This is a genomic window from Streptomyces sp. NPDC008125, assembly GCF_042957125.1.
Classification (GTDB): Bacteria; Actinomycetota; Actinomycetes; order Streptomycetales; family Streptomycetaceae; genus Streptomyces.
Genome location: NZ_JBIBHR010000023.1, coordinates 1 through 111,319, shown reverse-complemented (window position 1 = coordinate 111,319; position 111,319 = coordinate 1). Strand labels below are relative to the sequence as shown.

Genomic DNA, 111,319 nt, shown 5'->3' with positions numbered 1-111,319 from the left:
AACGTCACCCGCAGCCGCCTCGGACGCCTCACCCGCCAAGGCTTCCTCACCCAACCCCGACGAGGCCGCTACCAGAAGCGGACTTAACGCCCTCTTAGGCAGGGCATGAAGTCATCCGCAGCACGCACTGCGGAAGACCTACAATCCAGCCTGGGACCTTGTTTGTCGTCATCTGAGCCACTGCCGGTGGCCAGCCGGTGGCCGGACGCCTTCGGACGGGGCAGCACAAGGGATCACCGGCCAACCAGCCGCACATGCTCTGATCAGGCAGAACGTCACTCGGCAGCACAGCGCGGCACCACGCAGCACGAACGCTCACGGTCTTGTAATGCGTAGGTCGTTTGGTTCGATGCGGCAGGGGATTCCTGGGAAACCTCAAGTCACGCATCCTGTACCTGGGCTCCTTTGGCGGCTTGCTCCGAGCCGATCAGCTTGAGGTTGCCCCTAAACGATCTTCGCCGCAGGGGTGTCTGGGCGACTTCCACCACGACCCGGAGTTCCGGCTCCGCACTGCGCTGGAGCTGCGATCCTCGGCCGCCCCGGAGGGCGACCGCCACCGACCGGGTCCGCGCTGGCCTCCACCGGGCCCGCATGTTGCGATCCTCGGCCGCCCCGGAGGGCGACCGCCACCCGCCCCTGGGCCAAGCACCCCGGCTGGCGCATCTGGTTGCGATCCTCGGCCGCCCCGGAGGGCGCCCGCCACCCGGGAGTGCGAGTACGTTCTCTGGGGCACCCGCGGGGTTGCGATCCTCGGCCGCCCCGGAGGGCGACTGCCACAGGAAAACGGGCACAGCCTCGACGTCACCACGGAGTTGCGATCCTCGGCCGCCCCGGAGGGCGACCGCCACGACGCCGCAGCTTTCGCGAGGAACATGACAGACATGTTGCGATCCCCGGCCGCCCCGGAGGGCGACCGCCACGCCGCAACCCACTCACCGAGGATGAACCGGCGGTAGTTGCGATCCTCGGCCGCCCCGGAGGGCGACCGCCACCCTGACTGACCAGGGGTACAAGTTTGATTCGTGCGGGCGTATTTGGCGAACGTCAAGGCAAATGGGAGAATTTGGACATTCTCCTTGGGTGTGACCTGTGTGTCACGTGTGTGCTTGGGGCCCCGAACCTGCTGACGGCCTTCACGTCGTCCGGGCGTGGAATGGGTGAGTACCGATGATGCAGCATCAGCGGGCCCTATACCTGCATGTGTGACTTTTTCCTTTGGCTGTCAGTGGGCTCGTGTAGTTTCTGCCTACTGGCCGAATCGGGGAGGTTCGTGCTGGCTATGGGGGTTCTGTGTCTTCTGGGAAGTTATACGCGCATAGTCGTAGTTCGGTCTCGGGTGCGCGACATGAACTGACGGACCACCTGCGTGGATCGGCGGCCCTCGCGCGTAGGTTCGGAGACGTCTTCGGGGCGGGGGACCTAGCGGAGTACCTCGCTCTGGTGCATGACGTCGGCAAGGGCTGCTGCTCCTGGCAGGACGGCTTGCTGCAGCGGGCGGAGCCGGAGGGAAAGCCGGTGGGGGTCCCGCACAAGGAGGCCGGCACCCGTCTGGTCGCCGAGTATGCGGGCCTGCCGTTCGCCGCCGCGGTGCAGGGGCATCACGGTGGTCTGCCGGACCAGCAGAAGATCAAGGACGTGCTGACCGCGTTCCGGGGCAGCGGGCCGGACGCTGCGGCTGCGCGTGAGGCGACTCGGCAAGTTGCCGAGCTTGTTCCGGAGATCGTCCGCACGGGTCCGGTGGCGTTGCCGCCGTGGGTGGCGGCCCTACGGGGGGCGGTTGCCCGGACGGAGGTGGACCTGCTGGTGCGCATGGTCTTCAGCTGCCTGGTGGACGCCGACTTCCTCGACACCAGCGCGCACTTCGACGGCCGTGCGGCGCCACGGCTCGCCCCGGCGAGGGACATGGGCCTCTTGTCCCAGAGGTTCCAGGAGAGGCGCGCCGCGTTCCTGGCGGAGAGGCCGGAGTCCCCCGTGGACGAGATCCGCAGACGGGTTTTCGCCGAGGCGGTGGCCGCTGCCGCGCGCGAGCCCGGGATGTATGTCCTGCATGCGCCGACCGGAGGGGCGAAGACGATTGCCGCGGGGGGCTTCGCTCTTCGCCATGCCGCCAGGCACGGCATGCGGCGGGTCGTGTTCGCCGTCCCCTTCATCAGCATCACGCAGCAGAACGCGGCGGTGTACCGGTCGCTCCTCGATCCTCTGGAGGAGGACGCGGATCGTGAATCGGTGGTTCTGGAGCACCACAGTTCCGTCAGTCTGGATGAAGGCAGTGACGAGGGTGCTTGGGCGCGTCTGGCCGCCGAGAACTGGGACGCTCCGGTCGTTGTGACGACCATGGTTCAGCTTTTCCAGTCGCTGTTCTCCGCGAAGCCGTCCGCCATGCGCAAGCTGCACCGGTTGGCGGGATCGGTCATCGTGCTGGACGAGGTACAGGCGCTTCCCGACCGGCTGCTGAACCCGATCCTGAGCGTGCTGAGGGGGCTGGTCGAGCGTTACGGGGCGACGGTCGTCCTGGCCTCGGCGACGCAGCCGGACTTCTGGTCGCTGTCGAAGCTGGACGGGGTGCCGCGCCACGGCATGCTGGAGGACGTGCCTGGCTTGTTCGACGAGCTGAGGCGTGTGACGTACGAGTGGCAGCTCGGCGACGACGTGACCTGGCAGAGCGTGGCCGAGGACATCGAGGAGCGTGCAGGCGACCAGGTCCTCGCGGTGGTCAACACCACCCGGGACGGGGCGCGCCTTCACCGCCTTCTCACCGAGGATTCGTCGGCGCCCGGTCCGGTCCTGCACTTGTCGACGCGGATGACCGCGGAGCACCGCCGTGAGGTGATTGACCAGGTCCGTACCCGCCTCAAGAAGGGTCTTGCGGTACGGGTCGTGTCGACCTCCCTGATCGAGGCTGGTGTCGATGTCGACTTCCCGTCGGTGTACCGCGCGTGGGCGCCGGCGGAGTCGTTGCAGCAGGCGGCGGGGCGATGCAACCGCGACTCCCGGATGGAAGAGCCGGGCACGGTGGTCGTGTTCCGGCCTTCTGACGGCGGGACTCCGAAAGATCTGTCCTACCTCGCCGCCCTCGAAGCCGCCGCCGAGTTCTTCGGCCCGTATCCGCTGGCCGATCCCGACGACCTGGAGGCTCTGGCTGGTTACTACGCCAAGCGCTACGCGCTCCAGGGCGAGGATCACGCCATGGGCGAGCGTATCGAGGAACTGCGCCGGGCCTGGGACTTTCCCCAGGTCGCTCGTGAGTTCCGCATGATCGACGACGTCTACGGCCAGTCCGTCGTGGTAGTCCGATCCCAGAAGACGGTCGAGGAGCAGGACGCGATCTGGGCGGACATCCACCGGCTGCGCGCCCCCTACCCCAGCGGGCCCGAGTGCCTGCGCCGCCTGCAGCCGCACATCGCGACCCTGCCGCGCCATGAGGTCGCCGAGGCGCTGCGATTGGGGCTGGCGGAGCCCGTCGTGGGGGACCTCGTCGTATGGCGCGGCTACTACGACGAGGCCAGAGGGCTCGATCCCGAGCACCGTGAGGACAGCTCCGCTTTCCTCGTCTGACACCGCATCCCTGTTCGCCCCTCTCTCTGTCATGCCAGCGTTCCCGGTCGGCTGATAGGGCGATCTTGCCGTCGCCGGCACCTTCTTCCGGTACAGCACCCCCTCGTTCTCTTCGGCCCGGAGCCGACAGCACACCGAAGGAGCTCTTCCCTTGAGCACCGTGACCACCAGCCCACGCCGAGAAGCGCGCGGCAACGACGGATGGGCCTTCCCTGATCTCGTCGTCGAGACATGGGGCGACCTCGCCTGCTTCACCCGGCCCGAGCTGAAGGCAGAACGGGTCAGCTATCAGGTGATGACGCCGTCTGCGGCGAACGGCCTGCTCCAAGCCATCTTCTGGAAGCCGCAGTTCCAGTACGTGATCCGCCGCATCGAGGTACTGGCACCGATCCGTTGGACACGGCTGCGGCGCAACGAGGTCGGCTCCGTGATCACCGGACCCGACTACCGCAACCTCCGCCAAGGAAAGGGCCGTCGGTACGACGTCGAGGAGGACCGTGACCAGCGCAGCACCATGTGCCTGCGCGACGTGCGCTACCGCATCCACGCCCAGATCGTGGTCGCCGCCCCCGCCCTCAAGGGCTCGGCCGCTCATCCGCCGGCCTCCGAGGAGAAGTTCCGCGAACAGCTGCGCCGACGGGTGGAGCGGGGCGCCTGCTTCTCCCAGCCGTTCTTCGGGTGCCGGGAGTTCACCGCCTTCTTCGGCCCCGCCAACCCGGACCACGACCATCTACGGCTCGATCACACCGAAGAGCTCGGGGTGATGCTCCACTCCATCGCCTACACGGAGGCGGGCGAACGCTACCGCTGGTTCAGGGCCAGCCTTCTCGACGGAGTTCTCGACGTGCCCCTGCGGCCCCTGGGCGAGGAGTCCGTCGACATGCCCCGGAGCCCGTGGCGCGCGGACACGAAGGAGAACTGACCGTGCTGCTGCAACGGCTTACCGAGTACGCCGACCGGCTCGGCGGTGCCTTGCCGGCCGAGTACTACCGCACCAAACAGATCCACTGGGTCCTCGACCTCGACACGGACGGCACCGCCACGCTCAGGGACCTGAGGGTCTCGGCGAAGAACCGCGACCAAGCCCGCACCATGCCGGTGCCCTACGTACAGCGGTCCGGCACCAAAGTGCCCCCCTACCTGCTCGTCGACACCGCCGAGTTCGTCCTGGGCGTTCCCAAGACCGACAAGACGAACCCGCCCACGGACAAAGCACGGGAGGAAGCCAGCCGCCGACACGCTGCCTACCGCGACCTGGCCCTGCTCTGGGCCCAGAACGCAAAGGACGATCCCGGAGCCACGGCTCTGCGTTCGTACTTCACGGGCGGAGGTCCGGCCGGCCTGGACATCCCTGAGGAGGTACAGGCCAAGGACACCGTCGCGGTGATGGTCGCCACGCGCTGGCTGCACGAGGAACCCACCGCCAAGTCCACCTGGGCGCCCGTCGTACGCGAACGCAAGGGCGGCGCCGACGACAAGCCCGGCCTGTGCCTCGTCTGCGGCAACACCGCCCCCCTGCTGGCCACCATCCCGGAACCGGTGAAGAAGGGCGCTGTACCCACCAGCGGCGGCAGCAACGAAGGGCAGCTCGTCAGCATCAACAAGCCCGCCCAGGGACGGGACGGCAAGACCCAGCTGGTGAACACCCCCATCTGCCACCGCTGCGGCGGCCGGGCCATGGCCGTCCTCAACCACCTTCTCGCCACGGACACCCACAGCCGACGCTTCCGTGACGACGGCGTCATGGTGTGGTGGACCCGCCACGCAGGCGACGACTCCGCGATGGCACTCCTCTTCGGCAACGCCCCCGACCCGGCCGACATCGCCCACCTCATCGACTCCCTCGACAACACCCCCACGCCCCACACCGCGCAACGGGTCGACGACGACGAGTTCCACGCACTGACCCTCGGCCTCAACAACGCCCGCCTCGTGGTCCGTGACTGGATCGACATCCCCCTCACCGACCTCAAGGCCACCGTCGCCGCCTGGTACACGGACCACGGCGTCTACGACGGATGGAAAGGCACCACCCGCTACGTCCCCCTCTGGCTCCTGGCCCTGTGCTGCGGACGCGCCCAGGACGGCCGCTACGCCAAAGACAGCGCCCCCCACGGCCTGGAAGCCGAACTCGTCCACAGCGCCCTGCGCCGCACCCCGCCACCCGCCCGGACACTGCCGCTGCTCCTGCAGCGCATCCACGCCGACCAGCACCTCGACCCTGCGCGGATCGCGCTGCTGCGCCTCATCCTCAACCGCTCCAGCGACCCCAAGGACCACGTCACCATGACCCTGGACGCCGACTGCCGCGACGCCTCCTACCTGTGCGGACGTCTCTTCGCCGTCCTCGAGGACATCCAGACCACCGCGCTGCCCAACCTCAACACCACCCTGCGCGACAAGTACTTCCGCACCGCGGCCACCGCCCCAGGCACCACCCTCACCAACCTCCGAGTCGGTGCCAACGCCCATCTCAAGCGCCTGCGCCGGGACAAGAAGGGGGCTGCCGCATCGCTGGAACGCCAGCTCGGCGAACTCTTCGGCCTGTTCAACGACGACATGCCCCGCCACCTCACCCCCCTCCAGCAGGGCCGCTTCGTCATGGGATACGAGCACGAACGAGCCGCCAAATGGGACCGGATCCGGCGCGCGAAGGAAAAAGGCGAGGCCAGCCCGGAGGAGTGATCCTCCGCAGTCCACCACCCGCCCCACAACCCCCGACTGAACCCGCAGCTCAAGGAGTAGCGAGAACATGACCGCACCGCACCTGGACCCAGCCCGCAAGCACGACTTCGTCTTCTTGATCGAAGCCACCGACTCCAACCCCAACGGCGATCCCGACAACGGCGGCCTGCCCCGCACCGACCCCGTGACCGGCCAGGGCCTGATCACCGACGTCGCCCTCAAGCGGAAGATCCGCAACACGGTCTCGCTGATCAACGAAATCGACAAGAAGCCCGGCTACGAGATCTACGTCGCGGCCGGCGTCGCTCTCAACGCCCAGCACGAACGCGCCTACGCCGACGGAGACCAGGGTGGCAACGCCACCAACCAGGCCACCGCGCAAAAGTGGATGTGCCAGAACTTCTTCGACGTCCGCATGTTCGGCGCCGTCATGTCCACCGGCAAGGCCGACCGCAAGGCCGGCCGGGTCCAGGGGCCGGTCCAGATCGGATTCGCCCGCTCCATCGACCCCGTCACCCCCTTCGACATCGGCATCACCCGCGTCACCCCGACCCGGCAAGAAGACGTCGAGGCGTGGAAAAACCCCGAGGAAGGCAAAAGCAAGGGCAAGGAAACCGAGATGGGCTCCAAGCACATCGTCCCCTACGGCCTCTACAAAGGCGCCGGCCACTTCAGCGCCCCCCTCGCCTCCCGCACCGGCGTCACCACGAACGACCTCGCCGTCCTCTGGCGCGCCTTCACCCACATGTTCGAGCACGATCGCGCAGCAGCCCGCGCCGGCCTCGCCCTGCGCGGCCTCTACGTCTTCACCCACGCGGATGCCTTCGGCAGCACCCCCGCACACGAACTCATCGACCGCATCACGGTGAAACCCCTCGGCGAGGCCACCGCCCGCACCTTCGCCGACTACGGAAGCATCGACGTGCGCGACGCCGACCTGCCCGACGGCGTCAGCATCACGAGGCTCGTCGGGTGACCACGCCGCACCAGCCCACGACAGGAGAGGGAGACTTCACCCAGGTCTCCCTCTCCTCTCTGGAGCACTACGCCTACTGCCCCCGCCAGGCCGGCCTCATCCTCCTCGAACAGACGTGGACCGACGACGCCGCCACCATCCGCGGCACCCTTCTCCACCAGGTGGCGGTCGCCCTTCGGGGCGACCGAGGATCGCAACAGGTAGTCGCTCAGCGCTGTTCGGATCGCGTCCTGGGTGGCGGTCGCCCTTCGGGGCGACCGAGGATCGCAACGACTTCACCGGGCTGGACCGGCAGAGCCCTGCGATCGTGGCGGTCGCCCTTCGGGGCGACCGAGGATCGCAACTCCCGGACCATCCGTACGACCCGAACCCGCTCCAGGGTGGCGGTCGCCCTTCGGGGCGACCGAGGATCGCAACTTGTTCAGCGGCTCCACGATGAACGACGCCCGGTAGAGGTGGCGGTCGCCCTTCGGGGCGACCGAGGATCGCAACGTTTTGGTGCGGCGCAGGGTCACCGTCAGCGCGTCCCAGGTGGCGGTCGCCTTTCGGGGCGACCGAGGATCGCAACACGCCGAGGTCGGTGACGCCGTCGACCTGGGCGCTGCGGTGGCGGTCGCCCTTCGGGGCGACCGAGGATCGCAACAACACCAGCGTGAACATCTCCGCCCCGGCACGGCTGGTGGCGGTCGCCCTTTGGGGCGACCGAGGATCGCAACGCCTACTCCGGGGTCATGGCCGCCCGCGCCGCCGCACGTGGCGGTCGCCCTTCGGGGCGACCGAGGATCGCAACATCGCGTACGTCGTCTACGGCCCCCCAGGTTCTTCCGGGTGGCGGTCGCCCTTCGGGGCGACCGAGGATCGCAACATGATGTTGCCGACCGTGCCGAGGAGGTCGCCGAGGTGGCGGTCGCTCTTCGGGGCGACCGAGGATCGCAACCTCGACGCCGCCAAGTCGGCGATGGAGTACTCCCAGGGTGTAGGTGACCTTGAGTTTCGGGGGGGGTGTGGCGGTCGCCCTTCGGGGCGACCGAGGATTGCAACTGTTTCACCTTGCAGACCAGCCGCGACCAGGGCGCCAGTGGCGGTCGCCCTTTGGGGCGACCGAGGATCGCAACGGTCTGGTCCCGCCCGCCGCGCTCGCGGCCGGCTGGCGGTCGCCCTGCGGGGCAGTGACCGCGGGTCGCAACTACCAGGCCGAGCGGCGACGCGCGGTGGCCGCCGGGGTGGCGGTCCCCTCCGGGGCGACTGAAGACCGCAACTCCATCGCGCGCCAAGATCGGTAGCACGGCTAAGGACCACGCCGCACGAACGCTCACGGGCTCGTCGTGGCAGGTCTCGAGCTCGATCCGCCAGGGACTTTTCAGGGACTTTCAGCTCTGTCGGAGGGACATCCGAGGGAGTTTTCGCAGTACAAGCACGGAAGGCTACGACAGCGCTGAAAGGCCCACGGCTTCGGGCTCGACCCTCCGCGCCGTCGCTCCACTGCGCTCCGGCACGGCGGTGGGCAGGGTAGTAGCAGGCGAGACCCTTCGGGGCCGCACACGGTCCTGACCGCGGAAAACGCGCCCCGGCAGGTCCGGCGGTGACACCGCCGGACCTACTGGCAGGGCGTCAGGCGTACGGGTAGAACCCCGCGCCCGACTTCCGGCCCAGCCGGCCCGCGTCCACCATGCGCTGGAGCAGCGGGGGAGCGGCGTACAGGGGCTCCTTGTACTCCGCGTACATCGAGTCGGCGACCGAGGCCACCGTGTCCAGGCCGATCAGGTCCGCCAGCTTCAGCGGCCCCATCGGGTGGGCGCAGCCCATCTCCATGCCGTTGTCGATGTCCTCACGGCTGGCGATGCCCGACTCGAACATCCGGATCGCGGAGAGCAGGTACGGGATCACCAGGGCGTTCACCACGAACCCGGACCGGTCCTGCGCCCGGATCGGGTGCTTGTCCAGCACCTCGCGCACGAGCGCCTCGGCCCGCAGCACGGTCTGCTCGGACGTCGTCAGGGCGGGAATCAGTTCGACGAGTTTCTGCACCGGCGCCGGGTTGAAGAAGTGGATCCCGATGACCTGGTCCGGCCGGGAGGTGGCCACGGCCAGCTTCACCAGCGGAATGGACGAGGTGTTGGAGGCCAGGATCGCGTCCGCCCGGGTGACCACCTGGTCGAGCACCCGGAAGATCTCCGTCTTGACCTGCTCGTTCTCCACGACGGCCTCGATGACCAGGTCGCGGTCGGCGAACTCGCCGAGGTCGGTGGTGAAGCTGAGCCGGCCCAGGGCCTCGTCCCGCTCCTCCTCGGTGATCTTGCCGCGCTCGGCAGCCTTCGACAGGGAGTTGTGCAGCCGGGTACGCCCTATCTCCAGGGCCTCACCGGTGGTCTCCGCGACCATCACGTCCAGACCGCTGCGCGCGCAGACCTCCGCGATACCTGCGCCCATCTGGCCACAGCCGACCACTCCGACGCGTGCAATGTCGGCCATAGAGTCCGTCACCTCGTGCCTCTCCCTGATCTCCGTATCGCGGGACCCGTGGGTGGCGGTACCCGCTTCGACCTCCAGACGGTACCCGGCGACGCGGCCCAAGTTACCTGCGGGTCAGCGACGGTCCGAGAAGGCATGATCTGCGTCACGCAGCCGACCGGAGCGGTACGGCGGAGCGCGAGAGGAAGGCGGAGAGCATGCGGCGCATGGGCCGGAGGGCATTCGTACGGGGCGCGGCCGGAGTGGTGGCCGCCCTGGCGGCACCGGGTCCGGCGGGGGCGGCGGGACGCGTGCCTCGTGACCGACGTCACCGGGCGGTGACCGGTCTGCGCGGGATGTGGATCGCCACGGTCGCCAACGTCGACTGGCCGTCGGCCACCGGGCTGACGGCGGCCACCCAGCGCAGCGAGCTCCTCGCCCACCTCGACCGGGCCGTCCGGTTCGGCCTCAACGCGGTGATCTTCCAGGTGAGGCCCAGCGCCGACGCCCTCTGGCCTTCGCCCCACGAGCCCTGGTCGCAGTACCTGACCGGCGTCCAGGGCAAGGACCCCGGCTGGGACCCGCTCGGCACGGCGGTGACCGAGGCGCACGCCCGCGGCCTGGAACTGCACGCCTGGTTCAACCCGTACCGCGTCTCCAACCAGACCGACCCGAAGAAGCTCGTCGTCACCCATCCCGCCCGGGTCCACCCGGACTGGGTCGTCCCGTACGGCGGGAAGCTGTACTACGACCCCGGGCTGCCGGAGGTCCGCGCCTTCGTCCAGGACGCCATGCTGGACGCGGTCAGCCGGTACGACATCGACGCGGTCCACTGGGACGACTACTTCTATCCGTACCCCGTCTCCGGCCAGACCTTCGACGACGCCGACACCTACGCCGAACACGGCGCCGGCTTCAGCAGCAAGGCGGCCTGGCGCCGGGACAACATCGACCGGCTGGTGAAGGAGACCGCCGACCGGATCAAGGCGGTCAAGCCGCACGTCCGCTTCGGCATCAGCCCCTTCGGCGTCTGGCGCAACGAGACGACCGACCCGCTCGGCTCGCCGACCGCCGCCGGGGTGCAGACGTACGACGACCTGCACGCGGACACCCGCAAGTGGATCAAGCAGGGGTGGATCGACTACATCTGCCCCCAGCTGTACTGGAGCATCGGCCAGTCGGGCGCCGACTACGCCGACCTCGTCCCCTGGTGGGCCGAGGTGGTGGACGGGACGGACGTGGACCTCTACATCGGCGAGGCGCTCTACAAGGCGGGCGACCCCGCCCAGAACTCCGCCTGGCAGAACTCCGCCGAACTCTCCCGCCACCTCACCCTCACCGAGGACTACCCGGCCGTCGGGGGACACGCCTTCTTCTCCGCGAACAGCGTGAAGACGGACCGGATCGGTGCCATGGCCCGAGTGGCGGCGGACCACTACGGGGTGGGGTGAGTTTCTTCGACGGGGTGGGGTGAGGCGCTTCCTTGGGGCCGGGCACCTCCCCCAGGGGGTCGGTGCGGTGAGCGAGCGCGCGAAGGGCAGAAGCGGTGCCGTACGGGGTGCTGTCTGCTGGACCGTCGGGATCCTGGCGTTGCTGGTGGGCATGGTGCCTGCGGCGAGCGGGCGACTGCCCGACAGAATGGCGACGCACTGGAACGGGGCAGGGCGGCCCGACGGCTCCATGCCTCTGTGGGCGGCCTCGCTCGTACCGGCGCTGATGTGGGTGGTGGCGGCCGTCGTGATCGGGCTCGCCGGGTGGCGCGGAAACGCCGTGCCGGGTGGCGCGGCGCGAGAGTGGGCGGCCACCGCCCTGCTCACGACGGGGGTCTTCCTGGTCGGCTGCCAGGCATCGGTCGTACGGGCGAACCTGGACCGGGCCGACTGGCATCAGGCGCGCTCGGTGATCGGCTGGATGGTCGGAACTCTCCTGGTGGCGGCGGCGGTGGGGATGACCACGCGGTGGGTGAACCGCCGGCGGGCCACCGCCCCGGGACGGGCGGAGGACGGTCCGCGCATGGATCTGCCCGCCGGGCAGAAGGTCATGTGGTTCTCCCGGGCGTCCAACCCCTGGCTCCACGTGTCAGCGGCCCTCGCCGGAATCGTGGCCCTGGGCGCCGTCATGGTCGCGGTCGTGGGGGTGACGGCCCCGCACTGGACGCTGATCGCGATGTCCGTGCTCACCTCGGTCCTGTTTCTGGCCTGCGCCTCCGTGCGGGCCACCGTCAGCGAGAAGGGGCTGACGGTGTCGTTCGGACCGCTCGGCTGGCCGGCGCGGCGCTGGGCCCTCCAGGACATCGACCTGGCCCGGGCAGAGAACCGCACACCGAGTCAGGCCGGCGGCTGGGGCTACCGACTGAACGGGCTCGGGACCACCGTGATGCTTCGCGGCGGAGAGTGCCTCGTCATAAGCGCCAAGGGCAAGGACTTCGCCGTGAGTGTGGACGACGCCGAACGGGGCGCCGCGCTGCTGAACTCCCTGGGCCGGCGGCGGTCGGGATGAGGTGTGCCCGGTGGTGCCCATGGGCGCGCCGCTGACGGTGGCGGGTCTCCGGGCTCCGCGAGGGGCCGGAAGACCCGTCCGCCGCCGCACATCAACGGGGGCAGCCTGGCCCCGTTCGCCGTCAGCTGCCCGCGTCGCTCACCAGGGTGAAGCTGGCCGTGCTGTAGTCAGGGCGGCCCCCTGTCCGTCCCGGACCAGCGCCACGGCCTCGACCCGGGAAGCGGGCTCGGCGGGGGCCGGTGAGGAGGGAGCATCGGGTCAAGGCGATGGCGTCCCTCGCTGGGCGCCGGTAACCGTGAGGAGTATCGGGCGTCGCGTCCTTGTGGTCACGGGCGTTCCCCGGCCACTCGCCCAGCGTCCCTGCCGTGCCGCCCGGTTTCCCGGTGCTTCCCGACCCAGGCCCGGAGCAGGCGCCGGGTGATGTCGGCCGCCTCCCGCATGTGGGCGAAGGCGCTGAAGCACGGCGTCTCCCGCGTCGGGGCCTTCGCCGCCAGCAGGACGTACGCCTTGCCGATCAGTTCCCGTACGGCCGGGTCGTGGTCGGCGTCCAGGTCTTCGCGGACGAGCAGGTTGAGGAACCCGTGGACCGCTCCGGCGTGCGCGAGGATGTCCTCGCGGGTCGCCGTGGTGAGGTGCAGGCCCAGCACCTGGCCCGTGATCTCCGAGATGGTCTCCACATCCACGGGCGCGGTGTCGTGGGTCGTCGGCGCAGCTCCGTCGGTTCGGCTCGTCGGCACGGCTTTCTCCTTCTGTTGGTCTCTCACGCCTACGTAACCGCGCGGTCACGCGCAGCGGTACCGTGAAGAGGGCGCGAGAACTTGAAGGTGGTTGACTGTGTCTCGGAAGAAGTCGAACGAGGGACTGGCTCGCCTTCTGCGTGAGACCGGCTGGACCTACAGCAGCTTCGCCATGGCGGTGAACAGAGCGGGTACGGAGATCGGGCGCCCTACCCGCTACGACGAATCCGCGGTGAAGCACTGGCTCGACGGCACCATGCCGCGCAAGGAGGCCAGGGGCCTGATCCTCGAAGTCCTCTCCCGCAGGCTGTCCCGCCCGGTCACGCATGAGGAGACGGGCTTTCCCCGGCTTCAGGGAGAGGAAACCCCACTCGACACGGTGGAAGGACTTGTCGATCTGGGGAGGCAGGACATGGACCCTTCACGTCGTTCCGTACTGGGTGCGGCGCTGTTCTCCGTGGCGCTCACCATTCCGGACTGGCCGGATGTGGTGGGTCGCGCCGAAGCGTTCGCGGCGGGTCAGGTGACCCGTATCGGGCGCGGAGAAGTCGAGATGGTCACGCAGATGACCGAGCGGGTCTCCGAGTTGGACGACCAGTTCGGAGGCCGGCATGCCAGACCGATGGCGGCGGCGTTTCTGGTGAACACGGTCGCCGGGTACCTGCACGCACAAGCTCCGGACCCGGTACGGAAGGAGATGATGTCCGCCGCTGCGGACCTCTGCTACCTCACCGGCTACATGGCGGTGGACGAGGGACTTCACGGGCTGGCCCAGCGCTATTACCTGAAGGCTCTGGAACTGGCTGGTGCTGCCGATGACCACCTGACCTACTGCACGACGCTGCGGGGCATGTCCGTCCAGGCCGTGGATCTCGGGCACGGGCGGCATGCGCTGCGTCTGGCTGACGCTGCCGCAGCTGCCTCACCGCACGCCGGCCCTCGAATGCGGGCCTTCCTCGCGGGCCAGCAGGCGCACGCCGCTGCGCAGCTCGGTGAGCGCGACAGCGCCCTTCTTCGTATGAAGGAAGCAGAAAAGGCGATGGACGTAGCCGAATCGCAGGCGAAAGCGTTCGGTTCCTACGATCCGTCCTCGCTGATGTACCACGTGGCCCAGGTGCGGCATGAACTCGGCGATGCCGTCGGGGCAGTTGAGTCCATGCAAGAGTCGAACAGGCTTCGCCACGGTCTCTACAGACGAGCCAAGGTGCGGCATCTCGGTCTGACCGCAGAGCGTCAGCTCGCCATGGGCCATCTCGAAGCGGCTGTGAGCACCTGGCACGAGGCCATGGACGACTACCCGATGGTGCAGTCCGGCCGGTGCGACGATCGCATGCGCCTGATGGTGTCCGTGCTCTCCCCCTACTCTTCGAATCGGCAGGCGAGCGCACTTCTTGAACGCGCGACCGCTGTCGGCGTCACGGTAGCTGCCTGATGGGGCAGGCGCCGCTCGGCGTCTCGCGCCGAGCCTGCGACTGCGCTTTGCAGGCTCGGGAGGGGCCGGTGGGCGGTCATCTCTTGTCATGGAGGGCCGACTGCCGCCGGCGGTACCTGAGCCTCTCGGCCCGGCTCACCGCCGCTCGGATTCCTCTTGGCCGGTCCTGTCGGCGCCCGTGTGCTGCACCACGCTGTCCGGCCCCGGGTACGCCAGCGACTCGTGGCCGTCGGCGTAGCGCAGCCGGTACGGCGGAGTGCCGCGCGGGCCCCGTACCTCGATGATCTCCGCGACCTGGTCGGGTTGGCCGACGGTTCTGCCGTGGGTCAGCAACCGGTCGCCGTTGTGGGCCTCCATCGGGAACGACCTCCTCCTGGGTGGCGGTCCCTATGTCGACAAGTCTATGGCCGCGGGGCGCGGGGTTCGCGCGGGCGACGGGTGCCCGCCCGTTGGGTCACCGCGATGCAGACGAGCACACCCACCGCCGCGAGCGGAGCCGCTGCCGAGAGCCCCTCGCCGAGCAGAAGGAACGACCAGACCAGCGTCAGCAGCGGCTGGGCCAGTTGCAGCTGGCTGGCGCGTGGGATGCCGATCTCCGCCATGCCCCGGTACCAGACGTACAGCCCGATGAACGTGGACCCGGCCGCCAGCCAGACCAGGCCGACGATCCCGTGCCCGGTCAACGTGACGGGCTCGTACGAGAGCGCGACCGCGCTGCCCGCCACCGTGACCGGGAGCGAGAGGACCAGTGCCCAGCCGATCACCTGCCAGCCGGGCATCGACCGCGCCAGCCTGCCGCCCTCCGCGTACCCGGCCGCGCACACCAGGAGCGAACCGAACAGGTACAGGTCACCGGCCGAGACCGCGCCGCCGCTCTGGGCGACCGTGAACGCGAGCACCACGGCGGCCCCCGCGAGCGCCGCGATCCAGAACGCGCGGGGCGGGCGGGCTCCCGTGCGCAGGGACGAGAACACCGCTGTGGTCAGCGGCAGCAGCCCCACCACCACGGCCGCGTGCGAGGAGGTCGTCGTCCTCAGCGCGAGCGTGGTCAGCAGCGGGAATCCCGCCACCACCCCGCCCGCCACGACCAGCAGCCCGCCCAGGTGACGGCGGCCCGGCCACGGGATCCGGGCCACCAGCAGGACCGTGCCCGCGATCAAGGCGGCGAGCACGCTGCGCACCGCCACCAGCGACCACGGGCCGAAGCTCTCCAGTCCCCACACGGTGGCGGGGAAGGTCAGGGAGAAGGCGACGACCCCGAGAGAGGCGAGGACGAAGCCCGTCCGCTCGGAGCGTGGGGGCTGGGCCGGGGCCGACGTCGGGGCCGGGGAAGTGGCAGGAGTAGGGGCAGGGGTGGTGGCGAGCGCTATCGTCGCTGTCGGGATAGCGCTATCGTTGTCTCTCATGGAAGAGCGTAGCAGCGTAGGAGAGTTGGCGAAATCCCTGCGTCATGAGCTGAACCGCTACTCACCCGGCGGAAAGCTGCCGTCGAGCCGTGCCCTCGTCGAGCGCTTCCGGGTCAGCCCCGTCACCGTCACCCGGGCCCTCGCGCAACTGGCCGCCGAAGGGCTGGTCGTCACCCGCCCCGGCGCCGGGGCCTTCCGCGCCCAGCCGCGTACGACTGCCCCGGCCCCGGGCGACACGTCCTGGCAGGAGGTCTCGCTCAGCGGTGACGGCGGCCCCGAGGTGGTGCCCCGTACCGTCGACGCCTCGGGAGTCCTCGTCACCCTCGCCGCGCCCCCGTCGGGTGTCATCGAGTTCAACGGTGGCTACCTCCACCCCACCCTCCAGCCGGAACGTGCCCTGGCCGCCGCCCTCGCGCGGGCCGGCCGCCGACCCGGCGCCTGGGGCCGTCCGCCCGTGGACGGGCTGCCCGAACTGCGCGCCTGGTTCGCCCGCGAGATCGGCCCCGGCGTCGGCGCGGCCGACGTCCTGATCACGGCAGGCGGTCAGGGCGCGCTGGCCACCGCGCTGCGCGCGCTCGCCCCGCCCGGGGCTCCCATCCTCGTCGAGTCGCCGACCTACCCCGGGATGCTGGCCGTCGCCCGCGCCGCCGGGCTGCGGCCCGTCCCCGTACCGGTGGACGCGGACGGGGTGCGCCCCGAACTGCTGGAAGCGGCGTTCCGCGCCACCGGGGCCCGGGTCTTCGTCTGCCAGCCGCTTTTCCAGAACCCCACGGGCGCGGTACTCGCCCCCGCGCGGAGGGCCGGGACCCTGCGGATCGCGCGAGCGGCGGGCGCGTTCGTCGTGGAGGACGACTTCGCCCGCCGCCTCGCCCACGAGGACGCGGGCCCGCTGCCGCCGCCGCTGGCAGCCGACGATCCGGACGGGGTCGTCGTACACGTCTGTTCGCTCACCAAGGTCACCTCGCCCAGCCTGCGCGTCGGTGCGCTCGCCGCGCGCGGCCCGGTGCTGGAACGGCTGCGCGCGATCCAGGTCGTGGACAGCTTCTTCGTGCCGAGACCGCTCCAGGAAGCCGCCCTCGAACTGGTCGGATCTCCGGCCTGGAGCACCCATCTGCGCTTCTTGGCGGCCGAGTTGGCGCGGCGTCGCACCCTGCTCGCCGGTGAGCTCCGCCGCACGCTGCCCGAACTCGACCTGCCGTACGTGCCGTCCGGCGGCGGCAGCCTCTGGCTGCGCGCGCCAGGAGGGGGCGGCAGCGGTGCGGACGAGGCCGCGTTCGTCACCGGCGCCCTGCGGGCCGGGGTGGCCGTGGCGCCCGGCCGCCCGTACTTCTGCGCCGAACCGCCCTCCGCACAGGTCCGGATCAGCTACGCGGCGGCCTCCGGTGCGGGCGAGATCGCGGAGGGGGTCAGGCGGCTGCGTGTCGCGTACGACGCCGGGTGAGACGGGCGCCCGGCCGTGCGGCACGGAGGCCGCATGCGCCGGGAAAACGGCTGTGTCCGTCCGAGGAGCCGTTCTAACCTGCGCCCATGACCGAAGCGATCACGCAGGACCACGACATCTCGACCGACCCGGCCCGGCTCGACCCGGCCCGTATCCACCACTGGCTCTCCACCGATGCCTACTGGGCGCTCGGGCGCAGCCGCGCCGAGCAGGACGCGGCCATCGCGGCCTCGCTCAACTTCGGTGTGTACGAACGGAGTTCCGGTGCCCAGGTCGGGTACGCCCGGGTGGTCACCGACCAGGTCTCCTTCGCCTGGCTCTGTGACGTCTACATCGACCCGGCAGCCCGCGGGCAGGGGCTCGGCGTACGCCTGGCCGAAGCGGTCCGCGACCACCTCGCCCCGACCGGTGTCCGCAGGATTCTGCTCGCCACGGGCGACGCCCACGGAGTGTACGAGAAGGTCGGCTTCCGGAGGCTGGAGGAGCCCGGCAAGTGGATGGCTCTGGTCAACCGCTAGATCGTCAACTCCCTTATGTGCGAGCCCTCTTGACCGTAGCGGCTGGCGGCCTCACGATCGCGGCCATGAGTGTTCGGGTTTCCCTCGTGGCGGCGGCGCGGAGCTCGTCCCTGCTCGCCGAGCGCTTCGACGACGACCGTCCGCTCGACCACGCCGGATGGCACGAGGTGCAACTCGTCGCCCATGCGCTGATCCCGCTCGGGGCGGCCGACCTCCGCTACTGTGCGCCGACTCCCCGGTGCCGGGCCACCGGCGACGCCCTCGGGTACGCTCCCATGGCCCAACCCGACTTGCGCGACTGTGACATGGGGCGCTGGCGGGGCATGACCCTGGCGGAGGTCGCCGCCCGCGAGCCCGCCGCCGTCGATGCGTGGCTGGCCGATCCCCGGTCCGCGCCGCACGGCGGCGAGCCGCTGCTCGGCTTCATCGCGCGCATCGGCCACTGGCTCGACACCCGCCCCTTCGACGGCGGTTCCATCGTCGCGGTGGCCGAGCCCGCCGTGGTCCGCGCGATCCTCGTCTACGCGTTGAAGGCCCCGCCCTCGGCCTACTGGAACATCGACGTACGCCCCCTCTCCGCCGTCACCCTCGCGGGAGATCCCGGCCGTTGGAGCCTCTGCCTGGAGCCACCGGTCCACTGACGTGCCTCGTGCCGTGGCCTCGCGTCGCGCCCGGCGAAGGCGTCAGCCGCACGGGAAGGGTGAAACTCCTGCGACGGAGGGTGTACATCGGCCACAATCCCGGACATGCAACGGTTTGCGGAGATGTTCACCGATCCTGGAAGTGACCCACGGGCAGAGGTCCCGACGCAGAGCGACGAGCGGACCATGCTCGCCGCGTCCCTGCGCCGCCAGCGGGAGACCCTGGTCCTGAAGTGCTCCGGACTCGACGCCGAGGCCATGGCCCTGCGGTCCGTGGACTTCTCCGGCCTGTCGCTGCTGGGACTCGTCCGGCACCTCGCCGACGTCGAACACCGTTGGTTCAGGCTGCGGTTGGCCGGTCAGGACGGCCCGGCGCCGTTCTCCACGGTGGACGAGCCGGACAGTGCGTTCGACCGCGCGGTGCCCGACGCCGCCCGTACCGAGGAGGCCTGGCGGGCGTGGCGCGAGGAGGTCGACTTCGCGGAACGGTTCGTCGCCGAAGCCGCTGATCTCGACGTCTTCGCCGTCGACCCCTGGCAGGGACGGGTTTCGCTCCGGTGGGTGATGCTGCACATGGTCGAGGAGTACGCGCGGCACAACGGCCACGCGGACCTGCTGCGCCAAGGGGTCGACGGTGCCGTGGGGTTGTAGTGGGGGAAGTGCGGATGCCGGAAGTCCGGCGGGAGACCGTGAAGTTCGGGTCCCGGTCCGGACGGCGGGTCCCGGTCCGGATGGCCGGGTCCCGGTCCGGATGGCCGGGTCCCGGTCCGGTCGCCCGGGCCGGTCGCCGCGCCACCCCTTCCCGCCGGTCCGGCCCCTCGGTATGTTGCCCGGGGACGCAAGGGACGAGGAGGCCACCGTGACGCAGACCCACGGCCACTGCGACGAACGGTTCGCCGGCGTGCGCACCGCGTTCGAGGAGAACTTCAGCGCCCGGAATGAGCTGGGCGCGGCCGTCACGGTCCTGGTGGACGGTGAGCCGGTCGTCGACCTCTGGGGCGGCTGGGCGGACGGCGCGCGGACCCGTCCCTGGGAACGGGACACCCTCGTCAACGTCTGGTCCACCACCAAGGGTCCCACCGCTCTCTGCGCCCACATCCTCGCCGACCGCGGCCTGCTGGACCTCGACGCCCCGGTGGCCTCGTACTGGCCCGAGTTCGCCGCCGCGGGCAAGGAGGACGTCCACGTACGCGACCTCCTTTCGCACCGGGCCGGTCTCGCCGGACTGCGCGAGCCGCACTCGCTCGCCGACCTCTACGACTGGGAGCTCACCACGTCCCGGCTCGCCGCGACCGAGCCCTGGTGGGAACCGGGCACCCGTTCCGGCTACCACGCGCTGACGTACGGATTCCTGGTCGGCGAGGTCGTCCGGCGGATCAGCGGCGACCTGCCCGGGGAGTTTTTGCGGCGCGAGGTCACCGGCCCCCTCGGCATCGACTTCACCGTGGGGCTGCCGGAGAAGGAGGCGGGCCGGGTCGCCGAACTCGTCTCGACGAAGGTGACGCCCGAGCAGATCGCGTTCTTCACGAGCCTGCCGCCGGTGGCCGTCGCCTCCCTCGCCAACCCCGGTACGGGAGCCACCGCGGCCAACACCGCCGCGTGGCGGGCGGCCGAGATCCCGGCGGCGAACGGCCACGCCACCGCCCGCGCGGTCGCCTCCCTCTACGGAATCCTCGCCGGCCGGGGCACGCTCCACGGCCACCGCGTCCTCTCCGAGGAAGCGGCCGAGCGCGTACGGGAGAGCCAGGGGAGCTGCCGCGATCTGGTGCTGGGCAGCGGGTTCACGCACGAGACGGAGATCGCCCTCGGCGTCTGGCTGAGCGGCCCGAACGCTTCCTACGGCCCCAACCCGCGAGCGGTCGGCCACGACGGGGCGGGCGGCTCCTGCGGGCTCGCCGACCCGGAAGCGGGGGTGGCGCTCGGCTACGTCATGAACCGGATGGGCGTGGGGCTCGCCGACGATCCGCGCAAGATGGCCCTGGTCGACGCCGTGTACGCGTCCCTCTGACCTTCCGGGACCCGGAGAACGACAGACGCGCGGGCCGACGGTCTCCCGCCCGCCCGCGCGTCTTGAAGCCGGAATCCTCGATCGGAGTCCTTGAACGGCGGAGTCCTTAGAGGACGCCGCTCTCCGCGATGGTGATCTTCGCCGAGGTGCGGCCGCTCTGGCTGCCCAGGGACTCGATCTTCTTGACCAGCTTCATGCTGTCCTCGTCCGCGACCTCACCGAAGACGACGTGCTTGCCGTCGAGCCACGGGGTCAGGACGGTGGTGATGAAGAACTGCGAGCCGTTGGTGTTCCGGCCGGCGTTGGCCATCGAGAGCAGGCCCGCCTTGTCGTGCGTGAGCTTGAAGTTCTCGTCCGCGAACTTCTCGCCGTAGATGCTCTTGCCGCCCGTGCCGTCGCCACGGGTGAAGTCGCCGCCCTGGAGCATGAAGTCCGGGATGACGCGGTGGAAGGAGGAGCCCGCGTAGCCGAAGCCCTTCTCCCCGGTGGCGAGGGCGCGGAAGTTCTCCACGGTCTTCGGGACGACGTCCTCGAAGAGGTTGAACGTGATCCGCCCGGCGGGCTCGTCGTTGATGGTGATGTCGAAGTAAGCCTTGATGGTCATACAACCATCCTGACACTCCTCGGCCCATGCCTCGCGCAGAGGGGTCCCCACTGCGGGTCGGCAGGCCCGCAACTCCCTGGACCGTCGGCCTCAGCGCCTGCCCGGACGCCCGCCACGCGGCCGGGCGCGCCCGAGACCTACGGGACCCCGCCACCCCGCCCGGGACCGGGGCCGGGCGGGCCGCCCCGTACGGCCCCCGGGCCCGTACCCCGGCGCCGCGGGGCGTCGGGGTACGGGGACGGCAGCGGGCGCCCGGGGCGGTACGGGCCGTCGCCCAAGGAGCCGGGGCCGCCGGGGCCGCCGCGCGTGTACGGCCGGCTTCACGTACGACCGGCGCCACGCGTGCTCCGGCGTCACGTGCGACGGGCGCCACGCGCGCTCCGGCTACCGGCCGCGCGGCTTTCCGCGCTTGGCTCCCTTGGCCCCGCCGGTGCTCTTCGTACCCTTGCCGCCCGCCCCGCCCCGTGGGTTGCGGGAGGACGGCTTGCCCGTGCCGGCGCCGCGACGGGCACCGGCGGCCGGCCGCTTCTCCTGCTTCGGCTGCGGGGGAGTGGGGGTACGCCCGCGAGAGCTGTTCACCGTGCGGCCCCGGACGATGCCGATGAAGTCCTCGACCCTCTCGGTCGTCTTCTCCTCCGGCCACGAGAGTGCGATGCGCGACTCCGGGACGTCCGTCATCGTCCGGTAGGTGAGGTCCTTGCGGTGGTGGAGCCGGGCGAGCGACTGCGGGACGACCAGCAGGCCGATCCCCGCCGCGACCAGCGCCACGGCGTCCTCCGTCGTCTCCGGCCGCTCGAACGCGGGCAGACCCGGCGGGCGCTCCCAGCCGAGCGGGTCGTCGAGCGGGTGCAGCACGATGTCCTCCGCGAGATCCTCGGCGGACACCTCCTCCGCAGCCGCGAGCAGGTGGTCCTTCGGGATCACCACCACCGAGGTCTCGGTGTACAGGGGGATCGCGCTGAGCTCCTCCCGCCCGACCGGCAGCCGTACGAACCCCGCGTCGGCACCGCCCTCCAGCAGCAGCCCGGGGGCCTCGCCGGACGGCACGGAGACCAGCTCCAGCGGAATGAGGGGGAAGCGCTCTTTCCAGATGCGCACCCACTTGGAAGGCGTCACGCCCGGTACGTAGGCGAGGCGGAACGAGGGGGATGCGTCGGAGCCAGTCACCCCGCCAGGTTACCGGCCCCACCTCCGGTGGGCGTCCGGCGGATCATGGCCGGGAGCCCGTCGCACCGCCCCTCGCGAGCGGTGTGGTCGGCGGCCTCGCACACGCTCGCTACTCTTGACACATGACCTCGCACCAGACACCCCAGACGATGAAGCCCGCCACCGCGGCGAAGAAGCTGGGTGTGTACCTCGAAGCCACCCCCGCCGAGTTCCAGGAGGGTGTGGTCTCGCGCAGCGAGTTCAACGCGCTGCAGGCCGACCCGCCGGCCTGGCTGGAAGAGCTGCGCCGCAACGGCCCGCACCCCCGCCCGGTCGTCGCCGCCAAGCTGGGCGTCTCCATCTCGGGCCTCGCGCGCGGCGGAGTCACCGAGCCGCTCACCACCGAGCAGATCGACGCTCTCAAGAACGAGATGCCGGAATGGCTGAGCGCGGAGCGCGCCACTCAGGCCGACGTCCGCAAGGAGGCCGTCCGCATCAAGGAGCGGAACGCCGCGCGCGCCGCGAAGGCCGACTCCGACTCCTGATCCACGCACCACCACCACCGCCCGGCCGCAGGCACACCTCGCGCGGCCGGGCGGAGCTGTGAACGCACGGCACGCTCCGACCGTTACGGCACGCTCCGACCGTCACGGCACGCTCCGACCGTCACGGCACGCTCCGACCGTTCCGGCACGCGCCGACCGTTCCGGCACGCTCCGACCGTTCCGGCTGCCTTGAGCGGGCACGCGGATCACCCGGTGCCGCTTCCCCTCCGGACCACCGAGGCCTCGCCCGTCGAGATCGCCCCGCCGGCCGCATCGCCCGACCCGGCCACGCGGGCCCTGGTGGCCGAGTGCCACGACCTGCCGGACTCCCGCGTGCGGATCGAGGCGGCCCGCCACCCGGCCCTGCCGCTGCCCGTGCTCGTCGGGCTGCTCGACCACCCGGACCGTGAGTCGGCCGGGGCTGCCGCGGCCTACCCCGCCCCACCGGTGGCCGTGACGGTCCGGCGCCTCCCGCCGTCCGTCCTCCCCGGACCCCGCGGCAGCACGTAACGTGCGGGTGGGGGCGCCGGCGCCTTCCGAGGGCGCCGCCGCTCCACCGTCCGTGTTCCACCTGGCAGAGAGGCCGACACCGACCATGACCGACACACTGACCGTCAGCGTTCTGGGCACCGGGATCATGGGCGCCGCCATGGCCCGCAACCTCGCCCGCGCCGGACACTCCGTACAGGTCTGGAACCGCACCCGGGACAAGGCCGAACCGCTGGCCCGGGACGGCGCGCGGATCGCCGACACCCCCGCCGAGGCGGTCGACGGCGCCGACGTGGTCCTGACGATGCTGTACGACGGGGCGGCGGTGGCGGAGGTCATGCGGCAGGCGGTCCCCGCGCTGCGTTCCGGGACCGCCTGGGTGCAGTCGACCACCGTGGGCGTCGACGCCGTCGAGGCGCTCGCCGCCTTCGCCGACGAGCACGGCCTGGTCTTCTTCGACGCACCGGTGCTCGGCACCCGGCAGCCCGCCGAGGCAGGGCAGCTGCTGGTCCTCGCGGCGGGCCCGGCGCAGCAGCGGGCCGCCGTCGCCCCGGTCCTGGACGCGGTCGGGGCCCGTACGGTCTGGACGGGCGGGAGCGGGGCCGACGGCGGCGCCACCCGCCTCAAGCTCGTCGCCAACAGCTGGGTCATCGCGGCCACCACCGCCACCGGGGAGTCCCTGGCGCTGGCCAAGGCCCTCGGGGTGAACCCGCAGGACTTCTTCGACGCCATCGCCGGCGGCCCGCTGGACATGGGTTATCTGCGCGCCAAGGCCGGCCTCATCCTTGACGACGGCCTCGAACCGGCCAGTTTCGCGGTGACCACGGCCGAGAAGGACGCCCGCCTGATCGTGGAGGCCGGTCAGCGGTACGGCGTCCGCCTCGACGGCGCCGCCGCGAGCGCGGACCGCTTCGCCCGGGCCGCCGCTCAGGGCCACGGCCACGAGGACATGGCCGCCGCCTACTTCGCGAGCTTCGACCCGGACGAGTCGCGCTGACGACTGTCCGCCCACCCCCCGTTCCGGGGGGACGGAGGCTCAGGCGAACCGGGAGCTGCGCACCGGCCCCGACGAGCTGAGCCCGCGCCGGGGGCCTCGCAGCCACGAATCCCGGACGCCCGCGGCGAAGGCTTCGAGCACCTCCGCCGGATCGCCGGGGGAGTCGCCGTCGCCCGGAGCCGGAGTGGGATCAGCGCCGACGACCTCGGCCGCGAGTGCCTCGGCCGGACGGCCGTCGGCCGGACCCCGCTCCACGTCGCCGCCGGCACCCGCACGCAGTTGCTCCGCCCAGGGCGCCACCACGGACTGGTGCAGCAGTGTGACGCTGTCCGCCGCGACCCCCGGGGCATCGGTCCAGCAGCTCGCGTGCTCGTGCAGCACCTGGCCGGGGGCGCGCTCCACCAGACCCAGGAGCGCTTCCCGCCCCCCGTCCTCCTCGGCCACCTCGGCGAGGTCGTACGCGATCACCACGGTCTCCGGCTCACCGGGGCGGAAGGGCCGCGCGGGCAGCCCCAGCACCTCGGCCGCCGCGAGACCGAGGATCCGGCTGCCACGACCCGGCAGGAGGGACACCGAACGCGGCGCCACCTCCGCCGCGGCCAGCAGGGACCTCAGCCGCTGGAGCCCGAGCAGGCACTGGGCGTACGAGTCCTGGAGGAAGGCGTAGCGTCCGGTCATTCCGGCGGTGAAGCCGTACGGGGACAGCGTGCCGAGCAGCGTCCCGCCGATCACGAACTGCCAGCCGCGCAGGTCCGTGCCGTCCAGCGAGGTCGTACCGGCGGCGCTCGCGGCGCGTTCCAGCATCCGGTTCTGCCGGTCCCGGGGCGCCAGCCACTGCGGGTCCGGTGGGGCCGGCAGCAGGGCGTGCTGACGCCGCGCCAGTTCGAGGTCGCCGGACAGGATGGCGTTGTGGACCAGGAGATAGCGTTCCGGCCAGTCGGAGAAGCTCTTCTCGTACCCGGTCAGGAGTTCCACGGCGTCCCGGTGCAGGCCCTGGCTCTCGTACGCCGCGACCAGTTCGTGCACCACCGCGAATGAGCCCGGACTCAGGCGCAGCGCCTCCCGGAGCGGGGGAACGGCCAGGTCGTCCAGTCCGCGCTCGACGCAGGCGTATCCGAAGCGGTACAGGGCCGTCGCGTCCTCGGGGGCGGCGGCCAGGGTCGCCGAGGCGTCCCGGAGGTCGTCGAAACCCGCCGCTGCGGCCGCCCGCCCGATCACCAGGGCCACTTCCTCCCTCGGCTGGTTCTCACCGGCGGCCCGCACCTGGCGCAGAGCGCCGGGTACGTCCCCGGTGTCGAGGCTTCTCCAGGCGTCGAGGAGTGCGGCCGACTTCGGGAGTGCGGCGGACTTCGGGCGGTGGTTCCTGCGGGAGAACATCCGGCGATGTTCTCCGACGGGGAGAACGGCTTCAACCGAATTGCTGGCGGCGGGCGTTGGCCGGTCGCGGCCCGTGTGGGCAGGCCGGCGGCGCGGGTGGCCCGGCCTTCCTCGGCCCCGTTCTCCGCGAAGGGGCACGGCGACCGGCAGGGCCTCACCGGCCGCCCGGAAGAACCCCTCGCCCCACGACTCCTTGCGAATCGGAACGCCGTTCCGTATCGTCCTTCCGGAACGTTGTTCCGTTTTCCGGTCGCCGAGCCGGACGGGGCCGTCCCAGGCGTGCACGCGGGCGCCGTACGTGCGGGACCGTCCGTACAGGACTCGGCACGGGACCGTGTACGCAAACCGCGCATACAAGGAGAACCATGCGATACCGCACGCTGGGCCGGACCGGCATCAAGGTCAGCCCGTACTGCCTGGGCGCCATGATGTTCGGCGCCATGGGAAACCCCGACCACGACGAATCCGTCCGCATCATCCACAAGGCGCTGGACGCGGGCATCAACTTCGTGGACACCGCCGACGCCTACTCGCGCGGCGAGTCCGAGGAGATCGTCGGCAAGGCGCTCAAGGGCCGCCGCGACCACGTCGTGCTGGCCACCAAGGCCCACCTCCCGATGGGCGACGACCCCAACCAGCAGGGAAACTCGCGGCGTTGGCTGGTCCGCGCCCTGGAGGACTCGCTGCGCCGACTGGGCACCGACCACGTCGACCTGTTCCAGATCCACCGTCCGGCGCCGGACACCGACATCGAGGAGACCCTCTCCGCCCTCACCGACCTGGTCCGCGCCGGCAAGGTCCGGGCGATCGGCTCCTCCGCCTTCCCCGCCACCGACATCGTCGAGGCGCAGTGGACCGCCGAACGGCGCGGCCTGCAGCGCTTCCGCACCGAGCAGCCGACGTACTCGATCCTCAACCGGGGCATCGAACGCGAGGTGCTCCCGGCCTGCGAACGGTACGGAATCGGCGCGCTGGTCTGGAGCCCGCTGGCCGGGGGCCTGCTCACCGGCCGCTACCGCAAGGGCCAGGAGCCCACCACGCACCGCGCCGGCTTCGGCTTCAAGCACCTGAAGGACGAACGACGCCTCGACGTCGTCGAACAGCTCATCCCGCTCGCCGAGCAGGCGGGGATGCCGCTGACGCACCTGGCCACGGCCTTCGCCATCGCTCACCCCGGTGTCACCTCGGCGATCATCGGACCGCGGACCATGGCCCACCTCGACGACCTGCTCGCGGGCGCCGAGGCCAGTCTGAGCGACGAGATCCTCGACCGGATCGACGCCGTCGTGCCCCCCGGCACCGACATCGGGAAGCTCGACATGGCGTACGACCCGCCCGCCATCCAGCAGGCCGCGCTGCGCCGCCGCTCCGACGCCGAGCGCGCCGCCGCCTGATCCGGGCGGGGCCGCGGAGGGACCGGCCGGGGTGCCGGGGCGGCTGGGGAGAACCGGGCGCACCGCCGCCGTCCCGTCCCCGGCGGCCCTGCCCGTTTCCCCGCCCTCCCGGCCGTCGTACGGGGGATCGTACGGCCGGGCGGGCCGCCGGACCGCCCGGGCCGCTCCCCGGGCAGACCCTTCAGTTCCTCCCGAGCCGTTCCGTGCTGTCCGGAGTCACTCGACGTATTCGACGAGCTGCATCATCCCCTGGTCCTCGTGCTGGAGCTGATGGCAGTGGACGAGGGCCCGCCCGGTGAAGTCCTCGAAGCGGACGCGCAAGGTCACCGAGCCTCCCCGCCTGATGCCGATGGTGTCCTGCCACACCGGTGTGCCGAGGGCGCGGCCGTCGACGGCGGTCACCAGGAAGTGGTTGGTGTGCAGGTGGAACGGGTGGACGGGGTGGCCGTTCGAGGTGTTGCGCAGGGTCCATTCCTCCGTGTCGCCGAGCCGGAGGGTGTGGTTGACGTGGTCCGGATCGAACCGGCCGTACGTCGGATCCGTCGGATCGGCCGGGTCACGGGTCGGCGGCGTCGCACCGTCGCCGGTGATGCGGAACGCGTGCGGAAAGGGCTGGCCGGGAAAGGCGTTCCTGTCGCTGTGGAAGGTCAGGGAGCGGCGACGGATCACCGTACCCGGGTCGATGTACGGGGTGGGTCCCGGCAGCTCCGTGGGCAGGTCCATCGGCGTGCCGGAGCCGGACCGCACGGTCATCGTCGCCAGCAGGACGTCGCCCGCCATAATCCGGTAGTCGCCCGGGCGCTGTGCCCTGATCATGACGTCGGCCCGGTTGCCCATCGCCAGGGTGACCCCGTCGTGCTCGACGGTCCGGGTGAGGGTGATGCCGTCCATGGCGATCTGGTGCAGGGAGTGACCCTCCACCCGGATCGGCAGGACGGTGAAGGCCGAGGCGTTGATCAGGCGCCAGCGCTGCACCTCGCCCTCGCGCAACTCGATCACCGGCCGGAAGAGACCGTTCACGACATACGTCGACTCGACCGAGTCCAGGTCGCCCTCGGCGTGCAGATCCGGCACCCGCCCGCCGGAGAGCTTGAGTTCGCCGATCGCCATCACGACGTCGCTCGCGGCCGCGATCTCCGGAACCTCGTCGATCGCGCCCTCCACGACGATCGCACCCAGCAGACCGCCGGACAGCTGCACGGCGGTCGACCCGTGCACGTGCGAGTGGTACCAGTACGTCCCGCCCTCGTGGCCGGAGGGGATCTCGATGCGGCTGCGGTAACTCGTGGCGGTCCGGCCGTCGGCCGGATCGTGGGGAGCGAACTCCCGGAAGACGTTGTCCGCCTCCCCGCTCGGCGACACGTGGAGTCCGTGGGTGTGCAGGTTCACCGTGTTGAACCGGTGCGGCACGTTGTGGTCGCTGTGGACGGCCTGATCGGCTTCGGGCGGCAGATCGTTGATGTGCTCGATGTCGAGCAGGTCGCCCGGACGTACGCGGAGCGTCGGCCCGATGGCTTCTCCGTTGTAGAGCCGCAGGTCGACGTCGCCGACCCCGGCGAGCGTGCGCCGGGCGAACGCGACCCGCAGCGTGGTCGACAGGACACCCTCCGCCGACGCGATCACCGGAGGCCGGCTGAACCGCGGCGCCGCCGACGCCGAGGCGCGGGGGGCCTGCAGTACGCCGGAGACCAGGGCGGGAGCTGCCGCCAGTAGCGCACGCCTGCTGATACCGCGTGATGGGTCCATGGAACTCACCCCTACTCGTGAACGGGCAAAGACCGTCCAGCGTGGCGAGCGGGCCACGGGTTCCGTCGGACGACACGTCCCGCGTCGCCCGGCTTCCTCCGATCGGCGCACCGGGTGGGGCCGGGCGGCGGGAGGCCTTTGCCGGTTCCCGGCCCCCGGGGCGGTCCCCTGTCCGGCGGCAGCGGCCTACCGTGCATCAGATCACGCCAATCGTGTTGATCATCACGCTGGGAGACCCCGTGATTGCTATTAGCGTTCGGACGTGACTTCCCATCAGATTCGAGACAACGCCTCCCGCCCGCCGCTCTCGCTCACCACTGACCTCACCCACGCGCTCTACGGTGGTCGCCTCGCCGAGACGCATGACCGCTGGCGGGGTCTGTTCGGCTCAGCCCCCTTCTCGTTCCGTGAAGGGCTGACCCGTGAGGAGCGCATAGCGCTCTCCTACGAGCGCCTTCGGCTGGTTCGTGCAGCTGTCCCCGGTCGAATGGAGCGGTTCGTGGCGGACGCCGCAGAGCTGTCCGCCCTCCACGAGTGGGCCGGGGTCGACCCGGGCATGGCCACCGTGAGCTCGATCCACTTCAACCTCTTTCTCGGGAGCTTGGTCGACCACGGCCGCACCGGCGACGATCTGGCCGAGTTCACCGATCGGATCGGGACGTTTCTGTGTACGGAGCTCGGTCACGGCAATGACGCCGCGAGATGTGAGACCACGGCGACGTTCGACCGGGCGTCGGGCGGGTTCGTCCTGGACACTCCGACGCCCGGGGCCGCGAAATTCATGCCCAACACGTCCTCGGCCGGCGGCGCGAAGGCCGCCGTCGTGGCCGCACGTCTGCTGGTCGACGGTACCGACCACGGGATCTTCCTCTTCCTGACCCCCCTGAGCGACGCCGACGGGGTCCACCTGCGGGGGATCGAGGTACGTGAGCTGCCCGAGACGGCCAGCGCCCCGGTCGATCACTGCGTCACGACGTTCCGCGGTGTGCGCCTGCCCTACGGAGCGATGCTCCAGGGCGACCACGGGCGTCTCACTCGCGAGGGGGTGTTCAGCAGCGCGGTGGGCAGTCCCCGGCGCCGGTATCTGCACTCCATCGGCCGGGTCACGATGGGGAAGCTGTGCATGTCCGGCTACAGCCTCGGCGCGACCCGCCACGCACTGGCCGTGACCATGCGGCTCTCCCACGACCGGGTCACGTCGTCGATGACCACCCGCGCGACGCAGCCCCTGATCGAGCATCGCAGTCACCACGCCCCCCTCCTGGACGCGGTGGCCACCACGTACGCGGCCACCCTGCTCCACCGGTCGGTGGTCACGCGGTGGACCCGTGCCGCGGCGGGTACGGACGAGGACCGCGGGGCGTGCGAGCGGGACATAGCCGTCGCCAAGACGTGGATCACCTGGGAGGCCCGCAGGACGATGACGGCCTGTCGGGAGAGGAGTGGCGCCCGCGGACTGTTCCTCGGCCACGGCATCGCCATGCAGCTCGCGGCCAACGAGGGAACCATCACCGCCGAGGGGGACAACCAGGTCGTCGCCGCCAAGGCCGGCGGGGAGATGGCCCTCGGAAGCATCGCCCTGAAGCCGCCGAGCGAGATCCCTCCCGGGGAGCGTTCGCTGACCGACCCCCAGTTCCAGCTGGACCTCCTGGCCGACGTCGAGCGCATCTGGCACGGCCGGGCGAGCGAAGAACGCCACCAGCCGGCCCCCTCGGCGTCGGCACGGTGGAACAACATCGTGGGCCCGGCTCTCACGCTGGTGGACGCCCACGTCCGACGGCGGGCCGGGGAGGAGATGCTCACGGCGGCCGCCCGGGCCGGCTCCGACCAGGGGCGGAAGCTGCTGCTGGACCTCTTCGGGCTGTTCGCGCTGCGCCAGGTCGCCGCGCACAGCGGGGACCTCCTGGCCGAGGAGAGGGTGACGGCCGATCAGGTCCGGAGCCTGTACAAGCTGACCGGGAAGCTCCTCGACGCCCTCGTGCCGCACTCCCTGTCCCTCGTCGAGGGCTTCGCCGTGCCCGACGCGCTCCTTGAGTCGACGTCCATGCTGAATCCGTAGCAGGGCCGGGGTGCCGGGTGCCGTCTCACGGTCTCCGTGGCGGACGGCACCCCCCGGCCGCCGTGGTGCGGAGCGCCGAGCCCTCCACCACCTTTGCATAAAAGTGCGCACCTGCGTATAGTCATGCCATCGATGAGGAGGATTCCGATGGTGGTACGTGCAGCGGTGGCAGGGGCGAGCGGATACGCCGGCGGTGAGCTGCTGCGCCTGCTGCTGGCCCACCCCGAGATCGAGATCGGCGCCCTGACCGGCCACTCCAACGCGGGGCAGACGCTCGGTGCACTCCAGCCGCACCTGCGGCCCCTCGCCGGCCGGGTGCTGGAACCGACCACCGCGGAGGTGCTCGCCGGGCACGACGTGGTCTTCCTCGCCCTGCCGCACGGGCAGTCCGCCGCCGTCGCCGAGCAGCTCGGGGACGAGGTCCTGGTCGTCGACATGGGGGCCGACTTCCGGCTCAAGGACGCCGGGGACTGGGAGAAATTCTACGGTTCGCCGCACGCCGGCACGTGGCCCTACGGCCTCCCCGAGCTGCCAGGCGCGCGCGCCGCGCTCGCCGGGTCCAAGCGGATCGCCGTCCCCGGCTGCTACCCGACCGCCGTCTCCCTCGCGCTCTTCCCGGCGTACGCCGCCGGGCTCGCCGAACCCGAGGCCGTCGTCGTCGCCGCGTCCGGCACCTCCGGCGCGGGCAAGGCGGCCAAGCCGCACCTCCTCGGCTCCGAGGTGATGGGGAACATGACCCCGTACGGCGTCGGTGGCGGGCACCGGCACACCCCGGAGATCACCCAGAACCTCGACGCCGTCGCCGGGGAACGCGTCTCCGTCTCCTTCACCCCGACCCTCGCCCCCATGCCCCGCGGCATCCTCGCCACCTGCAGCGCCAAGGCGAAGCCGGGCGTGGACGCGGAGGCGCTCCGCGCCGCCTACGAGAAGGCGTACGCGGACGAGCCGTTCGTCGAGCTCCTCCCCGAGGGACAGTGGCCCGCCACCGCGTCCGTGTACGGCTCCAACGCCGTCCAGATCCAGGTGGCGTACGACCCCGCCGCCGGACGGATCATCGTGATCAGCGCCATCGACAACCTCGCCAAGGGCACCGCCGGGGGTGCCCTGCAGAGCACGAACATCGCCCTCGGGCTGCCCGAGGACACCGGTCTGACCACGGTCGGCGTGGCCCCCTGACCGGCGTGCGCCCGGCCGCACCCACCCCGGGCGCCGGGCGTACGGACGCCGGACCCCGGACCACCACGGAAACCGCCCCAGCGCCGCACCGCGCGGGCGGAGAAGCGAACGAGGAGATGCAGTGAGCGTCACGGCAGCACAAGGATTCTCGGCGGCGGGCATCGCCGCCGGGATCAAGGAGAGCGGCAACCCGGACCTGGCCCTCGTGGTCAACCTCGGGCCGCGCCGGGCCGCCGCGGGAGTCTTCACCTCCAACCGCGTCAAGGCCGCACCCGTCCTCTGGTCCCAGCAGGTCCTCAAGGGCGGCGAGGTCTCCGCCGTCGTCCTCAACTCCGGTGGCGCCAACGCCTGTACGGGCCCCAAGGGCTTCCAGGACACGCACGCCACCGCCGAAAAGGCCGCCGAGGTCCTCGAAGGCCACAGCGCCGGCGAGATCGCCGTCTGTTCCACCGGGCTCATCGGCACGCTGCTCCCCATGGAGAAGCTGCTCGACGGCATCGACAAGGCCGCGGCCGCGCTCAGCACGGAAGGCGGCACGGACGCTGCCATCGCCATCAAGACCACCGACACCGTCCACAAGACCGCCGTCGCCGCGGGCGAGGGCTGGACCGTCGGCGGCATGGCCAAGGGCGCGGGCATGCTCGCCCCGGGCCTCGCCACCATGCTCGTGGTCCTCACCACCGACGCCGACGTGGAGGCGCCCGCGCTGGACGCCGCCCTGCGCGACGCCACCCGCACCACCTTCGACCGGGTCGACTCGGACGGCTGCATGTCGACCAACGACACCGTGCTGCTCCTCGCCTCCGGCGCCAGCGGCATCACCCCGGACCAGGACGCGTTCGCCGCGGCCGTTCGGACCGTCTGCGGCGACCTGGCCCGGCAGCTCATCGGCGACGCCGAGGGCGCCTCCAAGGACATCCGGATCGAGGTCGTGGGAGCCGCGACCGAGGACGACGCCGTCGAGGTGGGCCGCTCCATCGCCCGCAACAACCTCCTCAAGTGCGCCATCCACGGCGAGGACCCCAACTGGGGCCGCGTGCTCTCCGCGATCGGCACCACCCGGGCCGCCTTCGACCCCGACCGGCTGAACGTCGCCATCAACGACGTCTGGGTCTGCAGGGACGGCAGCGTCGGCGACGACCGCGACCTTGTCGACATGCGGTACCGCGAGGTCAGGATCACCGCCGACCTCTCCGTCGGCACCGAGTCGGCCGTCATCTGGGCGAACGACCTCACCGCCGAGTACGTCCACGAGAACAGCGCGTACAGCTCATGAGCGACGCGAAGAGCACGAACACCGAGAAGAGCACGGCGCGGAAGCACACCGCCCTCCCGAAAGCGCAGATCCTCATCGAAGCGCTGCCCTGGCTCACCCGTCACAACGGCCGGACCGTCGTCATCAAGTTCGGTGGCAACGCCATGGTCGACGAGGACCTGAAGGCCGCGTTCGCCCAGGACGTCGTCTTCCTGCGGCAGGCCGGTCTCAAGCCCGTCGTCGTGCACGGCGGCGGCCCGCAGATCAACGCCCAGCTCGACAAGCAGGGCCTGGTCAGCGAGTTCAAGGCCGGACTGCGGGTCACCACGCCCGAGGCGATGGACGTCGTGCGGATGGTGCTGGCCGGACAGGTGCAGCGCGAGCTCGTCGGCCTGCTCAACCAGCACGGACCGCTCGCCGTCGGCATGACCGGCGAGGACGCCCGCACCATGACCGCTGTCCAGCACCGCCCGACCATCGACGGCGAGATCATCGACATCGGCCGGGTCGGCGAGATCACCGAGATCGACACCGGGGCCATCGAGGCCCTGCTGGCGGACGGCCGCATCCCGGTCATCTCCTCGATCGCGCGTTCCGCCGACGACAACCACGTCTACAACGTCAACGCCGACACCGCAGCCGCCGCCCTGGCCGCCGCGCTGAACGCCGAGACGCTGATGGTCCTCACCGACGTCGAGGGGCTGTACGAGGACTGGCCGCACAGCGACGACGTGATCAGCCGCATCACCGCGACCGAGCTGGAGAAGCTCCTGCCGGAGCTGTCCAGCGGCATGGTCCCGAAGATGCAGGGCTGCCTGTACGCCGTGCGCAACGGCGTCGAGACCGCCAGGGTCATCGACGGGCGCGTCCAGCACGCGATCCTGCTGGAGATCTTCACGGACGAAGGAGTCGGCACGATGGTCGTGCCCGACACGGAGGGGGAGTCATGACGAACGCGGAACTCGTACAGCGCTGGAACCACGCGCTGACGGACAACTACGGCACCCCGCAGATCCCCCTCGTCCGGGGCGAGGGCGCCCGCGTCTGGGACGCCGACGGCAAGGAGTACCTCGACTTCGTCGGCGGTATCGCGGTGAACGCGCTGGGCCACGCCCACCCCGCGATCGTCGAGGCCGTCTCCACGCAGATCGCGTCCCTCGGGCACGTCTCCAACCTCTTCATCGCCGAACCGCCGGTCGCGCTCGCCGAGCGGCTGATCCACCTCTTCGGCCGGAACGGGCGGGTCTACTTCGCCAACTCCGGCGCCGAAGCCAACGAAGCCGCCTTCAAGATCGGCCGGCTCACCGGCCGGACCGGCATGGTGGCCACCACCGGCGGCTTCCACGGCCGGACCATGGGCGCGCTCGCCCTCACCGGGCAGCCCAAGAAGCGGGACCCGTTCCTGCCGCTGCCCGCCGAGGTCACCCATGTGCCCTACGGCGACGTCGAGGCCCTCCGGGCCGCCGTCACCACCGACACCGCGCTCGTGATCATCGAGCCCGTCCAGGGCGAGAACGGCGTGGTCGTCCCGCCCAAGGGCTACCTCACCGCAGCCCGCGAGATCACCCGGGCCACCGGCACGCTGCTCGTCCTCGACGAGGTACAGACGGGCATCGGCCGGTGCGGCACCTGGTTCGAGTACCAGGCCCACGAGGACGTCGAGCCCGACATCGTCACCCTCGCCAAGGGCATCGGCGGCGGACTGCCGCTCGGCGTGACCGTCGCCTTCGGCGCCGCGGCCGACCTGTTCGAGCCGGGCCACCACGGCACCACCTTCGGCGGCAACCCGATCGCCTGCGCGGCGGGCCTCGCCGTGCTGGACACCCTGGCGGCGGACGGCGCGCTCGACAACGTGAAGCGGCTCGGCGAGCGCATCCGGGACGAGGTCGAGGGGTTCGGACACCCCCTCGTCTCCCACGTCCGCGGCTCCGGCCTGCTGCTGGGTATCGTGCTCACGGGACCCCACGCGCCGCAGGTGCAGCAGGCGGCCCAGGAGGCGGGACTGCTGGTCAACGCCCCCGCACCCGATGTCGTACGGCTGATGCCGCCGCTGATCATCGGCGACGCGGAGGTGGACGCCTTCCTGGCCGTGCTGCGGGGCGCCCTGGACGCGGTGGACCCGGGCGAGGGCGACGGAGAACCCGGAGCATGAGCACCCGGAGAATGAGGCGACGACGATGACCGAGGCGCAGGACACCGACCACGGGGGCCCTGCCGTGCCGCAGACCCGCACGGCACGCCACCGTCGGATCGTGGACATCCTGAACCGGCAGCCGGTGCGCTCGCAGAGCCAGCTGGCCAAGCTGCTCGCCGACGACGGACTGAGCGTCACCCAGGCGACACTCTCCCGCGACCTCGACGAGCTGGGCGCGGTCAAGATCCGCAACACCGGCGGGGAGCTCATCTACGCGGTGCCGAGCGAGGGCGGATTCCGTACCCCGCAGGCACCGCTGGGCGGTTCCGCCAAGGAGGAGCGGATGCGGCGCCTCTCTTCGGAGCTGCTCATCTCCGCGGAGGCCTCGGCCAATCTCGTCGTCCTGCGCACGCCCCCGGGCGCCGCGCAGTTCCTCGCCTCGGCCATCGACCAGGCCGAACTCCACGACGTCCTCGGCACGATCGCCGGGGACGACACGCTGATGCTGATCAGCCGTGACGCGGCCGGAGGCCAGGCGCTCGCCGACCACCTGCTGCGGCTGGCGCAGAACGAACGCTGACGCGCACAGCGCCCCGCGCGCCCGAGCCCGGTCCGTCACTCGCGGACCGGGCTCGTCGGCATCGCGGGGGCGTCAGTAGCCGGTGACCGCCAGCGCCCCGCCGGAGGTGCCGATGGCGACGTGCGGGTGCGCGGCCGGGTCGGCCCACGCCAGGATGCGGTCCATCGCCCCGGCCGGCACCGAGACGCAGCCGGCCGTCGCCCCTTCGCCGTCGACGTGCAGGAAAATGCCCGCGCCCCGGCCCCGTACCGGCTTCGCGTAGTTGAAGCCGATCACCAGCGCCCGCGCGTACTGCGTCGTGTACGTGACCAGGTGCTCCGCCTCCGAGGCCCGGCAGTCCGACGGCAGCGGCTCCACCCACCGGTTGTACTCGCGCGCCTGGTTGTCCTGGCACCACCACGAACCGCCCGTCACCCGGCGGTACGGATACGCCGTACCGGCCGGAGCCGCCCGGACACCGAAGGCGTACGGAAGGTCGTACAGGCCCGTCGGCGTGGTGTTCGAGCCCTGCCGTCGGGTACGCCCCTCGGCCAGGCCCGCCGCCCCGAACCGGGCCGGCGCGGACCCCGCCTCCTTCCATCGCCCCCGCCGCAGCTCCCACCAGGTGACCGTGCCGGTGGTGGATCCCGCCGCCGGGGCCTCGGCGACGATCAGCTGCCGGCCGCCGCCCGTGTCGGCCAGCCGCTCGGGCACCGTCCGGCGGGCAGCGACGGGCGGGCCCGCCGCGACGGACCCCGTCAGGGCCAGCAGGACGGACAGGGTCACCAGGGATCCGCGCATGCTCCGGACCGTACGGGCGGCGGGGGCACGGCTCCACCGGGGTGCTCCGTACGGTCCAGGGAAGCGTCCGGGGGGTAGTCCTGGCGAGCGTCTGTCAGGGTGCGGCCGGGGCGGACATCGGCGGCAGCGGAAGCGGCAGGCCGGGCAGGCCGTCGATGCTGGTCGCGATGCCGGGCTTCTTCTCGACGTACGCGCCGAGGCTCCCGCCGTCCTCGCGGGCGAACCGGACCGCGTGCAGGGGCCGGTCCCCGCCCGTACGCGAGGAACGGCACCGCGAACCCGCAGGTGTCACGGAATGAGGAGTGGCTGCTCCTCGATGGACGCGCGCAGCCGTCCGTCCCTGCGTTCGTAGGTCAATCCCGTGTGCGGATCATCTGCCGTCAGGAGGCTCCAGGGCTGCCCGTCAGAAGGCTCCGAGCCCGCTGCTTTTCGGCCACCGGAGGCCTCCTCCCTCGACTCAGGCGGGCGGCAGCGGCTCGTACCGGGCGCGCTGCGCCTCGTGGGCGACCTCCGGGTCCTCGTCCTCCTCCATCCCCGCCAGCACCCGCTTGCGCAGGCCGAGGCCGTGCGCGCCGAGGAGCCGGAGGCCGGCCCGGCGGACGTGCGCGGGGCGGGCGGGGGCCACCAGTGCGGCCAGCCACTCCTCCGGCACGAACAGGACGTACGGCGTCAGCGCCTTGCGGGCGGTGCGCACCACCGGCGGATGGGGGTCGTCCATGGCGGCCATCAGTTCCTCGGGGGAGACCTCGTCCAGCATGCGCAGCCCGGCCAGCGCCGCCGCGCGCACCCGGCCCTCCGGATGGAGCGTCAGAGGCCGCAGCAGATCGCCGGCGTCCGCCGCCCCGGACTCGGCCAGCCCGAACACCGCGCCCGGCGGCAGGCCGGGCGTGGCCGGATGTGCGCACCGCTCCCGGTAGAACGCCCACGGGTCCGCGCCCTCCAGCCTCAGCACCAGCCGGGCGGCCGAGCGCACCCGGGCCGAAGGATCGGCGAGACGGCCGTACGCCTCCGGCCCGCGGCCCGCCCGGTGCAGCGCGGCCACCGCCGAGGACCGGGTCGCCGCCGACGACGCGGAGAGCAGCGGATCGAGAAGGCGGTCCGGATCGCCGGGGGAGACCCGCGCGAGGAGAGCGTCGGTGCAGAGCCGGCGGACGGCCCGGTCCCCGGCGGTGAGGACCAGCTCGGTGAGCCGGGCGGTCGGCAGGAGGCCTCGGTCCAGGCAGAGCCCGGTGCCGAGCAGCCGGGCCCCCGGGCGGGGGCTCGCCAGCAACCGGCCGGGCAGCGAGGGCGGAAGCGTCCGAGCGGCGGCGAGGACCAGTGCGAGACCGGGTCCACCGTGCGGGCGGAGCGTCAGCCGTACGGCCAGCGGGACCAGTTCCGCCGCCCGACCCGCGGCCCCCGGCCCGTCCAGGGCCGCGCCGAGGGTGCGGCGGGCCCGCTCCCTTACCGGGGCCCGGCCGTCCGCGCACCGGAGGAGCAGCAGCGGGAGCAGGACGGGGCGCCCGGCGGCGAACGGCAGGGCGGCCTCGCGCACCTGCCACCGGTGGTGGCAGAGGGCCAGGGCGGTCTCCGGCTCGGACGGCGGGAAGACCGACCAGGTCACGTCCCGGGCATGCTCGTCCCAGTCGGGGGCGAGGGGGCGGCCCGGGACTCCGGAGCCACCGGTGCCGAGGGGCGCGGAGGAGGCGCCGGGCGGTGCGGCGGCGGAAGGGGCGCCGGGCGTCGTGGTCGCGGAAGGGGCGCCGGGCGGTGTGCTCGCCGGGCGGGCGCCGGGCGGCGCGTTCGCGCCTTCCCGCGCGGTCGTCGCGCGGATCCGCCGGTCGAGATCGGTCCAGGCCTCGGGATCGGCCGTGTCCACGGCGGTGACCAGGGGTTTGCCCAGCAGCAGGCGCTCGTGCGGCGCGAGGCCGCGCGCGGGGGACGGGTGGATCGGCTTCCGCATGGGCGCAGCCTATGGGCAGCCCGGACACGGGCCGCTCGGGCCCCGGGAGGCGTACGGCGGGGCAGCCCCCGGGGCTACGCGTGAGGAGCTCGGCCGGGTCCGGGGCCAGGCCACATCGGCTGACGGACCCGGTCGCGTCGGCTCCGCCCGTCGCGGCCGGTCCCTCCGCGCAATGCACGCAAAGAGCCGGACATCCCACTTGATCAACGCGTGGCCGGATAGCGACGGCGACCACCGGGGCTCTGTTGACGGAGCCTCCTCCGCCCATATCGTTGCCCCGGGCATCTAGTTCCGTGTCCTGGGCATCTTGTGCCGGGCCCGGGCACCAAGTTCCTCGATGGATTCCGTCCGACGTCCTTCTGCCGAGGAGGCAGGCATGACCGAGACCGTGACCACGACGACGCCGACCCCCCACCCCGAATACCCGATGGCCAGGGCGTCCGGCTGCCCGTTCGACCCGCCGCCCGCGCTGCGGGAACAGCGGGGCGGCGAGCCCGTCCAGCGGGTGCGCCTGTGGGACGGCAGCCGGCCCTGGCTGATCACCCGGCACGACCAGGTGCGCGCCCTGCTCGGCGATCCGCGCATCAGTGCCGACCCCACCCGGCCCGGGTATCCCCACCGTGACGCCGGGGCGAAAGCCCGGGCTCATACCCGCCAGACCTTCATCACCATGGACGACCCCGACCACGCCCGCCTGCGCCGGATGGTGACGGCCCCCTTCGCGATCAGGAAGGTGGAGGCGATGCGGCCGGCGATCCAGACGATCGTCGACGACCTGATCGACACCATGCTGGCCGCCCCGGGGCCCGTCGACCTCGTCGAAGCGTTCGCGCTGCCCCTGCCCAGCCTGGTGATCTGCGAACTGCTGGGAGTGCCCTACGAGAAGCACGACTTCTTCCAGAAGCACACCAAGGTCCTGGTCCGCCGCAACGGTGATCCCGAGGAGGTGATCGCCGCCTCGGAGGCCCTCATCGGCTACCTCGAGGACCTGCTGGCCGACAAACTGGCCGAGCCGGGCGACGACATCCTGTCCGACCTGGCCATCAAGCGCGTGGCCACCGGGGAGCTGACGCGGCGCGAGGCCGCCGAGATGGGCTCGCTCCTGCTCGCCGCGGGCCACGAGACCACCGCGAACATGATCGCGCTGGGCACGGTCGCCCTCCTGCAGCACCCGGACCAGCTCGCCCTGCTCCGCGACAGCGACGATCCCAAGCGGGTCGCCGCGGCGGTGGAGGAGCTGCTGCGCTACCTCACCATCGTCCACTTCGGCCGCCTGCGCGTGGCGCTGGAGGACATCGAGATCGGCGGCGTCACCCTCCGCGCCGGAGACGGCGTCATCTGCGCCGCCGACATCGCCAACCGCGATCCCGAACTCTTCCCCGACCCCGACCGGCTCGACATCACCCGCGACGCCCGCCGCCACGTCGCCTTCGGGTTCGGCGTCCACCAGTGCCTCGGCCAGCCGCTGGCCCGCGTGGAACTCCAGGTCGTCTACAGCACCCTCTACCGGCGCATCCCCACCCTGGCCCTGGCCACCGGAGTCGATCAGCTCCGCTTCAAGCACGACGGCGTCATCTACGGCGTCTACGAACTGCCCGTCACTTGGTAGTACCGACCACAGAATCGAGAAGCGCATGCGCGTCAAAGTCGACCAGCCCAGGTGCGTCGCCTCCGGGCAGTGCGTCCTGGCGGCCCCGGACGTCTTCGACCAGGACGACGACGGCATCGTCCAGGTCCTCGTCGAACGGCCCGAGGCCGCGTACCACGAGGACGTGAGGGAGTCCGTGGCCGTCTGCCCGGCCGCCGCGATCCGGCTGGAGGAAGAGGAGTGACGTCGGCGCCACCGCGCCGCATCGTGGTGGTGGGCGCTTCGGCGGCAGGACTGTCGGCCGCCGAAACCCTGCGGCGCGAGGGGTTCGACGGCTCCCTCACGCTCGTGGGCGAGGAAGCCCACCCTCCCTACGACCGGCCGCCGTTGTCGAAGCAGATCCTCACCGGAGCCTGGCAGGCCGACCGCCTGCGGCTGCGCCGGCCCGAGGACCTGGACGCCCTCCGACTCGACCTGCGGCTCGGGGTGCGCGCCGTCGCCCTCTCCCCGGCCGCACGGACGGTGACCCTCGCCGACGGCACCGAGCTCCCCTACGACCACCTGGTCGTCGCCACCGGGGTCCGGCCCCGCCGCCTGCCGGAGTGCGGCACACCGGGCGTCCACGTCCTGCGCGACCTGGGGGACGCCCTGGCGCTCCGTGACCGCCTGAGGTCCGGCGGCCGACTGGTGGTGGTGGGCGCCGGGTTCCTGGGAACGGAAGCGGCCGCCGCCGCCCGTTCCCTCGGCGCCGCCGTCACCCTCGTCGAGCCGGCCGACGTCCCGCTCGCCCCTGTCCTCGGCCGGCGCCTGGGCGCCCACCTTGCCCGGATCCACCGCGACCACGGCGTGGACCTGAGGACCGGCACGAAGGTCACCGGGATCAGGACGGCCGGGGGCCGGGCCACGGGGGTGCGCCTGTCCGACGGGACGGAGGCCGGGGCGGACGACGTACTCGTCGCCATCGGCTCCCGGCCCAACACCGAGTGGCTCGCCGGCAGCGGTCTCGACCTGGCCGACGGGGTGGGATGCGACGAGTACTGCGCCGCCGCGCCCGGCATCCACGCCGCGGGTGACGTGGCCCGGTGGCGCAACCCGCTCTTCGGCACCGCCATGCGGATCGAGCACCGAACGAACGCCGCCGAGCAGGGCATGGCCGCGGCCCGCAACCTGCTGGACCCCGGCCGCTCCCGACCGTTCGCACCCGTCCCCTCCTTCTGGTCCGACCAGTACGGGACGAGGTTCCAGGCCTACGGGCACCTCCGCGGCCACGACGAGGCCCGTGTCGTCGACGGGGACATGGCAGGCGGCCCCTTCGTCGTCGCCTACCGCACCGGCCGCTTCCTGACCGGGGTGGTGGCGGTGGGCACGCCCCCGAAGGTGCTGCGCCCGTGGCGGGCCGCGATCGCGGCCCGTACCCCCTGGCGGGCGTGGGCCGTTGAACCAGCGCCTGCCGCCTGAGGCGTCCCGCACCCCCACCACCGAGGTGAGCACCCGCCACCAGCCGCGTTGACAAAACATACGGAGGATTGCATAGTTATGCCAACGGTGGGCGCACCGCGGAGGATCTCCATCCTTCTCCGCGAAGACCGCCGCCCGGCGTGACCCCGCCCCGACAGCGCGCCACGCCCGCACCACGCGTACGAAACCGGCCTCCCCGATCCTCCGCGGCGGGGAGGCGGTCGCACATCCACCCCCTTGTTCTTCGAGGAGCACGCAGTGAGCAACGCCAACGCCAACAGCGACGTACGCCTCTGGGGCGGCCGTTTCGCCGACGGACCGGCCGAGGCGCTGGCCAAGCTGTCCGCCTCGGTCCACTTCGACTGGCGGCTGGCGCCCTACGACATCGCCGGATCCCGTGCCCACGCGCGCGTCCTGAACAAGGCCGGCCTGCTCACCGACGACGAGCTCACCCGCATGACCGGCGGGCTCGACCAGCTCGAAGCCGACGTCACCGACGGCTCGTTCACCGGCACCGTCGCCGACGAGGACGTCCACACCGCGCTGGAGCGCGGCCTGCTGGAGCGCGTCGGCAAGGACCTCGGCGGCAAGCTCCGCGCCGGCCGGTCCCGCAACGACCAGGTCGCCACGCTCTTCCGGATGTACCTGCGCGACCACGCCCGGATCATCGGCGGACTCATCGCCGAGCTCCAGGACGCACTGGTCGGCCTCGCCGAGGCCCACCCGGACGTCGCCATGCCCGGCCGCACCCACCTCCAGCACGCCCAGCCGGTGCTCTTCGCCCACCACGTCCTCGCCCACGTACAGGCCTTCTCCCGGGACGCCGAGCGGCTGCGCCAGTGGGACGAGCGGACGGCCGTCTCGCCGTACGGCTCCGGCGCGCTGGCCGGTTCATCCCTCGGGCTCGACCCGGAGGCGGTCGCCGCCGACCTCGGCTTCGAGCGCGGCTCCGTCGCCAACTCCATCGACGGCACCGCCTCGCGCGACTTCGTCGCCGAGTTCGCGTTCATCACCGCGATGACCGGGATCAACCTCTCCCGGATCGCCGAGGAGATCATCATCTGGAACACGAAGGAGTTCTCCTTCGTCACCCTGCACGACGCGTTCTCCACCGGCTCCTCGATCATGCCGCAGAAGAAGAACCCGGACATCGCGGAGCTGGCGCGCGGCAAGTCGGGGCGGCTCATCGGCAACCTGACCGGTCTGCTGGCGACCCTCAAGGCCCTCCCGCTCGCGTACAACCGCGACCTGCAGGAGGACAAGGAGCCCGTCTTCGACTCCTGCGACCAGCTGGAGGTCCTGCTCCCCGCCTTCACCGGCATGATGGCCACGCTCACCGTCAACCGGGAGCGCATGGAGGAGCTGGCTCCGGCGGGCTTCTCGCTCGCCACCGACATCGCCGAGTGGCTGGTCAAGCAGGGCGTGCCGTTCCGGGTCGCGCACGAGGTCGCCGGCGCGTGCGTCAAGGAGTGCGAGCACCACGGCATCGAGCTCGACGAGCTGACCGACGAGCAGTTCGCGAAGATCTCCGAGCACCTCACGCCCGAGGTCCGCACCGTCCTCGACGTGCCCGGCGCGCTCGCCTCGCGCAACGGCCGCGGCGGCACGGCCCCGTCCGCCGTCGCGGTCCAGCTCGCCGAGATCAAGCAGGACCTCGCGGTCCAGCACGCCTGGGCGACCGCCCGTAAGTAACCGTCCGCCGTCCGGACCGGGCCCCCCGGTCCGGACGCGTGGTCGCGGGCCGGCCCCGGGTGGCCCGGCGGGTCCCGGGTGAGGCAAGAGGTGTACGAACGACGCCGCGGGCTACGTTGACGGGTACGGGCGAGAACCGCCCCGCAAGCACCGCCTTCGCATAGCACCGCCCCCGGACCACGAGGAGCCCGCGATGCCGTTCGACCGCCTGACCGCGGCCACCGCCTCGACCGCCCACATCGGGCTCGGCCTGGCCGCCGTCGGCAGGCCCGGCTACATCAACCTCCACCGCGACCTCGACCTGCCCGAGGACCGCACCCCCGACGCCCTGCGCGACCGCACCCACGAACTCCTGGACGCGGCCTACGCCCAAGGTGTCCGCTACATCGACGTGGCCCGCTCCTACGGCCGCTCCGAGGCGTTCCTCGCCGAGTGGCTGACCGCCCGCCCCGCCCTCGACGACGTGGTGGTCGGCAGCAAATGGGGTTACACCTACACCGCCGACTGGTCCGTCGAGGCCGAGGCCCACGAGGTCAAGGACCACGGGGTGGCCACCTTCGACCGCCAGCGCGCCGAGACCCGCGCCCTGCTGGGCGACCGGCTCGATCTCTACCAGATCCACTCGGTGACCGCCGACAGCCCGGCCCTCACCGACAAGGAACTCCACGCCCGGCTCGCCGACCTGGCCGCCGAGGGTGTCACGATCGGCCTCTCCACGAGCGGCCCCGGCCAGCGGGACGCCATCCTGGCGGCTCTCGCCGTCACGGTCGACGGCGAACCTCTCTTCCGTACCGTCCAGGCCACCTTCAACGCGCTGGAGACCTCGGCGGGGCCGGCGCTCGCCGAGGCCCACGAAGCCGGACTCGCGGTGATCGTCAAGGAGGGCATGGCGAACGGGCGGCTGGCCGGTACGCAGGCCCCGGCGCTGATCCGCGAGATCGCCCTCGACCGGGAACTCGGCAGCGACGCGGTGGCCCTCGCCCATGTGCTCCACCAGCCCTGGGCCGGGGTCGTCCTCTCCGGCGCGGCCACGGTCGGCCAGCTCTCCGGCAACCTGCACGCCGTCACGCTCGACCTCGACGAGGAGGAGCGCGCCCGGTTCGGCAGCCTGGTGGAGGACCCGGAGGCGTACTGGCGGTACCGGGCTTCCCTCCCCTGGAGCTGACGGCCGCCCTCAGGCCGCCCAGGCGGCCAGCGCGTCGAAGTCCCGGCGCTCCAGGCCGACGGCCGGATCGATCCGCCGCAGCAGCGCCGGGCCGGGGTGGTGGGCCGCCACCCACCCCCGGTCCCGCTCGCCGACCTCGTCGTCGATCCAGGCGAACGGCCGCCCGGCCGCGTACGCCACGACGTACGGCGTCTTCCAGAAGACCCCGTCGCCCGTGGTCCCGCCCACCACCGGCCAGTCGACGAACGGCAGGGGCGGCAGCCCCAGTGGCGGCCCGACCCACACGTTGGCCTCGTCCTTCCAGGTGGTCGCCCAGACCAGTTCGTACCGGGCGGCCAGCGCGAGCAGCTCGCCGCCGTGCGCCGGGTTGATCAGCACCGGCAGACCCTGCCCCGTCTCCCACCCCGTCGGCCGCATCCGCAGACGCCGGTACCCCTCCGGGTTCCGGGGCCTGGACAGCGCCAGGTACGGGTTGAGCGGACCGTCGATGTCGATCAGCAGCAGAGGCTTGGTGACCATGCCCCCATGCTGCCGCCCGGCGGCCCGGAGCGGTGACGAAACACGGCCGTCGGGTCCCGCGGCAGGCTGCCGCCCCCGCCGGTCCGCCGCACGGCCCGGCGGACCGTATCCGGCGCGCACATGCCGTCCGGGGGATCGTCGTATGTCGCCGCGCTCGGCTCTCCGACGTCGTCCTTCTTGCCGGTCACGCCGGGACCGTACCGCCGGGTGGCCCGCCGCGCCCGCACATGTCCGCGGGCGTCCGGGTACGCGAAGGGCCCCGGGGGAGAGAAGCTCCCCCGGGGCCCTTGAAGTCCCTACCGCTACGCGGCCTTCGCCTTCGTCGCGTACATGTCCACGTACTCCTGGCCCGAGAGGCGCATGACCTCGGACATCACCGAGTCCGTCACCGCGCGCAGCACATAGCGGTCGCGGTCCATGCCCTCGTACCGGGAGAACTCCATCGGCTCGCCGAAACGGACCGTCACCTTGCCGGGACGCGGGATCCCTGCGCCGCCCGGCTGGAGCTTGTCGGTGCCGATCATCGCGAACGGGACCACCGGCGCGCCCGTCATCAGGGTGAGGCGCGCGATGCCCGTACGGCCGCGGTAGAGCCGTCCGTCGGGGGAGCGGGTGCCCTCCGGGTAGATGGCGAAGGCGCCGCCCTCGTCCAGCACCCGGCGCCCCGTCATCAGCGCGGCGACGCCGCCCCGGCCACCGTCGCGGTCCACCGGGATCATGCCGCTGCCGGTGAAGAACCAGGCCATCATGCGGCCCTTGATGCCCTTGCCGGTGACGTACTCGTCCTTACCGATGTAGTAGACCGGCCGGTCGCAGCAGATCGGCATGATCAGCGAGTCGATGAAGGTGAGGTGGTTGCCCGCGAGGATCACCGGACCGTCTCCGGGGATGTTCTCGGCCCCCTCGATCTGCGGCCGGAACATCAGGCGCAGGATCGGTCCGAGCACTGCCTTGATGACCGTGAGTCGGGACAACGGTTCCTCCGGTGTCGTGGCCGGGCCGGCCGGGGCGGTGACGCGATGGTCTGTGCAGGTGAGGACGATACTCGCGGCGACCCGCCGACCGCACATCGGGTTCACGCACTGGATACGCAGTGTTGACATGTGTTCGCCGTGCGTTGGCCCGCACGCCGTCCCCGGTACGGCACCGCCGCCTACGCTCGGGGCCGCGCCGGAGCCCGGTGCCGCCGCCGAACATCACCTGCGAGGAGCGTCCATGACAGAGCGTACGCGCAAGAGCCCCGGCCGCCGGGCCCTGCTCGGAGCCGCGGTGCTCGGAACGACCGCTGTCGGCCTGCCGGCCGCCGGTACCGCCACGGCCGCCGACCGCAGCCGTGACGACGACACGCGCCAGGACGCCGGGCGCGCGGGCGAGGGCCACGGCGCCGGACGCTCGCTGCGCGACCTGCCCGTCCCCACCGTCGTCGGCCACCGGGGCGCCAGCGGCTACCGGCCCGAGCACACCCTCGGCTCCTACCGGCTCGCCCTCGACCTCGGCGCGGACATCGTGGAGCAGGACGTCGTCCCGACCAAGGACGGCCACCTCGTCTGCCGCCACGAGAACGACATCAGCGGCACCACCGACGTCGCCTCCCACCCCGAGTTCGCGGGCCGCAGGACCACCAAGACGGTCGACGGGGTCGCGCTGACCGGCTGGTTCACCGAGGACTTCACCCTCGCCGAGCTGAAGACCCTGCGCGCCACCGAGCGCATCCCCGGCAACCGCCAGAAGAACACCCTCTACGACGGCCGCTGGGAGATCCCCACCTTCGAGGAGGTCCTGCGCTGGGCGGAAACCGAGGGCCGCAAGCGCGGCAAGCCGGTCTGGCTCTACACCGAGACCAAGCACCCCTCGTACTTCCGGGGCCTCGGACTCGCCCTGGAGGAGCCGCTCGCGAAACTGCTGCGCAGGTACGGACGCGACCGCGCCGACGCCGCCCTCATCCTCCAGTCCTTCGAGCCCGACTCCGTGCGGCGGCTCTCCCGGCTGGTCTCCACCCCGCGCATCGTGCTGCTCGCCGGCGCGAACTCCCGTCCCTGGGACTTCACCGAGGCGGGCGACCCGCGCACCGTCGCCGACCTCGTCACCCCGGCCGGACTGAAGTGGATCGCCTCCTTCGCCCAGGGCATCGGACCCACCCTCGACCTGGTCGTCCCGAGGGACTCCGCCGGCCGCCTCACCACCCCGACCGCCCTGGTCCGGGACGCCCACGCGCAGGGGCTGATCCTCCACCCGTACACGATGCGCAACGAGAACACGTTCCTGCCCACCGAGTTCCGCCGGGGCACCGACCCCAACGCCTACGGGGACGCCTTCGGGGCCTTCCGCGCGTACTTCGCCACGGGCATCGACGGAATCTTCTCCGACAACGCCGACACCGCGCTCCTCGCGGCGGCCGACGCCCGCCGCGCCTGACGGCCCCCACCGGGCCGGGCTGGTGCCGCCCCACCTGTTTACGGGGCCGCGTCAGCGCAGGGCCCGCCGTGCCCCGGTCGGGTGGGACTTCCCGCGTACGGCAACCAGCCGTGCGCGGAACGCGTTGAGCGGGCGTGACCCCCGCCGGCCACCGTGCCGTTACCCCTGCCGACCACCGTGCCGACCCTTCTGCCGCGGGCGCCGCCGACCGTGCCGACCACGGTCCGGCCGCTCCCACCGCGTACGCCGTCGTCGTGCTGACGGCCCTCCATCCGCTGGTCCGCGCAGAGGTGACGGCCGAGGCCCCGGCGGCCGGAACGGACCCTGCCGACCTCGAACAGACCGTCTGGCTCCGGCTGCTGGAGCGCCTCGCCTCAGGCGCCCCGCTGCCCGACCCCGCCCGCTGGGTGCGCGACACCGTACGCGCCGATGTCCGCCGGGCCCGGCGCGCCGCCCTGCGCGAACACCCGCACGCGGACGACGGACCCGACGCCGGACCGGCCGGCTGCCCCGAGCGCGCGACCCTCGGAGCCGACGAGCGCCGGGCGTTGCGCGCGGCCGTCGCCCGGCTGCCCGGCCGCTGCACCGGCCTGCTGACCGCGCTGCTCGACCCCGGCGACCGCACCTACCGCGAGATCGCGGGGGAGTTGGGTATGTCACAGGGGAGTCTGGGACCGATACGTTCCCGATGTCTGGGATGTCTCCGCATATTGCTCGTGACGGAGGTTGCCGCTCCCCGCGCACGGGGAAGGGTGCGTTAGACAACCGGCCTATCAGGTGAGCGAGAGGCATGCACACATGGGCATGAGCGTGATCATCTCGGCGGCGACCCCGGACGACGCCGAACAGCTCTTCAGGCTCCAGTACCTCTGTTTCCAGAGCGAGGCGGAGCTCTACGGGAACTACCGGATCGACCCGCTCGTCCAGACCCTGGAGTCCGTCCAGACCGAACTCGCCACCGACCTGGTCTTCGTGGCACGGCTCGGTGACGAGGTCGTCGGCGCGGTCCGGGGGTCCACCACGGACGACGGCGCCGGCCGGATCGCCAAACTCTGTGTCCACCCCCGGCTCCAAGGCCACGGCCTCGGCGCCCGGCTGCTGCGCGCCGCCGAGGCCGGTCTCGCGTCCGACCGCGCCGCCACCCGCTTCCGGCTGCACACCGGGCACCGCAGCGAGAGCAACCTGGCTCTCTACCGCCGCGCCGGATACACGCAGGTCGGCGCGGAGACGGGTGAGGACGGCGTACGCCTGATCCTGCTGGAGAAGGAAGCCCCGGCGGCCCGGGAGTACCTGGCGAGCGCGTAGCTTGCCGGCCGTCGACCGCCGAGAACGCGAAGTCCCGCCCGGACGCACGGTGCGGGGCGGGACCGCGCGCTCTCCTCGGGAGGCACGGCCCCGCAACGGAGCCTGTCTCAGGCCCGCTTGGCCCTGCGCAGCCAGAGCAGTCCGGTGATCGGGAGGATCACCGGGATGAAGACGTAGCCCATGCCGAAGTCCGACCAGACGGTGGCGTCGGCGAAGGCGGAGGGCTCCACCATCGTCCACGTACCGACGATCAGAACGCCCGTCAGTTCGGCGGCGCAGCAGACCAGGGCGGCCCGGCGGGCCTTCTCCCCGCCGCGCACCAGGGAGTACGTGATGAACCCGTACACCAGGGCGGCGACGGCCGACAGCGCGTACGCCAGCGGCGCCTTGCCGAAGTCCAGGATGATCTGGACGATCGCCCGGGAGGCGGCGGCGACCGTGAACACCCCGTAGAACCAGACGAGTACGCGTCCGGGGCCGGTCCCCAGGTCGAACGACGGCTTCTGCGCCGTCGCGCCGGCCGACGCCGGGGTCTCGGTGCGATCGGTGTCGGTCACGTCAGTTTCCCCAGATGTCGTAGAGCCGTACTTCGAGCACGGCCAGCACCACCGCGCCGGCGGCCACCGTCGCCGAGCCCCAGCGGGTCCGCTCGGTCAACGAGAGGAAACCGGCGGCGGGCACGGCCGCGAAGCAGCCGACGAGATAACAGATGAAGATCGTCATGCCCTGTTCCGGACGCTCGCCGCGCGCCAGCTGCACGATCCCCACCACCAGCTGGGCGAGCGCCAGCAGCGTGACGACCGCCATACCGATGAAGTGCCAGTCCTTGGTCGGCTGGTCCCGGTATGCGGCGAATCCGCACCAGGCGGCGAGGGCGAGCGCGGCCACGGCGAGCGTGACCGTCAGGGCGTCGAGCATGAGCCGAGGGTATTACGGCCGGCCCCGGTGTCCGCCCCCGGCCCCGGCTCCCCGCGGTCGTATACGAAGGAGGAGAGGCGGGGCCCCCGGCGGCCGGAGCGGCGAGCCCCGCGGCTTCCCCCGGCGGCCGGTGCACGGCCCTGCCGGGGCGGGGCCGTGGCGTCCGCCACAGGCGCCCGGGCCGGGCGAAGGCGCGGCCCCCGGCCGGCCGGGTCCGGTCCGGCCTCTCGTTTGCGCAGGTCAGCGAGGTGCGCGAGGAGGAGGTGGTAGCGGTACGCGGCGGAGCGTGGATCCCGTGCAGGAGCCCAGTATGCGGACGCACTGGTTCCGCCTTCTGTTACGTCTGTTTTACTTGGGGCATGACCACGACGAGCAGCCGCACCCTTGCGACCGAGGCGATCAGCACGCCCGGTGCTCGTTGTATGTGTCGAATGCGCGCCATCTGAGGGCCCCCGCCAGTGTCTCGCGCCCCGAAGCGAGAACCCGCCGACGCCGTCGCCTTCCGGTCGCCCGGGCAGGAACGCGTCGGCCCCGCACGGCCTCGACCGGCACCCCTGTGCCGCGACCGTGCCGAGACCCCGGCCGACGAGGGCCGGTGAGTCTCCCCCGGACGAATGCCCCGTGCCCGGCGCACAACCCCGCCGCGAGCACTCGACAGTGACGGAAACCCTGTGATCACCACTTCGGGCCTCACGAAGGTCTACCAGTCGCGCGACCGCGAGGTCACCGCGCTCGACGGAGTCGATCTGCACGTCCAGGAGGGCGAGGTCTTCGGCGTCATCGGCCAGAGCGGCGCCGGCAAGTCCTCCCTCATCCGCTGCGTCAACCTGCTGGAGCGCCCCACCTCCGGCACCGTGACGGTGGCCGGCCAGGACCTCACCGCCCTCGCCGGCCGGGGCCGCCGGGCGAGCAAGGAGCTGCGCGAGGCGCGCAGCCGTATCGGCATGGTCTTCCAGCACTTCAACCTGCTGGCCTCACGCACCGTCCAGGGCAACGTGGAACTTCCCCTGGAGATCCTCGGCGTGCCCGGCCGCGACCGCTCCCGCAAGGCCCTCGAACTGCTCGACCTGGTCGGCCTCGGCGACAAGGCGAAGGCATACCCCGGACAGCTCTCCGGCGGCCAGAAGCAGCGCGTCGGCATCGCCCGCGCCCTGGCCGGCGACCCGAAGGTGCTTCTCTCGGACGAGGCGACCTCGGCGCTGGACCCCGAGACCACCCGCTCCATCCTTCAGCTGCTGCGCGACCTCAACCAGCAGCTCGGCCTGACCGTGCTGCTCATCACCCACGAGATGGACGTCGTCAAGACGATCTGCGACTCCGCCGCGCTCATGCGCCGGGGCCGCGTGGTCGAGTCCGGCACGGTCGGTGAACTCCTCGCCACCCCCGGCTCCGAGCTGGCCGACGAGCTCTTCCCGGTCGGCGGCGGCACCTCGGGCCCCGGCCGCACGGTCGTCGACGTCACCTTCCACGGCGAGGCCGCCGGCCGTCCGGTGATCTCCCAGCTCTCCCGCACGTACAACATCGACATCTCGATCCTCGGCGCGGCCATGGACACCGTGGGCGGCAAACAGATCGGCCGGATGCGCATCGAGCTGCCCGGCGGCTTCGAGGAGAACGTCGTGCCCATCGGCTTCCTGCGCGAGCAGGGGCTGCGGGCCGAGGTCGTGGACGAGGCGGCCGCCACCGCGATCCCCGTACAGACCACCGCCCCGCTCGCCAAGGAGGCCGCGAAGTGACCTGGTCCGAAATGCAGCCCCTGCTCACCCAGGGCACCGTCGACACCCTCTACATGGTGCTGTGGTCCGCGGTCGTCACCGTCGCCGTCGGCCTGCCCCTCGGTGTGCTGCTGGTCCTCACCGACAGGGGCGGACTGCTCCAGAACACCGTGGTCAACAAGATCGTCGGAGCGGTCGTCAACATCGGCCGCTCGCTGCCCTTCATCATCCTGCTGATCGCGCTGATCCCCTTCACGACCTGGGTCGTCGGCACCTTCATCGGCCCGACCGCGATGATCGTCCCGCTGGCCGTCGGCGCCATCCCCTTCTTCGCGCGCCTGGTGGAGACCGCCGTACGCGAGGTCGACCACGGACTGGTCGAAGCGGTCCAGTCGATGGGCGGCTCCATCCCCACCATCGTGCGGAAGGTCCTGCTGCCGCAGGCACTGCCCTCGCTGATCTCCGGGATCACCACCACCGTGATCGTGCTCATCGGCTACTCCGCGATGGCCGGCGCCGTGGGCGGCGAGGGGCTCGGCTCCAAGGCCGTCACCTATGGATTCCAGCGCTTCGACAACCAGTTCATGATCGTGACCGTCGTGCTGCTCATCGTCATCGTGACCGTCGTGCAGCTCATCGGCGACCTCGTCGGACGCCTGCTGGCCCGCCGGGGCCGCACCGCCTGACGCGCCCTCGGTGGCGCCACCTCCCCGCAGACTTCCGTCCCGCACCCGTAACAGCCCCGCTGTCACGAACGCGCGGCGACGGCCGGGCCCGCACTCCTTGTCCGGGCGCTCCACCCACCCGAAAGAGGCACTTTTCGTGCGCAAGACCATCACGTTCTCCGCGGCAGCCGCCGCCACCGCAGCCCTCGCCCTGGGCCTGAGCGCCTGCGGCACGGACTCCGACCCGTCCGCCGGCGGCACCGGCGCGAGCGCCGACACCTCCAAGGCGCTCGTCGTGGGCGCGTCCCCGACGCCGCACGCCGACATCCTCGACTTCGTGAAGAAGAACCTCGCGGCGAAGGCCGGCCTCAAGCTGGAGGTCAAGGAGTTCACGGACTACGTCCTGCCGAACACCGCCACCGAGAACGGCCAGATCGACGCCAACTTCTTCCAGCACAAGCCCTACCTGGACGACTTCAACAAGAAGAACGGCACCCACCTCGTGCCGGTCGTCAACGTCCACCTGGAGCCGCTCGGCCTCTACTCCAAGAAGGCCACGGCCGTCTCCGACATCAAGTCCGGCCAGACGATCGCGGTGCCCAACGACACCACGAACGAGGGCCGCGCGCTCCTGCTCCTCGCCGACCAGGGCCTGATCACGCTCAAGGCCGGTGTCGGCACCGACGCCGAGCTGAGCGACATCACCGACGCCAAGGGCCTGAAGTTCAAGGAGCTGGAGGCCGCCACCGTGCCCCGCGCCCTGGACGACGTGGACGCCGCCGTCATCAACGGCAACTACGCGATCGAGGCCAAGCTCACGCCGTCGAAGGACGCGCTCGCCATCGAGAAGGCCGAGGGCAACCCCTACGCCAACATCCTGGTCGTCAAGAAGGGCGGCGAGAAGGACCCCCGCGTCGAGAAGCTCGCCAAGCTCCTCAACAGCGACGAGGTCAAGAAGTTCATCGAGGACACCTACAAGGGCTCGGTCATCCCCGCCTTCGGTACCCCGGTCGCCTCCTGACCCCCCGCACGCCCACGGAGCCCCGCACCTCCCGCCGAGGGAGGTGCGGGGCTCCGCCGTACGGACCCGCCCATACACGGCGCGCGCCCGATACTGCATGCTGTGCCTTTACCGGTCTTCGGCATGGAGCTGCGCATGACTACCACGTTTCCGTCGATCTCGATCAGCACGGACCGACTGGTGCTGCGCCCCTACGACATGTCGGACCTCCCCGCGCTGACCGACATGATGAACGACGAGGCCGTCACCGCCTGGACGGACGCCCCGCACCCGTACACGCAGATCGACGCCGAGCGCTGGATCCGGCGGATCGCCCCCGGCGAGCGCACCCAGGGCCACGGCATCGTCTTCGCCGTCCACGAGTTCCTCACCCAGCGGCTCGTGGGCTCCGTACGGCTGCTCAACACCGACTGGCGCACGCGCTCCGCCGAAGTCGTCTACGTCACCGCCCCTTGGGCGCGCGGCGAGGGATACGCCACCGAGTCCGTGCTGGCGCTCGCCGAGTGGCTCTTCCGCGACCAGGCCTTCGAGCGGATCGAGTTGCGCACCCAGGCGGACAACACCGCCTCCCAGCAGGTCGCCCAGAAGCTCGGCTGCATCAGCGAGGGCGTCCTGCGCAACGCGCGGATAGCGCGGACGCAGACGGAGGACGGCGGCTGGGCCGACTTCCGCACCGACCTGATCGTCTGGGGGCTCCTCCCCGAGGACCTCGAAGGCGTCGCCGAGCAGCTCGCGGACGCGGGCGGCTACGGCAGCTACGACGACTGGAACTGACGGGGCCGCCGGCCGCGTCCCGTCCGGTCCGGCGGAGGACCGGTGGGGGACCGCCGCCCGCTCCCCTTCCGGAGACACCCGATAGCCTCTACCCGGTTCACCGCGCGGGGACGTTCCACCGGCGGACACACCCTCACGCACCCCCCCACAGCTCCAGGAGACGGACGACGATGGCCGACCGGGTCACGGTGATCGGCTGGGACGGCTCACCGCTGACCAGAGCGGCCACGGCAGCGCTCTCCGCCGCCACGCTCGTCGCGGGCGCCGCGCACCACCTCGAACTCGCCGAAATCCCCCCGGACGCCGAACGCATCCGCCTCGGCAGCGTGGACCTGGCCGCCCGGCGCATCGCCGGACACCGGGGGAGCGCCGTGGTCCTCGCCGACGGCGACCCCGGCTTCTTCGGAGTCGTACGCACCCTGCGCGCACCCGAACACGGCCTGGAGGTCGAGGTCGTGCCTGCGGTCTCCTCCGTCGCCACCGCCTTCGCCCGCGCCGGGATGCCCTGGGACGACGCCCAGGTCGTCGTCGCGCACCCGAGGACCCTGCGACGGGCCGTCAACGTCTGCCGGGCCCACCACAAGGTCGCCGTCCTCACCTCGCCCGGCGCGGGCCCCGCCGAACTGGCCCTGCTGCTCGACGGCATCCACCGCACCTTCGTGATCTGCGAGGAACTCGGCACCGCCCGCGAGCGCGTCACCGTCCTCACCTCCGACAAGGCCGCCGACCACGCCTGGCGCGACCCCAACGTCGTCATCGTCGTCGGCTCCGGCCCCACCACCGCGTCCGCCGCCTGGATCGGCGGCCGGGACCCCGCCCGCCCCGACGGCGTACGCGGCTGGGCGCTGCCCGAGCACGCCTACCACCGGACCGGCCACGGCGTGGCCGGAGGCGACCGGGGGCGTACGGCGGAGAGCACCGAGGGCGAGTCCGCCGGGATGCGCGCCGCCCAACTGGCCCGGCTCGGCCCGCGCACCGGCGACCTGGTCTGGGACATCGGCTCGGGCACCGGCGCGCTGGCCGTCGAAGCGGCCCGCTTCGGCGCGGCCGTCATCGCCGTCGACCGTGATCCTGCCGCCTGCGCCCGTGCGACGGCCGCCGCCCGCTCCTTCGGCGTGGCCGTCCAGATCGTCCAGGGCCTCGCCCCGCACGTGCTCGAACGGCTTCCCGAACCCGATGTCGTACGCATCGGGGGCGGCGGCGTACCCGTGGCCCTCGCCGTCGCCGACCGGCGCCCGGAGCGGATCGTCACCCACGCCTCCACCCGGGACCAGGCGGAGGCACTCGTCACCACGCTCTCGGGCAGCGGCTACACGGTGGAATGCGCACTTCTCCAGTCCGTGGACCTGGACACCTCTGCCTGGCGTGAACGCGAACGGTCCGTCGCGTTCCTGCTCTGCGCGGTGCGTTCGGACCTTGCCCCGTGACCAGGTCGCTACAGCGCGGAAGGTAGGCTGGCCGATTGTTGTACCGAACCCGGTCGTTCGTCGCTTCGTTCGTCAATGTCCGGATAAGGGAGTTGTTTTGTTTCTCCCTGTGGTACGGCACGACCGGGCACGCGCGAAGTGGCGCAGTCCACAGTGAACCGCGGCGCAACGACCTGTCGCTGCGGCGAACGGCCGCGAGAATATGTAGAGGTCCGCGGGCGTTTCGTGCCGCGCGGCGAGCCCGCTCGTTCTTGATGACGAGCACCGGCCTGCCGTGACGCGGGCGTCCCGGGAGACGGGCCGAAGGAGTACTGACGATGGGCGAGGGGTACGCATGACTGACACCGGCCAGGTCCCGGGCGAGGGACAGCCGGAGAACGCAGGCATGGTGGAGCAGCCGGGCGTCCTCGCCCCGGACGCCTACACCTACCTCGACCCCTCCGAGCAGGCATCCGACGAAGAAGACCTGCTGCTGATGCCCGCCGCCCAGGGCGGCGCGTGGGGCGACCCGCAGCTCGTCCCGCCGCCCGCCGGGGACGCCTACCAGCAGTTCCCCCAGCAGAGCGCCTACCCGGCCCAGGAGCCTCCGGCACAGGGTCCCGCGAGCCACGACTCCGGGGCCTTCGACCTCGGCGGTGTACGGATCCCGGCCCCGACGCCCGCCCCCGCGCACGCCGCGGCCCCCGCCCCCTCGCGCCGTCCGCTGCACCGCGGACCCTCGGTCGACGGCCCGTCCTACGGCGGGCAGAGCGGCCTCGTGCGCTCGCTGGCAGACCGGGGCCCGGCCGGCTCCCCCCAGCCCCAGGCGCCGGTCCGTACCGCCGCTCCGGCCCCCGTCGTGCCCGAGTACCAGGCGCCCGCCGAGGCGCCCGCACTCGCCGAGGCGCCCGCACTCGCCGAGGCGCCCGCACCCGCCGAGGCCCCCGCCGCTCAGGAGCCCGTGCTTCCCGGCCCGCAGCTGGGCGAGATCCCGCTCCCGGGTGCCGCCCCGTGGGGTGCGCCCGGGACGGCCGCCGCCGAGGAGCAGCAGCCGGCCGCGCCCCCGGCCGCCGAGTCCGCGCCGTACGAGGCCGTGGTGGCCGAGGCCGCGCCCCTGGAGGCCGTTCCGGTGGAGTACGCACCGGCCGAGGCGTTCCAGCAGCCCGCACCGGAGTCCGTGCCCGCGCCCGAGGAGGCGCCGGACTTCGAGCCGGTCGCCGCCCAGGACCTCGCGCCGGCACACGCCCCTGCCGAGGAGCCGGCCGGGCTCGCGGTGGAAGCCCCGGCAGAAACGGTCGTCCCCGAGACGGACGCCGAGCCCGCCGCCCACGCGCCGGCCTTCGTGCCGGAGGCCGCCGACGAGACCTATGCGCCCGAGGCGGGCCCGCTGCCCGCCGCCGAGTCCACCGGCACCCGGCTTCCCGAGCAGGTCCAGGACTTCGCGGCGCAGGACCCGGCGGAGCACACGGCCGCCGAGCCGATCGTCGCGGACCCGACCGTCCCGGACCCGAGCGCCACCGGCCTGATCGCCACCGGGCCTCCGGTCCCCGGACGCCTCGTGATCGAGGAACCGGCCGAAGAGCCCGCCCTCGAAGAGCCGACCGCCGAAGAGCCCGTCGCCGAACCGGCCCCGCTCGCCGAGCCCGTCGCCCTCCCGGCCGTCCTGCCGGACCCCGGCCCGGGGGCCGGCAGTGCACCGGAGTCCGCCGCGCCGCAGGCCGCCGGAGCGCCCTGGGCCGTCGAGCCCCCCGCCGCCGAACAGGGCGCCGGGCCGCAGTACACGGAACCGGAACACCAGAACGTGCGACAGGACCAACTCCACCCCGCCGACGCCCCCGACGCCCCCGAGGCCCCGGTCTCAGGGGCCGTCGAGGCCGAGCCCGAGTCGCTCGCCCCTGCCGAGCCCGAGTCGTTCGTCCCCGCCGAGGCCGAGTCGTTCGTCCCCGCCGAGGCCGTCGCGGCACAGCCCGCCGCCGAGGAGCCGGAGGCCGGGTACGCCGACGCCCCCGAGGAGCCGGCGACCGACCCGGCCCCCGGCTACGACGACGCGGAGCGCGAGGCCGTACTGCGCGTCATGCGCGAACGCCGCGACATCCGCAACGGCTTCCGCAGCGACCCGATCCCGCACGAGGTGCTGCTCCGTGTGCTGGAGGCCGCGCACACCGCGCCCAGCGTCGGCCACTCGCAGCCCTGGGACTTCGTCGTCATCCGCTCGGCGGAGACCCGGCGTTCCATGCACGAACTCGCCCAGCGGCAGCGTGACGCCTACGCGAAGTCCCTTCCGAAGGGCCGCGCGAAGCAGTTCCGGGAGATGAAGATCGAGGCCATCCTCGACACCCCCGTGAACATCGTCGTCACCGCCGACCCCACCCGCGGCGGGCGCCACACCCTCGGCCGCCACACCCAGCCGCAGATGGCCCCCTACTCCTCCGCGCTCGCCGTGGAGAACCTGTGGCTCGCCGCCCGGGCCGAGGGCCTCGGCGTCGGCTGGGTCAGCTTCTTCGACGAGCGCGAGATGGTCCGCGCCCTCGGCCTGCCCGAGCACCTCGAAGTCGTCGCGTACCTCTGTGTCGGGTACGTCGACGAGTTCCCCGAGGAGCCCGAGCTGATGCAGGCCGGCTGGTCCAAGCGCCGCCCGCTGTCCTGGGTGGTCCACGAGGAGACGTACGGCCGCCGGGCGCTGCCCGGTGAGGAGCCGCACGACCTGCTCCAGGAGACCATCGCCGGCATCCGCCCGCTGGACGCCAAGGCGCTCGGAGAGGCGTGGGAACGCCAGAAGCGCATGACCACGCCCGCCGGCGCGCTCGGCATGCTGGAGATCATCTCCGCGCAGCTCGCCGGGCTCTCCCGGACGTGCCCGCCGCCGATCCCGGAGCCCGCGGCCGTCGCGATCTTCGCCGGCGACCACGGCGTGCACGCCCAGGGGGTGACCTCCTGGCCCCAGGAGGTCACCGGCCAGATGGTGGCCAACTTCCTGGCCGGCGGCGCGGTCTGCAACGCGTTCGCGAGCCAGGTCGGCGCCGAGGTCTGCGTCGTGGACGTCGGTGTCGCCACCGAACTCCCCGCGACCCCGGGCCTGTTGCCCCGCAAGGTGCGGCCCGGCACGGCGGACTTCACCACCGGTCCCGCGATGAGCCGCGAGGACGTCCTCGCGGCGATCGAGGTCGGGATCGAGACCGCCCGCGACCTCGTCGCCGCAGGCAACAAGGGCCTCCTCATCGGAGAGATGGGCATCGCCAACACCACGGCGTCGGCCGCCCTCATCTGCGTCTACACCGGCGCCGATCCGTCCGAGGTCACCGGCCGGGGCACCGGTATCAACGACGAGATGCACGCCCGCAAGGTCGACGTGGTGCGCCGCGCCCTGGAACTGCACCAGCCCGACCCGTCCGACCCGATCGGCGTGCTCGCGGCCGTCGGCGGCCTGGAGCACGCGGCCATGGCCGGCTACCTCCTGGGCGGTGCCTCGCTGCGCACCCCGGTGATCCTGGACGGCGTGAGCGCCGGTGCCGCCGCCCTGGTCGCCCGCGCCATCGCCCCCGAGGCGCTGGCCGCCTGCATCGCCGGCCACCGCAGCGCCGAGCCCGGCCACGTCGCCGCGCTCAACAAGCTGGGCCTGCGCCCGCTGATCGACCTCGATCTCCGTCTCGGCGAGGGCACGGGCGCCCTGCTCGCGCTCCCGATCGTGCAGAGCGCCGCGCGCGCCATGCACGAGGTGGCGACGTTCGACTCGGCCGGCGTCACGGAGAAGTAGTCCCGGGGCCGTCCCCGGGCGGCCCCCCGGACCTCCCGTCCGGATCATGCCGGGCTCGCGGGGGCCTGTGCCGGCCTGGCCCGGACGGAAGTCCCCGGCCCGCCCGGGCAGGGCCCCGGCCTTCCCGGGGCCCTGCCCTCCGGCGGCCCCACCCCGTATGGTGGTCCCCGCCCCACCCTGCTGAACCCGCACGTCACAGCCGCTCCGGAGCCGCAGCGGCAGCCCCGTCCGCAGCCGCCGCGTCCCGTACGCCGGACCGGACTCCCCGTACGGCGCCCACCGCGCCGTACGCACGTTCCCCGCCGAGGAGCCAGCACCGCCATGGCCGAGCACGTCGATCACCCCGCGTACCCCGTCGGACTGCGCCTGCACGGGCGCCGCGTCGTCGTCGTCGGCGGCGGCCAGGTCGCACAGCGCCGTCTCCCCGCGCTCATCGCGGCCGGGGCCGACATCACCCTCGTCTCGCCGTCCGCCACCCCATCCGTCGAGGCGATGGCCGACGCCGGGGAGATCCGCTGGGAACGCCGCCGGTACACGGACGGCGATCTCGCCGACACCTGGTACGCGCTCGTCGCGAGCAGCGACCCCGCGGCCAACGCCGCCGCCTCCGCCGAGGCCGAACGCACCCGCACCTGGTGCGTCCGCAGCGACGACGCCGAGGCGGCCACCGCCTGGACCCCCGCCACCGGCCGCAGCGAGAACGTCACGGTCGCCGTGCTCACCACCACCTCCAAGGGCCGCGACCCCCGCCACTCCGCCGCCGTGCGTGACGCCATCGTCGACGGACTCCGCGACGGCACCCTCGCCGCCGCGCACCACCGCACCCGCACCCCCGGCGTCTGGCTCGTGGGCGGCGGACCCGGCGACCCCGACCTGATCACCGTGCGGGGCCGCCGCCTGCTCGCCGAGGCCGACGTCGTCATCGCCGACCGGCTCGGCCCCCGCGACCTCCTCGACGAACTGCCCCCGCACGTCGAGGTCATCGACGCGGCGAAGATCCCCTACGGCCGCTTCATGGCCCAGGAGGCGATCAACCGGGCGCTCATAGACCACGCGAAGGCGGGCAAGGCCGTCGTCCGGCTCAAGGGCGGCGACCCGTTCGTCTTCGGCCGTGGCATGGAGGAGGCCCGGGCGCTCGCCGCCGAAGGCATCCCGTGCACCGTCGTCCCCGGCATCTCCAGCTCCATCTCCGTCCCCGGCGCCGCCGGTATCCCGGTCACCCACCGGGGCGTCGCCCACGAGTTCACCGTCGTCAGCGGCCACGTCGCCCCCGAGGACCCCCGCTCGCTCGTCGACTGGGAGGCCCTCGCTCGACTCCGCGGCACCCTCGTCCTCCTCATGGCCGTCGACAAGATCGGCGCCATCGCCAAGGCCCTCGTCGCCCACGGCAAGGACCCGGCCACCCCGGTCGCCCTCGTCCAGGAGGGCACCACCGCCGCGCAGCGCCGCGTCGACGCGACACTCGCCACCGTCGGCGAGCGGGCCGCGGCCGAGGACGTACGCCCGCCTGCCGTCATCGTCATCGGCGAGGTCGTCGGCGTCGGCCCCGACGCCACCGCGTAGCCGACGCCACCGCGAACCGACGCCACCGCGCAACCGGCGGCCCCGCCGTCACCCCCACCCCGGACAAGGCAGCACTCCTGTGGCAGAGATCATCACCGTCGAGGACCCCGACGACCCGCGCCTGCACGACTACACGGGCCTCACCGACGTCGAACTGCGCCGCAGACGCGAACCCGAGGAGGGCCTCTTCATCGCCGAGGGCGAGAAGGTGATCCGCCGCGCCGGCGGGGCCGGGTACGCGATGCGCTCCATGCTCCTCACCCCCAAGTGGACCGAGGTGATGCGCGACGTCATCGAGGCGGCCGAGTCCCCGGTGTACGTGGTCACCCCCGAACTCGCCGAGCGGGTCACCGGCTACCACGTGCACCGCGGCGCGCTCGCCTCCATGCGGCGCGAGCCGCTCCCCGACGCCGCCGGGCTGCTGGCCGGTGCCCGCCGGGTCGCCGTGTTCGAGGACATCGTCGACCACGCCAACATCGGCGCCGCCTTCCGCAACGCGGCCGCGCTCGGCGTCGACACCGTGCTGCTCACCCCGCGCTGTGCCGACCCCTTCTACCGACGGGCGGTCAAGGTCTCCATGGGCGGCGTCTTCCAGGTGCCGTGGACCCGGCTGGAGTCCTGGCCCGCGGACGTCGGGGTGCTGCACTCCGCGGGCTTCACGGTCGCCGCGCTCTGCCTCAGCGAACGGGCGATCACCCTGGACGAGCTCGCCGCGCGGCAGGACGAGCGGCTCGCCCTCGTCTTCGGTACGGAAGGGGCGGGCCTCACCCCGAAGACCCTGGCCGCCGTCGACGACCACGTCCGTATCCCGATGGACGCCGGAGTCGACTCGCTCAACGTGGCCGCCGCCTCCGCCGTCGCGTTCTACGCCACCCGCCCGCGCTCGGCCTGATCCGGCCGCAACCGGTCACGGCGCCGGGCGGACGGGACCGGGGCGACCGGCAGGAGGACCCGCGGCACGGACCGGCCGCGGACCCTACTGCAGGTCGTGCTGCTGCACGTCCTGCTGCCCCGCCGGCGAACCGCCCAGCCCGCGCGCCGGTCCCTGGCAGCCCTGGGCGGCCGCGATGCCGAGCGCCACCAGAAGCGTCACCACCACGAAGACGAAGAGGCGCTGCCGCAACAGGCGGGGGTTCGCCGGACGCCGTCCGGTGCCGGTCGGCCTGGCCCCGGGGCGGGTGCCCGGCCTGCCGTTCGTACCGTTGGTCGGGCTCGGCCGGCGGCCCGGCGGGACCGCACCGCGCGACGGCCGGGGCCGGCCGCCGGCCGGGCGGGGCGCCCCCGAGGCCGGCCGCGAGGCGGACACCGAAGCCGATGATGTGGAGCCGGACGCCCCCGGCTGACCGGACGGGCCGGACGCGGAGGCCGGTGCGGGGCGGCGGGCCTGCGGCGAACGCCCGGTGGACGGGCCTTCGTGCCTGCGGGTCTGCTGCTCGGTGTACGGGCCGTCGAGCCGGCCGGTGGGCCGGTCCGCCTCGTGCGCGGAACGCTGGACGGGCGGACGGCTCTCGTGCAGCCCCTGCGCCTCGCGCGCCGCGATCTCCTTGAGCCGCATCGACAGCTGCAGGGTGCTCGGCCGCTCCTCGGGGTCCTTCGCCAGACAGGCCCGCACCAGCGGAGCGAGCGCGTCGTGCACCTCGGCCAGATGCGGCTCCTCGTGCACCACCCGGTACAGCATCACCTCGGAACTGCCGTGTCCGAAGGGGGAGTCCGCCGTCGCCGCGTACGCGAGGGTGGCGCCCAGCGAGAAGACGTCCGTGGCGGGGGTGACCGCCGCGCCGCGCACCTGCTCCGGCGCGAGGAACCCGGGCGACCCGACCGCCGTACCGACATGGGTGAGGGTGCTCGCCCCGGTCGCCCAGGCGATGCCGAAGTCGATGATCCGGGGGCCCTTGGGGGAGAGGAGGATGTTCGACGGCTTGAGGTCCCGGTGAACCACCCCGGCCTCGTGGACCGCGACCAGTCCCTCGGACAGCGCGGCCCCGATCGCGGCCACCTCCGAGGCGGACAGCGGACCCTCCTCGGCGACCTTGTCGTGCAGCGAGGGGCCCGGTACGTACTGCGTGGCGAACCACGGCCGTTCGGCATCCAGATCGGCGGCCACGAGGCGGGCGGTACAGCCGCCCCGGATGCGCCGTGCCGCGGACACCTCGCGCGCGAACCGGGACCGGAACTCCTGATCCTCCGCCAGGTCGGGGCGGATCACCTTCAGGGCGACCCGCTGCCCCCGCCGGTCCGAACCCAGATAGACGACACCCATCCCGCCGGCTCCGAGCCGCCGGTGCAGCCGGAACGAGCCGACGAGACGCGGGTCCTCGCGCCGGAGCCGCATCATCGCCATCGTCTGCCCATCCCCGCTGCCTGGTCCGCCTGACGAGGCACAGCTTACGTACCCGGCGCCCAGCGCGCTCAGAGGCCGCGCCTTCCCCCGGGATTCGATTGTGCGTACCGAACCGGACGTGTGAAGCACGGTCAGCAGTACGCCGATCCGGGCGATTCCGTATCCCTCCGGTCCCAAAGGGGCATCTGTGGGCGGGTATTGGCGCACCGCCGCCGGGTACCGGCCGGACGGACGCCTCCCGCGGGTCCGCCCGGTGATGCGCCCGGGCAGGTTCGGGCCCGCCTCTCCCAGCACCGGAGGAGCGGCTTCCCCGCCCGATCCGGCGTGAGTGATGTCACCCGTTCCGCCGTTTTCCGGACGAACCCCACCCGGAGACCCGTGGCCCGGCTCCACCCCGGCAAACCCGGTCTCCACCCAGGGGAGTACTCCGGCTACCCACAGCTCATCCTCGCGTAGGCCCGCCGATCGGTACGCGGGCATGACGCCCGCCCCGCACCGCCTCCCTAGGCTGGGAACGAACGGGGGCGGAACCCTCCCGGCCGGGACCGGTCGCCGACGTTCGCACCGTTCAGGAGAGGAACCATGTCGGACACGGCCACGCGGACCATGCTCCGCGCGCAGGGACGCAAGGCGTACAGAGCGTTCGGCGGCCGCCCGTCCGGCACCCGCCACCCGCTGGTGGCGGCGGCCATGGTCCTCCCCCTGGCGGCACTGCTGGTGGTCGTCTTCGGCGGCTGGGAAGCGGTGGTCACACAGGCGTCGTCCGTGGGCGTGATGATGGGGCGCTGAACGGCGCCCCCGGGTCCGGAAGAGCGGTCCGGACCGGGACATCCGGCCAACAGCCCCGTGGGGACGGGGGTACGGCGGACGACAGCGTTTGTCCGGCCGGCTGGAGAGCCGGCCGGACATCGCGCATTCCGGGACCCGGCACCCCCGTAACCTGGGGCTTTGCCACGACTCTCCCCGGGGGACCCTTGAGCAGCGCCGAGGTCGTCACCACTCTGGGCGGCCTGGCCCACACCGCCGCCCACCCGGCCGCCGACAACGGCTGCGGCTGCCCGCCGCCCCGGGTGCTCGCCGACCGCCCGGACGGCACCGTCGTCCGCAGCGGCAAGACGGTCGCGAAGGCCCATGCTCCGGGCACCGGCGGACCGGAGTTCGCCGCCCGCCTCGCCCTCGCCGCAGCGCCCGCGCTCGCCGGGGTCCTGCTGCCGCCCGTTCCCGTACCGCACCCGCTCCCGCGCGCGGAGGGACGCCCCGTCACCCTGTGGCCGTACGGGGAGCCCGTCGACCCCGCCGACCCGGAGGCCGCCCCCTGGGAGGAGGCGGCCGACCTCCTCGCCCGCCTCCACCGCACCGCGCCCCCGGTGCCCCTGCCGCCGATGCGCGGACCCGCCAAGGCGGCCCTCGCCGTCGCCCGGATGCGGGCGGCACACCCCGTCGGCCCCGGCCGCGCCGAGGTCCTCGCCGCCTGGGCGACGCTGCCCGGATGGGCCCGTGACGAAGCGCCGGCTCCGCCCGGCCGCGCGGGGTTCCTCTGCCACGGCGACCTCCACCTGGGCCAGCTCGTCCGCCACCCGGCCCCGCACGGTCGCTGGCTGCTGATCGACATCGACGACACCGGCACGGGTGACCCCGCCTGGGACCTCGCGCGCCCCGCTGCCTGGCACGCCGCCGGACTGCTGCCCGACACCGTCTGGCGGCGATTCCTGGACGCCTACCGGGCGGCCGGCGGCCCGGCCGTCCGGGCCGCCGGCGACCCCTGGCCCGAACTCGACGTCCCCGCCCGGGCCCTCACCGTGCAGACCGCCGCCCTCGCCCTCGCCAAAGCGGCGGAAGAGGGCCGGGAACTCGACGAGGTCGAGCGGCTGATGACCGACGCGTGCGCCCGCATCGCCTCGCTCCCGCCCGAGTTGGCACCACCGCGCACGTCGTAGGGTGAACCGACCGCCATCGGGAAGGAATTCCGGCGGCGGACCACCGAACGGCGAGGAGCCGAGCCGATGATGCAGTGTCCGAAGTGCCACGCGCAGATGCACACGTACAACCGCAATGGCGTCCAGATCGAGCAGTGCAGCGGCTGCCGGGGGATATTCCTGGACTTCGGCGAGCTGGAGGCCCTGACGCGGCTGGAGTCGCAGTGGACGCAGCAGGCACCGCCCGCGCCGCCGGCCCCGCAGGCGTACCCGGCCGCGGGCCCCGCGTGGGGCGCCCCGCAGCACGGCGGCGGTCACTACGACCACCATCACCGCCAGAAGAGCTTCGGCCGGATGCTCTTCTCCTCCTGAGCCGGCGCCGCCGCCCGCCGGTCACGCCGGGCGGCGCTCCCCGGCCCCCGGGCGTCCGGATCTCCCCAGTGCTCCGGCCCTCCAGGCGTCCGGACCTCCCGGGCGTCCGGGGCGCGAACCGACCGCGGGCACAGCGAAAACCCCGGTCGTGGAGACGACCGGGGTTTTCCGTGGTGCGCGATACTGGGATTGAACCAGTGACCTCTTCCGTGTCAGGGAAGCGCTCTCCCGCTGAGCTAATCGCGCGGGGCTGACCTGCGTGTACTGCGTGCGCGATACTGGGATTGAACCAGTGACCTCTTCCGTGTCAGGGAAGCGCTCTCCCGCTGAGCTAATCGCGCGGGAATATCCTTGCGGACGAGTGGACGATACTGGGATTGAACCAGTGACCTCTTCCGTGTCAGGGAAGCGCTCTCCCGCTGAGCTAATCGTCCTTGGAGGTGGAGACGGGATTTGAACCCGTGTAGACGGCTTTGCAGGCCGTTGCCTCGCCTCTCGGCCACTCCACCAGAAGCAGGGGGTTCGGGTAGATCCCCCATTTCCTGCGAGCGGACGACCAGGTTCGAACTGGCGACCTCAACCTTGGCAAGGTTGCGCTCTACCAACTGAGCTACGTCCGCTTGTCTTTCCCGATCCGCTTGCGCGTCCCGGCGACGTGTTGAACTCTAGCGGATTCCTGGGCCAGCACAAAAACGCGTTTGCGCAGCGTGCTGCGCCCCCTCGCTCTGCGCCGGTCCGAGGGCCCGCGGACCTACACTCGATCGCGTGTCCGACATCGCCCCCATGGCCCGCTTCGGCGGCCTCGTCGCCTCCGGTCTGCGGGACGTGACCAGCGATCCCGCCGCTCTGGAGTCCGCGGGCTTCTGGGCCGTATCAGCCGACTTCGAGGGGCGTGTCGTGTGCGCGCGCTTCTCCTCCGTGCGCGAGGAGCCGGTGCCCCCGCCCGTTCCCGGAGCCTGGCGCGGCCCCGGGGAGGGGACGTGGACCTCCTCGCTGGACCGCGAGGCGTACCAGGAGGCCGTACGGCGCGTCCGCGCGCACATCGCGACCGGCGGGGTCTACCAGGCGAACCTCTGCCGGGTGCTCTCCGCGCCGCTGCCCGATCCGGACCGCGCCGACGTGGACGCGCTGACGGCCCTCCTCGCGCGCGGCAACCCGGCTCCCTACGCGGGCACGCTCCGGCTGCCCGGCCACGGAGTCGAGATCGCTACCGCCTCCCCCGAGCTGTTCCTGTCGCGCGACGGGCGCACCGTCGAGTCCGGGCCGATCAAGGGAACCGGGCGCACCGAGGCGGATCTGCTGGAGAAGGACCACGCGGAGAACGTCATGATCGTCGACTTGGTCCGCAACGACCTGGGGCGTGTCTGCGCCACCGGCACCGTGACCGTCCCCGACCTCTGCGTGGTGGAGAAGCACCCCGGGCTCGTCCACCTCGTCTCCACCGTGCGCGGCGAGCTCGCGGAAGGCACGGGCTGGCCGGAACTCTTCGGTGCCGCCTTCCCGCCCGGCTCGGTGAGCGGTGCCCCCAAGTCCAGCGCGCTGAGGATCATCGAGGAACTGGAGACCACGCCGCGCGGCCCCTACTGCGGCGCGGTCGGCTGGGTCGACGCCGACCGGTCGGCCGCGGAGCTCGCGGTCGGCATACGCACCTTCTGGATCGACCGCACCGGCCCCGTGCCGCTCCTCCGCTTCGGCACCGGGGCGGGCATCACCTGGGGCTCCGACCCCGCGCGGGAGTGGGACGAGACCGAACTGAAGGCGTCCCGGCTGCTGGCCGTGGCGTCCGGAGGCGGGTTCTCCCTCCGAACGCCGCCGCCGGAGGGCGTTACCGCTTCCGTGCACAGGGGTGACCGGGAGGCCCCGGGCGGGTAGAACAAGTGCGGTGACCACGACCCTGCGGCCGACCGGGCCGACCCAGCAGAGCGCCGACGGCGCGCGGACCCGTCGTTACGACGTGTGCGACAACGGGCGCCCCGTCGGTACCGTCACCCTCTCCACCGCCCCCTCCTTCGGCCCGGCCACCGGGGTGATCGACGGTCTCCGCGTCGAGGAGCACCGCCGCCGGCGGGGGCGGGCGATCATCGCCTCGCTCGCCGCCGAAGAGGTGCTGCGGGAGTGGGGGTGCGTCGAGGTGTGCGCGCGGATCCCGGCGGGGAACGAACCGGCGCTGCGGCTCGCCGCCGTACTCGGCTACACCGAACGCAGCCGGAACATGGAGCGGCCGACGCCCGCGCACGTCCCCGCGCTGCCGCCCGGCCTGGTGGGGCGGCCGATGACGGCCGAGGAGTTCGTGCCGTGGCTGGCCCGCCTCCACGAGGAGTACGCGCGGGAGTGGGCCGAGCGCGGAGTCCCCCGGGAACAGGCCCGCCTCAAGTCCGAGGGCGACCACGCCCGGCTCCTCCCACAGGGCCTGGCCACCCCGGGTGTGTACATCGACGTCCTGGAGCGCGAGGAGGACGGCCGGGCCCTGGGCCACGTCTGGCTCTCGCGGAGCCCCGCGGAAAGCGGCGCGACGACCGGGTACGTCTTCTACGTCGAGGTCGGCCCCGAGTTCCGGGGGCGGGGATACGGCCGCGCCCTCATGGGGCTCGCCGACGGCATGGCGCGGAGCGCGGGGTTCGACCGGATCGGGCTGCACGTCTTCACGTCGAACGCGCCGGCCCGGAGGCTGTACGAGTCCCTGGGATACGAGCCCACCGCGCACAACCTGGTGAAAGCCTTGTAGGCGGCGGAGAAGGGCCGGGGCCGCATCGGTCAGCCACGAAGGGCCGGGGTCTGACCGCTCAGCCCCGGGCCGCGAGCAACCCGTCGACGAGGGACTCGATCCGCTCGCGCAGCCCGTCCTGGCTCTTCCCGCCGTCCAGGCGCTCGCCGCCGACGACGTACGTCGGGGTGCCGGTCACCCCGATCGCCTTTCCCTCGGCCTGGTCGGCGTCGACGATCAGCGTGTGCCGGCCGTCGATCAGCGCCGTGTCGAACTCCTCGGTGTCAAGGCCGAGTTCACCCGCGACCTCCAGGAGCAGCGGCTCGCCCGCGCGGGACAGCTCGGCCGTGCGTCCGAGGACCGCCTCGACGTACGCCCAGTCCTCGCCCTGGGCCGCGGCCTCCTCGGCGGCCTGGGCCGCCGCGTACGCGTGCTTGTGCTTCTCCAGCGGGAAGTGCCGCAGCCGGATGTCGACGCGGTCGCCGTACCGGGCGCGCAGGGCGTGCACGTCGGCGAGGGCACGGTGGCAGTCCGGGCACTCGAGCTCGCACCAGAGATCGACGACGACGGGGCTTGCGGGGGTGGAATCGCTCATGCGGCCAGTCTTTCAGCAGGTACGCCGACGGCCCAATCGGCGGCGTCCGAGTCCGGTCCGACGGCGTCGCGCCGCCGCCCGATCCGGGTCCGGCCGGTGTCGGGTCCCTCCCGGAGGAGGAGCCGGACCCCGAAAAGACCCTGACGCACGGCCGACGGCATGGCCCCGGTCACCTCGGGCGGTGCACGATGGAAGGGACGCCCGTTCCTGCCGCTGGAGGCTCCGATGATTGCCGAGACCATTTGTTCCGCGGCTTCGGCGGCGGGCCTGGGGATCGCCGCGGTGACGGCGTACCGCAAGCGGTTCCTCACCGCGGCCCGGATCGCCGCGTACGCGCTCGTCCCGATCGGCCTCGTCCTGACGGGGGTCGTGGAATGGGTGGCCGGCATCGCGTTCGACCCGAGCGTGTGGATCGGCTTCCTGCTGCTCGGCGCCGCCTGGCTGCTCTTCGTCACCACGCGGGCGGTGGAGCGCCGCCGCGGCCCGGCCCGCGAGGAGCGCAAGGCCGCCCGCCGGGGCGGTGACGACGGACGGATCGCCCCGGCGGCCTCCGCGCCCTCCCTCCGGCAGGCACCCACCGGACAGCGCGCCGGCCGCCCCGGCGAGAAGCCCGGCGGCACGGGCAGGACGGAGCCGGGGGACGACTTCAGTGACATCGAGGCCATTCTGAAGAAGCACGGCCTCTGATCCCGCCCCCGGCCACGCGAGCCCGTCCGGCCCTGAATTGATTCAGGCAGGGCTCCGGAAGCCCACGGGCCGCGGCCGATTGAATCAATTCATGAGCCCGGCCCGGGTCCCGCTCCGGCGCGGGTCCTCCGTACGATGAGCGGATCCGTCGACCGGCACGGCGGCCGGGGGCGGCAGTCGGCATCAGTGGGGCAGGACAAGTGGCGCGTGTGGCAGGGATCAAGGATGTGGCCCGGCGGGCCGGCGTCTCGGTGGGCACGGTCTCCAACGTCATCAACCGGCCGGAGTCGGTGCTGCCGGAGACGCGCGCCCGTGTGCTCGCCGCCATAGAGGAGCTGGGCTACGTACGGAGTGAGTCCGCACGCCAGCTCAGGGCCGGGCGCAGCCGCATCATGGCGCTGCTCGTCCTCGACATGGGCAACCCGTTCTTCGTGGACGTGGCCCGGGGCGCCGAGCGCGCCGCGCGGAAGGCCGGCCTGGGGGTCATGGTCTGCAACAGCGACCAGAACCCGGCCGAGGAGGCCGAATACCTCGGTCTCTTCGCCGAGCAGCGGGTCTGCGGGGTGCTGGTCACGCCGGCGGACGCGAGCGGACGGAACCTGGAGTCGTTCGGCCGCCACCAAATTCCGTTCGTGCTGGTCGACCGGGTCGCGTCCGGTCCGGACTCCTGCTCCGTCTCCGTGGACGACGTGCGCGGCGGCGCGCTGGCGGTGGGCCACCTCGTCCAGGCCGGCCACCGGAGCGTCGCCTACGTCAGCGGTCTCGGCGACCTCCACCAGATCAGGGACCGCAGAGTCGGTGCCCTCGCGGCCCTCGCCGAGGCGGGCCTGCCCCCCGAGGCGCTCGTCGAGATCGCCTCCGACCGGCTCGACGTCGCCGCCGGCCGTGACGCCGGGGCCCGGCTGCTCGGTCTGGTGCCCCGCCCCACCGCCGTCTTCTGCGCCAACGACCTGCTCGCCCTCGGCGTCCTGCAGGCGCTCTACGCGGCGGGGGTGCGGGTGCCCGGGGACGTCGCCATCGTGGGTTACGACGACATCGAGTTCGCCGCCGCCGCTGCCGTACCGCTCACCTCCGTCCGGCAGCCCGCCGTCCGGATGGGGCAGCTCGCGGCGGAGCTGCTGCTCGAGGAATCGGACGACGACTCCGGCACCCACGAGCACCGGGGCGTGCTGCTCCAGCCCGAACTCGTCGTCCGCGCGTCCAGCGCCTCCGCCCGCTGACGGCAGGCCGCCTCGCGGCGGGGCCGGCCCGCCGGCCTTCGGACGCCTGCGGGAGGCTCGTACAGCCAACCGATTTCGACGTTTCTTCGAGGTGAACTCCCCGACCCAAAAACGGGGTTGATCTCCGAGGTGGTCCCGTTTGGGTCATGATCGCTACGAAATGTTGGACACATCCCGGGGCGAAGCCCCCGCACAGACCGCCGAAGAGCCTCGTGGCTGCCTCTTCGCCCTCTCCCAGCCTCCACTGATGATCTTCCTCACCGTGGTCGGCACCCTGCTGCTCATGGCCGCACTGCACGATCTCTTCCTGCTGTGAGCCGGGGACGACCCGTGAGCCGGGGGCGGCCCACGCGCGGGGGAAGCCCCGTGCGCCCGGGGCGGCCGGAGAGCGGACGAGGGCGGACGCGCGGACGCCCGTCCTTCTCTCTCGCCGCCCTCGCTCGGCCCCCGGCGCCGAAGCGCCGCGCGGCCTTCCCCGGGCCGCGGTCAGCCGGTCGCTTCCTTGCGCCGGGCCCGGTACGCCGCGACATGGAGGCGGTTGCCACAGGTGCGGCTGGAGCAGTAACGGCGGGAGCGGTTGCGCGAGAGGTCGACGAACGCCCGGCCGCAGTCCGGGGCCTCGCAGCGCCGCAGCCGATCCTGCTCGCCCATGACCACGATGAAGGCCAGGGCCATGCCGCAGTCGGCCGCGAGATGGTCGGCGATCGAGGCGCCCGGCGCGAAGTAGTGGATGTGCCAGTCGTACCCGTCGTGATCGGTCAGCTGCGGAGTGGTGCCCGCCGCGGCGACCAGCTGGTTGACCAGATCGGCCGCGGCCCGGGCGTCGGTGGCCGCGAAGACCGCCGCGAACTTCGCCCGCACCTCCCACAGTGCCCGCAGGTCCTTCTCGCCGAGCCGGCCGACACCGCTGACGCGGTGGTGCGCCGCGAAGGCGTACAGCTCCGTGGTGCCGGCGATCCGGTCCGTGGGCCCGCCGTCGGGCGATCCGCTCTCCGGGGCGGTGTTCACCAGATCGACCACCGTGTCGAGGGCGATGCGGGTGTCGTGTGGGATCAGCACGCTTTGCTCCCTGGCCTCCGGCGGGCGCCGTGCCCGCAGATGCGGGCAGACTCTACTGGCTCGCAGCGCCCGCGCGGGGGCCGGGACCGCCGGACGGTACGCCGACCGTACGCGCGGACACGCGCCGGCGCCGCCACCGCGGTGGGTTCCGCGGTGACGGCGCCGGTTCCTGCCCTATGAGGTTGTCCGCGCGACGCCGTCTCCCCGAGTCGGACGGCGTCCCGCAGCTCGTCGCCTGGCTCAGCTTTCGGCCAGGATGTGTGAGAGCTCGGTGTCGAGGTCGAAGTGACGATGCTCGGTGCCCGGCGGAACCGCGGCGTCGGTCCTCTTCAGGAACGACTCCAGGGCCCGCGCCGGGGCTTCGAGCAGGGCCTCTCCCTCCGGAGAGCTCAGTGCGATACAGACGACGCCTTGGCCGTGACTACGAGATGGCCAGACGCGGACGTCTCCGGTGCCGGTGGGCCGGTGCAGCCCCTCGGCAAGAAGGTCACGGGCGAAAACCCACTCGACCGTCTCCTCCGCTCCGGTGTGGAAGGTGGCGTGCACGGCATAGGGATCGGCCGTGTCATACCGCAGGCCCGCGGGTACAGGCAGTGAGGACTCGCTCGACACAACGAGGCGCAGGTGCAGCTCGCAGCTGACCGTGGTGTTCATAAGCGCCAGGGCCTTTCGCTCAGTGTGCGCTCGGGGATTCGCACGTCGGCGAAATCGACATGCCACCTACGGTGGCGTTGTAAACCCCTCTGACCGTTTTGTGCTGCTTCGGGTCCCCCGTACAGCGGTGAGTAACTTTCCGTCATGCACCCATTCCAGTGACGGAGAGCGGTCGGGTAGGTTGAGCCCCATGAATGCGCAGAGTGACGAACGGGGCGGAACCGTGCCGGTCGCGGAGCCGGATTCCGTGGCGGGGGACGTGACGGAACCGGAGCGTGAGCTGGGCTCCCGGGCGCCGGCCTTCATCAAGGCGTCGAGGCCGCTCCACCTGAGCTGGCAGGTGGGCGTTTTCGCCGTGGGCCTCGCCGTCGTGGCGGCCGGCGTGGCGATGCTGGTGCTGCCCGGGCCGGGGTGGCTGGTGATCTTCGGCGGCATGGCGATCTGGGCGACCGAGTTCGTCTGGGCGCAGCTCGTGCTGCGCTGGACCCGGCGGAAGGTCACCGAGGCCGCGCAGAAGGCGCTCGACCCCAAGGTGCGGCGCCGCAACATCGTTCTCACGGTGGCCGGGCTGGTGATCGTCGCGGCGCTGGTGGGGGTCTACCTCTGGAAGTTCGGCCTCAGCCTGCCGTGGAACATAAGCGAGTGACCGCTGGGTGGTCCAGGGGCACCGCTGACATGCGGTAATGTTTGCCGTGCGCCCGGGCGATTAGCTCAGTGGGAGAGCGCTTCGTTCACACCGAAGAGGTCACTGGTTCGAACCCAGTATCGCCCACCCGGACGGAAGGCCCGAGAAACCGCAAGGTTTCCCGGGCCTTCCGCGTATGCGGCGCACCGCACCGCGGCCGTCACCGCATCCGGCCCAGGGCCTCCTTGACCCGCCGGGCGTCCCGCAGTCGCTTCTCGTACGTCGCGCCCACCGCGAGAAGCAGCACCCCGGCCGCCGCGGGCACCAGCCACCTCGGCAGCGCTCCCACCACCTGCACCACGTACGGGGCGAGCTCGTGCAGGCCGAGCAGGGCCAGTACCCCGCCGCCGAGGAGCAGCGGGGCCTGAAGGCGGGTCCGGGCTCCGGCGAGCGTGACCGTGAGGGCCGCGAGTCCCAGCAGCAGCGGACGCGTCCACCCCGGGTCGCCCCAGGCCGCCAGCAGGCTCGGCACCAGCGTGACCGCGAGTCCCGCGCCGTACGCCGTCCAGGACGAGACCCCGTCGTCGGGAGCGGTCCGGCGGCGGCGAAGCATCCCCACCACCAGGGCCGGGACCGTCACCGGCAGGGTGTACGCCTCCGTGGCGGTGACCTCCGACGCCGCCAGCCGCACCCAGGACGCCAGCACGAAGAGCACCAGCGCCAGGGCGCCCGCCACCTTCCGCCGCTCCGGCCGAACCGCCGTCCCCGCGGCCAGCACCCCGGACAGCCCGAGCACCAGGGCGAGCCACGCCGGGTCCGTGACCGCCAGGCCCACCGCCACCAGTGCGCCGAAGGCGCCGGTCAGCTCCATCGCGACCGGCACCGGGCGGCGCCGGAGCACCCCGCCGAGCAGCGCCGTGACCGCCGGGCCGGCCAGCAGCAGCGGCGCCCCGCGCGGGGCGGAGAGCCCCAGCGACCCGACGGCGGCGGCGGTGAGCGCGATCGCGCCGAGGACGGCGGCGCAGGCGGCCACCGAGCGCACCGGGCTCTCCGGCAGCCGGAGGGCCGTCGCGGCGAACAGCATCGTCAGCGCCGTCACCACCGCGTAGGTCGTCGCCTGGGAGGACAGTGCCAGGGCGGCCACGCTCACCGTCACCGCCAGCGCGCAGCCGAGCGCGGCCCGCCCGGCGGCGGACCGGGCCCGGCCCCGGGAGACGCGCACCAGAAGCTCCAGCGCCCCCGCGACCAGCAGGGTCTCCAGCACCGCCCCGGCGGCGTACGGGATGTTCGCGACCGCCGCCGCGACCAGCACCGCGCCGGCCGCCAGAGCCGGTACCGCCACCGGGGCCGCGCCCCGCCACCACGTCCACGACGCCCCCGGCCGCGCGGCGGCGAGGCCCTCGGCGGCGGGCCGCGCGGTCCACCGGTGGGCCGTCGCCCCCAGGGCGGCCACCACCGCCAGGACCACCGGCGCGGCCATCGACCACGACGGGAGGACCGGCCCGCCGAGCGCGTCCCGCAACCCCTCCGGAGCGCCGGCCCAGACCCGCGTACCCGCCGACAGGGGGCCCATCAGGACCGCGGCCACCCAGGGCACCGCCCAGAGCAGCGTCCCCGCGACCACGGCCGCCACCGCCGCGTCCACACCCCGTCCGGCCGCCGACACCGGGAGCACCCGGCCCACCGGCAACGCCCGGGCCACCGCCAGGAGCGCGATACCCGCGAACAGATACGCCACGACCGCCCACTGCGCCGGCAGCGCCGCCCGCACCACCCCACCGGTGCCCGCCATCCCGGCGAGACCGCCGACGAGTCCGCAGGCCGTCGCCAGGCGGGACGGAGCCCAGCGCACGGCAAGCAGCGCGGCGGCCCCCGCGAGCACCAGCAGCGCCCCCGGGGCGATCGCCGCGACCGGGCCCCCGGCCATCAGCGAGCGGGCCAGAGCCGTCAGCAGCGCGCCCGCCCCGGCGGCCGCGAGGCAGACCAGAGCGGTGATCCGCACCGCGGACCCCACCGCCCGGACCACGAGCACACCGTCCAGCACCGCCGTGACCAGCAGCGCCCACCCGAAGGCGAGGGCCGGGGCGCCGGCGGCCACGCACGCCAGCACCAGCGGCAACTGACCCGCCACCACCGCCGCCGGAGCCGGCAGCACCGGCCGGCCCGGCACCCGGCCGTACCCCGCCCAGAGCGCCGCGAGTGCGGCCGAGGCCACCGCGGCGAACGCCGCGCCGCCGGTGCCGGGAAGGGCCACCGCGTGCAGGGCGTAGGCGTCGAGGAGCGTCAGCACGAGCCCGAAGGCGCCCAGCGCCTCGGCCGTGGCGCGCAGCCCGCGCCGCCGCAGCGGGACCGGGACGACGAGGGCGGCGGCCGTCACGATGGCCAGGACGGCCGAACGGCCGCCGATGCCCATCGAGCCCCAGCTGAACAATGTGAAGGCGATGGCGGCGACCGCGAGCAGCAGGCCGCCGAGGGCGAGCAGCACGTTCTGCGCGCCGCGCCCGGACGGGGTCCGCGCCGGGACGGGCGGGCCCCACGCGGGCGGCGGGGAAGCGAAGGCCGTGTGCGTGCGGGCGGAGCCGGAGCCGGCCGAGGCGCGCACGGCTTCGACCAGCCAGGCACGGCGCTGGAGCAACTGCGCCCGGCGGGCGTCCAGATGGGCCAGTTCGCGGTCGAGGAGCGCCAATTCCTCGGCGGGCGGCGGGACATGTTCCATGCCCGGAGTGTCGGGCCCGGACCGGGGTGCGTACATGTGTTCAGGTACTCACTTCTGGGAGTGAGTAGGTGGGGCGGTCGCTCCCGGAGCGCGCCAGACTGGCCCCATGAATCCGAACCACTACCGGTTCACGAGCCTGTGGGACCTCCCGGCGCCGCCCGCCGCCGTCCTCGCGGTGCTGGAGCGGGGCGAGGAGTATCCGCACTGGTGGCCGCAGATCCGCGAGGTGGCCCAGGTGGACGCGACCACGGGACGGGCGCGCTTCCGCTCCGTCCTGCCCTACGACCTGGTCGTCACGCTGGAGGAGGGCCGCGGCGACAGGGCGGCCGGAATCCTCGAAGTGTCGATGCGGGGTGATCTGGAGGGCTGGGCCCGCTGGACCGTCACGGGCAGGGGCGACGGCAGCCGGGTGCGGTACGACCAGGAAGTCGAGGTCCGCAAGCGGCTGATGCGGCTGCTGGCGCCCGTCGCCCGACCGGTCTTCCGGGCCAACCACGCCCTGATGATGCGTGCGGCGAGACGCGGGCTGACCGCCCGGCTCGACGGCGCCTGACCACCCCGCGCGGGGTGGTCAGGCCGCCTTTCGCGACGCGGTTTGAACGAAGCCCGCCGGGCCCTGTATTGTTCAACCCGTTCCCGGGCGATTAGCTCAGTGGGAGAGCGCTTCGTTCACACCGAAGAGGTCACTGGTTCGAACCCAGTATCGCCCACCGGGAAAAGCCGGTCCGTCAGCTCCGACGGGCCGGCTTTCGCGCGTTCCGGCCCGCACGGGGCGGCAGCGGCCAGGCCGTTCACGCCGCGGCGGCCACCTCCGGGCGCGGACGCAGCGGCCACGCGGGGTCGACCCGCTCCGGGGTGCCGCTCCGGGCGAACCACGCCTCCAGCCCCCGCGCCTGCGCCGCGTGCCAGGCCACCTGGAGCGTGTGCAGCTCCGCCGGGCTCAGCCGCTCCAGCCGCGAGGTGAACCGCCGGCCCACGGCGCGTACCAGCTCCATCGAGGCCGCGGCGTCGGCCGCCGCGTCGTGGGCGCCGTCCAGCGCCACCCCGTACAGCTCGCAGAGGTCGGTCAGGGTGCGACGGCCCTTGCGGTAGCGGTCCAGGTGCTTGTCGAGCACCCGCGGATCGACCACGCACAGCGGCACGTGCTCCAGATAGTGCGTGAGCGAGGACGCCCGGTGCCGCTTCAGTTCGCGGTCCAGCAGCGTCAGGTCGAAGGGTGCGTTCATCACGACCAGCGGGCGGCCGGTCGCGCACTGCTCGGCGAGCGACCGCGCGATCTCCTCCACCACCGGAGCCGGCCACCGGCCGTTGCGCTGCAGGTGGTCGTCGGTCAGGCCGTGGATCTCGGTGGCCCCGGGCGGCACCGGTATCCCGGGATTGATCAGCCAGCGGGTCACCCGGGCCCGTCCGCCGGCGGTGTCCTGGACGACCAGGGCGGCCGAGACTATCCGGTCCTCCTCGACGTCGACCCCCGTCGTCTCCGTGTCGAATGCGGCCAACGGCCCCTCGAACCAGTGCATCATCCCCGAACTCCTCGCACCCGCACGGCAGATGGCGTGATACCCCTGCCCGATATCGGTGATACCCGCAGTGTTTGCCTGATACGCCGTTTGCGGGCCGTCTCCTTCGGTGACAACACTTCTGACGGGAAAGGGAGTTGACCGGTGTCCGTTCGCGGTGCCGGTCGTGGCGCCGGTCCCCGTCGGAGTTGAAGCACGCCCACGACCGGAGAACTGCACAGCCCGGAAGGCATACGGAGCCATGGCGCTCGCGCAGCCCGACCCGGGGAGCACCGCCCGTGCCGCGGACCGCGAGAGAGGTCTGCCGGCCGGGCGGACCGCGCCCCTGCGGGGCACCCTCGCCACCACCGCCTGCATGGAGACCCTTCAGGTGGGGTATCTCCACGCCGTGGCGGCAGCGGCCGGCTGCTCCCTCTCGCAGCCGTTTCCCGACAACGGCGTCGACTGGCACCTCAGCCACGGCGCCCCGGCCCACACCGTCGACGACGAAGTGACCGTCAAGGTGCAGCTCAAGTGCACCTACCAGCTCCCGCCGCACCCGCAGGGCGGGACCTTCCCGTTCACCCTCGACAACGCCCACCTCGTGAAACTCGCCCGGACCCCCGTGTCCGTGCACCGGATCCTGGTCGTGATGATCGTGCCGCGCGCCCAGGACGACTGGCTGCGCGCCGGACACGACCGGCTCGACCTGCGGCACTGCTGCTACTGGATCAACCTGGCCGGCCACCCGGTGACCGGCCGGCTCAGGACGACCGTGCGCATCCCGGCCTCGCGGATCTTCGACGACCGGGCGGTCTGCGAGATCATGGCCCGGGTCGGGGCGGGAGGGAGACCCTGATGCACCGGTCGATGGACGAACCCGTCGGCGGCGGAGCGGAGCCGGACACCCGGGCCCATCCGGCCGAGATCCCGGAGGTGCCGGTGCTCCGGGAAGCGGGGGAGACGCGGGAGGCGCCGGACCGGCGGGCGTCCGGTGCCCTGCCGGACCCGTCGGCCGTGGACCCCGCCGTCCTCGGGGCGCTCCTCGCCCGCCACGGCTGGTGCCTGCGCGGCGGGGCCGTCGGGCGCTACACCCGGTGGACCCCGCCCGGCCCGGCCGGCGGGCCCGCCAGCCTGCTGGTACCCGCCACAGCCGGGTTCCCCGACAGCGAGGAGCTGCTGGCGGAGGCGGTCGCGGCCCTCGCCCGCAGCGCCGAACCCTCCGCCCGGGACGTCCTCGTCGCCCTCGCCGTACCCAGCGACGAGGTCCGCTGGCGGCGCGAGGTCCCCGAGGGGGCGCCGGCCGCCGCCGGGGCCGCCGGAGCGGCGGGCTGGGGCGAGGCGGAGGCACTGCGCTCGGCGGCCCTGCGCGTCCTGCTGGCCGGCTCGCTCGCCGTACGCGGCCCAGCGGGCCACCACGGGGCCCGCCACCGCAGACGGGCCCGGGCGGCGCTGGACGACGTGCTGATCGGTCCGGTCCCGGGCGGACGCCGGCTCACCGCTTTCCTCCCCGTCGCCTCGGGCCGCGCCGTCGCCGGCCGGCTCTACCGGGCACTGCACGCCGCCCGCGAGGCCGTCGACTACCAGCGGGCCACCGGCCGCATGGAGGCCTTCGACGCCGCCGTCCCGGCCGGCGTCAGCCGCGAGCTGACCGAGGCCCTGGTCGCCCTGGTCCGCGGCTCGGAAGGGGCGCGGATCACCGTCGACTGGGCGCCCGCCCGCGGTGCGCCCGACGACTGCCCGGCCCGTCCCGAACCCGTCGACTTCTCCCCGGGCGACCTCCCCGCGCTCCGGCTGGCCGGTACCCGCTACCGCCAGGAGGAGCCCTCCTTCCCGGTCCGGATCACCGGAGCCGTCGTACGGATGCGCCGCTCCGGGCCGCGTGGCCCCGGGACCGTAGGGCTGCGCGTCCTCGCGGGCGCCGAGGTGGCGCACGTGCGGGTCGAGCTGGACGAGGAGGCGTACCGCATCGCCGGTCACGCCCATCTCGTCGGGCTGCCCCTGCGGGTGGAGGGGGTGCTCGAGAGCCGGGGCGGTTTCCGGCGCCTCACCGGCGCCACCCAGGTCGCACCGGTCCAGGTCGACGAGGCGGAGCGCGACCGCCTGGTGAAGGCGCTCCAGGAGAATCTGGACTGGTTCGAGGAGGCGTGCGCGGGCGACGGGGGGTAGCTCACCGCTCCGGCCCGCGAGCCGCCGTCGTCCGCGGGAGAAGAACGCAATGTGAATTAGCCTGCCCGGCTCGGTACGATCCCTGGAGCACGCGCAAGCAATGCGGTGCGCCCCCTGAGTCAGGAGAGACCGGTGTCAGACGTCCGTGTGATCATCCATCGCGATTCCGAGCGGGAAGAGCACGTGGTGACGACGGGCACGACGGCCGCGGAGCTCTTCCCCGGACAGCGCTCGGTCGTCGCCGCCCGTGTCGACGGCGAGCTGCGCGACCTCAGTCACGTCCTCCAGGACGGCGAGACCGTCGAGCCCGTGGAGATCTCCTCCGAGGACGGCCTCAACATCCTGCGCCACTCCACCGCGCACGTGATGGCCCAGGCCGTGCAGGAGCTCTTCCCCGAGGCCAAGCTCGGCATCGGCCCGCCGGTCAAGGACGGTTTCTACTACGACTTCGACGTCGAGAAGCCGTTCACGCCCGAGGATCTCAAGGCCATCGAGAAGAAGATGCAGGAGATCCAGAAGCGTGGCCAGCGGTTCTCCCGCCGCGTCGTCACCGACGAGGCAGCCCGCGAGGAGCTGGCCGCGGAGCCGTACAAGCTGGAGCTCATCGGCATCAAGGGCTCGGCCTCGTCCGACGACGGCGCCGACGTCGAGGTGGGCGGCGGCGAGCTGACCATCTACGACAACCTGGACGCCAAGACCGGCGACCTGTGCTGGAAGGACCTCTGCCGCGGTCCGCACCTGCCGACCACCCGGTTCATCCCGGCGTTCAAGCTGATGCGCAACGCCGCCGCGTACTGGCGCGGCAGCGAGAAGAACCCGATGCTCCAGCGCATCTACGGCACCGCGTGGCCCACCAAGGAAGAGCTCAAGGCGCACCTGGAATTCCTGGAGGAGGCCGCCAAGCGCGACCACCGCAAGCTCGGCAACGAGCTGGACCTCTTCTCCTTCCCCGACGAGATCGGCCCCGGTCTCGCCGTCTTCCACCCCAAGGGCGGCATCATCCGCCGGGCCATGGAGGACTACTCGCGGCGCCGCCACGAGGAGGAGGGCTACGAGTTCGTCTACAGCCCGCACGCCACCAAGGGCAAGCTCTTCGAGAAGTCCGGCCACCTGGACTGGTACGCCGACGGCATGTACCCCCCCATGCAGCTCGACGACGGGGTGGACTACTACCTCAAGCCGATGAACTGCCCGATGCACAACCTGATCTTCGACGCGCGCGGCCGTTCCTACCGTGAACTCCCGCTCCGTCTCTTCGAGTTCGGCACGGTCTACCGCTACGAGAAGTCCGGCGTGGTGCACGGCCTGACCCGCTCGCGCGGCTTCACCCAGGACGACGCGCACATCTACTGCACCAAGGAGCAGATGGCCGAGGAGCTGGACCGCACGCTCACCTTCGTGCTGAACCTGCTCCGCGACTACGGCCTGACCGACTTCTACCTGGAGCTCTCCACCAAGGACCCGGAGAAGTTCGTCGGCTCGGACGAGATCTGGGAAGAGGCCACCGAGACGCTGCGCCAGGTCGCCGAGAAGCAGGGTCTGCCCCTGGTCCCGGACCCGGGTGGCGCCGCCTTCTACGGCCCGAAGATCTCCGTGCAGTGCAAGGACGCCATCGGCCGCACCTGGCAGATGTCGACCGTCCAGCTCGACTTCAACCTGCCGGAGCGCTTCGACCTGGAGTACACCGGCCCGGACGGCACCAAGCAGCGCCCGGTCATGATCCACCGCGCCCTGTTCGGTTCCATCGAGCGCTTCTTCGCGGTGCTCCTGGAGCACTACGCGGGCGCCTTCCCGGTCTGGCTCGCGCCCGTCCAGGCGGTCGGCATCCCGATCGGCGACGCCCACATCCCGTACCTCCAGGAGTTCGCCGCCACGGCGCGCAAGCAGGGGCTGCGGGTCGAGGTCGACGCCTCCTCCGACCGCATGCAGAAGAAGATCCGCAACCAGCAGAAGGCCAAGGTGCCCTTCATGATCATCGCGGGCGACGAGGACATGGCCAACGGCGCCGTCTCCTTCCGCTACCGCGACGGGTCGCAGGAGAACGGCATCCCCGTCGACGAGGCCATCGCCAAGATCGCCAAGGCCGTCGAGGACCGCGTCCAGGTCTGAGCCCCGGTACGACACGAGTACGGCCCCCGGCGCGGCGTCAGCCCGCCGGGGGCCGTTCCTCGTCCTCCCGCCGGAACACCTGGAGCAGCCACGACGAGAAGGAGCCCGTCACCGCACCCAGCAGTGCCAGCCCGCAGACCATCAGCCCGGCCGCGACGATCCTGCCCTCCGGGGTGACCGGCACCGCGTCGCCGTACCCCACCGTCGTCAGGGTCGCGCACGCCCACCAGGCCGCGTCGCCGAACGTGACGATGCTGGCGCCCGGCGCGGTGTGCTCCACGTGGTAGACGGTGAGCGCGGCGGAGAGGCCGAGCAGGAGCGCGGAGAGCCCGGCGTACGACATCACGCGGGCGTACAGGTTCAGCCGCGGCTCCGCGCGGCGCTGCTGGACCGCCGTGTACACCTTCACCACGCGCAACGGCCGCAGCAGCGGCATCACCAGCACCAGGGTGTCCAGCCAGTGCGTCCGCACGAAGCGGTGGCCCTGGCCGCTCAGCCCCAGGCGTACGGCGTAGTCCGCGACGAAGAGCGCCCAGGTCCCGTAGACCAGCGCCAGCCCCACGTCCGGCCACGGGGCGCGGTCCCGGCCGGCCAGGACGTGGATCGCGTACCCCCCGAGGAAGACCAGCGAGGCGACGGCCATGGGTACTTCCGTGCGCTCCTCCCACCGGCCGAGGCGGGTCGGCCGGTGGGAGGCGGTGGAGCGGTCGCCCGTGGGGGCGGGGCGGTCGCTACGGGGATCGGGGCGGTCGCTCATGGCCGCAAGCATCCCGCCGCCGCCCGGGGCCGGGCCCCGGCGACACGCACGCCAGGGGTGACGCCATATGCTGAACCGCATGACGAGTGAGCCCGAGCAGCAGATCGGAGTGGGGACGCCCGACGCGTTCCAGCGCCTGTGGACCCCCCACCGGATGGCCTACATCCAGGGTGAGAACAAGCCGAGCGGTCCCGGCGCGGAGGATGGTTGTCCGTTCTGTACGATCCCGTCCAAATCGGACGCGGACGGGCTCATCGTGGCACGCGGCGAACACGTCTACGCGGTGCTCAACCTCTACCCGTACACCGGCGGCCACCTCATGGTCGTGCCGTACCGGCACGTCGCCGACTACACCGGGCTCGACGGCCCGGAGACGCTCGAACTCGCCGAGTTCACCAAGAAGGCGATGACCGCGCTCCGCACGGCGTCCGGGGCGCACGGCTTCAACATCGGCATGAACCAGGGAGCCGTCGCCGGCGCCGGCATCGCCGCGCACCTGCACCAGCACCTCGTCCCGCGCTGGGGCGGCGACACCAACTTCATGCCCGTGGTGGGTCACACCAAGGTGCTCCCGCAGCTCCTCGGCGACACCCGCGCGCTGCTGGCCGACGCCTGGCCGGCCGCCTGACCGACCGCGCACGAGGACGAGGAGGGGCGCCCCCGGCCGGGAGCGCCCCTCCTCTGTCGCGTACACAGGGCTCAGGCGTCGTAGGAGTCGGCCTTCTTCGGCGCCGCGTCCTGGACCGCGCCGCTCAGCGACATCGAGCGGCTGCTGAAGCGCTCCGTGTCCACGCCGTTCTCCTTCAGCACCCGCAGCGCCGCCGAGTGGACCACCCGCAGCACCGGGGCGGCGGCGCGCAGCGCGTCGTCCGCCATGAAGCGGTGGTTCCACGGCTGAGAGGCCCAGGCGTGCCGCATCCCGAACGGCTCCGGCAGGCTGATCTTGCCGCCGAGGTAGTCGAGAAGCGGGGGGTACCAGGTCAGCGGGGCGCGCAGCGCGAGGCGGACCACCTCCTCCGGCTCGACCAGCGGCAGGTTGACCTTGCGGGTCTCCCAGAAGCGGACCGTCTTGTTGACCGTCTTCGTCTTCGCCGCAGGCTTCGAGAAGAAGAGCGAGTGGACCGGACCCAGCGCGTGCCCCGTGACCTCGATGCGCAGCGTCTCGTGCAGCACCGTCACCGTGATCATCATCGTCAGCACCAACTGGCCGTCCCAGAGCGTGAACTGCACGCCCAGGTAGTGCCGGGCGCCGCTGCCGAACTGCTGGTGGTTGCAGATGCGCTGTATCTCGTGCGGCTTGACCTGGAAGGTCGCCACGTCCTCACCGGCGGGCCGGGAGACCGAGTCCGCGTTCTCGCCCACCGGGGAGACGATCCAGTGCTTCACCGAAGGCTTCGGGAAACCACCGCTGTTCAGCGGGCCGCGCTCCAGCATCTGCAGCTGGTCGTGGATCGCCCGGATCACGTCCCAGCTGCGGAACTGGTGGAATTCCTTGGTGGGATCGGCCGAGACCAGCTCCTCCGCCAACTGCCAGCTGCCCCAGCGGGTCCCCATGCCGAGAATGCCCTTGGGGCCCGCGTAGAAGACCGAGTTCGACTGCTGCTCCGCAGCGAGCTTCTCCAGCGACTGGCGGAGCGCCTCACGGGCGGTCTCGTTCGGGTTCTTCGGCACCGCGTCCGGGATCTTGGCGCTGATCCCGCCGCCCGAGAGCAACCCCTCCCAGCGGACCCGCATGTCCTTCGCCGACGTCTCCGCGATCCGCTTCGCGATCAGCCAGCCGACCACCGGGGCGACGATGGCCCCGCGCAGATACAGCCCCAGGAGGCCGCCGACCGGCAGCGCGATCAGCGCCACCACCGCCAGACCGCCGATGACGACCAGCACGACCGTGCCCAGCGCCTTGAACGCCGTGTCCTTGGACTTGTCGAGGGCGTCCCGCAGCCGGAAGGCGATGATCCACAGCAGCAGTCCGGGCAGGAACAGGACCCCGCACACCAGCGTCACCAGGGTCAGCCGGGTGTCGCGCTCCTTGCGCAGCCGGGACGCCGACAGGCAGTGCTCCACGACGGTCTGCGGGTCCATCCCGAAGGACTGGATCAGCGCGCCGCGCGCCCCGCCCAGCGTGCGCTCCTGGACCGCGCGCGAGAAGGCCTCGCCCAGGTTGGGCTTGAAGTAGTCGGCCTTGAAGAACTTCGAGGAACCCTGCGACACCGAGGACTTGTGCCACTCGTTGTCCGCCTTGAGGATCTCCTCCACCGGGCTGTCCCGGTACGCCGCAGAGGCCAGGGCGTTCGTCGCCACCGCCCCGGCGCTCGCGCCCTGGATCGGGATCTGCGCTCCGGGAGAAAAGTCGAATCCGTCGCTGGCCACTTGTTCGCCCCCACTCGCCGCATGGTCTGCTCCTGCGGGTGTGCCCAACTTCCTTACGCGGCATACCTTCTGAGCTGCGCCCACAGCGTAGCGTCCGAACGCCCTCCACCGCCCGTCACCGGAGCGGCGCCGAGGGCGATTGCGACAACGCGCCGTCCGAGCGCCCCCTGGACCGTGTCCGGCCCTTCCCGCCGGTCCGACGCGCGTGGCCGGGCACGGCCCGGCGACGCGCAGAGGGCATCGGACGGGTGCCCGTCCGATGGAGCGGGCGCGTGGTGACTACGATGGGCCAGCCGGTGGCCGAAGGGGCCGCACGGCCCACCGACCCCTCAGGGAAGGCCATGCTGAACAAGTACGCGCGTGCGTTTTTCACGCGTGTCCTCACGCCGTTCGCCGCTCTGCTGCTCCGTCTCGGGGTGAGTCCCGACGCGGTCACCCTGATCGGCACGGCCGGAGTGATGGCCGGTGCGCTCGTCTTCTTCCCCATGGGGGAGTTCTTCTGGGGCACCATCGTCATCACCGTCTTCGTCTTCTCGGACCTGGTCGACGGGAACATGGCACGGCAGGCCGGGATCTCCAGCCGCTGGGGCGCGTTCCTCGACTCGACACTCGACCGGGTCGCCGACGGCGCCATCTTCGGTGGCTTCGCCCTCTGGTACGCGGGCAACGGCGACAACAACATCCTGTGCGCCGTGGCGATCTTCTGCCTCGCCAGCGGCCAGGTCGTCTCGTACACCAAGGCACGCGGTGAGTCGATCGGTCTGCCCGTCGCCGTCAACGGCCTCGTGGAGCGCGCCGAACGCCTGGTGATCTCGCTGGTCGCCGCCGGCCTCGCCGGGCTGCACGGCTTCGGCGTCCCGGGCATCCAGATCCTGCTCCCGATCGCGCTGTGGATCGTCGCGGCGGGCAGCCTGGTGACCCTCGTCCAGCGCGTGGTCACCGTACGGCGCGAGTCCGCCGAGGCGGACGCGGTGGCGGCGGCGGAGGCGGGCCCGGCGGGTCGGGGGACCGAGGACGGCCGGTGAGCGCACCCGGCACCGACCTCAGGGACCGCCTGACCGACGGGCTCTACGGGCTCGGCTGGGGTGCGGTGAAGAAGCTGCCCGAGCCGCTCGCCCGCGCCCTCTTCCGTACCCTCGCCGACCAGGTGTGGAAGCGGCGGGGCAAGAGCGTGCTGCGGCTGGAGTCGAACCTCGCCCGCGTCGTCCCCGACGCCTCCGAGGCCCGTCTCGCCGAACTCTCCCGCGCCGGCATGCGCTCGTACATGCGCTACTGGATGGAGTCCTTCCGGCTGCCTGCCTGGAGCCCGGAGCAGATCAAGGAACGCATCGACGTCACCGACGCCCACCTCCTCACCGAGGGCCTGGACGCCGGACGCGGAGTCGTCCTCGCCCTGCCGCACCTCGGGAACTGGGACCTGGCCGGAGCCTGGGTCACCACCGACCTCAAGGTCCCCTTCACCACGGTCGCCGAACGCCTCAAGCCCGAGACCCTCTACGACCGCTTCGTCGCCTACCGCGAGAGCCTCGGCATGGAGGTGCTGCCGCACAGCGGCGGTGCCGCCTTCGGCACGCTGGCCCGCCGGCTGCGCGCGGGCGGCCTGGTCTGCCTGGTCGCCGACCGGGACCTGTCCGCCTCCGGCGTGGAGGTCGACTTCTTCGGCGCCCGCGCCCGGATGCCCGCAGGCCCCGCCCTGCTCGCGCAGCAGACCGGGGCGCTGCTGCTCCCCGTCACTCTCGGCTTCGACGGGACGCCCGTCATGCGGGCCCGGGTCCACCCGCCCGTCGCGGTGCCCGAGGAGGGCACCCGGGCCGAGCGGACCGCCGCCATGACCCAGGCCCTCGCCGACGCCTTCGCCGAAGGCATCGCCGCCCACCCGGAGGACTGGCACATGCTGCAACGGCTCTGGCTCGACGACCTCGACACCGCGGGCGGTACGGCCGAGGGGAAGGCCCCGTGAAGATCGGCATCGTCTGCCCGTACTCCTGGGACGTCCCGGGCGGTGTCCAGTTCCACATCAGGGACCTCGCCGACCACCTGATCCGGCTCGGCCACGAGGTCTCCGTACTCGCCCCGGCCGACGACGACACCCCCCTGCCGCCGTTCGTCGTCTCGGCCGGCCGTGCCGTGCCGGTCCCGTACAACGGCTCGGTGGCCCGCCTCAACTTCGGCTTCCTGTCGGCGGCCCGGGTGCGCCGCTGGCTGCACGACGGCACCTTCGACGTCATCCACATCCACGAGCCGGCCTCGCCCTCGCTGGGGCTGCTCGCCTGCTGGGCGGCGCAGGGGCCTATCGTCGCCACCTTCCACACCTCCAACCCGCGCTCCCGCGCCATGATCGCCGCGTACCCGATCCTCCAGCCCGCGCTGGAGAAGATCAGCGCCCGCATCGCGGTCAGCGAGTACGCGCGCCGGACCCTGGTCGAGCACCTCGGCGGCGACGCCGTGGTCATCCCCAACGGCGTCGACGTCGGCTTCTTCGCCGACGCCGAGCCGAAGCCCGAGTGGCAGGGCGGCACCCTCGGGTTCGTCGGCCGCATCGACGAGCCGCGCAAGGGCCTGCCGGTCCTCATGAAAGCGCTGCCCGCGATCCTCGCCGCCCGCCCCGACACCCGGCTGCTGGTGGCCGGCCGGGGCGACGAGGAGGAGGCGGTCGCCCCGCTCCCCGAGGAGTTGCGCTCCCGGGTCGAGTTCCTCGGCATGGTCAGCGACGAGGACAAGGCGCGGCTGCTGGCCAGCGTCGACGTGTACGTCGCCCCGAACACCGGCGGCGAGAGCTTCGGGATCATCCTCGTGGAGGCGCTGTCGGCGGGCGCCGCGGTGCTCGCCAGCGACCTCGACGCCTTCGCGCAGGTACTGGACCACGGTGCGGCCGGCGACCTCTTCGCCAACGAGGACGCGGAAGCGCTGGCCGCGGCGGCGATCCGGCTGCTGGGCGACCCGGAGCGGCGGGCGGGACTCAGTGAGCGGGGGAGCGCGCACGTACGCCGCTTCGACTGGTCGACCGTCGGCGCCGACATCCTCGCGGTGTACGAGACGGTGGCCGACGGCGCCGCGTCCGTGGCGGCCGACGAGCGCGCGACCGGGCTGCGGGCCCGCTTCGGGCTCGTCCGGGACCGGGACGCCTCCCAGCCCAGGGACCGCGACGTCTCCCAGCCGTTCGGACCGGCGGGGGACTGATGAGCGCCCGGACCGGCGAGGCCCCGGCCGGTTCCCGGCGGGGGCCTCGGCCGGTCGGGCCGGATGCCCGGCGACGGTAGCCTTTGCGCCCGTGACCGCAACCTTGATCTGGACCGTCGTCGCACTCGTCGCGATCGGCCTGTACCTCAGCTGGACCGCCGGACGCCTGGACCGGCTGCACGCGCGCATCGACGCCGCCCGGGCCGCCCTGGACGCGCAGTTGCTGCGCCGCGCCTCGGTCACCCAGGAAGTGGCCACCTCCGGCCTCCTCGACCCCGCCGCCTCCCTCGTCCTGTACGAGGCCGCGCACGCCTCCCGCCAGGCCGAGGAGGACCACCGCGAGGTCGCCGAGAGCGAGCTGAGCACCGCCCTGCGCGCGGTCTTCGGCGAGAGCGCCCAGGTGGAGTCCGTACGGGAGGCCCCGGGCGGCGAGGAGGCGGCGGACGAGCTGGCCGCCGCCGTACGACGGGTCCCCATGGCGCGGCGGTTCCACAACGACGCGGTGCGCGCCGCACGGGCCCTGCGCTCGCACCGCACGGTGCGCTGGTTCCGGCTGGCCGGACACGCGCCCTTCCCGCTCGCCTTCGAGATGGACGACACGCCGCCCGCGGCGCTGGCCGACCGCCCGGGCACCTGAGACGGGGGACGCCGGGGCTTCCGGGGTGACCCGCGGGGGGCGAGGGGCCGGGCAGGCGGTCCCGGGTGACCCGCGGGGGCGGCGAGGGGCCCGGCAGGCGGTCTCGGCAGGCGGTCTCGGCAGGCGGTCCAAAATGATCCACCGCCTCCCCATTGGCCCTTGCTGTGGACTGGTTCCGGGGCGTTTGCTCGGCGGTGCAGGAAACCAGTAGTCCTTTTCACCGAGTGAGGTCCCGTGTCCACGCTTCCCAGCACCCCGCAGTCCGCCGTGTCCGCCGGTTCTCCCGCGACCGGCACCGCCCGCGTCAAGCGCGGCATGGCCGAGCAGCTCAAGGGCGGCGTGATCATGGACGTCGTCGACGCCGAACAGGCGAAGATCGCCGAGGACGCGGGCGCGGTGGCCGTGATGGCCCTGGAGCGCGTGCCGGCCGACATCCGCAAGGACGGCGGCGTGGCCCGGATGTCCGACCCCAACATGATCGAGGAGATCATCGGGGCCGTCTCGATCCCCGTCATGGCCAAGTCCCGCATCGGCCACTTCGTGGAGGCCCAGGTCCTCCAGTCCCTCGGCGTCGACTACATCGACGAGTCCGAGGTCCTCACCCCGGCCGACGAGGTCAACCACAGCGACAAGTTCGCCTTCACCACCCCGTTCGTCTGCGGCGCCACCAACCTGGGCGAGGCCCTGCGCCGTATCGCCGAGGGCGCCGCGATGATCCGCTCCAAGGGCGAGGCCGGTACCGGCAACGTCGTGGAGGCCGTCCGCCACCTGCGCCAGATCAAGAACGAGATCGCCCGGCTGCGCGGCTACGACAACAACGAGCTGTACGCCGCCGCCAAGGACCTGCGCGCCCCGTACGAGCTGGTCAAGGAGGTCGCCGAGCTCGGCAAGCTCCCCGTGGTGCTCTTCTCCGCCGGCGGTGTCGCCACCCCCGCCGACGCCGCGCTGATGCGCCAGCTCGGCGCCGAGGGCGTCTTCGTCGGCTCCGGCATCTTCAAGTCGGGCGACCCGGCCAAGCGCGCCGCCGCCATCGTGAAGGCCACCACCTTCTACGACGACCCGAAGGTCATCGCGGACGCCTCCCGCAACCTGGGCGAGGCCATGGTCGGCATCAACTGCGACACCCTGCCCGAGACCGAGCGCTACGCCAACCGCGGCTGGTAACCCCCGATGAGCGACACACCCGTGATCGGGGTCCTGGCCCTCCAGGGCGACGTACGCGAACACCTGATCGCCCTGGCCTCGGCGGACGCCCTGGCCAGGCCGGTCCGGCGCCCCGAGGAACTCGCCGGGGTCGACGGTCTCGTCATCCCCGGCGGTGAATCCACCACCATGTCCAAGCTCGCCGTGCTCTTCGGCATGATGGAGCCGCTGCGCGAGCGGGTCCGGGCGGGCATGCCGGTCTACGGCACCTGCGCCGGCATGATCATGCTCGCCGACAAGATCCTTGACCCGCGCGCCGGCCAGGAGACCGTCGGCGGGATCGACATGATCGTGCGCCGCAACGCCTTCGGCCGTCAGAACGAGTCCTTCGAAGCCTCCGTCACCGTCCGGGGCATCGAGGAGGACACGCAAGGACCGGTGGAAGGCGTCTTCATCCGGGCCCCCTGGGTGGAATCCGTCGGCGCCTCGGTGCAGGTGCTCGCCGAACACCGCGGTCACATGGTGGCGGTACGCCAGAAAAACGCCCTGGCGACTTCGTTCCACCCGGAATTGACCGGCGACCACCGGGTCCACGCGCTCTTCGTCGAGATGGTGCGCGCGGTGCTCTGACCGATCCCGGTAGGATCTCTCGGGTTCGGATCGATTTTGGTGACGCGAAGGAGAAGGCAGATGTCCGGCCACTCTAAATGGGCTACGACGAAGCACAAGAAGGCCGTGGTTGACGCCAAGCGCGGCAAGCTCTTCGCGAAGCTGATCAAGAACATCGAGGTCGCGGCCCGCTCCGGCGGCGTCGACCCCGACGGCAACCCGACGCTCGTCGACGCCATCCAGAAGGCGAAGAAGAGCTCGGTCCCGAACAAGAACATCGACTCCGCGGTCAAGCGCGGCGGCGGTCTCGAAGCCGGCGGCGCCGACTACGAGACGATCATGTACGAGGGCTACGGCCCCAACGGTGTCGCGGTGCTCATCGAGTGCCTCACCGACAACCGCAACCGCGCCGCCTCGGACGTGCGCGTGGCGATGACCCGCAACGGCGGCTCCATGGCCGACCCGGGCTCCGTCTCGTACCTGTTCAACCGCAAGGGCGTCGTCAACCTGCCCAAGGGCGAACTGACCGAGGACGACGTGCTGGGCGCCGTGCTCGACGCGGGTGCCGAAGAGGTCAACGACCTCGGCGACACCTTCGAGGTCGTCAGCGAGGCCACCGACATGGTCGCGGTCCGCACCGCGCTCCAGGAGGCCGGTATCGACTACGACTCCGCCGAGGCCAGCTTCCTGCCCACCATGCAGGTCGAGCTCGACGAAGAGGGCGCGCGCAAGATCTTCAAGCTCATCGACGCGCTGGAGGACAGCGACGACGTGCAGAACGTCTTCGCCAACTTCGACGTCTCGGACGAGGTCATGGAGAAGGTCGACGCCGCCTGATCCGGGCGACCCGGAAGCGGTACGCGGCACGGGCCGACGGGGACACGCCCCCGTCGGCCCGTCGCGTTGTCGGAGCCGCCCGATAGCCTGCCAGAACAGTTGACCGAGCGGTGAGGACAGGGGGGCGTTCCGTGCGCGTACTCGGCGTGGACCCGGGGCTGACCCGTTGCGGTGTCGGCGTCGTCGAAGGCGTCCCCGGCCGCCCGCTGACCATGATCGGCGTCGGCGTGGTGCGCACCCCGCCCGAAGCCGAGCTCGGCGACCGCCTGGTGGCGATCGAGCGCGGCATCGAGCAGTGGCTCGACGAACACCGCCCCGAATTCGTCGCCGTCGAGCGCGTGTTCAGCCAGCACAACGTCCGTACGGTCATGGGCACCGCCCAGGCCAGCGCGGTCGCCACGCTCTGCGCCGCCCGCCGCGGCATCCCCGTCGCCCTGCACACCCCCAGCGAGGTCAAGGCCGCCGTCACCGGCTCCGGACGCGCCGACAAGGCGCAGGTCGGCGCCATGGTCACCCGGCTGCTCCGGCTCGACGCCCCGCCCAAGCCCGCCGACGCCGCCGACGCCCTCGCGCTCGCGATCTGCCACATCTGGCGGGCCCCCGCGCAGAACCGGCTCCAGCAGGCCGTCGCCGCTCATCGCACGCTGAAAGGCCGCACCGCATGATCGCCTTCCTCTCCGGCCCGGTGGCCGCCCTCTCCCCGGCCACGGCCGTCATCGAGGTCGGCGGCGTCGGCATGGCCGTCCAGTGCGCCCCGCGCACCCTGGCCGATCTCCGGATCGGCCAGCAGGCCAGGCTCGCCACCTCCCTCGTCGTGCGCGAGGACTCCCTCACGCTCTACGGCTTCGCCGACGACGACGAACGCCAGGTCTTCGAACTGCTCCAGACCGCCAGCGGGGTCGGCCCCCGGCTCGCCCAGGCCATGCTCGCCACTCACAGCCCCGACGCTCTGCGCCAAGCCGTCTCCACCGGCGACGAGAAGGCCCTGATGGCCGTCTCCGGCATCGGCAAGAAGGGCGCCCAGAAACTCCTCCTGGAGCTCAAGGACCGGCTCGGCGCCCCCCGCGGGGCCCACATCGGCCAGCAGGCACCCGCCGCCGTCGCCGACTGGCGCGAACAGCTCCAGGCCGCCCTGATCGGCCTCGGCTACGCCGCCCGGGAGGCCGACGACGCGGTCTCCGCCGTCGCCCCGCAGGCCGAGGCGGCTCTCGCGGACGGCGTCCGGCCCCCCGTGCCGCAGCTGCTGCGCGCCGCCCTCCAGACCCTCAACCGCACCCGCTGACCCGGCGCCGACCCCCGAGGCAGGACTGACCCGATGAACTGGGACGAGACCGGACCCGACACCGACGAGCGGGCGGCCGACGCGGCGGCGGCGTACGACGACCGGCTGGTCACCGGCGTCGCCGACGGCGAGGACACCGCCGTCGAAGCCGCCCTGCGCCCCAAGGACCTCGACGAGTTCGTGGGCCAGGAGAAGGTCCGCGAACAGCTCGACCTCGTCCTCAAGGCCGCCCGCGCCCGGGGCGCCACCGCCGACCACGTGCTGCTCTCCGGGGCACCCGGTCTCGGCAAGACCACTCTTTCGATGATCATCGCCGCGGAGATGAACGCACCCATCCGGATTACCTCCGGGCCCGCCATCCAGCACGCCGGCGACCTCGCCGCGATCCTCTCGTCCCTCCAGGAGGGCGAGGTGCTCTTCCTGGACGAGATCCACCGCATGTCCCGGCCCGCCGAGGAGATGCTCTACATGGCGATGGAGGACTTCCGCGTCGACGTCATCGTCGGCAAGGGCCCCGGCGCCACCGCCATCCCCCTCGAACTGCCGCCCTTCACACTGGTCGGCGCCACCACCCGGGCCGGCCTGCTGCCGCCCCCGCTGAGGGACCGTTTCGGCTTCACCGGCCACATGGAGTTCTACGCCCCCGCCGAGCTGGAACGCGTCCTCCACCGCTCCGCCGGACTCCTCGACGTGGCCATCGACACCGCGGGCGCCGCCGAGATCGCCGGCCGCTCCCGGGGCACCCCCCGCATCGCCAACCGCCTGCTGCGCAGGGTCCGCGACTACGCCCAGGTCAAGGCGGACGGTGTGATCGACCGGGACATCGCGGCCGCCGCCCTCCAGGTGTACGAAGTCGACGCCCGCGGACTCGACCGGCTCGACCGGGCCGTCCTCGGCGCCCTGCTGAAACTCTTCGGCGGGGGGCCCGTCGGGCTCTCCACCCTCGCCGTCGCGGTGGGGGAGGAGCGCGAGACGGTCGAGGAGGTCGCCGAGCCCTTCCTCGTACGAGAAGGACTGCTGGCCCGCACTCCGCGCGGAAGGGTGGCCACACCGGCCGCCTGGGTCCATCTGGGAATCGCTCCGCCGCAGCACGGAGCAAAGGGACAAGCGGGCCTGTTCGGGGCGTGATGCGTCACAGCTTGACCATTTACGGAACCGGGGTGCGATGCTGGGCGTTGTTCCAGCGATGCGGACTCGCTTAGACTCCGCCGATGCCGCCCTTAAAGGTCGGTGTACCCACCCCCGTAGATACAGGCCGCATTTTCAGCGCGGTCGTGCGAAGGAAATACGTCCTGTGAGTCTCCAACTTCTTCTCCCCGTGATCCTGATCTTCGGCGTCATGTTCATGATGACCCGGTCCCAAAAGAAGAAGCAGGAGGCCGCGTCCCAGATGCGCAACGAGATGCAGCCGGGGACCGGCGTGCGCACGATCGGTGGCATGTACGCCACGGTCAAGGAGATCCAGGAGGACACCGTCCTCCTGGAGGTCGCTCCCGGCGTCCACGCGGTCTACGCGAAGAACGCCATCGGTGCCGTCCTGGACGACGCGGAGTACAACCGCATCGTCCACGGCGAGACCGAGGAGCTCGACTCCCCGAGCGTTCCGGACGACGCCTCCTCGCTCACCGACGGCGACGAGAAGATCGACCTGGAGAAGAAGTCCGTGGCCGACGACTCCGACGTCGAGGCGAAGGACGTCGAGGCGAAGGACGCCAAGGACGACGGCGACACCGGCGCGAAGTAGTCGTACGCCACGGGGACACCGCCCGCCCACCCGGGGCGCGGTCTCCCCGGTACGTCCGGTCTTCTGCGGGGGCGGGTCCCCACAACACTTCGTGGCCGCTCGGGCGCGTACCCGGCGCGGAGCGGTTGGACAGGGAGAAACGAAAAGGTGGCAGCACCGAAGAAGGGCCGAGGGCCGGCCGGTGGCGGTCAGGGAAGGCCGGGGCGTTCCCTGGCTCTCATCCTGATCGTCATGGTCGCGCTCGCTGGCGGGATGTTCCTGTCCGGCCACACCACTCCGAGACTGGGCATCGACCTGGCCGGCGGAACGTCGATCACGCTCCAGGCCAAGAGCCAGCCCGGCAAGCCGAACGCGATCAACGAGACCAACATGAACACCGCGGTCGGCATCATCGAGCGCCGTGTCAACGGTCTGGGTGTGTCCGAGGCCGAGGTTCAGACCCAGGGCTCCAGCAACATCATCGTGAACATCCCGAAGGGGACCAACTCCGAGCAGGCCCGGAAGCAGGTCGGTACGACCGCCCAGCTGTACTTCCGGCCCGTTCTGACCGTCGAGGCCAGCGGCTCCGACGCCACCCCCTCGGCTTCCGCCACCCCCTCCGGCAGCGCCTCGCCGAGCGCCTCGGCGTCGGCTTCCGCGAAGGCCACGGACGGTGAGACGGCCACGGACGGCGGGAAGTCCTCCGCGTCCCCCTCGCCGAGCGCCACCACCCAGGGCCGCGCCGTCACCGGAGCGCTGACCGAGGACACCACCCCGAGCGCCCCGGCCTCCGCCGACGCGACCGCCGCCGCCACGGACGACGCCGCCGCGACCGACGCCGCGTCGCCGAGCGCGTCGACCGACCCGGCCACCGCGAAGCTCCAGGCCGAGTTCGCCGCGCTCGACTGCTCCGACCCGAAGCAGCGCGCCGCCGCCGGCAAGGACGCCAAGGACACCGACACGATTGTCGCCTGCGGTTCCAACACCCCGGGCAGCTACGAGAAGTACGTCCTCGGCCCGGCCGCGGTCTCCGGCAGTGACGTCGACAACGCCCAGGGCGCCATCGACCAGAGCACCGGCCAGTGGATCGTCTCGATGGAGTTCACCTCCAAGGGCGCCAAGAAGTTCAACAAGATCACGTCGACGCTGGCGCAGCAGACCGCCCCGATGAACCAGTTCGCGATCGTCCTCGACGGCGAAGTGGTCTCCGCCCCCTCGGTCGCCAGCGCGCTCAGCGCCAACGCCCAGATCTCGGGCAGCTTCACCCAGCAGGAGGCCGAGGACCTCGGAAACATCCTGTCCTACGGCGCCCTGCCGCTGACCTTCAAGGAGGCCAGCGTCACCACGGTGACCGCCGCCCTCGGCGGTGAGCAGCTCCAGGCCGGTCTGATCGCCGGTGCCATCGGCCTCGCGCTGGTCGTCATCTACCTGGTTGCGTACTACCGCGGCCTCGCGTCCATCGCGCTGCTCAGCCTCCTGGTCTCGGGCATCCTCACGTACACGATCATGGCGCTGCTCGGTCCTGCCATCGGCTTCGCGCTGAACCTGCCGGCGGTCTGCGGAGCCATCGTGGCCATCGGTATCACCGCCGACTCGTTCATCGTGTACTTCGAACGAGTGAGAGACGAGATCCGCGAGGGACGCACCCTCCGGCCGGCCATCGAGCGTGCCTGGCCGCGCGCCCGCCGCACCATTCTCGTCTCCGACTTCGTGTCGTTCCTCGCCGCCGCCGTCCTCTTCGTGGTCACCGTCGGCAAGGTCCAGGGCTTCGCGTTCACGCTCGGTCTCACCACCGTGCTCGACGTCGTCGTGGTGTTCTTCTTCACCAAGCCGGTCATGACGCTGATGGGCCGGACGAAGTTCTTCTCCAGCGGTCACCCGTGGTCCGGGCTGGACCCGAAGCGGCTCGGCGCCAAGCCGCCGCTGCGCCGCTCGCGCCGTGTCAACTCCTCCACCGACCCGAAGGAGGCGTGAGATGTCGCGACTCGGCAGCATCGGCGCCCGGCTCTACCGAGGCGAGCTCGGCTACGACTTCATCGGTAAGCGCAAGATCTGGTACGGCGTCTCGATCCTGATCACCATCACGGCCATCCTCGGCCTGGCGGTCGGCGGCCTGAACATGGGCATCGAGTTCAAGGGCGGCGCGGTCTTCACGACCGACACCAAGGCCAAGATCTCCACCTCCCAGGCCCAGGAGGCGGCCGTCAGCGCCTCCGGCCACGAGGCGATCGTCCAGGAGCTCGGCAACGGCGGTCTGCGCATCCAGATCACCGAGGTCGACACCGCCAAGGCCGACGGCATCAAGACCCAGCTCTCGAAGGATCTCGGCGTTCCCGCGTCGAAGATCAACGCCGACCTGGTCGGCCCGAGCTGGGGCGAGCAGATCGCCAACAAGGCGTGGACCGGCCTCGGGATCTTCATGGTCCTCGTGGTGGTCTACCTGGCCATCGCCTTCGAGTGGCGGATGGCCGTCGCCGCCCTGGTGGCGCTGATCCACGACATCACCATCACGGTCGGCGTCTACGCCCTGGTCGGCTTCGAGGTCACCCCGGGCACCGTGATCGGTCTGCTCACCATCCTCGGTTACTCCCTCTACGACACGGTCGTCGTCTTCGACTCCCTCAAGGAGGGCCAGAAGGGGATCACCAAGCAGACCCGGTTCACCTACAGCGAGATCGCCAACAAGTCGATCAACGGCACGCTGGTGCGTTCCATCAACACCACCGTGGTCGCGCTCCTCCCCGTCGCCGGTCTGCTCTTCATCGGCGGCGGCGTCCTCGGCGCCGGCATGCTGAACGACATCTCGCTGTCGCTCTTCGTCGGTCTCGCGGCCGGCGCGTACTCCTCGATCTTCATCGCCACGCCGCTCGTCGCCGACCTCAAGGAGCGCGAGCCGCAGATGAAGGCGCTCACCAAGCGCGTTCTCGCCAAGCGTGCCGCGGCTGCGGCCAAGGGCGAGTCCGAGGAGGACGACGAGCCGCAGGACACCGTCACCGCGGGTGCGGGAGCCGGTTCCTCGGCCTCGGTGATCGGACAGCGTCGCGAGCCCGGAGACGGCCGCGGTCAGGGGAAGCGTCGATGACCACCACCGAATCCGTCCGGGAGCTGCTGCTCAGCCGCATCCGTGACGTACCCGACTACCCGAAGGCGGGCGTCCTCTTCAAGGACATCACCCCGCTGCTCGCGGACCCGGTCGCCTTCTCGGCCCTGACCGACGTCCTCGCGGAGCTGTGCGTGAAGCACGGCGCCACCCGGATCGTCGGCCTCGAAGCGCGCGGGTTCATCCTCGCCGCACCCGTCGCCGTCCGGGCGGGCCTCGGCTTCATCCCCGTGCGCAAGGCCGGAAAGCTGCCCGGAGCGACGCTCCGCCAGGCCTACGACCTGGAGTACGGCACCGCCGAGATCGAGGTGCACGCCGAGGACATCACCGCCGACGACCGGATCATGGTCATCGACGACGTCCTCGCCACCGGCGGCACCGCCGAGGCCTCGCTGCAGCTCATCCGGCGGGCGGGTGCCAAGGTCGCGGGCGTCGCGGTCCTCATGGAGCTCGGCTTCCTCGACGGCCGCGACCGTCTGGAGCCCGCCCTTCAGGGCGCTCCGCTGGAGGCATTGATCACCGTCTGACCAGCCGGCCAACGGTTGGTACGACCACGCGCGGGCACCCGGGGAACAACCGGGTGCCCGCGCGCGTTGTCAGGGCTTCCACGGTCCCCGGACGAGGAGCCACCGGTGGCTCGATACCATTGCCTTCCGGGTAGTCCGGATACGCACGAGGAGTGCCCTTGCCAGACGAGGCCAACGCAGCCGGAGCGCCGCAGCCGGAGAAGCCCGCGGCGGGGTCCGCCACGCCCTCTCCCGCGGGTGAGACCCCCGGAGGACCCGCGACTCCCGGGACGCCGCCCGCCGCACCGGAGGCCGGCGGGCCCGAGAAAGCGCCCGCTCCCGCCCTTCCGGCGCCGCCCGCCTCGAAGAACCCGGCCAGGCCCGTGAAGCCGCCCACCCCGGCGGCCCAGCCCGCCCGTACCGGCGGCTCCTCCAACCGGGTGCGCGCCCGCCTCGCCCGACTGGGCGTACAGCGCTCCAGCCCGTACAACCCGGTCCTGGAACCGCTGCTGCGCACGGTGCGGCAGAACGATCCCAAGATCGAGACGGCCACGCTCCGGCAGATCGAGCGGGCCTACCAGGTCGCCGAGCGCTGGCACCGTGGGCAGAAGCGCAAGAGCGGCGACCCGTACATCACGCACCCGCTCGCGGTCACCACGATCCTCGCCGAGCTGGGCATGGATCCGGCCACCCTGATGGCGGGGCTGCTGCACGACACCGTCGAGGACACCGAGTACGGCCTGGACACCCTGCGCCGCGACTTCGGCGACCAGGTCGCGCTGCTCGTCGACGGTGTGACCAAGCTGGACAAGGTGAAGTTCGGCGAGGCCGCCCAGGCCGAGACCGTCCGCAAGATGGTCGTCGCGATGGCCAAGGACCCCCGGGTCCTCGTCATCAAGCTCGCCGACCGGCTCCACAACATGCGCACCATGCGGTACCTCAAGCGGGAGAAGCAGGAGAAGAAGGCCCGCGAGACGCTGGAGATCTACGCGCCGCTCGCCCACCGCCTGGGCATGAACACCATCAAGTGGGAGCTGGAGGACCTCGCCTTCGCGATCCTCTACCCCAAGATGTACGACGAGATCGTCCGCCTCGTCGCCGAGCGCGCGCCCAAACGCGACGAGTACCTCGCCATAGTGACCGACGAGGTCCAGTCCGACCTGCGTGCCGCGCGCATCAAGGCCACCGTCACCGGCCGGCCGAAGCACTACTACAGCGTCTACCAGAAGATGATCGTGCGGGGCCGCGACTTCGCCGAGATCTACGACCTGGTGGGCATCCGCGTCCTCGTGGACACCGTCCGCGACTGCTACGCGGCGCTCGGCACCGTGCACGCGCGATGGAACCCGGTCCCCGGCCGGTTCAAGGACTACATCGCGATGCCCAAGTTCAACATGTACCAGTCGCTGCACACCACGGTCATCGGCCCCAGCGGCAAGCCCGTCGAACTCCAGATCCGTACGTTCGACATGCACCGCCGCGCCGAGTACGGCATCGCCGCGCACTGGAAGTACAAGCAGGAGGCCGTCGCCGGGGCGTCCAAGGTCCGCACCGACGTGCCCAAGAGCACCAGCGGCGGACGCAGCCAGGACACCGTCAACGACATGGCGTGGCTGCGCCAGCTCCTGGACTGGCAGAAGGAGACGGAAGACCCCAGCGAGTTCCTGGAGTCGCTCCGCTTCGACCTCTCGCGCAACGAGGTTTTCGTCTTCACGCCCAAGGGCGACGTGATAGCGCTGCCGGCCGGTGCGACACCGGTCGACTTCGCCTTCGCCGTCCACACCGAGGTCGGCTACCGCACGATAGGAGCGCGCGTCAACGGGCGGCTCGTACCGCTCGAATCGACGCTCGACAACGGCGACCTGGTGGAGATCTTCACCTCCAAGGCGGCCGGCGCCGGGCCGTCCCGCGACTGGCTCGGCTTCGTCAAGTCGCCCCGGGCCAGGAACAAGATCCGGGCCTGGTTCTCCAAGGAACGCCGCGACGAGGCCATCGAGCAGGGCAAGGACGCCATCGCCCGCGCGATGCGCAAGCAGAACCTGCCGATCCAGCGCATCCTGACCGGCGACTCCCTGGTCACCCTCGCGCACGAGATGCGCTACCCCGACATCTCGTCGCTGTACGCGGCGATCGGCGAGGGCCACGTCACCGCCGCCGGGGTCGTGCAGAAGCTGGTGCAGGCCCTCGGGGGCGAGGACGCCGCCAACGAGGACCTCGCCGAGAGCGCGCCGCCCTCGCGCGGCCGGAGCAAGCGCCGGGCGAACAACGACCCCGGGGTCGTCGTCAAGGGCGTCGACGACGTCTGGGTCAAGCTGGCCCGCTGCTGCACCCCCGTGCCCGGCGACCCCATCATCGGGTTCGTCACCCGGGGCAGCGGCGTCTCGGTGCACCGCGCGGACTGCGTCAACGTCGAGTCGCTGTCCCAGCAGCCGGAGCGCATTCTCGACGTCGAGTGGGCGGCGACCCAGTCCTCGGTCTTCCTGGTCGCCATCCAGGTCGAGGCGCTGGACCGCTCGCGGCTCCTCTCGGACGTCACCCGCGTCCTGTCCGACCAGCACGTCAACATCCTGTCGGCGGCCGTGCAGACCTCCCGCGACCGGGTGGCCACCTCCCGGTTCACCTTCGAGATGGGCGACCCGAAGCACCTGGGCCACGTCCTGAAGGCCGTACGCGGCGTGGAGGGCGTCTACGACGTCTACCGGGTCACCTCGGCCCGGCGTCCGTGAGCGACTGACCGAGCACGGGAAAGGGGCTCTTCGTACGCGGCCCGCGTACGAAGAGCCCCTTCCCGTGTCGCACCGAGGACGGGCGGCCCGTCAGCCGCCGAACTCCTCCAGGCCCTTCAGCGCCTGGTCGAGCAGCGCCTGCCGGCCTTCGAGCTCGCGGGAGAGCTTGTCGGCACGGGCGTTGTTGCCCGAGGCGCGGGCGGTGTCGATCTGACCGCGCAGCTTGTCCACGGCGGCCTGGAGCTGGCCGGTCAGCCCCGCGGCACGCGCACGCGCCTCGGGGTTGGTGCGGCGCCACTCCGACTCCTCGGCCTCCTGGAGCGCACGCTCCACGGCGTGCACCCGGCCCTCGACCTTCGGCCGGGCGTCGCGCGGCACGTGGCCGATGGCCTCCCAGCGCTCGTTGATGGACCGGAAGGCCGCACGGGCCGCCTTGAGGTCCGTCACCGGCACCAGCTTCTCGGCCTCGGTGGCGAGCTCCTCCTTGAGCTTGAGGTTCTCGCCCTGCTCCGCGTCGCGCTCGGCGAAGGTCGCGCTCCGGGCGGCGAAGAAGACGTCCTGCGCGCCGCGGAAGCGGCCCCACAGCTCGTCCTCGGCCTCTCGCTGGGCGCGGCCCGCCGCCTTCCACTCCGTCATCAGGTCGCGGTACCGGGCCGCGGTGTCGCCCCACTCCGTCGAGCCGGAGAGCGACTCGGCCTCGGCGACCAGCTTCTCCTTGACCTTGCGGGCATCCTCGCGCTGGGCGTCCAGCGAGGCGAAGTGGGCCTTGCGGCGCTTGGAGAACGCGGACCGGGCGTGCGAGAAACGGTGCCACAGCTCGTCGTCCGACTTGCGGTCGAGCCTGGGCAGGCCCTTCCACGTGTCGACGAGAGCCCGCAGCCGCTCACCGGCGGAACGCCACTGCTCGCTCTGCGCCAGCTCCTCGGCCTCGGCGACCAGCTTCTCCTTGGCCTGCTTGGCCTCGTCGGTCTGCTTCGCCTTCTGGACCTTGCGCTCCTCGCGGCGCGAGTCGACCGTCGCGACGAGCGCGTCCAGCCGGGTGCGCAGCGCGGCGAGGTCACCCACGGCGTGGTGCTCGTCGACCTGCGTCCGCAGGTGGTCGATCGCCGCCGTCGCGTCCTTGGACGACAGGTCGGTGGTCTTCACCCGCTTTTCGAGGAGGCCGATCTCGACCACCAAGCCCTCGTACTTGCGCTCGAAATAGGCCAGTGCCTCCTCGGGCGTTCCGGCCTGCCACGATCCGACGACCTGCTCGCCCTCGGAAGTACGCACGTACACGGTGCCTGTCTCGTCGACACGGCCCCACGGGTCGCTGCTCACAGCGCCTCCTCCACCTGATACCTGCGAGGGGGTGGGCCCCCCGGGCATCGTCCACAGTTCCTGGGGGCGGGCCGCGCCCGCCCTGCACCACGCCAATCTAGGCGACCGGCGGCCCGGCTGTCCGCACTCAGCGCGGCTGGATTTCTCCGGTACGGGCCGGTCCGGGCCCCCGCGGGCGTTCGTACCGGGTATTTGCGGCAACTCCGACAACACGGAGCCCCGGCCACCGGGTCGACCGGCCGCCGGGGCTCCGCGGAGCGGGGTGGCTCACTCCTTGTCGACGGTCACCTTGGAGACGTTCACGGCCTTCTTCGGAGCACCGTCGGTGGCACCGCCGTCGACGCCCGCCTCGGCGATCGCCTGGACGGCCTTCAGCGAGGCGTCGTCCATCGTGCCGAACGGCGTGTACGTCGGGGGCAGCTTGGAGTCCTTGTACACGAGGAAGTACTGGCTGCCGCCGGTGTGCGCCTGGCCCGTGTTGGCCATGGCGACCGTGCCCGCCGGGAACGTCACCGTGCCGTCGGCGCCCGCCTTGCCGAGGGCGGTGAGGTTCTCGTCCGGGATGGTGTAGCCGGGACCGCCGGTGCCGTCGCCCTTGGGGTCGCCGCACTGGAGGACGAATATGCCTTCCGTCACGAGGCGGTGGCACTTCGTACCGTCGAAGAACTTCTTGTCGGCGAGGTACTTGAACGAGTTCGTCGTGTGCGGGGTCTTCGACGCGTCCATCGTGAACTTCAGGTCACCCTGGTCGGTCTTGACGTCCATGGAGTACTTGGCCGTCTTGTCGATCGTGACCTTGGGCTCGGGCGCCGCGCTCTCACTGGCGGACGGCGACGGAGACGCGGAGGCGCTCGCCGAGGCCTGGGCCTTCTTGCCGGTGTCGTCGTCGTTCCCCACGGTCACGTAGATGACCACGCCTATGACGACGGCCACCGCAACCGCGGAGGAGATTATCGCGGTGAGCCGCCGGGTGCGCCGGCGCGCCTCCTCCCGGCGCTGCTGCTGCCGCTCGTACTTCTCCCGGGCGAGCTGCCGCCGCCGCTGATCGCTGCTGACCACCGGATGGTCTCCTTGTACGTTCGTATGGGTGGGGCCTGGGCTGCCCGTACCGTATATGGGTTAGCTGTGGAATGAGGAGCGCCGGTAGGCTCTGATCTGCCGCGCAGGCTGTCGCGGCCCCATTTCCACCGGACTGACCGCCGGACGAACGCCGGACCGAACCGCCGGGAACGCCGGACCGAACGAAGGACGATCGTGCTCATTGCCGGGTTTCCCGCCGGGGCCTGGGGGACCAACTGTTATCTGGTCGCCCCCGCCGCCGGCGAGGAGTGCGTGATCATCGACCCGGGTCACCAGGCCACCCAGGGAGTCGAGGACGCGCTCCGGAAGCACCGGCTCAAGCCCGTCGCGGTCGTGCTCACCCACGGACACATCGACCACGTCGCCTCGGTCGTCCCGCTCTGCGGCTCCCACGACGTGCCCGCCTGGATCCACCCCCGGGACCGTTACATGATGAGCGACCCGGAGAAGGCCCTCGGCCGCTCCATCGGGATGCCGATCATGGGCGAGCTGACCATCGGTGAGCCGGACGACGTGAAGGAACTCACCGACGGCGCGCGTCTGGAGCTTGCCGGGCTGGAGTTCGGCGTCGCGCACGCACCCGGCCATACGAAGGGGTCGGTGACGTTCAGGATGCCCGAGGCCGGCGACGTACCGCCGGTCCTCTTCTCGGGCGACCTGCTCTTCGCCGGCTCCGTCGGACGCACCGACCTGCCCGGCGGCGACCACGCCGAGCTGCTCGAGTCGCTGGCCCGCGTGTGCCTGCCGCTCGACGACTCGACCGTGGTGCTGTCCGGCCACGGCCCCCAGACGACCATCGGCCGCGAGCGCACCACCAACCCGTTCCTGAACGGGCTGGACGCGCCGCGCCGCGGAATGTGACGAGAGATCTTCCTGTGAGTACTTTCCAGGCCCCCAAGGGCACCTACGACCTCATCCCGCCGGACTCCGCGAAGTTCCTGGCGGTCCGTGAGGCCATCTCCGCCCCGCTGCGCAGCTCCGGGTACGGCTACATCGAGACCCCGGGCTTCGAGGACGTGAACCTCTTCGCCCGCGGAGTCGGCGAGTCCACCGACATCGTCACCAAGGAGATGTACACCCTCACCACCAAGGGCGGCGACGAGCTCGCGCTGCGCCCCGAGGGGACCGCCTCCGTCCTGCGCGCCGCGCTGGAGGCCAACCTCCACAAGGCCGGGAACCTGCCGGTCAAGCTCTGGTACTCCGGCTCGTACTACCGCTACGAGCGTCCGCAGAAGGGCCGCTACCGCCACTTCTCGCAGGTCGGTGCCGAGGCCATCGGTACCGAGGACCCGGTGCTCGACGCCGAGCTGATCATCCTGGCCGACCAGGCGTACCGCTCGCTGGGGCTGACCGGCTTCCGCATCCTGCTGAACTCGCTCGGCGACAAGGAGTGCCGCCCGGTCTACCGCGAGGCGCTCCAGGGCTTCCTGCGCGACCTCGACCTCGACGAGGAGACCCGCCGCCGTATCGAGATCAACCCGTTGCGGGTGCTCGACGACAAGCGGCCCGAGGTGCAGAAGCAGCTCGGCGGCGCCCCGAAGCTGGGCGACTACCTCTGCGACGCCTGCAAGGCGTACCACGAGGAGGTGCGCGGCCTGCTGACCGCCGCCGGGGTCGCGTACGAGGACGACGAGAAGCTCGTCCGCGGCCTCGACTACTACACCCGCACCACCTTCGAGTTCGTCCACGACGGTCTGGGCTCGCAGTCGGCGGTGGGCGGCGGCGGCCGGTACGACGGCCTCTCCGAGATGATCGGCGGCCCCGCGCTGCCGTCGGTCGGCTGGGCGCTCGGCGTGGACCGCACGGTGCTGGCGCTGGAGGCCGAGGGCATCGAACTGGACATCCCCGCCGCGACCAGCGTGTACGCCGTACCGCTGGGTGAGGAGGCCCGCCGGGTGCTCTTCGGCGTGGTGACCGCGCTGCGCAAGGAGGGCATCGCCGCCGACTTCGCGTTCGGCGGCCGGGGTCTCAAGGGCGCGATGAAGAGCGCCAACCGCTCGGGGGCGCGGTACACGATCGTCGCCGGCGAGCGCGACCTCGCCGAGGGCCTGGTCCAGCTCAAGGACATGGAGTCGGGCGAGCAGACGGCGGTGCCGCTGGACGGCATCACCGAGGCGGTGCGCGCGCGGCTCGCCTGATCGGCGCGGCAGTACGTACGTGAGACGTGAGAGGGGGGGGGCGGGGGGGGGGCCCGGGCGGCCCCCCCCCCCCCCCCCCCCTCTCACGTCCAGCCGCGCTGTCAACCTCGCGTTCCGTGCGTCATTCGCCAGAGCGATACCCGTGCGTGTACGCGGCGGGGGCGGGTGACGTCGTGATCCGTCCTCCCGGACGCGTTCCGCCACGCCAGAGCCGTGCACCCCGCCCGTCCCCGGGGGAAGGAGTGCCCGGCCCTCGTACGTCCTTATGCGGATCGAACGGAAGACCCGAACGGTGGTACGGCAGAATGACCGTGCCCGGTCGGACACTCAGCGATGGAACGGCGATATGACGACTGCAGCGGTAGATCACCACTCCTCGACCCAGGCCGAGAGCGGCGGAAGGACCATCGGGAGCGGCCGCGCCCTCGCGCTGCTGCTGGTGATCACGGGGGCGGCCGGACTGCTGGCCGCCTGGGTCATCACCATCGACAAGTTCAAGCTCCTGGAAGACCCCGGCTTCACACCGGGCTGCAGCCTCAACCCGGTGGTCGCCTGCGGCAACGTGATGAAGAGCGAGCAGGCGTCCGCCTTCGGGTTCCCGAACCCGATGATCGGACTCGTCGCCTACTCCGTGGTGATCGGCATCGGCATGGCGCTGCTCGCCGGAGCCCGGTTCCGTTCCTGGTACTGGCTCGGCCTCAACGCCGGCACCCTCTTCGGCGTCGGCTTCTGCACCTGGCTCCAGTACCAGTCGCTGTACAACATCAACTCGCTCTGCCTCTGGTGCTGCCTGGCCTGGGTCGCCACGATCTTCATGTTCTGCTACGTCACCATCCACAACGTGAAGCACCGCATCCTGCCCGCGCCGTCCTGGCTGCGGAACGGCCTCGTCGAGTTCCACTGGGCGCCCCCGGTGCTCTGGATCGGCATCATCGGCATGCTGATCCTGACCCGCTGGTGGGACTTCTGGACCAGCTGACCGGGCGCCCGCACCGACGGCCGTCGTCCGGCCCCGGACGGCGGCCCCGGCGCCCTGTCGGTGCGGTGGCTTAGGCTTCCTGACGTGGAGCCCGATCTTTTTACCGCAGCAGCCGAAGAACGCCAGGAGAAGGACCCGTCGAGCAGCCCCCTCGCTGTCCGGATGCGCCCCCGGGTCCTGGACGAGGTGGTCGGCCAGCAGCATCTGCTGAAGCAGGGCTCCCCGCTGCGCAGGCTCGTCGGTGAGGGCAGCGGCGGCCCGGCCGGCCCGTCCTCGGTGATCCTCTGGGGCCCGCCCGGCACCGGAAAGACCACCCTCGCCTACGTGGTCAGCAAGGCCACCAACAAGCGCTTCGTCGAACTCTCCGCGATCACCGCCGGCGTCAAGGAGGTCCGGGCCGTCATCGACGGCGCCCGCCGGGCCACCGGCGGCTTCGGCAAGGAGACCGTCCTCTTCCTCGACGAGATCCACCGCTTCTCCAAGGCCCAGCAGGACTCCCTGCTCCCCGCCGTCGAGAACCGCTGGGTCACCCTCATCGCCGCGACCACCGAGAACCCCTACTTCTCCATCATCTCGCCGCTGCTGTCGCGCTCGCTGCTGCTCACCCTGGAGCCGCTCACCGACGACGACCTGCGCGCCCTGCTGCACCGCGCGCTCGCCGAGGAACGCGGACTCGGTGGCGCGCTGACCCTCGCCGAGGAGGCGGAGGCCCACCTGCTCCGCATCGCGGGCGGTGACGCCCGCCGCGCGCTCACCGCGCTGGAGGCCGCCGCCGGGGCGGCCCTGGCGAAGCACGAGCCGGAGATCACCCTCTCCACGGTCGAGGAGACGGTCGACCGGGCCGCCGTGAAGTACGACCGGGACGGCGACCAGCACTACGACGTGGCGAGCGCCCTGATCAAGTCGATCCGCGGCTCGGACGTCGACGCGGCGCTGCACTATCTGGCGCGCATGATCGAGGCGGGGGAGGACCCCCGGTTCATCGCCCGCCGGCTGATGATCTCGGCCAGCGAGGACATCGGTCTGGCAGACCCGACCGCGCTGCCGACGGCCGTGGCCGCCGCCCAGGCCGTCGCCCTGATCGGCTTCCCCGAGGCAGCTCTCACCCTCAGCCACGCCACCATTGCGCTGGCCCTCGCCCCCAAATCGAACGCCGCCACCCTGGCGATCATGGCCGCCCGGGAGGACGTCCGGAAGGGACTGGCCGGCCCGGTCCCGGCCCATCTGCGGGACGGCCACTACGCGGGCGCCGCCAAGCTCGGGCACGCCCAGGGGTACGTCTACCCGCACGACGTCCCCGGCGCCATCGCCGCCCAGGAGTACGCCCCCGAGGCGGTGCGGGGCCGCCAGTACTACACCCCCACCCGGTACGGAGCCGAGGCCCGGTACGCCGACGTGGCCGACCGGGTCCGCGAGCGCCTCGGCCGCACGGGCGGCGACGCCGGCTGACCTGGGGCATGCCGTCGCAGTGCCGTACCGGAACAGGTCACACCCGCCCCCGGTACGAGCGGCTCCGCGGAGCAGGTAGTCTGTAGACGAGTTCGTGTGCGTTCGGGTTGCTGACGGCAGCCCGACGGTCTTCAAGCCCGCTGGGACGCGGCTGACCACGATCAGATCGGCCTTCCGTCGCTTACGGCACCTTTGTGTGTGCCGTCGCTGCTTCGTGACGTCCGTGATGTGTCGTGGTGTTCCCAGGGTGAGAAGCGCGATCTCCCCACTGAGGTAAACCCCTACAACGGAGGTCTGGAGAACGTGCCTAACCAGTCGCGTCCCAAGGTCAAGAAGTCGCGTGCCCTCGGCATCGCTCTGACGCCCAAGGCTGTCAAGTACTTCGAAGCGCGTCCGTACCCGCCGGGCGAGCACGGCCGTGGCCGCAAGCAGAACTCGGACTACAAGGTCCGTCTGCTGGAGAAGCAGCGCCTGCGTGCGCAGTACGACATCAGCGAGCGCCAGATGGCGCGCGCGTACGACCGCGCCAAGAAGGCCGAAGGCAAGACCGGCGAGGCGCTCGTCGTCGAGCTGGAGCGCCGCCTCGACGCCCTGGTCCTGCGTTCGGGCATCGCCCGCACCATCTACCAGGCCCGTCAGATGGTCGTCCACGGCCACATCGAGGTCAACGGTGGCAAGGTCGACAAGCCGTCGTTCCGCGTGCGCCCCGACGACATCGTCCAGGTCCGCGAGCGCAGCCGCTCCAAGGTCCCCTTCCAGGTGGCCCGCGAGGGTGGTTACGACACCGACGGTGAGACCCCGCGCTACCTCCAGGTGAACCTGAAGGCCCTGGCCTTCCGCCTGGACCGGGACCCGAACCGCAAGGAAATCCCGGTCATCTGCGACGAGCAGCTCGTCGTCGAGTACTACGCCCGCTGATCCAGGCGCAGCGCTCGCATCAGAGCTCGGGCCCGCCCCTCCCGGTCATCCGGGAGGAGGCGGGCCTTCGCGTTTCCCCGGGCGCCGGGACCTTCGCCGGACGGCAGCCCTCCGACGGCGAGGACCCCTCCGCGGCACCCGGGTGCCCGCCGGCCAGCGCGCGCCGGACCGCGGAGTCGAAGTCCAGCAGCGCCCCGGCCCGCACCGCGGCGTCGTAGGCGGCGTCGCCCAGCTCCCGCCGGGCCCGCCCGGCGCACTCCGCGCGCGGAGTGCCGTAATGGGCCGAGCCGAAGACCGGCACCCCCACGGACGGCCAGATGGACGAAGCGGCCCCCTGGAGCACCGCGGCCTCCGTCGCGTCGCCCTCCACGACGGTCAGCAGCGCCACCAGCTCCAGGCAGATGGCGACGCCCAGCAGATCGTGGAACCGGTGGCCGGTGGCCAGCGCCTCCAGGACCATCCGGCGGCACTGCCCGCGGCGGTCCTGCCGCAGTGCCACGTAGGCCAGGACGTACAGCGCGTACGCACGGACCCACCGCTCCCCGTGGTCCTCGCAGATCTCCGCGACCTCCCGGCAGTTGGCGGCCGCGTCCTCCGGATCTCCCAGGAACACCCGCGCCATGCCCAGCTCCACCTGGGCCATCAGGACGTTGCTGTTCAGCTCGCCCACCTCCCGGTAGCGCGCCAGCGCGTCCCGCAGCAACTCCTCCGCGCGCACCAGGTCGTCGGTGACCAGGGCCAGGCAGCCCGTCCGGTGCACCGCGTACGCGGCCGCCGCCTCGTCCCCGGACTGCTCCGCCCCGTCCCGGCACGCCTGGAGCGCGGAGAGCGCGCCGATCGTGTCGCCCTGGAGCACCGCCACGTACCCCAGCACCCACTGCGCCTTCAGCCGCGACGGATCGTGGCCGGCCTCCTCGTCGAGCACGTGCTCCAGCCAGAACCGGCCCTCGGCGAGCCGACCGCAGCCGACCCAGAAATACCAGAGGGTTCCCGCCAGGTACTGCGCGAGGTGGACCTCGTCCGAGGACTCCAGCGAGCACTCCATCGCTCTGCGGAGGTTGGGGAGTTCGCAGGCGACGCGGGCCGCCACCACTTCCTGCCGGGGTGAGAACCAGTCCAGTTCGCACCAGGTCGCGAGCCCGAGGAACCAGTCCCGGTGCCGCCTTTGCAGGCGTTCCGCGTCCCCGGTGGCCGACAGCCACTGCGCCCCGTACTCGCGGATCGTGTCCAGCAGCCGGTAGCGGGTGCCTGCGGGGGAGTCCTCGCGCACCACCACGGACTGGGCGAGGAGCGCGTCCAGCACGTCCAGCACGGTGTCGGCGGGCAGGTCCGGACCACCGCAGATGTACTCCGCGGCCTCCAGGTCGAACTGCCCGGCGAAGACCGAGAGCCGCGCCCACAGCAGCCGCTCCTCGGGCGCGCAGAGCTCATGGCTCCAGCCGATCGCCGTCCGCAGGGTCTGGTGGCGCGGCGGGGCGCTCCGGCTGCCGCCCGTCAGCAGCCGGAACCGGTCGTCCAGCCGCTGGAGGATCTGCTCCGGCGCCAGCGCCGGCATCCGCCCGGCGGCGAGCTCCAGGGCGAGCGGAATCCCGTCGAGCCGCCGGCACAGCTCCCGTACGGTCTCCAGGGCCGCCCCGGTGAGCGCGAAGCCGGGGCGGACCGCCTTCGCGCGGGTGGCGAACAGCTCCAGCGCGTCCTCGTCGCCCATCGGCGCGAGCGGATGGAGCACCTCGCCGTCCACCCTCAGCGGGAGGCGGCCCGCGGCCAGCACCCGCAGCCGCGGCGCCCGGCGCAGCAGCTCCTGGACCAGGTCCGCGCAGGCCCCGACGTGCTGCTCGTACCCGTCGAGGACCAGCAGCACCTCACGGTCGGCGAGATGGTCGAGCAGGATCGTCCGGGGCGGCCTGAGGGTGTGGTCGGTGAGCCCCAGCGCGTCGACCACCGCGTGCTCCAGTAGGTCGGCGTCGCCCAGGCCGGAGAGCTCGGCGACGCCGACCCCGTGGCAGTACCGTTTCTCCGCGAGTGAGGCGAGGCGCACCGCGCATCGGGTCTTCCCGACGCCGGCCACGCCGACCACGGTGACCAGCCGGGATTCCTCCAGCAGGGCGCCGAGAGCGGCGAGATCGTCGTGGCGCCCGACGAAGGGGTTCAGCTCCGCGGGCAGCCCGCCGCGGCGGGGGGAGTGCCCGGAGCCCTGATCGTCGGGCTCGGGGAACCGGCCCTGAAGGCGTCGCATGAAACACGCAGAGTACTGGCTCGGAAGCGCAGCGTACAAACTTCTTCCCGGAACGCCGCCGCGGCCACCGGTAATGCGGTACGGGGCGTGACGCCCGGCGCGATAGGCTCGTGGGAACGACGACTGGCCGGGTGGCGGGCTCGCGCCCGGGCGCCGCGGCCGGTCCGGGCGGTGACAGGCCCCGCTGGCCGGGGCGAGCGACAAGCAGGGAGCGGTGCACTGTGTCCGGTGGAGAGGTGGCCGGGATCCTGGTGGCCGTCTTCTGGGCGATCCTGGTCTCGTTCCTCGCCGTGGTGCTGGTGAGGCTGGCCCAGACGCTCAGGGCGACCACCAAGCTCGTGGCGGACGTGACCGAACAGGCCGTGCCGCTGCTCGCCGACGCCTCCGCGACCGTACGCTCCGCGCAGACCCAGCTGGACAAGGTCGACGCCATCGCGTCGGACGTCCAGGAGGTCACCTCCAACGCCTCCGCCCTCTCCACCACCGTCGCGTCGACCTTCGGCGGCCCCCTGGTGAAGGTCGCGGCCTTCGGCTACGGCGTCCGCCAGGCCCTCGGCCGCCGGACCGCGCCGGAGCCCGCGCGTGAGAGCGCGGCCGCCCGCCGTACCGTGGTCGTCGGACGAACCGTGCCGTCCGCCCGCAAGAAGCGGAGCGGGCGCAGCTCCCGCGGACAGAAGGACTGAACCAGCGATGTTCCGCCGAACCTTCTGGTTCACCGCCGGCGCAGCCGCCGGCGTGTGGGCCACCACCAAGGTGAACCGCAAGATCAAGCAGCTCAGCCCCGAGAGCCTCGCGGCGCAGGCCGCGGACAAGGCGATCGAGGCCGGCCACCGGCTCAAGGACTTCGCCCTCGACGTGCGCGAGGGCATGGTCCGGCGCGAGGCCGAACTCGGCGGAGCGCTCGGCCTGGACGCACCGCTCGACCCGGAGCTTCCCGTACGGCACCACCGCGCCGTCGGAGCGGCCTCACCCGCGCACCGCGCTGACGAGGCCCCCCTGTACCGCGCCCTCCCCTACAACTCGAACAACCGGAATGAGGACCACTGATGGAGTCGGCCGAAATTCGCCGTCGCTGGCTGAGCTACTTCGAGGAGCGCGGCCACACCGTCGTCCCTTCGGCGTCGCTCATCGC

100 protein-coding genes, 7 tRNA genes, 1 pseudogene and 2 CRISPR repeat arrays are annotated in these 111,319 nt (G+C 72.1%); of the genes and pseudogenes, 76 read left to right on the top strand and 32 right to left on the bottom strand.

All coding sequences use genetic code 11. The features are described from left to right. Window positions 1-531 precede the first annotated feature (531 nt). Window positions 532-992: direct repeats of the CRISPR family, unit length 26 nt; unit sequence CGGCCGCCCCGGAGGGCGACCGCCAC. A gap of 298 nt (window positions 993-1,290) precedes the next feature. The 4 genes from ACFZAX_RS30820 to cas7c all read left to right on the top strand — a co-directional run bounded on the left by ACFZAX_RS30820 (window position 1,291) and on the right by cas7c (window position 7,216). Then, window positions 1,291-3,555, top strand: a complete 2,265-nt coding sequence (locus ACFZAX_RS30820; protein WP_390965592.1) for a CRISPR-associated endonuclease Cas3'' — start codon at window positions 1,291-1,293, stop codon at window positions 3,553-3,555. A gap of 160 nt (window positions 3,556-3,715) precedes the next feature. Further along, on the top strand, window positions 3,716-4,477 hold the full coding sequence (gene cas5c / locus ACFZAX_RS30815) for a type I-C CRISPR-associated protein Cas5c (protein ID WP_390965597.1): 762 nt from the start codon (window positions 3,716-3,718) through the stop codon (window positions 4,475-4,477). A 2-nt stretch (window positions 4,478-4,479) separates the two neighbouring features. Beyond that, the gene (cas8c, locus tag ACFZAX_RS30810) at window positions 4,480-6,240 is read left to right on the top strand and encodes a type I-C CRISPR-associated protein Cas8c/Csd1 (protein WP_390965591.1); all 1,761 of its coding nucleotides are present in this window, start codon (window positions 4,480-4,482) and stop codon (window positions 6,238-6,240) included. Window positions 6,241-6,307: 67 nt separating this feature from the next. Continuing rightward, window positions 6,308-7,216 (top strand): type I-C CRISPR-associated protein Cas7/Csd2, encoded by a 909-nt coding sequence (gene cas7c, locus ACFZAX_RS30805; protein WP_390965590.1) that lies wholly within the window; start codon window positions 6,308-6,310, stop codon window positions 7,214-7,216. Between the two features lie 160 nt (window positions 7,217-7,376). Further along, a CRISPR array of direct repeats spans window positions 7,377-8,153; the repeat unit is 37 nt; unit sequence GTGGCGGTCGCCCTTCGGGGCGACCGAGGATCGCAAC. Window positions 8,154-8,827: 674 nt separating this feature from the next. Here cas7c and ACFZAX_RS30800 read toward each other — a convergent pair. Beyond that, the gene (locus ACFZAX_RS30800) at window positions 8,828-9,688 is read right to left on the bottom strand and encodes a 3-hydroxybutyryl-CoA dehydrogenase (protein ID WP_390965589.1); all 861 of its coding nucleotides are present in this window, start codon (window positions 9,686-9,688) and stop codon (window positions 8,828-8,830) included. A 197-nt stretch (window positions 9,689-9,885) separates the two neighbouring features. Here ACFZAX_RS30800 and ACFZAX_RS30795 point away from each other — a divergent pair, with 197 nt between their 5' ends. Both ACFZAX_RS30795 and ACFZAX_RS30790 read left to right on the top strand, forming a co-directional pair. Next, complete coding sequence (locus ACFZAX_RS30795) at window positions 9,886-11,118, top strand: family 10 glycosylhydrolase (protein ID WP_390965588.1); 1,233 nt, start codon at window positions 9,886-9,888, stop codon at window positions 11,116-11,118. Window positions 11,119-11,185: 67 nt separating this feature from the next. Then, the gene (locus ACFZAX_RS30790; RefSeq protein WP_390965587.1) at window positions 11,186-12,166 is read left to right on the top strand and encodes a DUF1648 domain-containing protein; all 981 of its coding nucleotides are present in this window, start codon (window positions 11,186-11,188) and stop codon (window positions 12,164-12,166) included. 326 nt (window positions 12,167-12,492) lie between these two features. Here the strand turns inward: ACFZAX_RS30790 and ACFZAX_RS30785 are convergent, their stop codons facing one another. Then, window positions 12,493-12,903: a hypothetical protein gene (locus ACFZAX_RS30785; protein WP_390965586.1), complete on the bottom strand. Its 411-nt coding sequence runs from the start codon at window positions 12,901-12,903 to the stop codon at window positions 12,493-12,495. A gap of 97 nt (window positions 12,904-13,000) precedes the next feature. Here ACFZAX_RS30785 and ACFZAX_RS30780 point away from each other — a divergent pair, with 97 nt between their 5' ends. Further along, the gene (locus ACFZAX_RS30780; RefSeq protein WP_390965585.1) at window positions 13,001-14,335 is read left to right on the top strand and encodes a tetratricopeptide repeat protein; all 1,335 of its coding nucleotides are present in this window, start codon (window positions 13,001-13,003) and stop codon (window positions 14,333-14,335) included. A gap of 135 nt (window positions 14,336-14,470) precedes the next feature. On the opposite strand, the gene ACFZAX_RS30775 is transcribed toward ACFZAX_RS30780, so the two are convergent. Continuing rightward, window positions 14,471-14,692: a DUF1918 domain-containing protein gene (locus ACFZAX_RS30775; RefSeq protein ID WP_390965584.1), complete on the bottom strand. Its 222-nt coding sequence runs from the start codon at window positions 14,690-14,692 to the stop codon at window positions 14,471-14,473. A 44-nt stretch (window positions 14,693-14,736) separates the two neighbouring features. Then, window positions 14,737-15,741 (bottom strand): EamA family transporter, encoded by a 1,005-nt coding sequence (locus ACFZAX_RS30770; protein WP_390965583.1) that lies wholly within the window; start codon window positions 15,739-15,741, stop codon window positions 14,737-14,739. Between ACFZAX_RS30770 and ACFZAX_RS30765 the strand changes: the two genes are divergently transcribed. From ACFZAX_RS30765 to ACFZAX_RS30745, 5 genes are all read left to right on the top strand, one after another. Then, window positions 15,740-17,182, top strand: coding sequence for an aminotransferase class I/II-fold pyridoxal phosphate-dependent enzyme (locus ACFZAX_RS30765; protein ID WP_390965582.1), 1,443 nt, complete (start codon window positions 15,740-15,742; stop codon window positions 17,180-17,182). The genes ACFZAX_RS30770 and ACFZAX_RS30765 overlap by 2 nt on opposite strands. Window positions 17,183-17,268: 86 nt before the next feature. Beyond that, complete coding sequence (locus ACFZAX_RS30760; protein WP_390965581.1) at window positions 17,269-17,700, top strand: GNAT family N-acetyltransferase; 432 nt, start codon at window positions 17,269-17,271, stop codon at window positions 17,698-17,700. Between the two features lie 65 nt (window positions 17,701-17,765). Further along, window positions 17,766-18,341: a histidine phosphatase family protein gene (locus ACFZAX_RS30755; protein WP_390965580.1), complete on the top strand. Its 576-nt coding sequence runs from the start codon at window positions 17,766-17,768 to the stop codon at window positions 18,339-18,341. A 105-nt stretch (window positions 18,342-18,446) separates the two neighbouring features. Next, window positions 18,447-18,992: a DUF664 domain-containing protein gene (locus tag ACFZAX_RS30750; RefSeq protein WP_390965579.1), complete on the top strand. Its 546-nt coding sequence runs from the start codon at window positions 18,447-18,449 to the stop codon at window positions 18,990-18,992. Window positions 18,993-19,164: 172 nt separating this feature from the next. Then, complete coding sequence (locus ACFZAX_RS30745) at window positions 19,165-20,349, top strand: serine hydrolase (RefSeq protein WP_390965577.1); 1,185 nt, start codon at window positions 19,165-19,167, stop codon at window positions 20,347-20,349. Window positions 20,350-20,455: 106 nt separating this feature from the next. Here ACFZAX_RS30745 and ACFZAX_RS30740 read toward each other — a convergent pair whose 3' ends face one another. Both ACFZAX_RS30740 and ACFZAX_RS30735 read right to left on the bottom strand, forming a co-directional pair. Continuing rightward, entirely contained in the window at window positions 20,456-20,953 is a 498-nt protein-coding gene (locus ACFZAX_RS30740) for a peptidylprolyl isomerase (protein WP_390965576.1), read from the bottom strand. Between the two features lie 384 nt (window positions 20,954-21,337). Then, window positions 21,338-22,120, bottom strand: coding sequence for a LysR substrate-binding domain-containing protein (locus tag ACFZAX_RS30735; RefSeq protein ID WP_390965575.1), 783 nt, complete (start codon window positions 22,118-22,120; stop codon window positions 21,338-21,340). 122 nt (window positions 22,121-22,242) lie between these two features. Between ACFZAX_RS30735 and ACFZAX_RS30730 the strand changes: the two genes are divergently transcribed. The 3 genes from ACFZAX_RS30730 (at window position 22,243) to ACFZAX_RS30720 (ending at window position 24,130) form a co-directional block, all read left to right on the top strand. After that, window positions 22,243-22,644, top strand: coding sequence for a DUF5997 family protein (locus ACFZAX_RS30730; RefSeq protein ID WP_390965574.1), 402 nt, complete (start codon window positions 22,243-22,245; stop codon window positions 22,642-22,644). A 213-nt stretch (window positions 22,645-22,857) separates the two neighbouring features. Then, window positions 22,858-23,154, top strand: a complete 297-nt coding sequence (locus tag ACFZAX_RS30725) for a hypothetical protein (RefSeq protein ID WP_390965573.1) — start codon at window positions 22,858-22,860, stop codon at window positions 23,152-23,154. A 61-nt stretch (window positions 23,155-23,215) separates the two neighbouring features. Beyond that, window positions 23,216-24,130, top strand: a complete 915-nt coding sequence (locus tag ACFZAX_RS30720; RefSeq protein WP_390965596.1) for an NAD(P)-binding domain-containing protein — start codon at window positions 23,216-23,218, stop codon at window positions 24,128-24,130. Between the two features lie 39 nt (window positions 24,131-24,169). Here the strand turns inward: ACFZAX_RS30720 and ACFZAX_RS30715 are convergent, their stop codons facing one another. Next, entirely contained in the window at window positions 24,170-25,507 is a 1,338-nt protein-coding gene (locus tag ACFZAX_RS30715; protein ID WP_390965572.1) for a hypothetical protein, read from the bottom strand. 365 nt (window positions 25,508-25,872) lie between these two features. Here ACFZAX_RS30715 and ACFZAX_RS30710 point away from each other — a divergent pair, with 365 nt between their 5' ends. Beyond that, window positions 25,873-26,901, top strand: a complete 1,029-nt coding sequence (locus ACFZAX_RS30710) for an aldo/keto reductase (RefSeq protein WP_390965571.1) — start codon at window positions 25,873-25,875, stop codon at window positions 26,899-26,901. A 216-nt stretch (window positions 26,902-27,117) separates the two neighbouring features. Here the strand turns inward: ACFZAX_RS30710 and ACFZAX_RS30705 are convergent, their stop codons facing one another. Then, a complete protein-coding gene (locus ACFZAX_RS30705) occupies window positions 27,118-28,647 on the bottom strand; it encodes a multicopper oxidase domain-containing protein (RefSeq protein WP_390965570.1) in 1,530 nt (509 codons plus the stop codon). A gap of 262 nt (window positions 28,648-28,909) precedes the next feature. Between ACFZAX_RS30705 and ACFZAX_RS30700 the strand changes: the two genes are divergently transcribed. From ACFZAX_RS30700 to ACFZAX_RS30675, 6 genes are all read left to right on the top strand, one after another. Further along, window positions 28,910-30,706: an acyl-CoA dehydrogenase gene (locus ACFZAX_RS30700; protein ID WP_390965569.1), complete on the top strand. Its 1,797-nt coding sequence runs from the start codon at window positions 28,910-28,912 to the stop codon at window positions 30,704-30,706. A 147-nt stretch (window positions 30,707-30,853) separates the two neighbouring features. Next, a complete protein-coding gene (gene argC, locus ACFZAX_RS30695; RefSeq protein WP_390965568.1) occupies window positions 30,854-31,882 on the top strand; it encodes an N-acetyl-gamma-glutamyl-phosphate reductase in 1,029 nt (342 codons plus the stop codon). 121 nt (window positions 31,883-32,003) lie between these two features. Next, entirely contained in the window at window positions 32,004-33,158 is a 1,155-nt protein-coding gene (gene argJ / locus ACFZAX_RS30690) for a bifunctional glutamate N-acetyltransferase/amino-acid acetyltransferase ArgJ (protein ID WP_390965566.1), read from the top strand. Further along, a complete protein-coding gene (gene argB / locus ACFZAX_RS30685) occupies window positions 33,155-34,087 on the top strand; it encodes an acetylglutamate kinase (protein WP_390965565.1) in 933 nt (310 codons plus the stop codon). The genes argJ and argB overlap by 4 nt, the downstream gene beginning before the upstream one ends. Further along, complete coding sequence (locus ACFZAX_RS30680; RefSeq protein ID WP_390965564.1) at window positions 34,084-35,289, top strand: acetylornithine transaminase; 1,206 nt, start codon at window positions 34,084-34,086, stop codon at window positions 35,287-35,289. Before argB ends, ACFZAX_RS30680 begins: the two co-directional genes overlap by 4 nt. Window positions 35,290-35,314: 25 nt before the next feature. Further along, window positions 35,315-35,851: an arginine repressor gene (locus tag ACFZAX_RS30675; RefSeq protein ID WP_327174768.1), complete on the top strand. Its 537-nt coding sequence runs from the start codon at window positions 35,315-35,317 to the stop codon at window positions 35,849-35,851. 72 nt (window positions 35,852-35,923) lie between these two features. Here ACFZAX_RS30675 and ACFZAX_RS30670 read toward each other — a convergent pair whose 3' ends face one another. The 3 genes and pseudogenes from ACFZAX_RS30670 to ACFZAX_RS30660 form a co-directional block, all read right to left on the bottom strand. Next, the gene (locus tag ACFZAX_RS30670; protein WP_390965563.1) at window positions 35,924-36,631 is read right to left on the bottom strand and encodes a L,D-transpeptidase family protein; all 708 of its coding nucleotides are present in this window, start codon (window positions 36,629-36,631) and stop codon (window positions 35,924-35,926) included. A gap of 94 nt (window positions 36,632-36,725) precedes the next feature. Further along, window positions 36,726-36,924, bottom strand: a pseudogene (locus ACFZAX_RS30665) (pyridoxamine 5'-phosphate oxidase family protein); the annotation flags it as partial. Between the two features lie 164 nt (window positions 36,925-37,088). Then, window positions 37,089-38,573 (bottom strand): hypothetical protein, encoded by a 1,485-nt coding sequence (locus tag ACFZAX_RS30660; protein ID WP_390965562.1) that lies wholly within the window; start codon window positions 38,571-38,573, stop codon window positions 37,089-37,091. Between the two features lie 376 nt (window positions 38,574-38,949). On the opposite strand from ACFZAX_RS30660, the gene ACFZAX_RS30655 reads away from it, so the two are divergent. The 5 genes from ACFZAX_RS30655 to ACFZAX_RS30635 all read left to right on the top strand — a co-directional run bounded on the left by ACFZAX_RS30655 (window position 38,950) and on the right by ACFZAX_RS30635 (window position 44,476). Next, on the top strand, window positions 38,950-40,182 hold the full coding sequence (locus ACFZAX_RS30655; RefSeq protein WP_390965561.1) for a cytochrome P450: 1,233 nt from the start codon (window positions 38,950-38,952) through the stop codon (window positions 40,180-40,182). Between the two features lie 25 nt (window positions 40,183-40,207). Continuing rightward, window positions 40,208-40,405, top strand: coding sequence for a 4Fe-4S domain-containing protein (locus ACFZAX_RS30650; RefSeq protein ID WP_390965560.1), 198 nt, complete (start codon window positions 40,208-40,210; stop codon window positions 40,403-40,405). Further along, window positions 40,402-41,619: an FAD-dependent oxidoreductase gene (locus ACFZAX_RS30645; protein ID WP_390965559.1), complete on the top strand. Its 1,218-nt coding sequence runs from the start codon at window positions 40,402-40,404 to the stop codon at window positions 41,617-41,619. Before ACFZAX_RS30650 ends, ACFZAX_RS30645 begins: the two co-directional genes overlap by 4 nt. 258 nt (window positions 41,620-41,877) lie before the next feature. Beyond that, entirely contained in the window at window positions 41,878-43,311 is a 1,434-nt protein-coding gene (gene argH, locus ACFZAX_RS30640) for an argininosuccinate lyase (RefSeq protein ID WP_390965558.1), read from the top strand. 193 nt (window positions 43,312-43,504) lie between these two features. Beyond that, entirely contained in the window at window positions 43,505-44,476 is a 972-nt protein-coding gene (locus ACFZAX_RS30635; RefSeq protein ID WP_390965557.1) for an aldo/keto reductase, read from the top strand. A gap of 9 nt (window positions 44,477-44,485) precedes the next feature. On the opposite strand, the gene ACFZAX_RS30630 is transcribed toward ACFZAX_RS30635, so the two are convergent. The 3 genes from ACFZAX_RS30630 to ACFZAX_RS30620 all read right to left on the bottom strand — a co-directional run bounded on the left by ACFZAX_RS30630 (window position 44,486) and on the right by ACFZAX_RS30620 (window position 45,969). Beyond that, window positions 44,486-44,995 (bottom strand): hypothetical protein, encoded by a 510-nt coding sequence (locus ACFZAX_RS30630; RefSeq protein WP_390965556.1) that lies wholly within the window; start codon window positions 44,993-44,995, stop codon window positions 44,486-44,488. Then, window positions 44,971-45,183 (bottom strand): hypothetical protein, encoded by a 213-nt coding sequence (locus ACFZAX_RS30625; RefSeq protein WP_390965555.1) that lies wholly within the window; start codon window positions 45,181-45,183, stop codon window positions 44,971-44,973. Before ACFZAX_RS30625 ends, ACFZAX_RS30630 begins: the two co-directional genes overlap by 25 nt. 114 nt (window positions 45,184-45,297) lie before the next feature. Next, window positions 45,298-45,969: a lysophospholipid acyltransferase family protein gene (locus ACFZAX_RS30620; protein WP_387371952.1), complete on the bottom strand. Its 672-nt coding sequence runs from the start codon at window positions 45,967-45,969 to the stop codon at window positions 45,298-45,300. 241 nt (window positions 45,970-46,210) lie between these two features. On the opposite strand from ACFZAX_RS30620, the gene ACFZAX_RS30615 reads away from it, so the two are divergent. From ACFZAX_RS30615 to ACFZAX_RS30605, 3 genes are all read left to right on the top strand, one after another. Beyond that, window positions 46,211-47,410, top strand: coding sequence for a glycerophosphodiester phosphodiesterase family protein (locus tag ACFZAX_RS30615; RefSeq protein ID WP_390965554.1), 1,200 nt, complete (start codon window positions 46,211-46,213; stop codon window positions 47,408-47,410). 134 nt (window positions 47,411-47,544) lie between these two features. Further along, window positions 47,545-48,171 carry a sigma-70 family RNA polymerase sigma factor gene (locus ACFZAX_RS30610; protein ID WP_390965553.1) on the top strand — a complete coding sequence of 209 codons (627 nt, stop codon included), beginning with the start codon at window positions 47,545-47,547 and terminating at the stop codon, window positions 48,169-48,171. A 37-nt stretch (window positions 48,172-48,208) separates the two neighbouring features. After that, on the top strand, window positions 48,209-48,715 hold the full coding sequence (locus ACFZAX_RS30605; protein ID WP_390965552.1) for a GNAT family N-acetyltransferase: 507 nt from the start codon (window positions 48,209-48,211) through the stop codon (window positions 48,713-48,715). Between the two features lie 107 nt (window positions 48,716-48,822). Here the strand turns inward: ACFZAX_RS30605 and ACFZAX_RS30600 are convergent, their stop codons facing one another. Further along, the gene (locus ACFZAX_RS30600) at window positions 48,823-49,272 is read right to left on the bottom strand and encodes a hypothetical protein (RefSeq protein WP_390965551.1); all 450 of its coding nucleotides are present in this window, start codon (window positions 49,270-49,272) and stop codon (window positions 48,823-48,825) included. 1 nt (window position 49,273) lies between these two features. Beyond that, the gene (locus tag ACFZAX_RS30595; protein WP_390965550.1) at window positions 49,274-49,633 is read right to left on the bottom strand and encodes a hypothetical protein; all 360 of its coding nucleotides are present in this window, start codon (window positions 49,631-49,633) and stop codon (window positions 49,274-49,276) included. 671 nt (window positions 49,634-50,304) lie between these two features. Here ACFZAX_RS30595 and ACFZAX_RS30590 point away from each other — a divergent pair. The 8 genes from ACFZAX_RS30590 (at window position 50,305) to ACFZAX_RS30555 (ending at window position 61,423) form a co-directional block, all read left to right on the top strand. Beyond that, a complete protein-coding gene (locus tag ACFZAX_RS30590; RefSeq protein WP_390965549.1) occupies window positions 50,305-51,369 on the top strand; it encodes an ATP-binding cassette domain-containing protein in 1,065 nt (354 codons plus the stop codon). Next, window positions 51,366-52,034 (top strand): ABC transporter permease subunit, encoded by a 669-nt coding sequence (locus tag ACFZAX_RS30585; protein ID WP_390965548.1) that lies wholly within the window; start codon window positions 51,366-51,368, stop codon window positions 52,032-52,034. Before ACFZAX_RS30590 ends, ACFZAX_RS30585 begins: the two co-directional genes overlap by 4 nt. A 136-nt stretch (window positions 52,035-52,170) precedes the next feature. Continuing rightward, window positions 52,171-53,034 carry a MetQ/NlpA family ABC transporter substrate-binding protein gene (locus tag ACFZAX_RS30580; RefSeq protein WP_390965546.1) on the top strand — a complete coding sequence of 288 codons (864 nt, stop codon included), beginning with the start codon at window positions 52,171-52,173 and terminating at the stop codon, window positions 53,032-53,034. Window positions 53,035-53,169: 135 nt separating this feature from the next. Then, a complete protein-coding gene (locus ACFZAX_RS30575) occupies window positions 53,170-53,808 on the top strand; it encodes a GNAT family N-acetyltransferase (RefSeq protein WP_390965545.1) in 639 nt (212 codons plus the stop codon). A gap of 170 nt (window positions 53,809-53,978) precedes the next feature. Then, window positions 53,979-55,235, top strand: coding sequence for a precorrin-6y C5,15-methyltransferase (decarboxylating) subunit CbiE (cbiE, locus tag ACFZAX_RS30570; RefSeq protein ID WP_390965544.1), 1,257 nt, complete (start codon window positions 53,979-53,981; stop codon window positions 55,233-55,235). A 334-nt stretch (window positions 55,236-55,569) separates the two neighbouring features. Further along, window positions 55,570-58,968 carry a nicotinate-nucleotide--dimethylbenzimidazole phosphoribosyltransferase gene (cobT, locus tag ACFZAX_RS30565; RefSeq protein ID WP_390965543.1) on the top strand — a complete coding sequence of 1,133 codons (3,399 nt, stop codon included), beginning with the start codon at window positions 55,570-55,572 and terminating at the stop codon, window positions 58,966-58,968. A gap of 321 nt (window positions 58,969-59,289) precedes the next feature. Then, window positions 59,290-60,531, top strand: a complete 1,242-nt coding sequence (gene cobA, locus ACFZAX_RS30560) for a uroporphyrinogen-III C-methyltransferase (RefSeq protein ID WP_390965542.1) — start codon at window positions 59,290-59,292, stop codon at window positions 60,529-60,531. A gap of 79 nt (window positions 60,532-60,610) precedes the next feature. Continuing rightward, complete coding sequence (locus tag ACFZAX_RS30555) at window positions 60,611-61,423, top strand: TrmH family RNA methyltransferase (protein ID WP_390965540.1); 813 nt, start codon at window positions 60,611-60,613, stop codon at window positions 61,421-61,423. An 84-nt stretch (window positions 61,424-61,507) separates the two neighbouring features. On the opposite strand, the gene ACFZAX_RS30550 is transcribed toward ACFZAX_RS30555, so the two are convergent. After that, window positions 61,508-62,872, bottom strand: coding sequence for a protein kinase (locus ACFZAX_RS30550; RefSeq protein WP_390965538.1), 1,365 nt, complete (start codon window positions 62,870-62,872; stop codon window positions 61,508-61,510). A gap of 582 nt (window positions 62,873-63,454) precedes the next feature. Between ACFZAX_RS30550 and ACFZAX_RS30545 the strand changes: the two genes are divergently transcribed. The 3 genes from ACFZAX_RS30545 to ACFZAX_RS30535 all read left to right on the top strand — a co-directional run bounded on the left by ACFZAX_RS30545 (window position 63,455) and on the right by ACFZAX_RS30535 (window position 65,160). Beyond that, window positions 63,455-63,661, top strand: a complete 207-nt coding sequence (locus ACFZAX_RS30545; RefSeq protein ID WP_390965537.1) for a hypothetical protein — start codon at window positions 63,455-63,457, stop codon at window positions 63,659-63,661. 185 nt (window positions 63,662-63,846) lie between these two features. Next, window positions 63,847-64,809, top strand: coding sequence for a phosphotransferase (locus ACFZAX_RS30540; protein ID WP_390965536.1), 963 nt, complete (start codon window positions 63,847-63,849; stop codon window positions 64,807-64,809). 66 nt (window positions 64,810-64,875) lie between these two features. Beyond that, window positions 64,876-65,160: a zf-TFIIB domain-containing protein gene (locus ACFZAX_RS30535; protein ID WP_327174743.1), complete on the top strand. Its 285-nt coding sequence runs from the start codon at window positions 64,876-64,878 to the stop codon at window positions 65,158-65,160. Window positions 65,161-65,331: 171 nt separating this feature from the next. Here the strand turns inward: ACFZAX_RS30535 and ACFZAX_RS30530 are convergent. The 5 genes from ACFZAX_RS30530 to ACFZAX_RS30510 form a co-directional block, all read right to left on the bottom strand. After that, window positions 65,332-65,406 (bottom strand) — tRNA-Val (locus tag ACFZAX_RS30530). 23 nt (window positions 65,407-65,429) lie between these two features. Beyond that, a tRNA-Val gene (locus ACFZAX_RS30525) sits at window positions 65,430-65,501 on the bottom strand. 21 nt (window positions 65,502-65,522) lie between these two features. Continuing rightward, window positions 65,523-65,594 (bottom strand) — tRNA-Val (locus tag ACFZAX_RS30520). Between the two features lies 1 nt (window position 65,595). Further along, window positions 65,596-65,669, bottom strand: a tRNA-Cys gene (locus tag ACFZAX_RS30515). A 38-nt stretch (window positions 65,670-65,707) separates the two neighbouring features. Beyond that, window positions 65,708-65,780: transfer RNA gene (locus ACFZAX_RS30510), tRNA-Gly, on the bottom strand. A gap of 163 nt (window positions 65,781-65,943) precedes the next feature. Here ACFZAX_RS30510 and ACFZAX_RS30505 point away from each other — a divergent pair. Both ACFZAX_RS30505 and ACFZAX_RS30500 read left to right on the top strand, forming a co-directional pair. After that, the gene (locus tag ACFZAX_RS30505) at window positions 65,944-67,032 is read left to right on the top strand and encodes a chorismate-binding protein (protein WP_390965595.1); all 1,089 of its coding nucleotides are present in this window, start codon (window positions 65,944-65,946) and stop codon (window positions 67,030-67,032) included. 10 nt (window positions 67,033-67,042) lie between these two features. After that, window positions 67,043-67,885, top strand: a complete 843-nt coding sequence (locus ACFZAX_RS30500; RefSeq protein ID WP_390965535.1) for a GNAT family N-acetyltransferase — start codon at window positions 67,043-67,045, stop codon at window positions 67,883-67,885. Between the two features lie 58 nt (window positions 67,886-67,943). On the opposite strand, the gene ACFZAX_RS30495 is transcribed toward ACFZAX_RS30500, so the two are convergent. Then, the gene (locus tag ACFZAX_RS30495; RefSeq protein WP_390965534.1) at window positions 67,944-68,459 is read right to left on the bottom strand and encodes a DsbA family protein; all 516 of its coding nucleotides are present in this window, start codon (window positions 68,457-68,459) and stop codon (window positions 67,944-67,946) included. 225 nt (window positions 68,460-68,684) lie between these two features. Here ACFZAX_RS30495 and ACFZAX_RS30490 point away from each other — a divergent pair, with 225 nt between their 5' ends. The 3 genes from ACFZAX_RS30490 to ACFZAX_RS30480 all read left to right on the top strand — a co-directional run bounded on the left by ACFZAX_RS30490 (window position 68,685) and on the right by ACFZAX_RS30480 (window position 70,682). Continuing rightward, entirely contained in the window at window positions 68,685-69,146 is a 462-nt protein-coding gene (locus tag ACFZAX_RS30490) for a hypothetical protein (RefSeq protein WP_390965533.1), read from the top strand. A 200-nt stretch (window positions 69,147-69,346) separates the two neighbouring features. Continuing rightward, window positions 69,347-70,366, top strand: a complete 1,020-nt coding sequence (locus ACFZAX_RS30485; RefSeq protein ID WP_390965532.1) for a substrate-binding domain-containing protein — start codon at window positions 69,347-69,349, stop codon at window positions 70,364-70,366. A gap of 160 nt (window positions 70,367-70,526) precedes the next feature. Then, the gene (locus tag ACFZAX_RS30480; protein WP_327174738.1) at window positions 70,527-70,682 is read left to right on the top strand and encodes a hypothetical protein; all 156 of its coding nucleotides are present in this window, start codon (window positions 70,527-70,529) and stop codon (window positions 70,680-70,682) included. Window positions 70,683-70,852: 170 nt separating this feature from the next. On the opposite strand, the gene ACFZAX_RS30475 is transcribed toward ACFZAX_RS30480, so the two are convergent. After that, window positions 70,853-71,425 carry a CGNR zinc finger domain-containing protein gene (locus tag ACFZAX_RS30475; RefSeq protein WP_390965531.1) on the bottom strand — a complete coding sequence of 191 codons (573 nt, stop codon included), beginning with the start codon at window positions 71,423-71,425 and terminating at the stop codon, window positions 70,853-70,855. 240 nt (window positions 71,426-71,665) lie between these two features. Then, the gene (locus ACFZAX_RS30470) at window positions 71,666-72,079 is read right to left on the bottom strand and encodes an SsgA family sporulation/cell division regulator (protein ID WP_003959770.1); all 414 of its coding nucleotides are present in this window, start codon (window positions 72,077-72,079) and stop codon (window positions 71,666-71,668) included. Between the two features lie 190 nt (window positions 72,080-72,269). Here ACFZAX_RS30470 and ACFZAX_RS30465 point away from each other — a divergent pair, with 190 nt between their 5' ends. Together ACFZAX_RS30465 and ACFZAX_RS30460 are read left to right on the top strand one after the other, a co-directional pair. Beyond that, window positions 72,270-72,725 (top strand): TIGR02611 family protein, encoded by a 456-nt coding sequence (locus ACFZAX_RS30465; RefSeq protein WP_390965530.1) that lies wholly within the window; start codon window positions 72,270-72,272, stop codon window positions 72,723-72,725. A 54-nt stretch (window positions 72,726-72,779) separates the two neighbouring features. Continuing rightward, a tRNA-Val gene (locus ACFZAX_RS30460) sits at window positions 72,780-72,851 on the top strand. A gap of 73 nt (window positions 72,852-72,924) precedes the next feature. Here the strand turns inward: ACFZAX_RS30460 and ACFZAX_RS30455 are convergent. After that, window positions 72,925-75,420, bottom strand: coding sequence for an SCO7613 C-terminal domain-containing membrane protein (locus tag ACFZAX_RS30455; RefSeq protein WP_390965529.1), 2,496 nt, complete (start codon window positions 75,418-75,420; stop codon window positions 72,925-72,927). Window positions 75,421-75,526: 106 nt separating this feature from the next. Between ACFZAX_RS30455 and ACFZAX_RS30450 the strand changes: the two genes are divergently transcribed. Together ACFZAX_RS30450 and ACFZAX_RS30445 are read left to right on the top strand one after the other, a co-directional pair. After that, entirely contained in the window at window positions 75,527-75,973 is a 447-nt protein-coding gene (locus ACFZAX_RS30450; RefSeq protein WP_390965528.1) for an SRPBCC family protein, read from the top strand. Window positions 75,974-76,058: 85 nt separating this feature from the next. Further along, window positions 76,059-76,130 (top strand) — tRNA-Val (locus ACFZAX_RS30445). Window positions 76,131-76,211: 81 nt separating this feature from the next. Here ACFZAX_RS30445 and ACFZAX_RS30440 read toward each other — a convergent pair. Then, window positions 76,212-76,943 carry an exonuclease domain-containing protein gene (locus ACFZAX_RS30440; RefSeq protein ID WP_390965527.1) on the bottom strand — a complete coding sequence of 244 codons (732 nt, stop codon included), beginning with the start codon at window positions 76,941-76,943 and terminating at the stop codon, window positions 76,212-76,214. A 238-nt stretch (window positions 76,944-77,181) separates the two neighbouring features. Between ACFZAX_RS30440 and ACFZAX_RS30435 the strand changes: the two genes are divergently transcribed. The 3 genes from ACFZAX_RS30435 (at window position 77,182) to thrS (ending at window position 81,197) form a co-directional block, all read left to right on the top strand. Continuing rightward, the gene (locus tag ACFZAX_RS30435) at window positions 77,182-77,778 is read left to right on the top strand and encodes a DUF4365 domain-containing protein (RefSeq protein ID WP_390965526.1); all 597 of its coding nucleotides are present in this window, start codon (window positions 77,182-77,184) and stop codon (window positions 77,776-77,778) included. Then, window positions 77,778-79,088 (top strand): hypothetical protein, encoded by a 1,311-nt coding sequence (locus tag ACFZAX_RS30430; RefSeq protein ID WP_390965525.1) that lies wholly within the window; start codon window positions 77,778-77,780, stop codon window positions 79,086-79,088. Before ACFZAX_RS30435 ends, ACFZAX_RS30430 begins: the two co-directional genes overlap by 1 nt. A gap of 132 nt (window positions 79,089-79,220) precedes the next feature. Next, window positions 79,221-81,197 carry a threonine--tRNA ligase gene (thrS, locus tag ACFZAX_RS30425; RefSeq protein WP_390965524.1) on the top strand — a complete coding sequence of 659 codons (1,977 nt, stop codon included), beginning with the start codon at window positions 79,221-79,223 and terminating at the stop codon, window positions 81,195-81,197. A 37-nt stretch (window positions 81,198-81,234) separates the two neighbouring features. On the opposite strand, the gene ACFZAX_RS30420 is transcribed toward thrS, so the two are convergent. After that, complete coding sequence (locus tag ACFZAX_RS30420) at window positions 81,235-81,954, bottom strand: ion channel (RefSeq protein ID WP_390965523.1); 720 nt, start codon at window positions 81,952-81,954, stop codon at window positions 81,235-81,237. Between the two features lie 67 nt (window positions 81,955-82,021). On the opposite strand from ACFZAX_RS30420, the gene ACFZAX_RS30415 reads away from it, so the two are divergent. Next, window positions 82,022-82,582: an HIT domain-containing protein gene (locus tag ACFZAX_RS30415; RefSeq protein WP_390965522.1), complete on the top strand. Its 561-nt coding sequence runs from the start codon at window positions 82,022-82,024 to the stop codon at window positions 82,580-82,582. Window positions 82,583-82,653: 71 nt separating this feature from the next. Here the strand turns inward: ACFZAX_RS30415 and ACFZAX_RS30410 are convergent, their stop codons facing one another. Continuing rightward, on the bottom strand, window positions 82,654-84,324 hold the full coding sequence (locus tag ACFZAX_RS30410; protein ID WP_390965521.1) for a hypothetical protein: 1,671 nt from the start codon (window positions 84,322-84,324) through the stop codon (window positions 82,654-82,656). 341 nt (window positions 84,325-84,665) lie between these two features. Between ACFZAX_RS30410 and pgsA the strand changes: the two genes are divergently transcribed. The 15 genes from pgsA to ACFZAX_RS30335 all read left to right on the top strand — a co-directional run bounded on the left by pgsA (window position 84,666) and on the right by ACFZAX_RS30335 (window position 100,067). Next, window positions 84,666-85,349 carry a phosphatidylinositol phosphate synthase gene (pgsA, locus tag ACFZAX_RS30405; RefSeq protein WP_390965594.1) on the top strand — a complete coding sequence of 228 codons (684 nt, stop codon included), beginning with the start codon at window positions 84,666-84,668 and terminating at the stop codon, window positions 85,347-85,349. Then, window positions 85,346-86,284: a phosphatidylinositol mannoside acyltransferase gene (locus ACFZAX_RS30400; protein WP_390965520.1), complete on the top strand. Its 939-nt coding sequence runs from the start codon at window positions 85,346-85,348 to the stop codon at window positions 86,282-86,284. The genes pgsA and ACFZAX_RS30400 overlap by 4 nt, the downstream gene beginning before the upstream one ends. Continuing rightward, the gene (locus ACFZAX_RS30395) at window positions 86,281-87,504 is read left to right on the top strand and encodes a glycosyltransferase (protein WP_390965519.1); all 1,224 of its coding nucleotides are present in this window, start codon (window positions 86,281-86,283) and stop codon (window positions 87,502-87,504) included. Before ACFZAX_RS30400 ends, ACFZAX_RS30395 begins: the two co-directional genes overlap by 4 nt. Before the next feature lie 91 nt (window positions 87,505-87,595). Further along, the gene (locus ACFZAX_RS30390) at window positions 87,596-88,141 is read left to right on the top strand and encodes a hypothetical protein (protein WP_390965518.1); all 546 of its coding nucleotides are present in this window, start codon (window positions 87,596-87,598) and stop codon (window positions 88,139-88,141) included. A 234-nt stretch (window positions 88,142-88,375) separates the two neighbouring features. Then, on the top strand, window positions 88,376-89,305 hold the full coding sequence (pdxS, locus tag ACFZAX_RS30385; RefSeq protein WP_390965517.1) for a pyridoxal 5'-phosphate synthase lyase subunit PdxS: 930 nt from the start codon (window positions 88,376-88,378) through the stop codon (window positions 89,303-89,305). A gap of 6 nt (window positions 89,306-89,311) precedes the next feature. Then, window positions 89,312-89,914: a pyridoxal 5'-phosphate synthase glutaminase subunit PdxT gene (gene pdxT, locus ACFZAX_RS30380; protein ID WP_390965516.1), complete on the top strand. Its 603-nt coding sequence runs from the start codon at window positions 89,312-89,314 to the stop codon at window positions 89,912-89,914. Window positions 89,915-89,974: 60 nt separating this feature from the next. Then, the gene (locus ACFZAX_RS30375; RefSeq protein ID WP_386890906.1) at window positions 89,975-90,730 is read left to right on the top strand and encodes a YebC/PmpR family DNA-binding transcriptional regulator; all 756 of its coding nucleotides are present in this window, start codon (window positions 89,975-89,977) and stop codon (window positions 90,728-90,730) included. Window positions 90,731-90,861: 131 nt separating this feature from the next. Continuing rightward, entirely contained in the window at window positions 90,862-91,395 is a 534-nt protein-coding gene (gene ruvC, locus ACFZAX_RS30370; RefSeq protein ID WP_390965514.1) for a crossover junction endodeoxyribonuclease RuvC, read from the top strand. Continuing rightward, complete coding sequence (gene ruvA / locus ACFZAX_RS30365) at window positions 91,392-92,012, top strand: Holliday junction branch migration protein RuvA (protein ID WP_390965513.1); 621 nt, start codon at window positions 91,392-91,394, stop codon at window positions 92,010-92,012. The genes ruvC and ruvA overlap by 4 nt, the downstream gene beginning before the upstream one ends. Before the next feature lie 33 nt (window positions 92,013-92,045). Next, on the top strand, window positions 92,046-93,140 hold the full coding sequence (ruvB, locus tag ACFZAX_RS30360; protein ID WP_390965512.1) for a Holliday junction branch migration DNA helicase RuvB: 1,095 nt from the start codon (window positions 92,046-92,048) through the stop codon (window positions 93,138-93,140). Between the two features lie 166 nt (window positions 93,141-93,306). Further along, the gene (yajC, locus tag ACFZAX_RS30355) at window positions 93,307-93,756 is read left to right on the top strand and encodes a preprotein translocase subunit YajC (RefSeq protein ID WP_390965511.1); all 450 of its coding nucleotides are present in this window, start codon (window positions 93,307-93,309) and stop codon (window positions 93,754-93,756) included. A gap of 147 nt (window positions 93,757-93,903) precedes the next feature. Then, window positions 93,904-95,709, top strand: coding sequence for a protein translocase subunit SecD (gene secD / locus ACFZAX_RS30350; protein WP_390965510.1), 1,806 nt, complete (start codon window positions 93,904-93,906; stop codon window positions 95,707-95,709). A 1-nt stretch (window position 95,710) separates the two neighbouring features. Next, window positions 95,711-96,817 carry a protein translocase subunit SecF gene (gene secF / locus ACFZAX_RS30345; RefSeq protein ID WP_390965509.1) on the top strand — a complete coding sequence of 369 codons (1,107 nt, stop codon included), beginning with the start codon at window positions 95,711-95,713 and terminating at the stop codon, window positions 96,815-96,817. Then, window positions 96,814-97,362 carry an adenine phosphoribosyltransferase gene (locus ACFZAX_RS30340; RefSeq protein ID WP_390965508.1) on the top strand — a complete coding sequence of 183 codons (549 nt, stop codon included), beginning with the start codon at window positions 96,814-96,816 and terminating at the stop codon, window positions 97,360-97,362. The genes secF and ACFZAX_RS30340 overlap by 4 nt, the downstream gene beginning before the upstream one ends. 362 nt (window positions 97,363-97,724) lie before the next feature. After that, window positions 97,725-100,067, top strand: coding sequence for a RelA/SpoT family protein (locus ACFZAX_RS30335; protein WP_390965507.1), 2,343 nt, complete (start codon window positions 97,725-97,727; stop codon window positions 100,065-100,067). Window positions 100,068-100,157: 90 nt separating this feature from the next. Here ACFZAX_RS30335 and ACFZAX_RS30330 read toward each other — a convergent pair whose 3' ends face one another. Both ACFZAX_RS30330 and ACFZAX_RS30325 read right to left on the bottom strand, forming a co-directional pair. Continuing rightward, the gene (locus tag ACFZAX_RS30330; protein ID WP_390965506.1) at window positions 100,158-101,387 is read right to left on the bottom strand and encodes a DUF349 domain-containing protein; all 1,230 of its coding nucleotides are present in this window, start codon (window positions 101,385-101,387) and stop codon (window positions 100,158-100,160) included. Window positions 101,388-101,654: 267 nt separating this feature from the next. Then, entirely contained in the window at window positions 101,655-102,446 is a 792-nt protein-coding gene (locus ACFZAX_RS30325; protein ID WP_390965505.1) for a peptidylprolyl isomerase, read from the bottom strand. A gap of 195 nt (window positions 102,447-102,641) precedes the next feature. Between ACFZAX_RS30325 and ACFZAX_RS30320 the strand changes: the two genes are divergently transcribed. The 5 genes from ACFZAX_RS30320 (at window position 102,642) to rpsD (ending at window position 107,951) form a co-directional block, all read left to right on the top strand. After that, window positions 102,642-103,328, top strand: coding sequence for an MBL fold metallo-hydrolase (locus ACFZAX_RS30320; protein ID WP_327174705.1), 687 nt, complete (start codon window positions 102,642-102,644; stop codon window positions 103,326-103,328). A 14-nt stretch (window positions 103,329-103,342) separates the two neighbouring features. Next, complete coding sequence (hisS, locus tag ACFZAX_RS30315) at window positions 103,343-104,605, top strand: histidine--tRNA ligase (RefSeq protein WP_390965504.1); 1,263 nt, start codon at window positions 103,343-103,345, stop codon at window positions 104,603-104,605. A 346-nt stretch (window positions 104,606-104,951) separates the two neighbouring features. Further along, on the top strand, window positions 104,952-105,584 hold the full coding sequence (locus ACFZAX_RS30310) for a vitamin K epoxide reductase family protein (protein WP_327174703.1): 633 nt from the start codon (window positions 104,952-104,954) through the stop codon (window positions 105,582-105,584). An 84-nt stretch (window positions 105,585-105,668) separates the two neighbouring features. Further along, window positions 105,669-107,033 (top strand): AAA family ATPase, encoded by a 1,365-nt coding sequence (locus ACFZAX_RS30305; RefSeq protein ID WP_390965503.1) that lies wholly within the window; start codon window positions 105,669-105,671, stop codon window positions 107,031-107,033. 303 nt (window positions 107,034-107,336) lie between these two features. After that, window positions 107,337-107,951, top strand: coding sequence for a 30S ribosomal protein S4 (gene rpsD, locus ACFZAX_RS30300; RefSeq protein WP_003970343.1), 615 nt, complete (start codon window positions 107,337-107,339; stop codon window positions 107,949-107,951). Window positions 107,952-107,970: 19 nt separating this feature from the next. Here rpsD and ACFZAX_RS30295 read toward each other — a convergent pair whose 3' ends face one another. Beyond that, on the bottom strand, window positions 107,971-110,187 hold the full coding sequence (locus ACFZAX_RS30295; RefSeq protein ID WP_390965502.1) for an ATP-binding protein: 2,217 nt from the start codon (window positions 110,185-110,187) through the stop codon (window positions 107,971-107,973). A gap of 236 nt (window positions 110,188-110,423) precedes the next feature. Between ACFZAX_RS30295 and ACFZAX_RS30290 the strand changes: the two genes are divergently transcribed. Together ACFZAX_RS30290 and ACFZAX_RS30285 are read left to right on the top strand one after the other, a co-directional pair. Next, the gene (locus ACFZAX_RS30290) at window positions 110,424-110,870 is read left to right on the top strand and encodes a DUF948 domain-containing protein (RefSeq protein ID WP_390965593.1); all 447 of its coding nucleotides are present in this window, start codon (window positions 110,424-110,426) and stop codon (window positions 110,868-110,870) included. A gap of 7 nt (window positions 110,871-110,877) precedes the next feature. Then, complete coding sequence (locus ACFZAX_RS30285) at window positions 110,878-111,234, top strand: DUF6167 family protein (protein WP_390965501.1); 357 nt, start codon at window positions 110,878-110,880, stop codon at window positions 111,232-111,234. Window positions 111,235-111,319: the final 85 nt, after the last annotated feature.

Coding starts and splice junctions, on each gene's coding strand:
- cas7c (WP_390965590.1), top strand. CDS start 6,308: ATGACCGCACCGCACCTGGACCCAGCCCGCAAGCACGACTTCGTCTTC.
- ACFZAX_RS30800 (WP_390965589.1), bottom strand. CDS start 9,688: ATGGCCGACATTGCACGCGTCGGAGTGGTCGGCTGTGGCCAGATGGGC.
- ACFZAX_RS30795 (WP_390965588.1), top strand. CDS start 9,886: ATGCGGCGCATGGGCCGGAGGGCATTCGTACGGGGCGCGGCCGGAGTG.
- ACFZAX_RS30775 (WP_390965584.1), bottom strand. CDS start 14,692: ATGGAGGCCCACAACGGCGACCGGTTGCTGACCCACGGCAGAACCGTC.
- ACFZAX_RS30765 (WP_390965582.1), top strand. CDS start 15,740: ATGGAAGAGCGTAGCAGCGTAGGAGAGTTGGCGAAATCCCTGCGTCAT.
- ACFZAX_RS30770 (WP_390965583.1), bottom strand. CDS start 15,741: ATGAGAGACAACGATAGCGCTATCCCGACAGCGACGATAGCGCTCGCC.
- ACFZAX_RS30760 (WP_390965581.1), top strand. CDS start 17,269: ATGACCGAAGCGATCACGCAGGACCACGACATCTCGACCGACCCGGCC.
- ACFZAX_RS30755 (WP_390965580.1), top strand. CDS start 17,766: ATGAGTGTTCGGGTTTCCCTCGTGGCGGCGGCGCGGAGCTCGTCCCTG.
- ACFZAX_RS30750 (WP_390965579.1), top strand. CDS start 18,447: ATGCAACGGTTTGCGGAGATGTTCACCGATCCTGGAAGTGACCCACGG.
- ACFZAX_RS30745 (WP_390965577.1), top strand. CDS start 19,165: ATGTTGCCCGGGGACGCAAGGGACGAGGAGGCCACCGTGACGCAGACC.
- ACFZAX_RS30740 (WP_390965576.1), bottom strand. CDS start 20,953: ATGACCATCAAGGCTTACTTCGACATCACCATCAACGACGAGCCCGCC.
- ACFZAX_RS30730 (WP_390965574.1), top strand. CDS start 22,243: ATGACCTCGCACCAGACACCCCAGACGATGAAGCCCGCCACCGCGGCG.
- ACFZAX_RS30715 (WP_390965572.1), bottom strand. CDS start 25,507: ATGTTCTCCCGCAGGAACCACCGCCCGAAGTCCGCCGCACTCCCGAAG.
- ACFZAX_RS30710 (WP_390965571.1), top strand. CDS start 25,873: ATGCGATACCGCACGCTGGGCCGGACCGGCATCAAGGTCAGCCCGTAC.
- ACFZAX_RS30705 (WP_390965570.1), bottom strand. CDS start 28,647: ATGGACCCATCACGCGGTATCAGCAGGCGTGCGCTACTGGCGGCAGCT.
- argC (WP_390965568.1), top strand. CDS start 30,854: ATGGTGGTACGTGCAGCGGTGGCAGGGGCGAGCGGATACGCCGGCGGT.
- argB (WP_390965565.1), top strand. CDS start 33,155: ATGAGCGACGCGAAGAGCACGAACACCGAGAAGAGCACGGCGCGGAAG.
- ACFZAX_RS30680 (WP_390965564.1), top strand. CDS start 34,084: ATGACGAACGCGGAACTCGTACAGCGCTGGAACCACGCGCTGACGGAC.
- ACFZAX_RS30675 (WP_327174768.1), top strand. CDS start 35,315: ATGACCGAGGCGCAGGACACCGACCACGGGGGCCCTGCCGTGCCGCAG.
- ACFZAX_RS30670 (WP_390965563.1), bottom strand. CDS start 36,631: ATGCGCGGATCCCTGGTGACCCTGTCCGTCCTGCTGGCCCTGACGGGG.
- ACFZAX_RS30660 (WP_390965562.1), bottom strand. CDS start 38,573: ATGCGGAAGCCGATCCACCCGTCCCCCGCGCGCGGCCTCGCGCCGCAC.
- ACFZAX_RS30655 (WP_390965561.1), top strand. CDS start 38,950: ATGACCGAGACCGTGACCACGACGACGCCGACCCCCCACCCCGAATAC.
- ACFZAX_RS30650 (WP_390965560.1), top strand. CDS start 40,208: ATGCGCGTCAAAGTCGACCAGCCCAGGTGCGTCGCCTCCGGGCAGTGC.
- ACFZAX_RS30635 (WP_390965557.1), top strand. CDS start 43,505: ATGCCGTTCGACCGCCTGACCGCGGCCACCGCCTCGACCGCCCACATC.
- ACFZAX_RS30630 (WP_390965556.1), bottom strand. CDS start 44,995: ATGGTCACCAAGCCTCTGCTGCTGATCGACATCGACGGTCCGCTCAAC.
- ACFZAX_RS30615 (WP_390965554.1), top strand. CDS start 46,211: ATGACAGAGCGTACGCGCAAGAGCCCCGGCCGCCGGGCCCTGCTCGGA.
- ACFZAX_RS30605 (WP_390965552.1), top strand. CDS start 48,209: ATGGGCATGAGCGTGATCATCTCGGCGGCGACCCCGGACGACGCCGAA.
- ACFZAX_RS30595 (WP_390965550.1), bottom strand. CDS start 49,633: ATGCTCGACGCCCTGACGGTCACGCTCGCCGTGGCCGCGCTCGCCCTC.
- ACFZAX_RS30575 (WP_390965545.1), top strand. CDS start 53,170: ATGACTACCACGTTTCCGTCGATCTCGATCAGCACGGACCGACTGGTG.
- cbiE (WP_390965544.1), top strand. CDS start 53,979: ATGGCCGACCGGGTCACGGTGATCGGCTGGGACGGCTCACCGCTGACC.
- cobT (WP_390965543.1), top strand. CDS start 55,570: ATGACTGACACCGGCCAGGTCCCGGGCGAGGGACAGCCGGAGAACGCA.
- cobA (WP_390965542.1), top strand. CDS start 59,290: ATGGCCGAGCACGTCGATCACCCCGCGTACCCCGTCGGACTGCGCCTG.
- ACFZAX_RS30550 (WP_390965538.1), bottom strand. CDS start 62,872: ATGGCGATGATGCGGCTCCGGCGCGAGGACCCGCGTCTCGTCGGCTCG.
- ACFZAX_RS30545 (WP_390965537.1), top strand. CDS start 63,455: ATGTCGGACACGGCCACGCGGACCATGCTCCGCGCGCAGGGACGCAAG.
- ACFZAX_RS30535 (WP_327174743.1), top strand. CDS start 64,876: ATGATGCAGTGTCCGAAGTGCCACGCGCAGATGCACACGTACAACCGC.
- ACFZAX_RS30505 (WP_390965595.1), top strand. CDS start 65,944: ATGGCCCGCTTCGGCGGCCTCGTCGCCTCCGGTCTGCGGGACGTGACC.
- ACFZAX_RS30495 (WP_390965534.1), bottom strand. CDS start 68,459: ATGAGCGATTCCACCCCCGCAAGCCCCGTCGTCGTCGATCTCTGGTGC.
- ACFZAX_RS30490 (WP_390965533.1), top strand. CDS start 68,685: ATGATTGCCGAGACCATTTGTTCCGCGGCTTCGGCGGCGGGCCTGGGG.
- ACFZAX_RS30480 (WP_327174738.1), top strand. CDS start 70,527: ATGTTGGACACATCCCGGGGCGAAGCCCCCGCACAGACCGCCGAAGAG.
- ACFZAX_RS30470 (WP_003959770.1), bottom strand. CDS start 72,079: ATGAACACCACGGTCAGCTGCGAGCTGCACCTGCGCCTCGTTGTGTCG.
- ACFZAX_RS30465 (WP_390965530.1), top strand. CDS start 72,270: ATGAATGCGCAGAGTGACGAACGGGGCGGAACCGTGCCGGTCGCGGAG.
- ACFZAX_RS30455 (WP_390965529.1), bottom strand. CDS start 75,420: ATGGAACATGTCCCGCCGCCCGCCGAGGAATTGGCGCTCCTCGACCGC.
- ACFZAX_RS30450 (WP_390965528.1), top strand. CDS start 75,527: ATGAATCCGAACCACTACCGGTTCACGAGCCTGTGGGACCTCCCGGCG.
- ACFZAX_RS30440 (WP_390965527.1), bottom strand. CDS start 76,943: ATGATGCACTGGTTCGAGGGGCCGTTGGCCGCATTCGACACGGAGACG.
- ACFZAX_RS30435 (WP_390965526.1), top strand. CDS start 77,182: ATGGCGCTCGCGCAGCCCGACCCGGGGAGCACCGCCCGTGCCGCGGAC.
- ACFZAX_RS30430 (WP_390965525.1), top strand. CDS start 77,778: ATGCACCGGTCGATGGACGAACCCGTCGGCGGCGGAGCGGAGCCGGAC.
- ACFZAX_RS30420 (WP_390965523.1), bottom strand. CDS start 81,954: ATGAGCGACCGCCCCGATCCCCGTAGCGACCGCCCCGCCCCCACGGGC.
- ACFZAX_RS30415 (WP_390965522.1), top strand. CDS start 82,022: ATGCTGAACCGCATGACGAGTGAGCCCGAGCAGCAGATCGGAGTGGGG.
- pgsA (WP_390965594.1), top strand. CDS start 84,666: ATGCTGAACAAGTACGCGCGTGCGTTTTTCACGCGTGTCCTCACGCCG.
- pdxT (WP_390965516.1), top strand. CDS start 89,312: ATGAGCGACACACCCGTGATCGGGGTCCTGGCCCTCCAGGGCGACGTA.
- ACFZAX_RS30375 (WP_386890906.1), top strand. CDS start 89,975: ATGTCCGGCCACTCTAAATGGGCTACGACGAAGCACAAGAAGGCCGTG.
- ruvA (WP_390965513.1), top strand. CDS start 91,392: ATGATCGCCTTCCTCTCCGGCCCGGTGGCCGCCCTCTCCCCGGCCACG.
- ruvB (WP_390965512.1), top strand. CDS start 92,046: ATGAACTGGGACGAGACCGGACCCGACACCGACGAGCGGGCGGCCGAC.
- secF (WP_390965509.1), top strand. CDS start 95,711: ATGTCGCGACTCGGCAGCATCGGCGCCCGGCTCTACCGAGGCGAGCTC.
- ACFZAX_RS30340 (WP_390965508.1), top strand. CDS start 96,814: ATGACCACCACCGAATCCGTCCGGGAGCTGCTGCTCAGCCGCATCCGT.
- ACFZAX_RS30310 (WP_327174703.1), top strand. CDS start 104,952: ATGACGACTGCAGCGGTAGATCACCACTCCTCGACCCAGGCCGAGAGC.
- ACFZAX_RS30295 (WP_390965502.1), bottom strand. CDS start 110,187: ATGCGACGCCTTCAGGGCCGGTTCCCCGAGCCCGACGATCAGGGCTCC.
- ACFZAX_RS30285 (WP_390965501.1), top strand. CDS start 110,878: ATGTTCCGCCGAACCTTCTGGTTCACCGCCGGCGCAGCCGCCGGCGTG.